The 85366-nt window shown below is 58.6% G+C and carries 79 protein-coding genes and 1 tRNA gene (1 of these 80 cut by a window edge); 33 read left to right on the forward strand and 47 right to left on the reverse strand.

Translation table 11 applies throughout. The annotated features are described in order from the left end of the window. The 3 genes in view from HDF15_RS08820 to HDF15_RS08830 are tightly spaced (at most 16 nt apart) and all read right to left on the reverse strand, a layout consistent with a single transcriptional unit that may run on beyond the window. A protein-coding gene (locus HDF15_RS08820) for a biotin/lipoyl-binding protein (protein ID WP_184254703.1) crosses the window boundary here: on the reverse strand, positions 1-1008 show its 5' portion. Its footprint begins 201 nt before the window's first position; only the first 1008 of its 1209 coding nucleotides appear in the window; the start codon lies at positions 1006-1008; its stop codon lies off the left edge, out of view. A 16-nt stretch (positions 1009-1024) separates the two neighbouring features. Beyond that, positions 1025-1321, reverse strand: a complete 297-nt coding sequence (locus tag HDF15_RS08825; RefSeq protein WP_184254705.1) for a YtcA family lipoprotein — start codon at positions 1319-1321, stop codon at positions 1025-1027. Then, positions 1318-2772, reverse strand: coding sequence for a TolC family protein (locus HDF15_RS08830; RefSeq protein WP_184254707.1), 1455 nt, complete (start codon positions 2770-2772; stop codon positions 1318-1320). Before HDF15_RS08830 ends, HDF15_RS08825 begins: the two co-directional genes overlap by 4 nt. 146 nt (positions 2773-2918) lie before the next feature. On the opposite strand from HDF15_RS08830, the gene HDF15_RS26220 reads away from it, so the two are divergent. Beyond that, positions 2919-3872, forward strand: a complete 954-nt coding sequence (locus HDF15_RS26220; protein ID WP_184254708.1) for an AraC family transcriptional regulator — start codon at positions 2919-2921, stop codon at positions 3870-3872. A 37-nt stretch (positions 3873-3909) separates the two neighbouring features. Here HDF15_RS26220 and HDF15_RS08840 read toward each other — a convergent pair whose 3' ends face one another. From HDF15_RS08840 to HDF15_RS08850, 3 genes are all read right to left on the reverse strand, one after another. After that, positions 3910-4935, reverse strand: a complete 1026-nt coding sequence (locus HDF15_RS08840; RefSeq protein WP_184254710.1) for a hypothetical protein — start codon at positions 4933-4935, stop codon at positions 3910-3912. Positions 4936-4952: 17 nt separating this feature from the next. After that, positions 4953-5921, reverse strand: coding sequence for a hypothetical protein (locus HDF15_RS08845; RefSeq protein WP_184254712.1), 969 nt, complete (start codon positions 5919-5921; stop codon positions 4953-4955). 246 nt (positions 5922-6167) lie between these two features. Beyond that, the gene (locus tag HDF15_RS08850) at positions 6168-6500 is read right to left on the reverse strand and encodes a hypothetical protein (protein ID WP_260330950.1); all 333 of its coding nucleotides are present in this window, start codon (positions 6498-6500) and stop codon (positions 6168-6170) included. 232 nt (positions 6501-6732) lie between these two features. Between HDF15_RS08850 and HDF15_RS08855 the strand changes: the two genes are divergently transcribed. Continuing rightward, entirely contained in the window at positions 6733-6879 is a 147-nt protein-coding gene (locus HDF15_RS08855) for a hypothetical protein (RefSeq protein ID WP_184254716.1), read from the forward strand. A 33-nt stretch (positions 6880-6912) separates the two neighbouring features. Here the strand turns inward: HDF15_RS08855 and HDF15_RS08860 are convergent, their stop codons facing one another. After that, positions 6913-7281, reverse strand: coding sequence for a darcynin family protein (locus HDF15_RS08860; RefSeq protein WP_184254718.1), 369 nt, complete (start codon positions 7279-7281; stop codon positions 6913-6915). Between the two features lie 31 nt (positions 7282-7312). On the opposite strand from HDF15_RS08860, the gene HDF15_RS08865 reads away from it, so the two are divergent. Next, complete coding sequence (locus HDF15_RS08865; protein ID WP_184254720.1) at positions 7313-7972, forward strand: TetR/AcrR family transcriptional regulator; 660 nt, start codon at positions 7313-7315, stop codon at positions 7970-7972. A gap of 14 nt (positions 7973-7986) precedes the next feature. On the opposite strand, the gene HDF15_RS08870 is transcribed toward HDF15_RS08865, so the two are convergent. Continuing rightward, on the reverse strand, positions 7987-8430 hold the full coding sequence (locus HDF15_RS08870) for a YciI family protein (protein ID WP_221314344.1): 444 nt from the start codon (positions 8428-8430) through the stop codon (positions 7987-7989). A gap of 38 nt (positions 8431-8468) precedes the next feature. Here HDF15_RS08870 and HDF15_RS08875 point away from each other — a divergent pair, with 38 nt between their 5' ends. Further along, positions 8469-10406, forward strand: a complete 1938-nt coding sequence (locus HDF15_RS08875) for an amidase (protein WP_184254722.1) — start codon at positions 8469-8471, stop codon at positions 10404-10406. Positions 10407-10723: 317 nt separating this feature from the next. Here HDF15_RS08875 and HDF15_RS08880 read toward each other — a convergent pair whose 3' ends face one another. Together HDF15_RS08880 and HDF15_RS08885 are read right to left on the reverse strand one after the other, a co-directional pair. Then, entirely contained in the window at positions 10724-12334 is a 1611-nt protein-coding gene (locus tag HDF15_RS08880) for a hypothetical protein (protein WP_184254724.1), read from the reverse strand. Between the two features lie 52 nt (positions 12335-12386). Next, positions 12387-13163 (reverse strand): hypothetical protein, encoded by a 777-nt coding sequence (locus HDF15_RS08885; RefSeq protein ID WP_184254726.1) that lies wholly within the window; start codon positions 13161-13163, stop codon positions 12387-12389. Between the two features lie 323 nt (positions 13164-13486). On the opposite strand from HDF15_RS08885, the gene HDF15_RS08890 reads away from it, so the two are divergent. Next, positions 13487-14899 carry a hypothetical protein gene (locus tag HDF15_RS08890; RefSeq protein ID WP_184254728.1) on the forward strand — a complete coding sequence of 471 codons (1413 nt, stop codon included), beginning with the start codon at positions 13487-13489 and terminating at the stop codon, positions 14897-14899. 158 nt (positions 14900-15057) lie between these two features. Here HDF15_RS08890 and HDF15_RS08895 read toward each other — a convergent pair whose 3' ends face one another. Continuing rightward, positions 15058-15540, reverse strand: a complete 483-nt coding sequence (locus HDF15_RS08895; protein ID WP_014263466.1) for a GatB/YqeY domain-containing protein — start codon at positions 15538-15540, stop codon at positions 15058-15060. Positions 15541-15932: 392 nt separating this feature from the next. Beyond that, positions 15933-16706 (reverse strand): class I SAM-dependent methyltransferase, encoded by a 774-nt coding sequence (locus tag HDF15_RS08900; protein ID WP_184254730.1) that lies wholly within the window; start codon positions 16704-16706, stop codon positions 15933-15935. Between the two features lie 100 nt (positions 16707-16806). Between HDF15_RS08900 and HDF15_RS08905 the strand changes: the two genes are divergently transcribed. From HDF15_RS08905 to HDF15_RS08940, 8 genes are all read left to right on the forward strand, one after another. Then, a complete protein-coding gene (locus tag HDF15_RS08905) occupies positions 16807-18003 on the forward strand; it encodes an alanine--glyoxylate aminotransferase family protein (RefSeq protein WP_184254732.1) in 1197 nt (398 codons plus the stop codon). A gap of 214 nt (positions 18004-18217) precedes the next feature. Beyond that, positions 18218-19630 (forward strand): replicative DNA helicase, encoded by a 1413-nt coding sequence (dnaB, locus tag HDF15_RS08910; protein ID WP_184254734.1) that lies wholly within the window; start codon positions 18218-18220, stop codon positions 19628-19630. Between the two features lie 298 nt (positions 19631-19928). Next, positions 19929-20183 (forward strand): type II toxin-antitoxin system Phd/YefM family antitoxin, encoded by a 255-nt coding sequence (locus tag HDF15_RS08915; RefSeq protein ID WP_014263462.1) that lies wholly within the window; start codon positions 19929-19931, stop codon positions 20181-20183. Further along, positions 20183-20608: a type II toxin-antitoxin system VapC family toxin gene (locus tag HDF15_RS08920; protein WP_184254736.1), complete on the forward strand. Its 426-nt coding sequence runs from the start codon at positions 20183-20185 to the stop codon at positions 20606-20608. Before HDF15_RS08915 ends, HDF15_RS08920 begins: the two co-directional genes overlap by 1 nt. A gap of 94 nt (positions 20609-20702) precedes the next feature. After that, on the forward strand, positions 20703-21077 hold the full coding sequence (locus tag HDF15_RS08925; protein ID WP_184254738.1) for a VOC family protein: 375 nt from the start codon (positions 20703-20705) through the stop codon (positions 21075-21077). Positions 21078-21098: 21 nt separating this feature from the next. Continuing rightward, positions 21099-21848, forward strand: coding sequence for a YafY family protein (locus HDF15_RS08930; protein ID WP_184254740.1), 750 nt, complete (start codon positions 21099-21101; stop codon positions 21846-21848). 20 nt (positions 21849-21868) lie between these two features. Beyond that, positions 21869-22102 (forward strand): CopG family transcriptional regulator, encoded by a 234-nt coding sequence (locus tag HDF15_RS08935; RefSeq protein ID WP_184254742.1) that lies wholly within the window; start codon positions 21869-21871, stop codon positions 22100-22102. Further along, positions 22099-22530 carry a TA system VapC family ribonuclease toxin gene (locus HDF15_RS08940; protein WP_184254744.1) on the forward strand — a complete coding sequence of 144 codons (432 nt, stop codon included), beginning with the start codon at positions 22099-22101 and terminating at the stop codon, positions 22528-22530. Before HDF15_RS08935 ends, HDF15_RS08940 begins: the two co-directional genes overlap by 4 nt. A 9-nt stretch (positions 22531-22539) precedes the next feature. Here the strand turns inward: HDF15_RS08940 and HDF15_RS08945 are convergent, their stop codons facing one another. Both HDF15_RS08945 and HDF15_RS08950 read right to left on the reverse strand, forming a co-directional pair. Then, positions 22540-24354, reverse strand: coding sequence for a murein L,D-transpeptidase (locus tag HDF15_RS08945; protein WP_184254746.1), 1815 nt, complete (start codon positions 24352-24354; stop codon positions 22540-22542). Between the two features lie 182 nt (positions 24355-24536). Beyond that, positions 24537-25739 (reverse strand): glycosyltransferase family 39 protein, encoded by a 1203-nt coding sequence (locus HDF15_RS08950; RefSeq protein ID WP_184254748.1) that lies wholly within the window; start codon positions 25737-25739, stop codon positions 24537-24539. A gap of 46 nt (positions 25740-25785) precedes the next feature. Here HDF15_RS08950 and HDF15_RS08955 point away from each other — a divergent pair, with 46 nt between their 5' ends. Further along, entirely contained in the window at positions 25786-26202 is a 417-nt protein-coding gene (locus tag HDF15_RS08955) for a DUF2251 domain-containing protein (protein ID WP_184254750.1), read from the forward strand. 47 nt (positions 26203-26249) lie between these two features. Here the strand turns inward: HDF15_RS08955 and HDF15_RS08960 are convergent. Continuing rightward, positions 26250-26336, reverse strand: a tRNA-Leu gene (locus HDF15_RS08960). Positions 26337-26518: 182 nt separating this feature from the next. On the opposite strand from HDF15_RS08960, the gene HDF15_RS08965 reads away from it, so the two are divergent. Beyond that, positions 26519-26773 (forward strand): hypothetical protein, encoded by a 255-nt coding sequence (locus HDF15_RS08965; protein WP_184254752.1) that lies wholly within the window; start codon positions 26519-26521, stop codon positions 26771-26773. 76 nt (positions 26774-26849) lie between these two features. On the opposite strand, the gene dacB is transcribed toward HDF15_RS08965, so the two are convergent. After that, positions 26850-28514, reverse strand: a complete 1665-nt coding sequence (gene dacB / locus HDF15_RS08970) for a D-alanyl-D-alanine carboxypeptidase/D-alanyl-D-alanine-endopeptidase (protein ID WP_221314345.1) — start codon at positions 28512-28514, stop codon at positions 26850-26852. Between dacB and folP the strand changes: the two genes are divergently transcribed. Continuing rightward, positions 28513-29454 carry a dihydropteroate synthase gene (gene folP, locus HDF15_RS08975; RefSeq protein WP_184254754.1) on the forward strand — a complete coding sequence of 314 codons (942 nt, stop codon included), beginning with the start codon at positions 28513-28515 and terminating at the stop codon, positions 29452-29454. The two genes, dacB and folP, sit on opposite strands and share 2 nt — an antisense overlap. A 113-nt stretch (positions 29455-29567) precedes the next feature. On the opposite strand, the gene frr is transcribed toward folP, so the two are convergent. Continuing rightward, a complete protein-coding gene (gene frr / locus HDF15_RS08980; protein ID WP_014263452.1) occupies positions 29568-30152 on the reverse strand; it encodes a ribosome recycling factor in 585 nt (194 codons plus the stop codon). A gap of 375 nt (positions 30153-30527) precedes the next feature. Between frr and HDF15_RS08985 the strand changes: the two genes are divergently transcribed. The 3 genes from HDF15_RS08985 (at position 30528) to bamA (ending at position 36091) form a co-directional block, all read left to right on the forward strand. After that, the gene (locus tag HDF15_RS08985; protein ID WP_184254756.1) at positions 30528-30728 is read left to right on the forward strand and encodes a PExPT-CTERM protein; all 201 of its coding nucleotides are present in this window, start codon (positions 30528-30530) and stop codon (positions 30726-30728) included. A 97-nt stretch (positions 30729-30825) separates the two neighbouring features. After that, positions 30826-32388: an exosortase J gene (xrtJ, locus tag HDF15_RS08990; protein WP_311733069.1), complete on the forward strand. Its 1563-nt coding sequence runs from the start codon at positions 30826-30828 to the stop codon at positions 32386-32388. Positions 32389-33127: 739 nt separating this feature from the next. After that, positions 33128-36091: an outer membrane protein assembly factor BamA gene (bamA, locus tag HDF15_RS08995; protein WP_184254760.1), complete on the forward strand. Its 2964-nt coding sequence runs from the start codon at positions 33128-33130 to the stop codon at positions 36089-36091. A 686-nt stretch (positions 36092-36777) separates the two neighbouring features. Here bamA and HDF15_RS09000 read toward each other — a convergent pair. Next, the gene (locus tag HDF15_RS09000) at positions 36778-37653 is read right to left on the reverse strand and encodes a hypothetical protein (RefSeq protein ID WP_184254762.1); all 876 of its coding nucleotides are present in this window, start codon (positions 37651-37653) and stop codon (positions 36778-36780) included. Between the two features lie 168 nt (positions 37654-37821). On the opposite strand from HDF15_RS09000, the gene HDF15_RS25835 reads away from it, so the two are divergent. The 5 genes from HDF15_RS25835 (at position 37822) to HDF15_RS09025 (ending at position 43314) form a co-directional block, all read left to right on the forward strand. Then, positions 37822-38166 carry a hypothetical protein gene (locus HDF15_RS25835; RefSeq protein ID WP_260330951.1) on the forward strand — a complete coding sequence of 115 codons (345 nt, stop codon included), beginning with the start codon at positions 37822-37824 and terminating at the stop codon, positions 38164-38166. Continuing rightward, entirely contained in the window at positions 38163-38948 is a 786-nt protein-coding gene (locus tag HDF15_RS09010; RefSeq protein ID WP_184254764.1) for a septal ring lytic transglycosylase RlpA family protein, read from the forward strand. Before HDF15_RS25835 ends, HDF15_RS09010 begins: the two co-directional genes overlap by 4 nt. 408 nt (positions 38949-39356) lie before the next feature. Next, positions 39357-40727, forward strand: coding sequence for a pectate lyase (pelA, locus tag HDF15_RS09015; RefSeq protein ID WP_184254766.1), 1371 nt, complete (start codon positions 39357-39359; stop codon positions 40725-40727). 16 nt (positions 40728-40743) lie between these two features. Further along, a complete protein-coding gene (locus HDF15_RS09020; protein ID WP_184254769.1) occupies positions 40744-42063 on the forward strand; it encodes an NAD(P)/FAD-dependent oxidoreductase in 1320 nt (439 codons plus the stop codon). 507 nt (positions 42064-42570) lie between these two features. After that, positions 42571-43314 carry a YIP1 family protein gene (locus HDF15_RS09025; RefSeq protein ID WP_184254771.1) on the forward strand — a complete coding sequence of 248 codons (744 nt, stop codon included), beginning with the start codon at positions 42571-42573 and terminating at the stop codon, positions 43312-43314. A 93-nt stretch (positions 43315-43407) separates the two neighbouring features. On the opposite strand, the gene HDF15_RS09030 is transcribed toward HDF15_RS09025, so the two are convergent. Beyond that, the gene (locus tag HDF15_RS09030; protein ID WP_014263441.1) at positions 43408-43836 is read right to left on the reverse strand and encodes an OsmC family protein; all 429 of its coding nucleotides are present in this window, start codon (positions 43834-43836) and stop codon (positions 43408-43410) included. A 106-nt stretch (positions 43837-43942) separates the two neighbouring features. Beyond that, complete coding sequence (locus HDF15_RS09035) at positions 43943-45250, reverse strand: NCS2 family permease (RefSeq protein ID WP_184254773.1); 1308 nt, start codon at positions 45248-45250, stop codon at positions 43943-43945. Positions 45251-45339: 89 nt separating this feature from the next. Here HDF15_RS09035 and HDF15_RS09040 point away from each other — a divergent pair, with 89 nt between their 5' ends. Continuing rightward, positions 45340-45855 (forward strand): cupin domain-containing protein, encoded by a 516-nt coding sequence (locus HDF15_RS09040; RefSeq protein WP_184254775.1) that lies wholly within the window; start codon positions 45340-45342, stop codon positions 45853-45855. A gap of 257 nt (positions 45856-46112) precedes the next feature. Here the strand turns inward: HDF15_RS09040 and HDF15_RS09045 are convergent, their stop codons facing one another. The 3 genes from HDF15_RS09045 to HDF15_RS09055 are packed head-to-tail and all read right to left on the reverse strand — an operon-like array spanning position 46113 to position 49590. After that, positions 46113-46589 (reverse strand): nucleoside deaminase, encoded by a 477-nt coding sequence (locus HDF15_RS09045; protein WP_184254776.1) that lies wholly within the window; start codon positions 46587-46589, stop codon positions 46113-46115. Positions 46590-46609: 20 nt separating this feature from the next. Continuing rightward, positions 46610-48169, reverse strand: coding sequence for a hypothetical protein (locus HDF15_RS09050; RefSeq protein WP_184254777.1), 1560 nt, complete (start codon positions 48167-48169; stop codon positions 46610-46612). 35 nt (positions 48170-48204) lie between these two features. Then, positions 48205-49590, reverse strand: a complete 1386-nt coding sequence (locus HDF15_RS09055) for a CCA tRNA nucleotidyltransferase (RefSeq protein WP_184254778.1) — start codon at positions 49588-49590, stop codon at positions 48205-48207. Positions 49591-49932: 342 nt separating this feature from the next. On the opposite strand from HDF15_RS09055, the gene HDF15_RS09060 reads away from it, so the two are divergent. Further along, positions 49933-51111: a tRNA (adenosine(37)-N6)-threonylcarbamoyltransferase complex transferase subunit TsaD gene (locus HDF15_RS09060; protein ID WP_184254779.1), complete on the forward strand. Its 1179-nt coding sequence runs from the start codon at positions 49933-49935 to the stop codon at positions 51109-51111. Positions 51112-51438: 327 nt separating this feature from the next. Here HDF15_RS09060 and dnaG read toward each other — a convergent pair whose 3' ends face one another. Then, positions 51439-53232 carry a DNA primase gene (dnaG, locus tag HDF15_RS09065; protein ID WP_184254780.1) on the reverse strand — a complete coding sequence of 598 codons (1794 nt, stop codon included), beginning with the start codon at positions 53230-53232 and terminating at the stop codon, positions 51439-51441. 823 nt (positions 53233-54055) lie between these two features. Then, a complete protein-coding gene (locus HDF15_RS09070; protein ID WP_184254781.1) occupies positions 54056-54985 on the reverse strand; it encodes an NmrA family NAD(P)-binding protein in 930 nt (309 codons plus the stop codon). A 151-nt stretch (positions 54986-55136) separates the two neighbouring features. Here HDF15_RS09070 and HDF15_RS09075 point away from each other — a divergent pair, with 151 nt between their 5' ends. After that, positions 55137-55709 (forward strand): TetR/AcrR family transcriptional regulator, encoded by a 573-nt coding sequence (locus HDF15_RS09075; protein ID WP_184254782.1) that lies wholly within the window; start codon positions 55137-55139, stop codon positions 55707-55709. 347 nt (positions 55710-56056) lie between these two features. On the opposite strand, the gene HDF15_RS09080 is transcribed toward HDF15_RS09075, so the two are convergent. From HDF15_RS09080 to HDF15_RS09100, 5 genes are all read right to left on the reverse strand, one after another. After that, a complete protein-coding gene (locus HDF15_RS09080) occupies positions 56057-57448 on the reverse strand; it encodes a DUF418 domain-containing protein (RefSeq protein ID WP_184254784.1) in 1392 nt (463 codons plus the stop codon). A gap of 149 nt (positions 57449-57597) precedes the next feature. Further along, on the reverse strand, positions 57598-58479 hold the full coding sequence (locus HDF15_RS09085) for a ferritin-like domain-containing protein (RefSeq protein WP_260330952.1): 882 nt from the start codon (positions 58477-58479) through the stop codon (positions 57598-57600). 412 nt (positions 58480-58891) lie between these two features. Further along, on the reverse strand, positions 58892-59479 hold the full coding sequence (locus HDF15_RS09090) for a TetR/AcrR family transcriptional regulator (protein ID WP_184254788.1): 588 nt from the start codon (positions 59477-59479) through the stop codon (positions 58892-58894). A gap of 366 nt (positions 59480-59845) precedes the next feature. Next, positions 59846-60586 carry an SDR family oxidoreductase gene (locus tag HDF15_RS09095; protein ID WP_184254790.1) on the reverse strand — a complete coding sequence of 247 codons (741 nt, stop codon included), beginning with the start codon at positions 60584-60586 and terminating at the stop codon, positions 59846-59848. A 355-nt stretch (positions 60587-60941) separates the two neighbouring features. Further along, the gene (locus tag HDF15_RS09100; protein WP_184254792.1) at positions 60942-61331 is read right to left on the reverse strand and encodes a hypothetical protein; all 390 of its coding nucleotides are present in this window, start codon (positions 61329-61331) and stop codon (positions 60942-60944) included. Positions 61332-61738: 407 nt separating this feature from the next. Here HDF15_RS09100 and HDF15_RS09105 point away from each other — a divergent pair, with 407 nt between their 5' ends. Then, positions 61739-62710: a YXWGXW repeat-containing protein gene (locus tag HDF15_RS09105; RefSeq protein ID WP_184254794.1), complete on the forward strand. Its 972-nt coding sequence runs from the start codon at positions 61739-61741 to the stop codon at positions 62708-62710. 72 nt (positions 62711-62782) lie between these two features. Beyond that, entirely contained in the window at positions 62783-63595 is an 813-nt protein-coding gene (locus HDF15_RS09110) for an RNA methyltransferase (protein WP_184254796.1), read from the forward strand. Between the two features lie 6 nt (positions 63596-63601). On the opposite strand, the gene HDF15_RS09115 is transcribed toward HDF15_RS09110, so the two are convergent. The 17 genes from HDF15_RS09115 to HDF15_RS09190 form a co-directional block, all read right to left on the reverse strand. Then, positions 63602-64420 carry a hypothetical protein gene (locus HDF15_RS09115; protein ID WP_184254798.1) on the reverse strand — a complete coding sequence of 273 codons (819 nt, stop codon included), beginning with the start codon at positions 64418-64420 and terminating at the stop codon, positions 63602-63604. A 328-nt stretch (positions 64421-64748) separates the two neighbouring features. After that, positions 64749-65918, reverse strand: coding sequence for an MBOAT family protein (locus tag HDF15_RS09120; RefSeq protein ID WP_184254800.1), 1170 nt, complete (start codon positions 65916-65918; stop codon positions 64749-64751). Between the two features lie 214 nt (positions 65919-66132). Next, a complete protein-coding gene (locus HDF15_RS09125; protein ID WP_014263428.1) occupies positions 66133-66474 on the reverse strand; it encodes a cytochrome C oxidase subunit IV family protein in 342 nt (113 codons plus the stop codon). A 27-nt stretch (positions 66475-66501) separates the two neighbouring features. After that, on the reverse strand, positions 66502-67269 hold the full coding sequence (locus HDF15_RS09130; protein ID WP_409254871.1) for a cytochrome c oxidase subunit 3 family protein: 768 nt from the start codon (positions 67267-67269) through the stop codon (positions 66502-66504). A gap of 1 nt (position 67270) precedes the next feature. Then, positions 67271-68953 (reverse strand): cytochrome c oxidase subunit I, encoded by a 1683-nt coding sequence (ctaD, locus tag HDF15_RS09135; protein WP_184254802.1) that lies wholly within the window; start codon positions 68951-68953, stop codon positions 67271-67273. Beyond that, on the reverse strand, positions 68950-70011 hold the full coding sequence (gene coxB, locus HDF15_RS09140) for a cytochrome c oxidase subunit II (RefSeq protein ID WP_184254804.1): 1062 nt from the start codon (positions 70009-70011) through the stop codon (positions 68950-68952). The genes ctaD and coxB overlap by 4 nt, the downstream gene beginning before the upstream one ends. Before the next feature lie 9 nt (positions 70012-70020). Then, the gene (locus HDF15_RS09145) at positions 70021-70956 is read right to left on the reverse strand and encodes an SCO family protein (RefSeq protein WP_260330953.1); all 936 of its coding nucleotides are present in this window, start codon (positions 70954-70956) and stop codon (positions 70021-70023) included. Positions 70957-70993: 37 nt separating this feature from the next. Then, on the reverse strand, positions 70994-71674 hold the full coding sequence (locus HDF15_RS09150) for a hypothetical protein (RefSeq protein WP_184254806.1): 681 nt from the start codon (positions 71672-71674) through the stop codon (positions 70994-70996). Further along, positions 71664-73007 (reverse strand): hypothetical protein, encoded by a 1344-nt coding sequence (locus HDF15_RS09155; protein WP_184254808.1) that lies wholly within the window; start codon positions 73005-73007, stop codon positions 71664-71666. Before HDF15_RS09155 ends, HDF15_RS09150 begins: the two co-directional genes overlap by 11 nt. A gap of 42 nt (positions 73008-73049) precedes the next feature. After that, on the reverse strand, positions 73050-73808 hold the full coding sequence (locus HDF15_RS09160; RefSeq protein ID WP_260330954.1) for a cytochrome c: 759 nt from the start codon (positions 73806-73808) through the stop codon (positions 73050-73052). Positions 73809-73837: 29 nt separating this feature from the next. Further along, positions 73838-74380: a DUF3341 domain-containing protein gene (locus HDF15_RS09165; protein WP_184254812.1), complete on the reverse strand. Its 543-nt coding sequence runs from the start codon at positions 74378-74380 to the stop codon at positions 73838-73840. Further along, positions 74380-75828, reverse strand: coding sequence for an NrfD/PsrC family molybdoenzyme membrane anchor subunit (gene nrfD / locus HDF15_RS09170; protein ID WP_014263419.1), 1449 nt, complete (start codon positions 75826-75828; stop codon positions 74380-74382). Before nrfD ends, HDF15_RS09165 begins: the two co-directional genes overlap by 1 nt. Before the next feature lies 1 nt (position 75829). Continuing rightward, positions 75830-79042, reverse strand: coding sequence for a TAT-variant-translocated molybdopterin oxidoreductase (locus HDF15_RS09175; protein ID WP_184254814.1), 3213 nt, complete (start codon positions 79040-79042; stop codon positions 75830-75832). Continuing rightward, positions 79039-79938, reverse strand: a complete 900-nt coding sequence (locus HDF15_RS09180; protein WP_184254816.1) for a cytochrome c3 family protein — start codon at positions 79936-79938, stop codon at positions 79039-79041. The genes HDF15_RS09175 and HDF15_RS09180 overlap by 4 nt, the downstream gene beginning before the upstream one ends. A 396-nt stretch (positions 79939-80334) precedes the next feature. Beyond that, positions 80335-80466 (reverse strand): hypothetical protein, encoded by a 132-nt coding sequence (locus HDF15_RS26435; protein ID WP_409254872.1) that lies wholly within the window; start codon positions 80464-80466, stop codon positions 80335-80337. Positions 80467-80468: 2 nt separating this feature from the next. Beyond that, on the reverse strand, positions 80469-80726 hold the full coding sequence (locus HDF15_RS25510) for a hypothetical protein (RefSeq protein ID WP_221314347.1): 258 nt from the start codon (positions 80724-80726) through the stop codon (positions 80469-80471). Next, entirely contained in the window at positions 80723-80950 is a 228-nt protein-coding gene (locus HDF15_RS09190; protein WP_184254818.1) for a hypothetical protein, read from the reverse strand. The genes HDF15_RS25510 and HDF15_RS09190 overlap by 4 nt, the downstream gene beginning before the upstream one ends. A 72-nt stretch (positions 80951-81022) precedes the next feature. Here HDF15_RS09190 and HDF15_RS09195 point away from each other — a divergent pair, with 72 nt between their 5' ends. The 4 genes from HDF15_RS09195 to HDF15_RS09210 all read left to right on the forward strand — a co-directional run bounded on the left by HDF15_RS09195 (position 81023) and on the right by HDF15_RS09210 (position 85283). Then, positions 81023-81739: a DNA-3-methyladenine glycosylase gene (locus HDF15_RS09195; protein ID WP_184254872.1), complete on the forward strand. Its 717-nt coding sequence runs from the start codon at positions 81023-81025 to the stop codon at positions 81737-81739. 14 nt (positions 81740-81753) lie between these two features. Then, positions 81754-82134, forward strand: coding sequence for a DUF2809 domain-containing protein (locus tag HDF15_RS09200; RefSeq protein WP_184254820.1), 381 nt, complete (start codon positions 81754-81756; stop codon positions 82132-82134). A gap of 199 nt (positions 82135-82333) precedes the next feature. Continuing rightward, a complete protein-coding gene (locus tag HDF15_RS09205) occupies positions 82334-84922 on the forward strand; it encodes a DUF3536 domain-containing protein (protein ID WP_184254822.1) in 2589 nt (862 codons plus the stop codon). A gap of 193 nt (positions 84923-85115) precedes the next feature. Then, complete coding sequence (locus HDF15_RS09210) at positions 85116-85283, forward strand: hypothetical protein (RefSeq protein WP_184254824.1); 168 nt, start codon at positions 85116-85118, stop codon at positions 85281-85283. Positions 85284-85366 lie beyond the last annotated feature (83 nt).

Here is an 85366-nt window from a genome sequence, read left to right on the forward strand (position 1 = left end):
AAGTTTCGTCTTCGAGTCGGACATCAGATATACGTCGACTGACTCACCGGGCGTGATATGGCTGAGCTGGGATTCGCGAAAGTTAGCAAGTGCCCACCAGGTGCGGCTATCGATCAGCGTAAACACCTGCTGACCCACCTTGGCGTACTGTCCTTCGGAGATGGTCAGGTTCGTGACTCGCGCATCGAACGGAGCTACGACACTGCACTGCTCGTAGTTGTATCGCGCCAGCCTGACTGCGGCAGCGCGGCTTTCCCTTTGCGCAATCAGTGGAGCGAGAACCAGGACGGAGTGTTCCGACTCGTTCACCTGGGCTTCACTCTGAGTCTTCTGCGCGACCGCCTGCTGTCTTTGCGCAGTTGCCGCGAGCAGCTTTGCTTTGGACAAAGTAAGCTGCGACTCCGATTGCTGTACTGCTGCAGTCTTTGCGTCTGCAAGCGTGCGAGCACGATGCACATCGTCGGTTGTGACAAAGCCCTTAGCGAGCAGCGGCTCGATACGATGCAGATTGCCGGAAGCGTACTCAGAGTCAGCCCGGGCCTGTTTGACGGCTGCTTCAGCCTCGGAGATCCCGGCTTCACTCACTTGTATCTCATCGTCAGCACGAACCTCGTTCGCCAGAGCAGCTTGCCTTCCGGCCGTAGAGACCTCGACATGGCTTACCTGCGATGAGATCTGCCGTGATTCATTTTCGATAAGGCCTTCGAGTTGCTCCTGCGCGGCAAGGGCACTCTGCAGAGCATAGAGGTAGGGCCGATCGTCGATCTTATAGAGAAGTGTGCCCTTCTTTACGAAGTCGTTATCGTGCACAGGCAGCTCTACGACCGGCCCTTCGACCAGCGGCGCCATGCCGATAAAGTTGGCAGTAACTTCAGCATCGTCCGTCCTCGGCTGGGTCGTTACGCGGTGCATGACCATACCCCCCGATATCAACGCACCTACAAGGATGCCTGCGCTGATGAGAGTGCCACGATTGGTTCGTTGCGATTGTTCGTCGATTCCGTTCAAGGGACTCAATGCCTCACTAATTGAAGAAGATGATCCAGAGCGTGCAGCTCAGGAAGCTGATCAGACAGGAATAAACAACAGGCAGTGGCCAGAGCTCCGTCACCAACTTTGTTTTGGTGAACACTGCATGGACCACAGCCGTCAGTGCCGTCGCGACAGCGAAGCAGACAATCCAGGAAGGAAAGTACGAACCGAGGAGATTGAATGAGGGTGAGTAGGAACAGCCGCTCACACCAAGAATGACAAGCGTCGTGAGAACGAGAGTGGCGCATCTTCCGAGCGGCTGTCTGCGATTCGGCGATAACTTGATCATGGGGTTTTACCTTTCGGGTGTTGTGCCAGGAGGTCGCCGGTCCTGAACGCGAGACTGGTGAACGACTGCAGGACCCGTGTGCGCGCGGTGACATCGAGAGCTCGGGCCCGTGCAAGATCGCGCTCCGCATTCAAGACATCCAGCAGGTTGCGCACACCGTCCTTGTACGACTCAACCGCCGCCGAATGAGATTCGGTAGAAGCCGTGAGCAACGCAGCCGCAGCTTTCCGTTGTTCTAGCGCGGTAACGGCATCCTCATAGCTGGCCCAGACGTGGTCGGCTATCTGATCCTCGTGCTCGTGCACAGCGTTCTTCGCCGCGGCTTCCTCCGCCTTTGCCTGCGAGATGCGGTTCTCCCGGCGCAGGCCATCGAAGATGGTCCATTTGAGCGAAAGACCCGCCTCGTAGGTTCGGGTCTGTGCATAGGTTCCCGGAAAGGGGTCCTGTTGTCCCCACGCACGAACCCAACCCCCTTCGCCTTCAAAGCTTAGCGTCGGGAAATAGGCGGAGGTGGTGTGAGCTACCTCCGCATGGGCAGCCTCGACCTTTGCCCTTTCGGCAAGAAGATCCGGGCGCTGCTGGTAGGCGCTTGCAATCGCATCTTCTACGGACTGATCCAGAGCATCGGGAATGTGCAGGTCATCCAGTTCCTGGACCTTGAAGGAGTGAGTGGGCTGGGCAGCAATCGCTGTCGCCAGATCTCCGAAGGCAGTCTTCTCCGCGCCAATCGCACTCTGCAGATCGTAGTTAGCCTTTTCTTTTTCTGCGTGGGCTTCAAGAAGGTCCGGCAGTGTGGCCAGGCCGTTGTTGCGTCTCTCCTGCGCGGCTTCATCCAGAGCCTCCGCATCGCTGAAATTCACTTCCGCTGCTGCCCGTAATCCGCTGGCGTTCAGGAGAGCGTAGTACGCCTGACTGACCTGTTGAATCAGTTGGAGGTGTGCGTCATTGAAGCTCAGATTCGCAGCGACCAGCTTTGCCTGCGTTGCTGTAATTTCAGATCGGCGGGCACCGAAGTCGACCAGGGTGTAATCGAGGTGGACAGCGGTAGCAAAGAGACCGATATCCTGAACGACGAAGGCGTTATAGAGGAGCGGCGGGGTGTTGTAATTTTTGCCCGTGGCGAACGCGAACAGCGTCGGATAGAGCTCGCTCTTCGCGATCCCCACCGCTGCCGCACTCGCCTTGGCGTGGTTCCAGGCCTCTTTGGTCGTTGGGTTGTTGGATTCGGCGATGTCGATCAACTGTCCCAAGGTGTAAGCATCGGCTGCGTCCAACTCCGCTTCGCCATGCGTAACGGTGGGAACGTACTTCTTCAGCACCGTCGCAGAGGGCTGCCAGGGAGCATCCGGGAGATTCGGGGCACGCTGGCTCCATGCCTGGGGAGCTACAGCGCAGAGGATGAGCAGAGGCCACGTCAGGCTTGACTTCAGTACGTTTCTAGCAAGAGACATCACAAGCACTAGCTTGTCGTGAAAGGTACTCGATGGTCTTGTACGATAGTGCGCTTGCTCTTTTTCAAGGGAGATAAGTGGCCCATTTGCCTAGAGTTAGATCACTGCGATCTGGCTCACAATTCACGCCCTGCTAGACTTAATTTGTGAGCCAGATCGCAGATGTCGATACGGGCGGACCAGAGCAAGTCCCGGTCTCTACGAGGTTAAGTACGCATGAGGTGCTCGTGCGCTCCCAGGAGACAACGCCTCTAGGTCCGGGGGACAAAGCGCGAATCTGGCGCCATCCGGGACTCGAAGATGTCGAAGTGCTACAGGGTTCCTATCAGAATTACGAGTTTGCCCAGCACTTTCATACTGTGCCTGCTATCGGTGTCGTAGACCGCGGAGCGATGAGTACCTATTGTCAAAATGCCACGCATATTCTCCCCACAGGAACGGTATTCCTACTCAACCCGGGTGAAGTTCATGCTCCGAAGTCTGCCACTGAAAACGGTTGGGGCTTGCGAGTGATCTACCTTGAGAAGGAGTTCTTTCAGAGCCGAGCGGAGGACCTCGGATTTGAAGTCCCACAATTTGTGAAACCGTTTGTGCAGGATGCTGCTCTCGCAGCAAGCCTGCTACGACTGCATCGCAAACTGGAGAGGGACGCGGACACTCTCAACATCGAGAATGATCTGGCGGATGTGTTTACTCACCTGAGCGAACGACACATACGTGAGCCGAGACATGATTCGGCTATTCGGGACGAGCGGAACAAGATCCTCCGCGTCAAAGACTATCTCCATAGCTACTACTGGAAGAACATCAGCGTTGAAGATCTGGCCGAAATCGCACAGCTCAGCCGCTTTCACCTGATGAGAACCTTTCGGCGGGACGTAGGCCTCTCTCCCCATGCCTATCTGACCCAGATTCGAGTCGAGGCGGCGAAAAAACTCCTGAGCGAGGGGGCTTCGATTGTGGATGTTGCGAGTGACATCGGATTTACAGATCAGAGCCATTTCACCCGCCACTTTAAGCGAATGACAGGAGTCACACCCGGACAGTACCTTCCGCAGTGGCGTCCGAATCAGGGCCTCGCTCATAAGCTCGCCGAATAGACGGCGTGTTTCGTCGCATCGCGGCGGCAACTGCACGTTATTCCTCCGAAAAGAAACCATTCACAGGTTCGGTCACGGCGAAGGTGAGGCCTGTGCTCTCCGCGAAACCTTGAAAAACAAGCTCACCGGTCGGAGCGAAGGCAAGGAAGGCCGACGTATTTACCCGATGATCGTTCCACACCTTCAAGATCTTTTCTGCGGCCATGTCCACAAACCATGCTCTCCCATAAGGAGCTCCGCCGGGCTTGCCTGCTTCCTGCACAATCAGGTAGTGCCCATCACTGGTCATCGTGAGTTTTCCGGGAGGGATATCGAAGACAGTGATCTTCCGGGAAGATACGTCCACGGCCGCCAGGCGGTCACCATTTGCACCAGATACCCGGAGCACGACCTCTCCGGCTGCTTGCATCAGAGGCTTGGAGAGGAGCAGCTTGCCCTGCCCATAAGCTGAGTACGGCAGGAGGCCCTCGCCGTGATACTGGGCCAAGTCAAGCCAGCCCTCATGGCTCCCAGTCTGAAGACCTGCGAGATGAATGGAGTGATCCACACCACCAACACCGGCTCTCCCATCGGCTTCGGCCGGGATGGCTGCACCAGCAGTGAGCTTCATGTACCCACGTGTAAGGTCGACAAGCACTGCGCCTGATCTTCCGCGAACGAAGCGAGGAGAGGCGTCCTCTTCGAAGGCTTCGGGGAGCGGCCGCGACGCAACCACTCGGAACTCTGGAACGGAAAATGCGATCCAGGTATAAGTGCGGCGCACCCGATCCGAAACAATGGTCTGGGCCTGCCGGTCGGCAGGACTGTACATCATTGCGTCCAGATCGCAAAAGGCAGTGCGGGGGCTTTCTGCGGGGACCAGCTTCGTGCGATTTGAAAGCAAGATCTCCTCGATCGTTTGCCCGTTGGTGAGATCCACTTTCACGACAGTGTTGCAGGAAAGCTCATAGAGAAAGCGCGGCGGTCCGCTCCGTTGCGCCGGCGCGGTGCCACATAGAAACAACAGCACGGCGGCGATGACAATCCACCTCGGGATATAGCCGATTAACAGGTCCCGCCTCAAAACTGCCTCATTTTCTATTAAGGGTTAATGATCCTGCTGTTGAGAACATGCGAAACATAGTCCGGACCGCCAGGAATGGTTTCCTTCCCATGTTTATTCTTATGCAGCAAGGAGTGATCGCGCCACCATTTGAGCCGATCATCCTTGGTGTTCTCATACCAGGACGCCGTAGCGGTGGCCGCATTCTTTTGTTCCTGTACGACCAGAACGGGATTCTGAGGATCGGCGCGATCTAAGGTGGCATTGTGCTCAAATAAATACTCGCGCTGCGGCTTGTGATGAGGCTTGGGCGGGGCAGCATCCGGATCGATGATGCCCGGACCATATCCATTGAACGCGCGAATGCCTTCACGACGGATCTGCTCCTCGGTAGGTGCCGGCAGTGTGATCTGGAGATCGGGCGGCGGTTGCACCGGGCCAGGCAGTGCGCCAGGAAGAGGAATGGCCGCTTTACGGGCTCGTGCCTCGTTATACTCGCGCACGTACCGTTTGAATTTGGCGCTCTGAGGATATGCCTCGAGATGTTGTCGAGCGCTTTTTAGTTTGCTGTTCAGTATCTTCATCCCCCCGGCGAGATTGGCCTTCCAACTCCAGATCTCGTCATCGGTCGGGCGTGGATACGTGATCTGCGTAAGACCTACACCGCCCAGTTTATCTCCGCTGAATAGCGGGTACCCGGCCACGAGCCCCCGGCTCTCAAACTGCCGCGTTCGCGATTCAACACGGATAATTTGCACCATAGTGTCGGAAGCTCCGCTCCGAAGGAGCATCTGCTCGGATATAGGCAAGGCAGAGCCGAGAATCAACAGCCCCTGGCTCTCCGCCTTCAGCAAATCTTTCCCAACGTTGACACTGACAGAAACGGAAAGATCTCCCCCTCGTATCTTCGTGAAGGGAATGGTAAATACGGGCCCCTGAGTAAGTACAGAGATAGGAGGGTGCATGATAATACGTCCTTCCGCCAAAGGAACCTTAACCGGCTTCATCACGAGTGCCACCCTCCAGTTGTACCGAAGAGCGGCGAGATCCGTTGCCACCACATTGAAAACGGTTGCAGTCACACGGATAGCAGGCATGCTGTCGTCGAGACTAATGCGAAAAACGGGACCTGGCGGGTCGAACGTAAGTTCGACTCGAGGATCATTGGCTGATCGCGTAGGCGTCTGCGGTGCCACAAGTATTCCTCACGAAGGATGGGAGAGCGAACCTCACGTGCAGCTCTATGCGGATGGCTAATTACTTAGGCGCAGGTCAACGAAGTGCTGAGCATCCAGCGCTGGCTGCAAGTTGAGGCTGAGCGTGTGGTTTGAACCATCGCCACTCCCTGTACTCCAGTGATTAATCCACCCCTTGAAGGAGTAGGTGCAGATCGCGTCCTGCTGACTTTCGTCCTGCCAAAACTCGACTTTTATATCCTTTATCTTGTCCCTGGTCACAACGTTTGCAAGGTTATAGAGATGTTGCACCATCGAGAACGGCAGATTGACATTGTCGTGCATATCGACACTTACCTGGATACTGCAGCTAAGGCTTCCCATCGTCGGCATGCCTGACATGTCAGTCATGGTAGCTAAGGATACGTTTGCAGTGAATGCGTTGAACTTTTGTCCATCAATTGTCACGGTCGTTACGGAGGGTTTCGCCACAGTCAATCGCCCCTAACTACAGTAATATCGTGCTATAAATCTGAGGTGGTACTTGGCTCCTGATAACGTCAATCCCCGAGAGCAAGTGCAGGATATCAGCACCTTCTAAAAACCCGCAACACTCCCGGCCTTGAACTATGGGCTGCATTGTTTGAGCCCTGGGAAGAAGGGCTATACCTTCCCCATGGGTGCCTATCCCAAGCCGAACGTACGCAGTGAAGAGCCACAGCTGGCCGAGATCATTGAGATCGGCAGCCGTCAGGCTGTGCGTTTGCCTGACAGCTTTCATAACGATTGAGTTCCCTTCTCGCGGCCATTCTATTTCGTATCGTTATCGTCCAGCAGCGAGATAGTTTCCTTCGAGCGAAGGAAGAATCTCCAACACCTCAAAGTAGTAATCCCAGAACTTCGTCTCGCGCAGGTGATCGCAGATCCACTGCCAGGCCGAGAGATCTTTCGTCTCCCAGAACAGCACGTCAGTTGCCCTGGCCGAAAAAGCTTCAGCATCAAAGTAGCGCATCGTCACCTCGGGCCGTTTGACGAGCAATGGAAGCAGCTCTTCTTTCAGGAAAGCGGTGCGGTCAGCCGTGGCCAGTTCCAGCCAGTGGCGGGTGCTCTTTACCAGCATGAAGATGTGCAGCGTCTTTGGATCGTCCTCGTGCTCTGGAAGGACTGCGGACGGAATCGTGTTTTCGTTCATTGTGTTTCTCCTGTACTTATAATGTGAGCAAATGCTCAGAAAACAAACTCGCGTTTCCCGGCGCGGCCGCAAGCCTTCGGCACCCTCCTTAAAGCTGCGTCGCAGCCCGCTCCAGGCGCGTTCGGCTGAGACGATAGCAGTCATCCTCGAAGCGTCTACTCAGATTCTGGGGACGCGCGGACTTGCCGCATTCAACACCAATGCCGTCGCGGAACGCGCAGGCGTAAGCGTTGGCTCGCTCTATCAGTACTTCCCAGGCAAGGAGGCGATCCTTGCCGCACTGCATCAGCGCTATGAAGAACGGCTGCTCCACTCCGTTACGTCGAGCCTCACAGCCACTCACGGCAAAGAGCTCTCGGCACGCCTTCCGGCGTTAGTCAACGCACTGATCGATGCCCACATGTTCTCGCCTGCACTGCATCGCATTCTCGAATCCGAAGAGAGCCGTATCTCCGCCGAAGGAGAGGCAGTAAGCTCCATCGGGAGTGCGGTTCACAAGAGCGTTGTCCGAATGCTGCGCGAGCACAAGGTCCGCATCTCTGGGGTCTCTGTCCCGGAGGCTGCGGAAGACCTCAGCCGCATCGCTCGCGCACTGATCGATGCAGCGCTGGCGAACAACACCGGAGTTGTAACTGCGCGGCATCGGCGACGAATCGCTCGGGCACTGCTTGCGTATCTCCACACCGACTAAAGCTGATCCAGCAGCTACTGCTTCCGCAGGAACACGTGCATCGGAATCACTTCCACCTTGTTGATGCCGGCCTTTACGCTGGGATCGTTCTCAGCCATCGTATGAGCTTCAGCCTCGCTCGCGACTTCGATGATGGCCATGCCGAAGATACCCTTTGGGTCATGCACCGGCCCAATGATCAACACCTTGCCTGTCTTGTACAGATCGGCCCAATAGGCGGCGTGCTCTTCCATTACCTCTTGCTCATGAGCGTTCATGTCCACGGCGAAGGTTGGGCGCGGAGGCGTCAGGCGGATATAGAACTGAAGCTTCGCCGCACTGGCGGAAGCACCGGAAGCAGCCGTTCCATTCTGCGCCGTTGCCGTTCCTGCACAGACAAGCGCGCAGAGGGCCAGAAGCACTGCGCACACAACTCGCGGAAGACGAAGAGATCTCATACGCAGCAATGTAGCAGGCATCGAACCCTTGCGGCACGGCGGCAATGCAATAATTTCGCATGACCTTCGACGCCAACGCACCGTCAGCAGGCCTCGCCCGCCGACGTTTTCTCGCTGTCTCCGCCGCCGCCGGACTGGGCGGAACGCTGTTCCCGGGGACTTTGTTCGCCCTTGCCACGCAGCCTTCGGCCGGTTCACCTCCTCCTGCCAACGAAAGTATGGAAGCACAACCCGACCTGCGCGGCTGGCCTGCTATTACGCCGGAGATGATCGACGCGGCAGCAGCCATCGCGGCGATCAAACTTAGCAACGAGCAAAAGCAGATGATGCTCGATGGACTCACCGGTCAGCGCAACTCGGCCTTGCGGGTGCGCACCCTGAACCTCGCCAATAGCGTTGCGCCTGCGGATGTCTTCAACCCTGTACCCACTGGAACGCCCCTTCCTCATGCAACAGCGCCGCTCCCGGTGAAGCTCGGAACCGCACCGAGCATCTCTGGAATCACTTCCGCTGCTCTCTCCTCCCAGGAAGACGCCGTTGCCTTTGCAACAGTGCGGCAACTCGGCGAAGCACTCCGTCTGCGCAAGCTCACCTCCGTTGCGTTGACGAAGATGTATCTCGCTCGCCTCAAGCGTTACGATCCGTCGTTACACTTCGTCATCACACTGACGGAAGAACGTGCTCTGGCACAGGCCGCGCAGGCTGACCGCGAGATGGCTGCAGGAAAGTATCGCGGCCCGCTGCATGGCATTCCCTGGGGCGCTAAAGATCTGCTCGCGGTGAAGGGTTATCCAACGACCTGGGGCGCGGCAGGATTCGAGGAACAGCACTTCGACGAAGACGCCGAGGTAGTGAAACGTCTCGATGCCGCAGGTGCGGTCCTGATTGCGAAGCTCTCCATGGGCGCGCTGGCCCAGGGCGATCTGTGGTTTGGCGGACGCACACGCAACCCCTGGAATCCACGGCAGGGTTCGAGCGGAAGCTCCGCCGGTTCAGGCTCCGCGGTCGCAGCGGGCTGCGTTGGCTTTGCGATCGGAACGGAGACTCTCGGTTCAATCTCCAGCCCCTCTACCCGTTGCGGCGCGACAGGCCTGCGGCCAAGCTTTGGGCTCGTCCCGCGCACCGGAGGAATGGCGCTGACGTGGTCGATGGATAAGATCGGCCCCATCGCGCGCTCGGTCGAAGACTGTGCGCTCGTACTCAATGCGATCTATGGGCCGGACGGCCACGATCAGAGCGTACAGCCCGCGCCGTTTCATGCGGACCTCACGCTCGACATACGCAAGCTGCGCGTGGGGTATCTGAAGTCTGCGTTCGATCTACCGGTCTTTCAGCCGTTGCCTGCGGAGGCGGCCGATAAGCTCTCTGCCGCCGAGCGTGCAGACCGGGAGCAGGAGCATCGCAGAGACTTCGACCGAAACCTCTACGATGCAAAACTTGCCGCGGCTACGCTCGATCGGCTGCGAGCGATGAACGTTACGCTTACACCAGTCGAGATGCCGACCTTCCATTTTTCGGCATTGCTCAATGTGCTTAGCGCGGAAGCGGCTGCGGCCTTCGACGAACTCACAATCTCCGGGCGCGATGCTCTGCTCACCGGGCAAAAATCCTATGACTGGCCTAATGGATTTCGCACCGCGCGCTTTATCTCCGCAGTCGACTACATCCAGGCTCAGCGTGCTCGCACCCTGGCGATCGCCGCGATGCACAAGCTCTTCCTCGACTTCGACGTGATCGTCACTCCCAGTAGCGGAGCGCAGTTAACCGCGACAAACCTCTGCGGGCAACCTGCGGTGATTGTGCCCAACGGCCTGCGCGGCGAAGACGCACCAGCGTTCTCCGCCGGGAAAGACGAGTGGCCCGACTATGGCGGCCCAGGCACTCCTGTATCCATCACCTTCCTGGCGCCGCTTTATGGCGAAGCCAAAGCCTGTGCGCTCGCCGCTGCCTATCAACAGAAGACCGGCTTCCATCGGCTGCATCCGAAGCTGGGGTAAGACGTAGAGCAGGTTGTGTATAGGTGTGGTGAGTCTTTAGTTCGTTGAAGAACCAGCGTTACCGCGAAGCGCGAAGCGCAAACCGTGACGCTTTAGCGTCGCGGGGCGGAGGGAGCCGTGGTCTTTAGGCCACGGCTCCCTCCGTCTCCCTGATGCTGAAGCATCAGGGAACGCGCGCTTCGCGCTGTACTGAACAGACCTTCATTCTTCAACGAACGAAAGACTCACCACACTAGACAGCAGTGATTGCTTCTGAAACCGAATAGAAAGAGGCCCGGGATTAAACCCGGGCCTTCTTTGAAGCAACAGCAAAGCAGCTACTGGATGTCGCTCACTTTGCCTGATATGAAAGTGATCTTCATGTCCTTATAGACATAGATCGACTTGGTGCCGAGATTGACGATGCGGGTCGGTTCACCCAGCGCGGCTTTCACATCGGCGATGGATTGCCCCGGAGTGATGTTGATCGAGGCAGGCGGTGCTGCTGGCGCCGGTGGTGGCGGTGTATCGGTCGCCGCTGCTGCAGAGGGGCCAGAGGCAGTGGCACTCGTCAACTCCTGCTCCGACTGATCGGCCTGCTTCGACTCGGCGAGCAACTCCTGCTCTCCGCCCGGTTCAGGCGCCGGCGCGCCCTGGGTAAAGGCAGCATCGACCGGAGCGGCCATTGCCGAAGGAGGAGCGGTGGGCAAACCACCCTTGCCCTGCTTAGTCTGCAGATCGGCGAGTCCCTGGTCGAGTGTCTCGCGCATGTGGTTCTGCATCTCCTGCAGGTCTTCGAGCGGGACGTTGACGACAGCCATCTTGCGGCACTCGTTGCCGCCCTTGCTCGACATCACCGTCAGCATGGCTTCAGAAGCATCGGCCGCTGGCGGCGTGGTGAGCTGCAGGACATCGCCGTCGGTAACGGCACACTCCTGCCCGGTAGTTGTATCGACGACATCGACCTCAGCTCCGGCGACGAAGGAGTGCACCTGCCCATCGCTGAGCTGGCGGGCGATGCTGCTGGAGTTGGGATCGGGAGCCTGGCCCTGCATGTTGAGCTGCGCTTCACTGTTCTCCAGTGCAAGCTGGCGCTGCACCTCGTCCGCAACCATCTGCTTCACGTCGGGACTGAGCGGAGAGACATCGGCCCCAAGTGGCGGCGGCGGACCAGCAGCCGCAGCAGCTTCATAATTGGCCTCCAGTGACTGCGAGATCATGTAGTCCGTAAGCCAGAGCGCAGGCGAAGCATACACCGGATAGGGCGTAAAGTAACCGCCGTAGTAGCCGTACCAGGGGTTGACTCCAAAGCCCCAGGCATACGGCACCGGCCGCAACCAGGGATGGTACGCCCAACCGTAGAAGCCCACCGAATAGAAGCGATACGGCGCGTAGACCTCAAAGTGCACGCCATGAAAGAAGTACGGATTATAGAAACGGTTATAGGCGCGGCCGTGGAAGTAATAGACACGGCGCGCGAACTCATGACCGTGAAACGAATAGGGATGCGCAATGTACCCGGCCCGTCCGCGCTCATAGACGAGGCGAGAGTGGTCGGCGCGCTCTACAGAGATGCGACGACCGCCGCCCGCGAGGTTGTGGTGGATGTCCATGCCGCGCCCCGGATCGTGAAAGTCGGCGGGACGGCCATTGGGGCGCATGCGGACAGCGCCTCCATTGGCAGTGCGAACCTCGCGATCACGCGCCGGCCCGGGGTGAGACATGGGCCCGCGTGCAGCAAGCGGATGCGAAGCCGTGGTGGGATGGACGCCGCCTGTTGTGGGACCATGCGCAACCGTCGCCGGATGCGCGCCGGATGCGGCAGGATGGGCCGCAGGCTTGGGTGCTGGTTTGGAAGCCTTTTTCTGCGCCTGAAGCGCCAACCCGCTGGACAATGCCAGTAAGGCGATCGTGCAGCAACGAAGACGAAGCGGAGAGAGATGCAGCATAAAGATCCTTCTGAGGACGGAAGTAGGCCTGCGGTGCGTTGGCCCGTTGATGCTACTGAACATCGGTAACCTTGCCATTGACGAAGGTGACCTTCATGTCCTTGAAGTACTCAATCTCTTTGGTGCCGAGTTTGACGACACGATCTGGCGTGCCAAACGCTGCCTTTACCTGGTCCTTGGTCTGGCCGAGTGAGATGGTGGGCGGCGCTGCGGCCGGTTCATCCGGTGGCGGCGGTGGCGGAGCGATGGGCACTGGAGGCGGCGGCGCAGGGGCGCTGGGAGCAGCGGCGACAGGCTGCGATGCTCCCGATCCGGAAGCCGAGATCACTTCAGAGATACGGCTCAGCATCACGTCGGGCGGCGGCATCGGCTGCTTCTTATCGACGGGGAACTTGAGGGTTCCCATGTAGCGAATGTTGTTGATGGGGTCCGTCAGGAGCAGGAGATAGACGCCATCGGGCTTAACATCAACGTCGATCAGCCAGCACTTTTCGCCGGAGACAAACGTGCGCCTGTCGGCGCTGTTCGGACCGCTGGCCATTACGGTCGAAAAACCCGAAAACCCACCGAGGTTGAACTTGCCGTCATGGTAAGAGAGCGTGTGGCCCAGCTTGCCGCCGGTAACCGTAAACAGGATCATGCCCGACTTCAGGAACGTGATTACATCACCGGCCGTAACGACATCTGTGTCGTCGGCCGTGGCCTGCGTCAGGTGATACCTGGCAACGACTGCAGCTTTGACGGCTCCCTGGGGATCAAGCGTCTGGGCAGTGAGGGCGAGGGGAAACGAGACGAAAAGGCACAAGAAAGCGAATAGACGCCGGTTCATTTGAAACATACCTCGAAAGACATCTCGGAGAATAGTTACAGTGAAAAAATGCAGCTTGTAAAAATATGAGGCTAGTATATGCCGCGATACCCGCTGTGGCAGCCAATTTCTCATCTGTTATCGAGCCCAATTTACCGGCAGTTCACAGTGCTGGGACCGTGCAAACCGCGCCATCAAAGGACTGGAAGCTTTCCAAGAGGTACAAATAATCGGCTCTTGAAGAAGGGTGTAAGGATTTTGCGGCACATCCGTCTGCCCTTTTAAGGAGACGTATGTGCCGGAATCGATAGCACATCGTCATTCCGAAGGAGTATTCACCCCGCATGCGGCTGTTGATTCAAATTTCGTCGGTTCTCTTTCTCGCCTCGACTCTGCACGCCCAGGTGCCCATGCCGCAGATGGTCATGTCTGCCCATACCTTGATCGAGGCAGAGCAGCAACACGGCTCGTCGGGAACGAGCATCGAACCCGCAAGCACGCCCGTCCCGATGCTGATGTTCGATCACGATGGCTGGCGGCTGATGCTGCACGCCAATGCCTTCGCCGCGAACACGCAGCAGCAGGCCGACTCACCGCGCAATCGCGATGCCTTCTTCTCCACCAACTGGATCATGCCGATGGCGCAGCACAAGCTGGGGGCGGGCGATCTGACCGTACGCGCGATGTTTTCGTTTGAGCCGGGAACAGTAGGCGGCCGCAACTACCCGGAGCTCTTTCAGCAGGGCGAGACGGCCTATGGTGCGCCGATCGTCGACGGCCAGCATCCGCACGATTTCTTCATGGAGATCGCTGCGCTGTACGACCTTCCGCTCTCGCACAACACGCTGCTTTCGCTCTATGCCGCTCCCATCGGCGATCCGGCCATCGGGCCGACGGCCTACCCCCATCGTCAGTCAGCGAGTGAAGATCCTATCGCAGCACTCGGGCATCACCAGGAAGACTCGACGCACATCGCATTCAATGTCGTGACGGGCGGACTGACCTATCGCTGGGCGCGCGTTGAACTCTCGGGCTTTCATGGCGGAGAGCCGAGTGAAGACCGCTGGCACTTCGAGCCCTCTCCGAATGGCCACGCCATCGATTCCGTTTCGACACGGCTCACCGTCTCACCCACGCCGGACTGGTCGGGGCAATACTCCATCGCACACATCACCTCGCCCGAGGCGCTCTATCCCGGCGAAGACCAGGCTCGCCAGACTGCAAGCGTGATGTATCACCACACGTTCCGCGCAAAGCCCATGACTGGCATGGGCGGCATGAAGATGGACGGCATGGCGGACATGCCAGGAATGGACATGAGCCATGCGTCGCAGTCAGCCTCCGCGATGCCCGCGATGAACATGGCTGCGGAACCCACGACCGATCTTTCGACGACGTTCGTCTGGGGACGCACGCGTTCGTTCAGCGACAACAGCAAGGAAAACAGCTACCTCGCTGAAGCTCTGCTGCGCTTTGCCGACAAGAACTATATGTGGACGCGCCTCGAAAACGCAGGCCGCTCGAACGAGCTGCTGCTCACGCCTGGAACCCAGTTGCCCGCAGGGTTCGAGGAGTCGCCCCTAGGCCATGTCGCCGCGTATACCTTCGGCTACGACCACGACATCGCGCTGGGCTCGCATCTTCTGGCTGCGCCGGGAGCTCAGGTCACGGTCTATCGCACACCGCAGGCGTTGCGCGGAATCTATGGCGATACGCCTACGGGTGAGGTTTTGTTCGTGCGATTTCGCTTGAGATAGCGTGACGTTCTACAGCGAGCAACAGCAAAAGCCTTGACGCAAAGGTCGCAGAGGAAAAACGCCAAGTTTCGCCACGTAACCTTGGCGAAACTTGGCTCTCTTTGCGACCTTTGCGTCAAGGCTTTTGCTGTTGCTTGTTCTTTACCTATTGCACGGAACTACGCGCCTTTCGCCAGTTCCGCCTTCACTAATTCGCTGACCAGCTTGCCATCCGCACGAATACCATCAGCGAGAATTCGTTGCTGCGCAACCTTCATCACCGCACCCATGTCACGCGGACCGGGGCGTGTGCCGCCATTGTCTTTGGTGATCTGCTCCACCGCGCCCTGCACGGTAGCGAGAATGTCGTCCGCGCTCGCGGCCTTCGGCATGTAGGCGTCGATCAGTTCGATCTCTTCCTGCTCTTTGGCAGCAAGTTCGGGGCGACCGCCCTTGGTAAACTGTTCGATCGATTCACGGCGTTGCTTCAGCAGCGTTGTGATGATGGACTGCTCTTCTGCATCGGTCAGCGGCTCGCGCTTATCGATCTCCTTCGACTTGAACGCCGACTTCACCATACGCAGCGTCGTCAGTTTGTCCGCTTCCTTCGCCTTCATCGCCGTAATAATGTCCGCGCCGATGCGCTCGCCAATCTGTGCCATTGTGATCCTCCAACCGAGTCAAGCTTAACAGTATTCCATTTGGCTTCGACCTTTAGAGCAGTTCCACATTTGCCGGCCTTCGTTGCTCGAAGCCGTACGCAATGACGTGGCTCTAGTAGCGCGAAGCGCAAACCGTGACGCTTTAGCGTCGCGGGACGGAGGGAGCCGTAGCCTTTAGGCTACGGATAAGGGGCAGACGAGAATCGGGCTTTAGCCCCGGGTCTTTTGTCCGCAGCCGAAAGAAGGCCCGGGCCTAAAGGCCACATCTTTGCCAAGCCTCTATTTCCGTAGCCTAAAGGCTACGGCTCCCTCCGTCGCCCTGATGCTGAAGCATCAGGAAAGGCGCTTCGCGCTGTGCTGAACGGGTCATCATTTTCAACGAACCACATACCTCAACCGTGTGTTCCAAATCTTCCTGCGTTGATCCAATACCTCGTAGCGAGTGTCACGGACCCGTTCTCCTCATGTTGAGCAAAGTACTCCCGCAACTTCTCTTCAAAGGCCCTGAACTCTGCCGATTCGGGCAACGGAGCGTGAGAGAGCGACAGCGTAAAACCACGCAGTGCCTCCCAGCCAATCTGGATCTCTCCCCGAACTTCTTCATGGCAAAATTCGCCACCCACAAACAGGTCTTTGAGTCGCTCGTACTTGGTGTACTCCGCATGCGTGCCCCGGCCGTTTACGGTGTAGGGACGAAGAACCTCTTCGTAGGCTTCATTCTCTTTACGGCCATCTTTAGATCGCCCGAACGCAACCACCGCAATCCATCCCTCCGGCTTCAGGACACGCCGGAACTCGCGCATCGCCGAATCGAGATCGAACCAGTGCAGGGCGCGGCCCACGCTCAACATCTCTACCGAAGCGTCCTCGAGCCCCGTGGCCTCAGCGGTTCCATTCACGACGGTCAGAGCCGCGTTGCCCTCGTGAAGCCGCACACAAGCCTCTCGCATCTCCGCATTCGGCTCGACCGCAATCACGCGGTTGCCGCCCGCCAGGAACACATCGCTCAACATGCCGGTTCCCGCTCCAACATCGGCCACGGTCCACGCCGGCTGCAACCCACACCAGTCCCTGAGCCGTGGCAGCACAATCATGGGATCGTAGCGTTCGCGATATTCAGCGTAGGCCGCTACCCTTCCCGTAAACTTCTCGACGTTCTCGCCCATGCCCTATTATCTCTGTCTTTACAAAGAGATTTGAAGACCTGGGAAGCTGTCCGATTACAGGCTGTCTGCTGCGAAACAACTCTGTCGCTAAAATAGAAGCATGATCCGCAAGACGCGTCTCTTCACTCCTGGTCCGACTCCCCTTCTTCCCGCCGCGCAGTTCGCCATGGCCGCTGCCGACATCCACCATCGCACTCCCGAATTTCGTGCACTTTACCTGCGGGTTCTCTCGCAGCTCAAGGAGTTTGTCGGGACCAAGAACGACGTCATCATCCTCTCCAGCTCCGGTACCGGAGCCATGGAGGCCGCGGTCTCCAACCTCACCTCGCCCGGCGATCGCGTGCTGGTGCTCTCGGCCGGCAAGTTCGGCGAGCGCTGGACAGCTCTCGCCAAGGCCTTCGGCTGCGAGGTCGATCTCGTCTCCGAGCCCTATGGCAAGACCTTCGACCTGGACAAGGTAAAGGCCGCGCTCAAGCTCGAGACCCGCGCGGTCTTCGTGCAGGCCAATGAGACCTCCACGGGCGCTCGCCACGACATGGAAGCGCTCGCCAAGCTGCTGAAGGACCAGAAGTCCGAGGCACTGCTCATCGTCGACGGCATCACCGGCCTCGGCACCACGCACCTCGACATGGATGCCACCGGCATCGATGTGCTCATCGGCGGCTCGCAGAAGGCCGTGATGATTCCTCCCGGACTCAGCTACCTGGCCGTCAGCCAGCGCGCCTGGGACCGCATGGAAGCCACCTACAACCCGCGCTACTACTTCGACCTGCGCAAAGAGCGCAAGAACGCGAAGAACGGCGAGAGCGCCTATACCCCGGCGGTCGCATTGATCGCGGCACTCGGAGCGGCACTCGACTGGATCGCGGCGCAGGCGGCGACTCCCGAAAACCCGGCAGGCTCACTCGCCGAGGGCCGCAAGAAGCTCGTCGACAACGCCGAAACCATCTCCGCGATGACTCGTGCAGCCGTCGAAGCGCTCGGCTTCAAGCTCTTCAGCGACGCCCCCGGCGCAGCCGCCACGGCGGTGTACGCCCCCGAGGGAGTAGACTCCGGAGTAATCGTCAAGGAGCTGAAGTCGCGTTTTGCGGCGGTCATCACCAACGGCCAGGGCGAGATGAAGGGTCAGATCTTCCGCATCGCTCACCTGGGCTTCTTTGACTATATGGACACCATCGCGCTCATCGGCGCGCTGGAACAGGTCGTCGTGAAGTCGCTGCCGCAGCTTGGTGCAAAGTTCGGCGATGGACTCATTGCAGCCCAGAAGGTCTACGTCGAGCGCACGACCAAAGCGTAGTGATCTGCCAAAGAAAGAACGGCGGCTTGCGTCGCCGTTCTTTCCGCAGTCATGTCCACAGCTTTTACAGAGCGTCACCTGCTTCAAGTGCTTGCGCAAGAGTAGTTTCACGTTTTTTCCGATAAACACACAGATCAACCTTTGTCCCAACTAATAGTCAAAGACCCAGGGCTAAAGTAGGCGTTCACCGTTTTCACAAGAGTAGAGTGTTACCATGAAAAATTCCGCAGAGAATAGGCAGTACCCGAGCGAACACAATTTCGCCGATGGACTTCCTCAATCAATGCACGCTGAGGTTACTATTCTCGGCGCGATGTTGTTGGATGCGGTAGCTATTCTAGACGCAACAGCCAAATTGCACATTGATGACTTTTCCATTGACTCTCATCAACGTATCTACAAGGCAATCCTAGCCCTACTTGAAGCGGGATATGCCGTCGATTTAATCACTGTTAGTGAAGCCCTCTCAAAAACCAAAGAACTAGACAGCATAGGAGGCATGGCATATCTCGCCTATCTAAGCGAGGGAATTCCACGGCATCCTGCTATCGAGTCCTATGTTCGTATCGTTAAGGACAAGAGCCTTCTTAGACAGTTGATCAATATATTCGATTCTGGAATAGGTTTGGCTATTGATCAGGCCGATGAAGCTACGACCATCCTTAATAATGTGGAAGAACGGCTCGCAGAAGTGGCTGATTCCGCAATTCAGCGAAACTTCTCAGGTATTGCCGAGATCGTCGCTAGCTCATTCGGCTCCATCGACGCTCTTTACGAACAGGGCCGTGAAGTAACCGGCTTGGCCACTCACTATATTGAATTTGACAAGATGACCAGCGGCCTACAGCCCAGCGAACTCATCATCATCGCGGCTCGTCCGTCCATGGGTAAGACCGCTTGGGCCGTAAATATTGGGCAAAACTGTGCGGTGAAGGATGATAAAGTCGTCGCCTTATTCTCTCTTGAAATGTCAAAGGAATCGCTACTACGACGCATGTTGGCCAGCGAATCTGCAGTCAGCTCGCGCAAGCTACAGACTGGATTTATTCCGCGAGAGGACAAGGGTAAGCTAATTGATGCCTTGCAACGCTTGGTCGAGTCAAAATTGTTCATTGACGATACACCTGGCATCACACTGGCAGAGATGCGCGCCAAGTGCAGACGCCTCCTTCAGCAGCAGAAAGGGCTTGACCTAATCATTATCGACTACCTGCAGCTTATGACCGGCTCGGCGAGCAGTTCGCAGAAGAAGTTCGAAAACCGTACCCAGGAAGTCAGCTCAATCTCGCGCGGCCTTAAAGCATTGGCCAAAGAACTCAAGGTTCCGGTCATCGCTCTGTCGCAGCTCTCACGTGGCAGCGAACAGCGCACAGGTGACAAGAAGCCCCTGCTCTCAGATCTGCGCGAATCGGGTTCTATCGAACAGGACGCCGACGTGGTCGCGTTCATCCATCGCGAAGAGTACTACGACCGCGAGAACGAAGACATCAAGGGCCAGGCGGAGATCATCATCGCCAAGCAGCGTAACGGCCCGACAGGCACCGTCAAGATGGCCTACCTCGCTGACTACACGCGCTTTGAGAACCTAGACACGGTGCATGGCGAGTCTGGCGGCGACGCTTACTAGCACTACGATTTGTATCTACAAATCTATGAACCTGCCCCTAAAGCCTGTCATTTCGACCGACTAACGGGAGCGGAGAAACCCCTGTATTTCGCGGCTGCTCCTACTACCAATGAAGCCAAAGGGGGCACACTGTACGCTCTGCCTGCGATTCTTGTTGTCAGCCACAAAGTGTGTCCTGTCCTAGGCATCGCAGAATACAGGGGTTTCTCCACTCCCGTTAGTCGGTCGGAATGACAAGGTTTAGGGGCAGGCCAGGCATTGTAGTAACATATCTACATTGTCTGGCAGGAGGTACCTTATGGCCATCACGACCTTTTCCAGCCGCCAGTTCAATCAGGACGCCAGCAAGGCCAAGAAGGCTGCGGAGTCCGGTCCGGTGTTCATTACGGACCGGGGACGGCCCGCACATGTGCTGCTGACCTATGCCGCGTACAGGAAGATCAGCGGCGAGCCTGCGAAGATCGCCGACCTTCTGGCGATGCCGGGAGCCGAAGACATTGAATTCGAGGCTCCGAAGCTGCACGATCTCGCACAACCGGCAGACCTCTCCTGATGTACCTGCTCGATACCAATGTCGTATCCGAGTTGCGCAAGGTGCGCTCCGGGAAGGCGGACCGCCACCTCTCCGACTGGGCAAACGGCGTAGATGCCTCCGATTTGTATCTATCGGCGATCACGATTCAGGAGTTGGAGATCGGCGTTCTGCTCGTCGAACGCCGTGACTTTTCACAAGGGGCGATGCTCCGGGCATGGCTCAACAACTATGTGCTGCCTGCGTTCGACAACCGCATCCTGGCTGTCGATATCGCTGTAGCCCAACGCAGTGCGCATCTCCATGTGCCGAATCCTCGTCCCGTTCGCGATGGCCTGATCGCCGCAACGGCGATGGTGCACGGCATGACCGTCGTGACGCGCAATACTGCCGACTTTGCGACAACCGGGGTGCTCCTTCTCAATCCGTGGACAAGCCTCAAATAAAACGTCTCCTGCCATCCTCCTGACACAACGTTGTCAGGAGCCTTCTCCTACTCTGCGGTTGTAGTCGATTTCATATCGCACAGGAGACACTCCCATGAGCAAGTTTGAAGGCAACGCCGTAACCTGGTTCGAGATCCCCGCCACCGACATGCAGCGCGCCGTTCATTTCTACGAGACGCTGCTCGATAAGAAGCTCTGCGCGTTTCCCAGCGCCGTTCCCTACTTCATGTTTCCGGCCGAACGAGGCGCTGTGGCCGGAGCGCTGATCCACAGCCCGCTGCAAAAGCCCACGGCCGACGGTACGATGGTCTATCTCAACGTCGATGGCCAACTCGATGCCACGCTCGGACGCGCCAACACTCTTGGCACAACCGTGCTTGTGCCACGCACGGAGATCCCCGGCGGCTTTGGATCCTATGCCTGCCTGCTGGACTCCGAGGGCAACCACATCGGACTGCACAGCCGTTAACCCACAGAAGAGAGGCCCGCAATGAGACGCAGCGACCGCCTCTTTCGCATCGTGCAGATGCTTCGCTCCGGACGCCTGAAGACGGCTCGCGCTTTAGCCGAGCGGCTTCAGGTCTCCGAACGCACCATATATCGTGACGTTCGCGACCTGCAGCTTGCAGGCCAGCCTATCGAAGGCGAGGCCGGCGTGGGCTACACGCTGCGCCGCGAGTTCGATCTGCCACCGCTGATGTTTACTCCTGAAGAACTAACGGCATTGGTGCTCGGCGCACGCCTGGTAAAGGCCTGGGGCGGAGTGGAAAATGCGACAGCCGCGGACTCCGCGCTGGCCCGCATCGAGGCCGTGCTCCCCCCTGCTCTCGCCGATAGTCTCGATGCCATCCTGCTCTATGCGCCCGGCTACCGGATGCAACAGCCCCAGCGCCGCCTGCTCGACCGCGTCCACAAGGCATGCCTGGAATGCCACGCAATTCGCTTCGCCTACACCCGCCTGAACGGCGAACCCTCCGAGCGCACCGTGCGCCCGTTAGCGCTCTACTGCTGGAGCGGCACCTGGACGGTCGTGGCCTGGTGCGAACTGCGCGAGGACTTCCGCGTCTTCCGACTCGACCGCATCGCGCACTGCGAGGTGCTCGACCGCACCTTTGAACAGAATCGCGGCCAGAGACTCAGTGACTTCCTTCGCCAGATGAAGGCCGAGTCAGAGACTTGGATAGCGAACCACCTCGGGCCGGAGACGCCAACCAATCGCCCACCTGCATCTGATGTATGATGCAGGATGCGGAGGTAAATATGCGGACGACTTTGACCATAGACGATGATGTACTCGCCGCAGCTAAGGGTTTGGCTGAACAAAAGCATCAGACTGTCGGTGAAGTTATCTCAGCTCTGACGCGCCAGGCATTGAGACCTGTCACATCCGGTATCTCAATCCGCAATGGCATAACCCTATTACCTATTCGTGGTGATGGACAAGTCATAACGGACGATCTGGTAAATCAGCTTCGCGACGAGCTTCCAGAATGACCTTTCTTTTGGATGTCAACATTCTGATCGCGCTGATCGATCCTCTTCACATTCGCCATGACGAAGCCCATCGATGGCTAGCTGAGCACAAACATGACGTATGGGCTACATGCCCGATTACAGAAAATGGCGTGCTTCGTATCGTCGGGCATCCTCGTTACCCAAACTCGCCTGGCACGCCGGCAGCAGTTGTGCGGTCGCTACTCGATTTGCGGGCATTACCGAACCATACCTTTTGGGCTGATGATGTAAGCCTTTTGGATAGCAATCTACTGGACGCATCGCGCCTTCTTACTTCAGGACAGATTACAGACAGCTACCTGTTGGCTCTCGCACAAGCTCATGACGGACAATTGGCCACCTATGATCACCGATTGATTACCACTGCGGTACGCGGTGGCAATCAAAACCTGCATGTAATCATCTGACGATCGCTCTTACTCCGTCTCGCCCGGCACCAGCTTCGGATTGATCTTCACCGGCGCCGACTCATACGGCATCCCCTTGTCCAGCGCTGCCTCGAGCGCCTTGTCGTAGCCATAGAGATCGCTGAAGAAGTGGATGGAGCCATCCTCATCGGCCGTCGCCGTGAAGTAGCCGATGATCACAGGCAATGTCGTCTTCAGATTGACGGTCTTATTGTCCTTATCGCCGTTCATCGCCTCGGAGATCTTGTCCTCATCCCAATCACCCTGGCCCTGTAATACCCACGCAGCCATCTGGTCGGCGTGCTCCAGGCGCACGCAGCCGTGCGAACGGTCGCGGCGCGTCAGGTTGAAGAGCGGCAGCTCCGGCGTGGAGTGCATGTAGACGTCATACTCGTTCGGGAAGAGGAACTTCACCAGGCCCAGAGAGTTCTTCGGCCCCGGCTTCTGCCGCACGATGTAGCGCAGATGCTCGATGTCGTGAGCCGTGTAGCCGGTAACGACCGTGCCATCGTTCCTCGCCACCTCGTACCCCTTATCCGCAAGGTAGCCGATGCCGCTTCGCTGAATATGAGGCATCAGCTCCTTCTTGATGATCGACGGTGGCACGTTCCAGTAAGGACGAAACACGACATACCGCATCGAGCGAACGAACATCGGGGTGTCGTGGTTACCTTTAGCCTCGCCGTCGACGATCTTCATCTTGAACGCAACCGAGTGGTCGGGATCGTACGCGCGGACGACGAACTCCGGCAGGTTCACCAGCACACGCGGGTTGATGAAGTTGTCCGGCATCCAGCGCCAGCGCTCCAGTGAGTTTGCGAGCTGCTGCACCCGCACGTCCATCGGCACATTCAGCGAGTCAATGGTCGATTGCGTCAGCTTGCCATCCGCCGTAAGACCGTGGCGCTGCTGATAGTGCTTCACCGCCGCTACGAGCTCCGCGTTATAGCTTCTGGGACCGGTTGCATCGGAAGTCGCCGGGGTGTCAGGATCTGTTGCTGGCACATCTCCCTCTAGCTGCAGCCGTGCCAGCAGCTGTGGCAACGCTGCATACGACCCACCCTGCACAATCGGCTTGGCACCTGTCGCGCCCAGGGAGGGCAGCGGTGGCTGCGGATTCGCAGCCTGTTGTTTGGCTAGTTCGAGGTACTGCGCCAACCCCTTCTGTAGCGCGACGTACATTGCATTTTGCGGCTCGACGGTGGCGATCGCCCCGGACACATCGGCAGAATCGAGAACCTGTCCGCTCAGAAACGCCGGCAGGTCAAACGCCGCGCGCTTGGACGGAACGTCGATGTCGAAGTTCAGGGACTGCGGGTTCACGCGACCGACATGCAGATCGGAGATATAGCGCATGGCCGAGATGGTCAGCGCGGTATCGAACTGGGCCTCTTCGCCTGGTCTGCCAGGACTTGCCGCAAGCTTCTGCACACGCTCCGGCCAGAGCAAGGCGTCATAGTCTTCCGGTTTGAGGCCCTTCTGCTCGGCGTCGGTAAAAAGTGAGATCAGCGCTGTAGCCTGGGAGGTTGGCTTGCCATCTCGCAGCCATGCCGGTTCATAGACACGGTCGATGTAGAACTTCTGCACCTGCGCCTGATAGTCGGAGTAGTTCGGCCACTTGAGGATCGCAAGCTGGGGCGAGCCGATCAGCTTCTGGACCTCGGTACCCGTATCGCCCTTGGGTTGAGGAAGAGGAATGCTGGGATGCGACGAGGAGACAGGGGCCGACTGGCAACCCTTGCAGCCGGATAGCGAGAGAAGCGTGAGCGAAACAAACGCGAGCGCCAAGGCGGCGCGGACGGTAGTCGAGGGAAGCTTCTTCACAGAAAGTGCCTCAGGTGCATCTTGATGATGCCGAGTAGAACAGAATTTGGCTAGCAGAATGCTTTAAGTTTATTCAATTTTCTGCTGGACCTGTACGAAACTGCCCTTTCACTCGCAAATCGATAGAACAAGAGACAAATATTCAGGTTCTCTGCATCGTTCTTGAAGATTGAAACTAGAAACTAGGCCAACACCCCAGCCATCGACATCCAGCACAACGCCGCCTGCGTCACAACCATTGCTCCCGACAGCAGCAGAAACAGCTTGCGCTGCCGCGTCTCCAGCGCATCGGCGAAGACGCCGCCGATAAAGGTGAAGAGAAACGGCAAAGCCCACAGCCAGGGCGCGGTCACCACCTGCGTCGTATACAGGGGAAGGAGCGCCAGCATCATCACAAGGGGGGCGGTATTGCCGAAGTACCGGCTGCGGCGTGACGTCACATAGATCGCCAGCGCCACGACTGTGGCAATCAGGATGCCCGCATTGGCCGGCGTCGTCACGAAGCGGTGCGCGGCCTCCAGAGAGAACCAGAACCGTCCGCTGCCGCCGGTAAAGACGTAGCTGAAGGGCGCGGGCCGAAAGCCAAACGAGGCAAACACAATCGCCAGCGCACCCAGCCCTGCGAAGACCATGATCTGCGACACATAGCTGCGCCGCCGCTCCGCGAGGTAGAAGAAAAACACGAGACCGGCGACAAACCCAATCATCCCGGCCAGCAGGTGCGCCGCAGCCGTAAAGCCCAGCGCTACCGTCAGCAGGACGATCCGGGGACGCCACTTCCGTCTCGGCCCCTGGAGCGCGTGAGCCACGCCCATCGCCGTATAGACGAGCCCGTAAAGCCCCCACAGCGCAAGAATCTCATTGTTCGGCATCGTCGCGTACCGGACGATCGCCGGGCAGAAACAGTAGAGTGCCAGCGCCAGCGCGCCACCCTCATTGCCGAAGAGCCGCTTGGCGACCCACCACAGTCCCCCGCCAAGCCACACCGCAAACAGGCAGAAGGGGAGTCGCAGCAGATACTTCACCCAGGAGAGCTCGTGCCGTGTCTCCCAGGTGGTCCCGTTCAGCCCACCGTTCGCGTAGAGCTTGTTTTCAGGCTTGCGGAAGTGGTCGGCGCCCAGCATCAGGAGGCGCTGGGCCGTAAGCGGAAAGCCCGCCAGGCGGTAGGCGAAGGTTCCGTCGCCGTTCAGGTTGCCGCAGGTCGTGAAGTAGCCGGCAACAGGGGAGGGCCGCTCCCACATCTCGCGGCCGCAGCGGGCGTAGCGGTAATCGTTGGCGTCGAGCGGCCGGTGCGCGATCGACCAAAGGCACTCGCCGAAGAGTATAAGCAGCAACAGCGCGGCGACTCTCTGTCCGCGCCCAATGTAGAAGCCTTTAAGTCTCATCGTCTGAGGTGAGTTTACTAGCAGCGAGGCCTTGTACCCTGTAGATATGGATTCGTTGACCTTCAAACCCGGTGATGCCTTTCTCTCCTCCGACTCGCCCGCCGTTCCCTGGACGGCCGTCTTTGAGGACGAAGGCGAAAGCGGATACTTCTACGCCTGCGACCGCTCCCAGCAGACCCAGGAACACAGCATCATGGACGCGATGCTGGTCTACAACATCTCCTCGTTCAAGGAACCCGACCGCGAGTACATCGCCAGCGTGCAGTGGTCGCGGGACGGCCAGCAATGCGTGCTGTACATCGACGGCAGTGCACAGGCGCTGATCGACTTTGCGCGGAAACTGAGTTTCTGCCGCACAAACTTCCCCAACTTTCTGGAGCAAAGCGGCGAGATCTGGCGGAAAAACTCCCATGCCTGGGATGAAGAGGCGATTCGCCGGTTCGAAGCAGCGATTTACACCTAGACACAGCAAAGGGCGGGGATGAACCCGCCCTTTGTCACATCAGATCTTGGTGCCGAAAAGAGGACTCGAACCTCCACACCCTTGCGAGTACATGGACCTGAACCATGCGCGTCTGCCAATTCCGCCATTTCGGCTCACTTCAGCCGAGCGCCTGGCGCCAACTGCGTGAACTCTTAGTTTCCCAGAGGGGTGCACCTCGTGTCAAACTGTTCTCCCGTTGAGCTGTTGAACTCTTGAAATTTGGCGAATCGTTTTCTTCACAGTCCTCGTCGAACTAACCACAACGACCTAGCGTAGAGGAGCCGTCTACAATCTGATGAGTAAGTCCTCGACCGATACCTTGGCCAGCCAGCAACAAATTCCCGAAGAAGTTGCGCTTGAGATCCGCCGCCTGGCGCACGATCTCTCCAACTCCCTTGAAGTCATCGTCCAGACCAGCTACCTGCTGAGTATGGCCGAGCTCAAGGAGCCGGCCAGCGACTGGCTGCGAATGCTCGACTCCGGGGTGCAGAAGGCGCTCGAACTAAACCTGGAATTACGCGAGTTCGTGAAGAAACACACGCCGCGATAAAGAGCGAGTCAGCGAGTCAGCCACAAATCTACTGCTGACTTGCTGACGCGAAGCAAGCTGACTCGCTGACTTCCCCTCACTCCGCAGCAGCAATGGCCGCAACGATCTTGTCCATCGCAACCCGATCCGCCGAACTCTGCGGCGAGTGATCGTCCACCACAATAGAAAAAATAACCTGCCGCCCGCTTGCGCCGTCGAGATATCCCGAAAGCGCCCGCGACTCGCCCAGCGTCCCCGTCTTCGCGAAGACATGATCTTTGAGCGGCGTATCAGCAAAGCGTGCGGCCAGCGATCCATCCTCGCCGCCCACTGGCAACGCGGTCTTCCATCGCGAAAACCATGGCTGCTTTGCCGCGTAAGCCAATAGCTGCGCTGTCGCACGTGGCGCAACGAGATCATGGGTGCTCAGGCCCGAGCCATCGTAGAAGACGAAGTCGTCTCCATCGAGCCCCGCGTGCAGCAGAAAAGCACGCACCATGCGCGCGCCTCCAACCGTCGATCCCTGACCACAGGAGACGTGCTGCCCGAGATGATGCAACAGCAACTCCGCATGTAAGTTCTGGCTGACCTTGTCGGTAAAGATCACGTCCTCGGCCAGCGTCGCGGACGTATGCGAGGCCAGGACCTCCTCCTGCGACCACAAGGATTCGCAGGAGTCGCCCGTCGATCCAGCGTTGAATGTAGCCTCTTCCTGTCCACCGGGCGCATGCAGAACAGACGAGAACCCCCGCCCATCGACCACCGGTCTATGCTGTCCCCGGGCCTCACCGGTAACGGTAATGCCCCGTTCCAGCAACATGCTGCGCAGGGCCATTGCCGCATACACTGCAGGGTCGTCGATAGCAATGTACTCGACATCCGGCCTGGCATCCGCAGCCAGTTCTCCATAGACTCGCAGCACGCGAGAGCCCGGCGCATGTTCGACCTGTACCCCTGGCGAGGGAGCGTGCGCCTCCCCGGTTGTCACCTCGGATTGCACGCTGTAATAGGGCACGCCATTCTGTTCGAGTTCCACGATCGCTGCCCGATCCGCCGGCCCCTCTGCCGGCTTGATCGCCTTGCGAGGAGTGATGGTCAGACGCAGTTCGTTATCCGAGATCGTGAGCGCGCTGACAGGAGCGCCATAGCCCCACACCAGATCGTCGGCCTCCCAACCCTCCGCATAGGGCTCCCACGGAAACAGCGTATCGTCGCCGATGATCCTGCCTGTGACGCGCTTCACGCCCTTGGCCACGAGTTGATCGGCCAACACCTCCAGGTCATGGAGAGCGGGCGGTTTTACCTTGTCCTTTGCCCGTTGGGCGGGGGGCACATACGGCAGGTTGTCCGCTCCGAAGTTCGCATCGCCTCCACCGGCAAGCACGAGGTCGCCGTTCACTACGCCGGTAGCCTCGTCGAGCTTGCCATAGAGACGTGTCTCGAAGGTTCTGTTTGGGCCGAGCAACGCCATGGCAGCCGTCGTGGTGAAGAGCTTGTTATTCGAGGCCGGGCGAAACAGCTTGCCCTCATCGAGACCATAGAGCGGCACGCCGTCCAGCGTTGTGACGGCGATCCCCCAATGAGCGCGGGAGACGGCAGGATCGGCCAGCAGGGCTTCGATCGTCGCTCCCAGAGGCGTGCCCGATCCCGTCGGGAATGCGGGATGAACGACAGGTGGCGGAACGATGGAGGGCGTTTGGGCGGAGGCTGTAAGACCGGTAACGAGACCCAGGGCGAACACAAGACTGCAGGAGGCACGCATGGCCGCAGTCTACATCTACAATTCGCAGATGACCTTCGCCCCGCGTCCACACTTTGATTGGCGGCTCCGCACCCGAACGCTCGCACTGGGCGAGCGAACGCTGATCATGGCGATCGTCAACCTGACGTCCGACAGCTTCTCCGGCGACGGCGTCGCCCGGCAGGACACAGGCCATACGACCGCAGCCGGAATCGCCGCAGCCGTCGCAGCCGTCGACAGCGGCGCCGACATCATCGATCTTGGCGCGGAGTCGACGCGGCCCACCTCCGAGCCGCTTAGCTCCGAAGAGGAACAACTGCGCCTGCTGCCCGTTCTCGAAGGCCTGTTACGGGAGCGCTCCCAGGCGATCGTCTCCGTCGATACGTACCACGCGGCCACGGCACGGAACGCAGCCCTTATGGGGGCTGAGATCATCAATGATGTCTCCGGCCTGTTATGGGATAAAGCCATGGCCACAACCGTCGCCTCCGCACACTGTGGCCTGCTGCTGATGCATACCCGCGGCCGTCCGCAGGACTGGCGCGCCCTGCCCCCTTTGACTCCGGAAGAGGTCGTTCCCCTAGTGCAGGAGGGCCTGCGGGAGCAGCTCATGGTGGCCCAGTCCGCCGGCATCTCCCGGGAGCATATCGTCATCGATCCGGGATTCGGCTTCGGCAAGCTGGGCCGGGACAACTTCGCGCTGTTGACGGGTCTTCACCAACTCAGCAAGCTTGGTTACCCTCTCCTGGCCGGGGTCTCGCGCAAAGCCTTTCTCGGTGAGGCGGTGCGTGCCGTCCAGCCGGCAGACCTGCCCCTCGCCGAGGCACGTCGTACTGCAACCATCGCCGCAAACGTCGCCGCAGTCTTGAATGGAGCGCACATTCTGCGGGTGCACGATGTGCAGCAGGCAAGAGAAGCGGCGGCAGTAACAGATGCGGTAAAAGCGAGTGGTAAGTGGTAAGTGACAAGTGGCAAGTGGCAAGTGGCAAGTGATAAGACCGTTCGCGGCATCCTTCACAGATGGGGCGAGGCCTTCACTTGCCACTTATCACTTACCACTTGTCACTCTGCTTCTTACAGCGTCATCACTTCTTTTTCCTTCGCTTTGAAGAGGTCCTCAACGCGCTTGATCTGAGAGTCCGTAAGCTGCTGAATCTCTTCATTGGCGCGCTTTTCGTCGTCAGCCGAGATCAGCTTGTCCTTGGCGGCCTTCTTCACCGTCTCATTGCCGTCGCGACGGATATTGCGGATGGAGGTCTTGTGATCTTCGAGCACCCCGGCGAGCTGTTTGATCCCCTCACGGCGGCGCTCCTCGGTCATCGGCGGGATAGGAACACGGATGATCTTGCCGTCGTGCATGGGATTGAATCCCTGACTGCTGGTGCGGATGGCCTTTTCGATCGCCTGTACCAGGGATTGCTCCCATGGCTGGACGACGATCAGGTTGGCCTCAGGCGTGGTGACCTGCGCAACCTGCGCAATCGCAGTCTCCGTACCATAGTAGTCAACCTTGACGTTATCGAGCATATGAACGGAAGCCCGGCCCGTACGGACACTCAACAGGTTGGCGCGGAAGTCTTCCGCAGTCTTGTCCATGCGCGACTTCAACTCCTCGTACACGCCCTTCAGTGCGACTATGCTCGCCATTGCCGATGCCATTGTGTTGCTGTCCTCCATTGAATACAACGCCTGATTTTACAGACGTTGACGGTTTGATGTGAAAAAACGGCGAAAAACCCGGATCTTTACGGGTTATAGGCTAAGATCAAAGCGTCGGAACAGTTGGAAAGCTGCCTCTGCAAAACCAGCAGTATCTTTGTAGTGAATCGCTTTCCGATTGACTTAGCACCAGCCACTCGATACGATAAGACAACTGCTCAGAACTTTGTTGTTGATGATGTGTCTAAGAACGTAAAGGACACGATGTTCTGCGCGGTTCATCCCGAAGGTTTTAGCTTCAGAAGCATCCAAACGGAAAGCCGACGGCATCTTTAGACTTGAACGCATCCAACAACGAATAGGGACATACTACTTATGAAGAAGACCTTTCTGTTCGCGACCATTGCCCTCGCCTTCATGGCAGCTATGCCAATGCATGCACAATCCGTGCTGACCGGCTGCACGGATACTCCAGAGAATCCTACCCTGATTCTGGCAGGCCTCTCCGGTGGCGCGTACGCTGTGTCCGCACTCAGGACGCGTCTTCGCGCACGCCGCAAGTCAGACCAAAAGTAAAACCTGGTGAGTTGCAGCTTGATGGCTGCTGGTGTCTTCTTTGTCGAGCATCTTTCCAGAGCGATTCAGGCCGCAAGTCGCCGTCGCGTACGCTTCAGTGTGCGCGGCGGTAGGCCTCTTAAGTATCTACGGTTCCGTACAGGCACTGCTTGAAATCTGGAGAACCGACCAGCTCAAATCGATAGGAATGGTGGTTCCTATTATTTGCTTCGCCCTGATTTTAAGGGCCTGGCGATCGATTGGGTGGGTGACTGAAGGCTCTTGGTGGGGCTTCGCAGTTCTGGCAACCTCCTCCATCCTCATGTTTCTTCGCGATCAGATGCTGCTGATCGTAACCGTTAATAAAGACTGGCTGCTGCAACTGCCACCGCTTCCACTGGTAGCAGTGATTTATGCGACCGGCATGGTATTGCTCTTCGGCGGCAAGCGCCTCCTGCGTGCTGCCTGGTTCCCCATTCTTTTAATGTGGGCCGTTATCCCTGTTCCCCAGACCTTCAGTCATTTTGTCGATCTTCCGCTTCAGCATGCCGGGGCATCCGTCGCGCGCGGTTTTGCCCATCTCATCGGCGCAAAGCTCAGCACCGTGGACCTCAACATCCTGTTCGCTCCCAGGTTTGGGATGTTCATCGCCCCCGGATGCGATGGTCTGCGCGGATCGATCACCCTGGGACTCACCGCGATCGTGGTCGGCTATGTCTACCGCTTTCGCTGGTTCATCTTTGCGCCGTTAGTGGCTGGCGCAGTCCTGCTGGGATATGTCTTTAACCTGCTGCGCCTGTGCAGCCTGGTGGTCTATGACCGGATCGCGGTCTCCTTTCCTGCGCTGCAGGCCCACGAGCAGTTAGCCGATCACATCGTAGGCGCCTGCTTGTTTCTGCTGGCGGCGTTCCTGTTCTTCACCGCCATTGAGCACCTGCGTCGCACGCCGGAAGATGTGAACGCTGCGCCGCCGGAAGAGAAGCCGTCACGCGGCCCGGTGGCAGTGCCCTACCTCGCAAAGGTAGCGGCCATCCTGATCCTGTCGACCGTCTTCGGCCTTGAGGCGGTGCACACCGCGCATGTCGACGCGATGGCCGTGAAGTCCGCGGCCGCTCCTCCTCCCATGCCCCAGCACATCGGCAACTTCTCGCTGGTACGCTCCTGGGCCGAGGGTTTGGTCGACGGAACCGTAGTCTACGTGTGGGGCGAGTACGAGGCGCCGGGAGATGCCCCTGGGGTCGCCGGGACGCATGTCTCTCTTGGGATCTCTCCGGAGCTGGGCGTGCACGATGCCGAGGTCTGCCACATCGCCCGGGGCGAGAACCCAACCTGGCATGGGCAGATCGAATCGCCCTCTACGCAGGGACCGGTCGACCTGACCGCCGCAACCTATAACGATGGCCTGACGCAAAAGCTGGAAGCCTCCACCGTATGCGATGGCGGGGCCTGCAGGCAGTATTCGCAGACCAGCCAGCATGTAACCCTGGTGTACGCCAAGCCGCACCGCGGACTACCGCTCCAGGCCGACGCAACGCGCCCCGTCCCCGTGCTGCTGAAGATCGAAACCTCCGATACAAGCTCCCCTGTGAGCTCAATCGAACCCAAGCTGGCCGCCGGACTGCAGGAGTTCCTGAAGAGCGCGGACCTCGTCGGCCTGACCGTTCCCTACAGCAGACGCTAGAGGGCGTCACCAAACGGCACCTGGAGTCTGGTCGAACCGTATAGTCGGTTTGTCGAGGCAGGGATCGGAAGGGCATGGCTTCAGCCATGCCGCAAAGGCAGTGTTGACAGGCCCTTTCCACTCTGCCGAAGAACCGGGCCCCGGCGAGCCGCTTTTGCTCGCTGGGTGGTAACGCCGGAGTGAAGCCCACAGGGCGCAACGACTGAATTGCCTTCCTTCGTGCGACCAGGCTGCACAAGAACCACCAGAGACACGTTCGAGGATGTGGCCACCCGTTTCGCCGCAATCAAAGAAAGCAATTCAGTCGCTCCGGCTGCGCCTTCACTCCAGCCTTCGGCAGAGAGGTATGGGCCTTCGGCCCGGTTTCCTGCGGCATGGCTGAAGCCATGCCCTTAACGAAACAGTGCCACAGCGAGCCATTTGCACAATCGAACTTCATCCCAACAGCCGTTTGATGACACACCCTAAAGCTTTTGCCTTTGTTTTTCCTATCCACGCTTTACGGTTTTGGCGACGCGAATGAAAAGCAAATTCGTTATGAAAAAGGCAACTGCAAAACGTGGGCTTCAGGTCCGGGAGCAGGGTTCGGAGGAAGATCTTGATTTATGTACGCCGAAGGGTCGCCGCTACACTTCGCTTCTCCCGAGTAGCAGTGCATCCCCTATAATCAAGATTCCCTTCGTTCGCGCAGGGTTTGGTATTCAAAAAAGCTTTGAGAGATTCAAAGAGCAGTGAGGGTGTGGTTATCTTTACCGGAACGCGAGTGAGCGGAAGCTCTCTGATCAGTACGTCCCAGCCTGTGCGCGCGCGCTCGAGCCGCATTCGCATTCCAGTCACCGCGCTTACAGCGTTGGCGACGATGGCCTTGATTCCAGCTCTCACACCCGCACTTCGAGCGCAGGTGCAGGCCCAGCCGCAGTTCAGCGGAGCGCAAGCAGGCCCGCAGATCCTGTGCCAGACGCAGGTCATCGGTAACCGCCGCATCCCCAAGGAGTCCATCCTGGCGCGGCTGTTCTCGCGGCCTGGAGATCCCTTCGATCCCGTCGTGGTCGAACGTGATTTCAATTCGCTCTGGAACACCAGCTACTTCGACGATGTGCGCATCGAGCGCGTCAATGAGGCAAACTGCGTTCAGCTCATCGTGTACGTGCGCGAAAAGCCCACCATTCGAGAGATGAACTTCAAGGGCCTGAACGCCGTCACCATCTCCGATGTGTACGACCGCTGGAAGAAAGAAAAAGTCGGTCTCACCGTCGAGAGCCAGTTCGATGAAACGCGCGTCAAGCGTGCTGAAGTCGTCCTTCAGGAGATGCTCGGCGAGCACGGACATCAGTTCGCGGTCATCAAGACCGAGATCAAGACGATTCCTCCAGCCGCCGTTGCACTGACCTTCAATATCAAGGAAGGCCCTACCGTAAAGGTGGGCAAGATCGTCTTCCAGGGCAATCAGCAACTCAGCGCGCGTGAACTTCGCGCCTCGATGAAGAACCTGAAGCCCATCGGTATTCCGCACTCGATCTTCCTCGAAGATCTTCTGCCTCGCACCTTCGACGCCAGCAAGCTGGACGAAGATGCGGAGCGCGTACGCGGAGCCTATCGCGACAAGGGCTACTTCAAAGCACTGACCGGTGAGCCGCAGACCAACGTCCGCAATGCCGGCGGCATCAACCCCTTAACGCTGCGTCCTTCCACCGGCAAGCGCGTCGACATCCTGATCCCCGTCGAAGAAGGTGCTCGCTATCGTCTGGGCGGCATCACCTTTACCGGCAACAAGGAATACACCAACAAGAAGGCCCTGCGTGCGCAGTTCGCGCAGAAGGACGGCGAGTACTTCAACGCCACACTCTTCGGCAAGGGCATTGAAGCACTGCGCAAGGCCTACGGCGAGGGCGGCTTCATCAACATGGTCGGCACACCAACCCCGCGTGTCGATGAAGCGAAGAAGCTCGTCTATCTCGATGTCGACATCGACGAAGGCAAGAAGTTCTACGTCTCGCGCATCGAGTTCTCGGGCAACACCATCACCCGCGACAAGGTCATCCGCCGCGAGATCCTCATCGAAGAGGGCCAGGTCTACAACAGCCGTCTCGTCGATCTCTCGCTGCTGCGCTTGAACCAGCTCAACTACTTCGACACGCTAAAGGCTGAGCAGGACGTGGAGACACGCCAGAACGCTGACGCCGGCACGGTCGACCTGCTGTTGAAGCTGAAGGAAAAGGGCAAGAACTCCATCGGCCTGAACGGCGGACTCAGCGGTCTTTCCGGCTCCTTCATCGGCCTCAACTACGAGACCAATAACTTCCTCGGACTGGGCGAGACCCTGAACGTAACCGCTAACATCGGCGATCTGTCGCGCACCCTGAGCCTGGGCTTCAATGAGCCCTATCTGCGCAACAAGCCGATTTCGCTGGGTGCGCAGGTGTTCAGCAGCAAGTCCGACTTCAACCCGGCCAAGGCCGCCTCTCTTACGGGCGCAACAGCCAACCAGTCGGCCCAGGCGCAATCGCTGTCGAGCAACTACAACCAGTCCTCGACCGGCTTTACGATCTCAACGGGTACGCCGTTGCGCAAGCTGTTCCGTCGTTCGGGCGTGGCCAGGGTCGGTGTCACCTACTCCCTGTCGCGTTCGGGCATCACGACCTTCAGCGATACGACGCGCAACGTCTTCCAGTCGCTGGCATTCCGTTCCGGTATCGCAGGATCGAGCCAGCTGACCGGCATCATCACCTCCATGGTGACGCCGAGCTTCAGCTTCTCGACGCTGGACCGGGCACAGGGACCGCACCACGGCAAGGACTTCAACATTGCGTTCCAGGTTGCAGGCATTGGCGGCAATACCAAGTACTACGCGCCAACCGCAACCTACCGCCAGTTCTTCCCGATGAAGGGCTTCAGGATCGATCGTGAGGGACACAACGTCCTGGGCTATCGCATCCAGCTCTCCAACGTCGCCGGCTTCGGCGGTCAGGTTGCACCGCCCTTCAACCGTATCTATGGCGGCGGCGAGAACGAAGTACGCGGCTTCGACATCCGTTCGAGCTCGCCGTATACCTTCATCCCGACGCGGGTATTGTTCAACCTCACCAACCCCGACGGCACACTGGTTCCGCGCGACCCGACCAACGCCACACTGGGCAACGTGCAGATCCCCCTTCCTATCTATCGCCTGGCTCCCATCGGCGGCGATACCAGCCTTACGTCGAATCTCGAGTACCGTATCCCCATCGTCAACCAGGTGACGTTTGCAGTCTTCACCGACTTTGGCCTGACCTTCGATACGGAGAAGTCGCAGCTACGTCAGAGCGTCCTCGGCCAGTCGATCCTCAACACGCCGCTCTATGGTTGCCCTGAGGTCATCAACGGCGCCTGCTTCGGCGGACAGAAGGTGACCTTCCCACTCGACCTGGCTACGGTGCCCCATACAAACGTGGTTCCGCGTATGTCGAACGGTGCCGAACTGCAGGTCATCCTGCCGATCGTCAACGCACCGTTCCGCATCTACTACGCTTACAACCCGCTCCGTCTCTACAGAAACCTGCCACAGCAGTTGGCTGTAACGCCGCAGCAGTTCCAGCAACTCTTCCCCACCAACCTAGGTGCGGGTCAGTTCACCTACCAGCAAGCCCTGCAACTCTACGGTGCGGATTACGTACTGCGAGAGCCGCGTAAGACCTTCCGCTTTACCGTCGCAACGACGTTCTAAGAGCAGGAAATAGAAAACAGAAAGGCCCAGTCTACGGACTGGGCCTTTCTGTTTAGCCTCTGCTCCTTATGCTGCGCTGTTGCTGTTCTGATTGTCATTCTGCCCCTGAGCGAGACCGCAGGACAGGAACTTCAGTCCTGCATGGACAGGCGAGAACGTGCACACAGGCACGAACCGGAAGGGCACGGCTTCAGCCTTGCCACAAAAGGTCGAGCTGAAGTCTCATACGACTCTGCCGAAGGCCAGAGTGAAGGCGTAGCCGGAACGGTGAATTGTCTTCTTTGGTAGAGGCAAACCAGTCCGGCCGTCGGCACAAATCGCTGCAGCACGGCTGACGTGGAACCAGCACTTCACCCGTTGGACCTTCGTGAAGGTAGCGCAGCGAAGAGAGACACGTGGACATTCCCAAGCGTCTTCGGCTCGACAAAAGAGAGCAATTCGGTCGTTGCGGCTGCGCCTTCACTCCAGCCTTCGGCAGAGCGGTACAAGGCTTTTGGCCTGGCTCTTATGGCACGGTTGAAACCGTGCCCTTCCGGTTCTCACCAGACGCATATTTGTGGTGATACGAGCAAACAGCAGATTCCCTTCGGGAATGACAACCAGAAAAGCAACAACAAAAACAACAGCAAAGGCAAAAACAAAAACAACGACAAAAGCAAAGACAACGACAAGAACGGACAGCCGCTCTAATCTTTCTTCTCGAGATGAAGTGTCTGCAATACCTCATCATGAAATTCGTTGAGGAGGAAGCCGAGGGCTGCGCCACCCAGCGACCCGCCATAGGTGGAAGCCGTATCGTGAAAGTTCCTGTTGACGCTTGGATAATAAGCGTTCGTCAGCACACTGGACGCGGCATATCCCAGCAACAGGGAGCCATTGACTGTGGAGTCTCCACTATCCGTACGCGTAATCAGCGGCCGTGATGCCGCGTACGCTATGCGATAGAAAAAGTTGTGCTGCGGCCCCTGCACATAGTAACGGCTATCCTCATGCAGCATGGGAGCGAGGATCGCATCCGAGAACAGAGATTCTGTGGTGTCACGAAGAATCACCGCTCCCAGACGCTTTTTAAAGGCATCCGTGTCGCTGCCGTAGTTCGGCTGGCCGTTGGCCAGTTGCGAGTAGCCTGCCGCAAATACCATCCCGGCAATGCCTCGTGGCGAGTAAAGGTTATGGATGCCAAGTACGACCTGTTGACGCGTCGTCAAGGGCTGTGCCGTCCATCCAGCGGGGACGTTTTTCGTCAGCGTCGAAGCGACATGCGTACTCTCCACCCGGCCCCGAGGTGCGGAGACCGGCTCACGAAGAGCAACCGCGCTGGGGGCATCAGGCAGATCCTCCGTATCGTCGCTACTACTTGATACGGCATCGGAGACGGCGACCGACTTGAAGAACTCTTTCGCTGAGTCAGAAGAAGCCAGCAACATCGTCTCTGTTCGAGCTGCGGCCGGAGAGAAGATCCGGTCCTGACCTTGTGCCGTGCGTGGCCCTGCTACCAATACTGTGCCGAACAGCGCTGGAACAAAAAAGGAGATACTCCAGCTACGCAAATTCAAGTTCATCGAGCCCTTCCGTTCTTCCGGCCAACGGCTGCACTGGAACGGCAGTCTTGCCCCGCCGGTGATGGGGCTCTTTATAAAAGGACGCCTTCGGCTCCCATGCGGTTGTATTTGGAGAAGTTAGCTGACGCACAAAGCAGGGCCGTTACCAGCTAGGCACTGTGTCCCGCAATGACGTTGACTCTCCGCTTGCACGAACGAATCATCGAAGAGGAAGCGTTGCCGACGCGGGGGTATGGGCCAATGGAGCAGCAAAGCGGAACAAAACGTCCCTGGGAAGAGCGGGTCGCAGAGACCGGCGCACGGCTCCGCGATGAGTTTCAGGAGGAGCTGCGGCGCGTCGTGCGGTTCATCGATGACGAGGTCGTTCCCGAGGTTCGCCGCAATGGCTCGACTGCCCTGCGCAGCGCCGCGAGCCGGCTGCAACAACTCGCGGAACACATGGACGACAATAAGCACTCCAATCCAGGCAGCAAAAGCGGCGAATCCGGCAATTCGGATGGAGAGACGCGATGAAGAAACTGCGCGCAGACCTTGGCCGCAGGGAGGCAACGTTCGCGATGATGGCGCTTGCTTCCCTCCTCATGGCGGGGTGTCACCATAGGACGACCGTTGCCTATCAGCCTCCACCGCCGCCTGTGAACTCACATCGCTCGACGACAAGCACTGCCTCCACTGAGCCGCCAATCGACCTCAAAAAAGAGGCCTCCAGCGCTCCTAAGGGTTTCTTTGACGACACCAGCGGCAGACCTGTCTTTACCGAAGAGGGCACCGCAAGCTGGTATGGCACGATCTATCACCACCACGCTGCCGCCGACGGCACGATCTTCGACCAGAACGAGATGACCGCCGCTCACCGCACTCTGCCGATGGGCTCAACGGTGCGCGTGACCAACCTTGCCACCGGCCAACAGGTGCTGGTGAGGATCACCGATCGCGGGCCGTTTGCGCCCGGCCGCGTACTGGACCTCTCCATGGGCGCAGCTAAGGCCGTTGGGATCTATCGTGCGGGCGTGGCGAAGGTGAAGGTTGAGGCCTTTGCTCATACAAGCACCGACCCCGAGGGCAGGTGGTGTGTGCAGACCGGCGCGTTCAAGACAGAGGGTGACGCACTCGATCTAAAGGCCGGACTGCTGCACCGGTACAACACGGCAAAGGTCACCGAATTCTCCGGTCCCACCGGCTTCTGGGTGCGGATCGACCCCGCACAGCACAGCAAGACCCAGGCCTCCGAGATCGCCGACTGGATCGGCACACCCGATCCGGCGGCGCTGCCTTATCTGGTGCGGCTCGATTGAAGTGCGAGTGGCAAGTGAGAAGTGGCAAGTGAGAAGTGGCAAGTGAGAAGTGAGAAGTGGCAAGTAATTCCTCGCCAGTGCGGTGTCTTGTTGTCCGCGTCGTTGCCTTTGCCTTTCTGGTTGTCATTCCGAGCGCAGCGAGTGAACCTGCTGTCTCCCGTTCTTCGCCAGTGTCGTCACGAACGTTAAGCTCCAGCACAAAGCAGATTTTTCAGACCCGGCCCATCTGTTTTGGGCAGCACAAAAAGCGGGAGACAGCAGGTTCACTCGCTGCGCTCGGAATGACAACCAGAAAGTAAGAGCAACGGCAACAACAAAAGCACCGGACTTGCCACTTGCCACTTGTCACTTATCACTCGCATCATCCGCACTTTCTTCCTTGGCTTAACCCTGTAAGACAGGCGTAGGATGTTGTCCGTGCGCTCCCTTACTCTTTTCCTCTTTGTTCTGCTGCCCCTGCATGCTTCGGTCATTGGCACGAGCAAGCCTGCCGAAGCTTTGACCGAAGCCCGTGTGATGGCGCTTCCAGCGGCGCAGCGCGGGCCGTGGCTCGACTACCTGAAGCGATCCGCGGAGCAGATGCGCGCCGATAAGGCTGCGCTGGCCGCAGAGCGCGAGGGTCTGGAAGAGATTCCCCCACTGCCAAAGCAGTATTTTTCAGCCAGATCGATTCCGCTGCATCGCGCGCCGGAGTTCTACAAGAGCGAGGAGGCGCGGCACATCGGCGATGTCATCCTGTCGTTCCAGACGGCGGCAGGAGGCTGGTCGAAGAACCTCGATATGAGCGGCTCCGCGCGCCTGCGTGGACAGAGCTATGCCACGGCAAACCTTGCTCCGGTCGGCAGCGGGCCGGGCGACTTCGATCAGGCCGCCGACGAGAAGTGGCACTATGTCGGCACGCTCGACAACGATGCCACCAATACCGAGCTGCACTTTCTTGCGGAGCTCTCGGCGGCACTGCCCGGACATGAGGGCGACGCCTATCGTGCCGCGGCGCGGCGCGGAATCAAGTACCTGTTGCAGGCTCAGTTCCCCAACGGCGGATGGCCACAGGTCTGGCCCCTGGAAGGTGGTTATCACGACGCAATCACCTTCAACGACGATGCCGTCACGGAGTCGGCCCAGGTGTTGACGCTGGCTGCAAGGGGCGAGCGCATGGCTTCCGGCAAGGAAGCGGGTGCGGCCGATTCGCAGCAACCGATGGAGGACTACAGCTTCGTTCCCTCAGCCTTGCGCGTGAAGGCCAAGGCAGCCGCAGCCAGGGCGCTTCAGTGCATCCTCGCAACGCAGGTCCGCGTGCCTGCGGCGGATGACAAGGGCACGGTCCTCACCGTCTGGGCGCAGCAGCATGACCCGCTGACGCTGGCCCCTGTCGCCGCGCGTAACTTCGAGCCGGAGGCGCTCAGCTCGGGCGAATCGGCCAATGTGATGGAGTACCTGATGTCGCTCAGCCATCCTTCGCCTGCCGTCGTGCGTTCCGTAGACGCGGCTGCCACATGGTTCGAGGCCCACAAGATCATGGGCTATGAGTGGAGCGGCGGACGGAACACTCCGGGCGGACGCAAGCTGACGGCCTCGCCGGGTGCGGGTCCGCTGTGGGCTCGGTATTCCTCACTGACGACCGGCAAACCGATCTTCGGCGACCGCGATAAGACGATCCATGACGATGTGATGGACCTCACACTCGAACGGCGCAACGGCTACGCGTGGTACGGCAATGGGCCGGAGAAGACGCTCCAGGCATACGCTGCTTGGAAGGCCACACATTCGGCGAGATGAACGCATCCAATCGTTCATGCGCGATGAGATAAAAGATAACGACGTTCTAATTCTTGGAGCCGGTATCGCCGGACTGGCGGCGGCACGTGCCCTGGGCGAACGCGGCATACGGGCCACCGTACTGGAAGCTCGTGAGCGCGTAGGTGGACGTCTACTCTCGCGTCGATCCGCAGGCGGAGGCACCGTTGAACTCGGCGCGGAGTTCGTCCACGGACGTGCTCCGGAGCTGTGGGCGCTTCTCGCAGAGTGTGAAGCGCAGACCACCGAACGCGACGGCACGATGCTGCGCGAGGAATGGAATGGCGGCCTGATCGAGGACGACCCGAAGGATGACGAGATGTTTGCGCCGCTGGAAGACCTCGAAGACTTTGCAGGCGAGGATGTCTCCTTTACCGACTGGCTTGCCACCAGCGAGGTTGCCGAAGAAGATCGCCCCGCGTTGCTGGGCTACGTCGAAGGCTTCAACGCCGCCGACGCGCACAGGATCGGCATACGCTCTCTGGGAGTGCAGCAGAAGGCAGAGGACACCATCGAAGGAGACCGTGCCTGGCATCTTCGTGGAGGCTATGCGCAGCTCGCGGAGTACCTGGCCGGCCGCGTCAAAGACCTTGGCGGCGATGTCCGGCTCAACACAGAGGTCCTCGCTATTCGCTGGAGCGCGCACCAGGTTGAAGTCGAAACAACTCAAGGCATTCTGCGCGCGAAACAGTGCATCGTTACGCTCCCCCTCGGCGTTCTGCAACGCGTCAACAGCGAGACTGCCTTGCGCATCACGCCGGAACCCGCAGCTATCTCACAAGCGCGGCGGTTGGAGATGGGCCATGCCGTTCGCTTTACGCTGGTCTTCCGGGAACGCTGGTGGGAGCAATCGCCTGCCCTCGATGCCGTAAGTCTGCAGACGATGAGCTTCCTCTTCACCTCAAAGCGTCTGCCCGCCGTCTGGTGGACACCGCATCCTGAGCCGGAGGCGTCTCCTACGCTGACCGGCTGGGTGGGAGGGCCTCGCGCCATGGCGCTCGAAGGCAAGAGCGCGGAGGAACTGGGACGTGAGGCCTGCACCGCTCTCGCGGAGGTCTTCTCGATGGACGAAGCCCTGGTGCGTGCTTCTCTCCTGGAGACGCACACTCATGACTGGACCAACGATCCCTTCGCGCGGGGAGCCTACAGTTATGTTCCTGCCGGTGCGATAGATGCTCCCACGGCGATGGCACAGCCGGAGGCGGATACTCTCTTCTTCGCGGGAGAGCATACCGACACGACCGGGAATTGGGGAACGGTGCATGCGGCGCTCCGCAGCGGTCTGCGTGCGGCGCAGCAGGTGCTGGGCGAGGGGTAGGAGTGTCATCGGAATGCTATTCCAGATGGAGAATTGAGCCGTGCGAATAGCATCCTGAGGCACTGTTTCGTTAAGGGCCCGGCTTCAGCCGGCCCGTAAAAGCTGGGCGCAAGTCTTTTCCGCTCTGCCGAAGGCCGGAGTGAAGGCGTAGCCGGAGCGACTGAATTGCATTCCTGAGCGCTGCCAAAACTCTGCAGGGCTCACCAAGGCTGTATCTGTGGGCTGGGCGGCTTGTTTCGCCACGTCCAAAGAAAGCAATTCAGTCGTTCCGACTGCGCCTTCACTCCAGCCTTCGGCAGAAAGGTACGGCCTTTGGCCTGCGACTTATGGCATGGCTGAAGCCATGCCCTTAACGAAACAGTGCCTCAACAAACGCTACGACGAGAATGAGAAAACAGCTACCGTGTCAGGCGCTCCTCCACCAAAGATTGAGGTCTTCCAGACCGCTGCGCCTTCGCGTACACTTGCAGTCAATCGTCCAACACCCCCTGAAGGAGCCCCTGTCTCATGACCGATGCTGTTCCTCTGCCCGAAGCCCCCGCACTCTCTCAGGTTGAGCGCGTGGTGGACACCTTTATCGCGCCCTCCAAAACCTTTACCGATATCCTGCGCAACACCAGTTGGTGGCTGCCCTTTATCCTGCTGGTTCTTGCCACTGTCGCCTCCTGTTTCGCCATGGACAAGAAGATCGGCTTCGAAAGCATTACAGAACACCAGATGACGAAAACCCCCGCAGCCGCGGAACAGTTCCAGCAGTTGCCGCCGGCGCAACAGGCCGCCAGGCTGCACGCGGGAGCGACCTTCACACGTGCCTTTACGTATGGCGCCTGCATCCCCTACCTGATCGTGATAGCGCTTGAAGCTCTGGTGCTCTGGGGATGCTTCAACTTTGGACTGGGCGCAAAAACGACCTTCGGTCAGGTCTTCGCCGTCATCATGTACTCAGGTCTGCCACGTCTCTTCATCTCGTTACTGACTGTCATCTTTCTCTTTGCAGGGGTTGGCACTGAGAGCTTCGATATCCAGAATCCTGTCGGTACGAACCTCGGTTACTTCCTTCAGGGTTCGTCACCAGCCCTGAAAGTCGCAGGCAGCTTTTTCGATGTGTTCGGCCTTTGGGCGCTGGCACTGCTGGTCATCGGCATGGCGATCGTCGCGCGCAAGAGTATGGCTCAGGCCGCAACCATCATCGTTGGATGGTGGTTCCTGATGCTGCTGATCTTCACTGGGATCACCGCAGTAACCAGCTAGCATACAAGTACCCGCACCTCATTGAAGGATTCCGGATGAAGGCAAAAGGGCGCTCCCTGAGGGAGCGCCCTTTTGCATCGTGTTTGTAAAGACCTAGACCAACTGCGCGTCCAGGGTAATCTCAGCAGCCTTCAGCAGGCGCGAGATCGGGCAGCCTTCTTTGGCCTTCTTCGCGATGGTGTCGAAGGTTTCCTTATCGATGCCCGGAACCGTGGCCCGGGTGGTGAGGAGGATCTTCGTGACGGTGGGGCCTTCCGGAGCCGTCATCGACAGGGTGACGACAGCCGTGGTCTCTACCGTATCGGCGGTGTGGCCCGCTGTCGCGAGTTCGTTGCTGAAAGCCATCGTGAAGCAGCCCGCATGAGCCGCAGCGATCAGCTCTTCGGGGTTGGTGCCTACGCCGTCTTCAAAGCGCGTCTTGAAGCTATATTGCGCATCCTTGAGGGTGTTGCTCTGCGTGCTGATGCTGCCCTTGCCGGCCTTCAAATCGCCGTGCCATACTGCCGTTGCTTTGCGGTCCATTGCTTTTCTCCTGGGGAAGACGCACAAGCCAGAAGGCGGCACGTCTTCATAAGTTGGATGCAGACTTTCATACGAGGCTGCACCGGTTGATGACTGTCAGACTAATTTATCCCGCATGCAGGTAAATGAAACGCGCCAGAAAGAGCAGCGCCAGGACGTAGAGCATCCAGTGCTGGCGGCGTCCGCGGCCCGTCGCCAGCTCCAGCACCGCAAAGCTGATGATGCCAAACGATAGCCCGGTCGCAATGGAATACGTCAGCGGAATGGTCACGAGCGTGAGGAAGGCCGGGACCGCGACACGTGGCTCCTCCCAGTCAATCCGAGCAGAGCCTGCAACCATCAGAGCGCCCACCAGGATCAGGGCCGGCGCGGTCGCAAAGTCAGGAATCGCCCCGACCACCGGCGCAACGAAGATCGCCACGAGGAAGAGCAGACCCGTCGTGATCGCCGTTACCCCCGTGCGCCCACCCGCGGCCACTCCGGCGGAGCTTTCGATGTAGCTCGTCACCGTCGACGTTCCAGCGAGTGCGCCCACAACGGTCGAGGTGGCGTCGGCGAAGAAGATCTTATCCAGCCTTGGAATCGTGTGATCTTCCGCGATCAGCCCGGCGCGTTCGGTGACGGCGACGAGCGTCCCGATGTTGTCGAAGAGGTCGACGAACAGGAAGACAAAGATGATCTCCAGCGCATTCATCCTGAGCGCGCCGCGCAGATCCAGGTGGAATGCCGTCTCGCGGATCGCAAGCGGATTGAAGGTCGAAGGATGCCAGTGCACCTGATGGCAGAGAATGCCGGCGAGCATCGTCCCCAGTACTCCGATCAGCATCGACGCCTTTACGCGATAAGCCTGCAGCACGGAGATCAAAATAATTCCGAAGATAGCCAGCAGCGTGGAGGGAGAGTGCAGGTTGCCGAGCGTGACCGTCGTCGCCGCGCTGGGCACGATGATGCCCGAGTTGCGCAGACCGATGAAGGCGATGAACAAGCCGATGCCACCCGCCACCGCCGCATGCAGTTGATACGGAATCGCGCTGATGAGCCGCTGCCGAATGCCGCCAAAGGTCAGCAGCAGGAAGACGATGCCGGAGAGAAACACCGCTCCCAGCGCCGTCTGCCACGGCACTCCCATCCCCTTGACGACGGTATAGGTGAAGTACGCATTCAACCCCATGCCCGGCGCCAGAGCCAGCGGATAGTTCGCCAGCGCACCCATCAGGATCGACCCGAAGGCCGCGCAGAGGCAGGTGGAAGTCGTCACGGCGGCCAGCGGCATCCCGGTCTGGGACAGAATCGACGGGTTCACGAAGATGATGTACGCCATCGTGATGAACGTGGTCAGTCCGGCGAGCACCTCGGTGCGCCAGTTGGTGGAGTGCTCGGCAAAACGAAAGTAGTGCTCCAGGCGGCTGCGCATTGAGGCTGCTGGGTTCCCTTCGTGGATCAGATTTGCGAGAAAAGACTGTTGGTCTTCAGAATAGCGTGAGAGATGTTCGAGGCTTCCCCATGAGTTCGCTTAGCGCAAAAAAAGTAAAAGAGATCCTCAACCTGGAGCCCCTTCAGGGCGAAGGCGGTTGGTTCGTTCAGACCTATGCCGCTACCGAGACGATTGCCGCAGGCCAGTTTGGGGACAACCGTTATAACGGCCCACGCAGCACCTCGACGGCGATCTATTACCTGCTCGAACCGGATACCTTCAGCGAGATGCACTGTCTCGCCAGTGATGAAGTGTTTCACCACTACCTGGGCGGGGCGGTGGAGATGCTGCAGCTTCATCCGGACGGGCACAGCGAGACGGTCCTCATAGGCCCGGACCTCGCCGCAGGCCAGCGCCCGCAGGTGCTCGTGCCGCGCGGCGTCTGGCAGGGGTCGCGGCTGCTGCAGGCGGAAGGCTTTGCCCTGCTGGGCTGTACCGTCAGTCCCGGCTTTGAGTTTGCGGACTACCAGTCAGCGCCGCGCGAAGAGCTGATCGCGAAGTGGCCTAATGAGGCTGAGCTGATTGGGAAGTTGACCCGGGGTTAGCTTGCCCGGTACTTGTTTGTTTTTCGTCGTCATCCTGAGGCGTAGCTGAAGGACCCCCGCATTTCGCACGATGCCGCTGGAGCGAACGCTATTACTCCGCCTGACATCGTTTGTTTGGGGTAGCACTAAGCGGTTGTGGCAGCACCAATGCGGGGGTCCTTCGCCGATGGCTCAGGATGACGACGAAAAACAAACAACGACAAAAACAACAGCGAAAACAAGCAACAGCAAAAGCCACAACACAGCTGCGGCGTTCCTTACACCTGCTCGTCCACACCGATATCTTCATTCCACACTTCAGGCCTGGCGGCTATATACCCCGTAAGCATCTCGACACATTCGACGGAGTCGAGATCGATCACGTTGATGCCCAGTTCGCGCAGCTCTTCGATACCGCCCTGAAACGTTCGAGACTCTCCGACAACGACCGTTTGAAAGCCGAACTGGCGCACCAACCCGCTGCAGTAAAAACACGGGGCCAGCGTGGTAACCATGATGAGATCGCGATAGCTCTTCTGCCGCCCGGCGCGGCGAAAGGCGTCCGTCTCGCCGTGAATAGAAGGATCGTCCTGCTGTACGCGGCGGTTATGCCCACGGCTGACCAATGAGCCGTCGGCACGAAAGATGGCAGCGCCGATGGGGATGCCACCCTCCGCCAGCCCTGTGCGGGCCTCTTCGATCGCGACCCGCAGCATCGCGGCGTAATCCGGGGTAGTGTGCTCAGCCTTCAACATAGGCAGTCAGCCTCTCGAAATCAGTGGAGTGGGTGAAGCTCTTCCTGGGCCAGCACCGCGCTGCCCTTGCGGAGATAGATGCGGTAGGCCGGTGCACTGTCGTCGCCGAAGTGCCTCTCTACGACCTGAACGTACGTGGAACGCAGATAGGCCGCATACAGAGGCCACGCGTCCACCTTATCGAAGCTCACGGTGCCGTGCTGGAACCACTCATTTCCCAGGACCACCACGTTGGCCGGATGCTTTCGGTCACGGTCCAGAAACCAGCTCCTGTAGTACTCGACCGCCGGGCTGTCCGTAGGAGAGAACAGGAGAAGATCGCCGGTCGTTCCGGTGTTCTGGACCAATCGCATCCGGTAGAGAGCGCCGATGCAGCCGTTGATCAGGTCCATGCACTGCACCTGCTGCTGCAGGCTGTCGCCGCCGAGTTGCGTAAGGTCCTTCTGCAGCGCATAGGGGAGCTCGCCCGCCTCCTGCCCTACCGTCGGAGAGCGATGAATGATTCTCCCGTAGTACGGCACAACCACCAGGAACATCGCTGCTATGCCTGCCACGCCCACCAGCCGGGAGCGCGTGTCTTCGCGATGCATCGCCTCTGCAATCTCCCACCCAGCCCAGAGCAGGATAGCTATGACGAACATATAGCGGTGGTAGAGATATCCCTTGCCCTGTGCGAAATACGAGAGCGCTCCCATCGCCGCTGCGAAGAAAAGCGCCCAGCGCTCCCACCCCATGCGCCGAGAGCCTAAGGCTGCCGCCAGCACTCCAAACACGATGGGAAGAGCCAGCGGTAACGGCATGAGATGCCGCACCATGTAGACAGGGCCGCGCCCATTGAGGTGTCCGTAAGAAGGCACAATCTTGAGGCAGATGAACAGAAACGCCTGCAGGGCCTGATGCTGGATCAGGAACTCAAGCATGAGTGCCCCAACAGCGATATTCCCGGCCACCCCCCACAGCAGGTACCTGCCTGCGGGCTCGCCACTCCGCCGGAGAACGGCAAAGGCCAGCGCCAGCAGCGCTACATCCAGTAGCAGAGCGCTGGGTTTCAGCGACATAGCCAGCCCCGACAGCAGACCGAAAGCCAGCATCAACAAGGGCATGCGGTGGCGGATCGAGAGAAACAGCAGGGCCGTGGCGGCGATCAGCAGCACCATCATCAACTCATCGCGCTCCGTAGCGAGGATGGGTCCCTCGGCACAGTGCATCAGGATGAAGAACGTCGCCGCATAGATGCCGGCGAACCAGCGGCGCGAGCCTCCGATCACCATGCCGCTGACGGTGAGCACGGCCATGAGAAAGAACTCGTACACGCGCCACGCGAGATCGCCCCCGCCGAAGACCGCCATACCCCAACGCTCCGTGAGGTAGCAGCCGGGCAGGTTCATGTCCGTGATGTCGGAGTAAGGGCGCAGGCCACGGCTCATCAGGAAGTTGACGTAGTGCATGATGGGGGTGTCCCACACCATGGGCCAGTGCACCGAGCGCGCCACATAATAGGCGAACAGACCGACGAAAACGGCGCTTGCGATCCAGCGAAGACAGGTAAGCGATCGGTCGGATAGTGCGCCATTAAGCATTGTTCGAATCTTACCGGAACTCCTATCCAGCTTCGTTATTTCGGTGCGCCGAATCGATCTTCCACAAATCGCAGGGCACCTTCAGGAGTGGTCACGACACCCTCCAGTTGCGCATCCTCCGCCGCCACCAGCATCTCGCGAAAGCCCGGCCCCGGCTTATAGCCTGCGGCGATCAGGGCCTCCCCGTCGAGCAGTAGCCGGGGCTTGATCTGCTCTTCTCCCATCTCGTCGAAGTGCTGTTTCGCGAAGTCGTACATGCCGAGAGCGCCGTGCGAGCTGAGGCTGTCGGCGCGATGCAGAGCCAGGTGTTCGTCGAACTTCGGCAGACGCAGAAAGCGCTTCAGCGTGGACTGCTTCATCTTGGTCACATCGCCAAACTGCATGTGGTGTTTGATCAGGGCGAGAATCTGCTCCATGTCGTCGTTGCTGAAGCGCAGGCGGAGAAGGATCGTGCGGGCAACGGCGACACCTATCTCCACGTGGCCGTTGAAGCGAATGCGATCGCCAGGTTTGGCGGGATCGGGAGGCGTAAACGTCGCAGGCTTGCCGACATCGTGGAGCAGCATGCCCCAGGTCAGCGTCGGGCTCGCCGCCTTCGGCAGATGGTCCAGCAGCATCAGGGTGTGCGTCCACACATCGCCTTCAGGGTGATACTGCGGCGGCTGCGCAACGCCCTTCATGCGAGCGACCTCCGGCAGCACCTCACGGAGTAAGCCGCTCTCCTCCAGCAGCTCGAAGCCGCGCCGCGCGCCGCCTTCCGTCAGGATCTTCGTCAGCTCGTCGCGCACACGCTCGGCGGATACCTGGGTGATGTTTATAGCCTGCTCCTGGATCGCTACCATCGTGCGGGACTCGATGGCGAAGTCGAGCCGGGCGGCGAAGCGAATCGCGCGCAGCATGCGCAGCTTGTCCTCGGCAAAGCGCGTGGCGGCGTTGCCGATGGCGCGCACCAGTTTCCACTCCAGATCGACCTGTCCGCCGACGAAGTCGCGCACACAGTCCTGCAGGCGATCGCCTTCTTCGTAGTCGATGACGTCGAGCAGCAGGCCGTTGATCGTGAAGTCGCGACGCAATACGTCTTCGCGCGGATCGAGCGAGAACCGCACCGCGTCGGGACGGCGGCCGTCGCTGTAGGCTCCATCGTTACGAAACGTAGCGACTTCGGTGGCCGTGCGTTCGCCGTGAACAAGTTCGATCACGAGCACGACGCCGAAGTGCGCACCCACGGACTCCGTACGAGGAAAGGCGGCCTGCACCTGATCCGGCGTTGCGGAGGTCGCTACATCAAAGTCGTGGGGATCGACACCGAGCAGGAGATCGCGCACACATCCACCCGCGAAGTACGCGGCGTGTCCAAGTTCGCGCAGCCGCCGTGCGATCGTGAGCGCTGCTTCGTAGTGCGAGTTGTTCAGCCTTGCCATAGATTTCTAGTATCCGTCTAAGGGTGCGATTGTGATTGTTTGCGCACTCGTTTTTCGTCGTCATCCTGAGCGGTACCGGGGTCCCCGGCGAGCGCGTACTTTGCGCTTGCTGGGGTGGTTTGGCGAAGGACCCCCGTATTGGGACTGCCAATAGCTCTCTGGTGCGCGAAGAGCGTGCGACCAGCGGGCGCCTGCATAAGCGGTATTCGCTACCTCTGGCATCTTGCAGAATGCGGGGGTCCTTCGCGTACCGCTCAGGATGACGACGAAAAACAAGCAACGGCGAAGAACAAGCAACGGCAAATCGAACTGCAATTTTCGACAGGTTCTAAGATAGAACGAGTGCACTCCGGTCTCATCCTCGGCATTGAAAGCTCCTGCGACGAAACCTCCGCGGCGGTCGTTCGCGGCGGTCGCGAAGCCCTGTCTAACGTCGTCGCTTCGCAACTGATCCATGGCGACTACGGCGGCGTTGTGCCCGAGCTGGCCTCACGTGAGCACCTGCGTGCCATCGTGCCCGTCGTACAGCAGGCGATGCAGCAGGCTGGCGTGGCCTACAGCGATCTCGAAGCCATCGCCGTTACCGAAGGCCCTGGGCTTGCAGGCGCGCTGCTTGTAGGGCTTACTTTCGCCAAGGCGCTGGCCTTCGGCACAGAGCTTCCGCTGATCGGCGTAAACCATCTCGAGGGCCACATCCACGCGGTGCTGATGCACTCGGAGGAGTCGTTCGCCGAGGCCTCTCCGCTGCTCGCGCTGGTCGTCAGCGGCGGGCACACACACCTGTATCTCGCGACGAAGACCCCGGAAAATACCTGGCACTATCGCAACGTGGGCAAGACTCTCGACGATGCCGCGGGCGAGGCCTACGACAAGGTCGCCAAGCTGCTTGGCCTGCCCTACCCCGGCGGCCCCTGGATGGACGCGCTCGCGACGCACGGAGACCCCAAGGCCGTGCCCTTCAGCTTCGCGCAGATCAAGACGAAGGCCACCGGCAACACCGCCCCCAAGCTCGCTCGCGAGACAGACAACGAGACGCGGCGGTTCGATCTCTCCTTCAGCGGCATCAAGACGGCGGTGCGCCGCTACGTCGAGTTGCACGCCATGCGGGAGCGCATCGACGCACGGGCGCGGGCTTTGCAGGAGTCCGACCTCGCGAAGGGCAAGCCCAGCGACCCGGCTACCCTCACCCGCGCACTGGAGTACTTCGAACCCGAAACGCTTAATCTCATCGCCAGCTTTCAGGCGTCGGTAACGGGATATCTCACGCGCACCGTGTTCGCTACGGCCGAGCACTTCGGCGCGCGCGGCCTGCTGGTCAGTGGAGGCGTAGCCGCCAACAGTGAGCTGCGCCAGCGCATCTCCGCCGAGGCGGTACGGCGGCGGCTGCCGGTTGCGTTTCCTTCGATTGCGCTATCCACCGACAACGCCGCGATGATCGCCGCAGCCGCCTGGCCCAAGCTGCGTGCCGGGCAGTTCGCACCCGAGACGATGGAGCCTACGCCGCAGTTGCGATTGGGGTAATGCTCTTTGTATTAGATTCGGGAAACACCCTCTAGCTGGGTGCCCCATCCTCGACGCGCGTTCTTTGCGCGGCAGGGTGGGGTATAGATGCTAAGCGAATCCCACAAATCTTCGAAGCGCGCTCTGCGTCGGGGGTATCGTGCAAAGCACGACCGTCTTTGGCTTATAGGGGCGACTGCGGCCTGATTGAGGAGAGCGGTCGTTTGCTACCGCAAACGATAGCCCACCCTGCCGCGCAAAGAACGCGCGTCGAGGATGGGGCACCCGAACTGTACACCCGAACTGTATTTTGATCTACAACCTGCAGAAGAATATCGCTATGGGCCTTCAACCATCCATGCGCTTCAACTCGGCGTCCAACTGCACCTTCTCGTGCGCCAGCTGCATCACCACCTCCTGATTGCCGTGGCGCGTCGCTTCGGCGATCAGCGTCCGAACCTCACGGAGGCGTCGATCCAGCCGGCGCTGATGCAGCGTATGCAGCGCATTCTGTACCTGCTCATAGAGTGTCTCGCGCGAGGCTTCGCTCTCCCCCGACGAGTGATGCAGCACACTCGCCAGCAGCAGGCGCGAAGCGGCGTCCGGTGCGGCCTCGAGTGGATTGTCCGGGGACGGGCCGTTCGCCAGCACATCGATCAGAGTGGCCGCTGACAGTTCCGTGCACCACTCCGGGTTCGCAGCAAGCTGCTCTGCCGCCAGTATGCGCGACGAATCGGCATCCGGCAGGATGAGCGCACACAGCAGAATGCGTTCAATCTCCGACACGCCCTTCGGTTGCGGCGCGCGCACGCTCTCCAGCCGCTGCTGTGCGGCCTGCTTCAGCTCCTGCCGCATCAGCGAGCTCTCGATGCCCAGCTTCTGCGCGGCGTTTTCGGCAAAGTCATTGCGGGAGATCAGGTTTGGAATGCGGCGAATGTGCGGCAGCAAAAAGTTCATGGCCTTTACCTTCGCCTCAGCCGTTCGCGCGGGAAACTGCAGGCGCGCGCGCTCGATCAGGAAGTCCTGATAGCGAGAGGCATTGCGCACTGCCGTTGCGTACTCCGCTACCCCGCGCTCGCGTACGAAACGATCGGGATCGAGCCCGCCATCCAGCGTGATCACGCGTACGTCGAAGTCTTCCTCCACCAACAGACCGAGAGTCTTTTCCGCGGCGTTAGCCCCGGCCTGGTCCGGGTCGAAGTTCAGCCAGACGCGCTTGGTGAATCGTCCCAGCATGCGCAACTGGTGTTCGGTAAAAGCGGTGCCGCTGGTGGCAATCACGTTGTCGACGCCGTTCATGAAGAGCGAGATGCAATCCATCTGCCCTTCGACCAGCAGTGCGGCGTCCTTGCTCTTGATCGCGGCCTTCGCCTTGTCAAGATTGAAGAGCACCTGCCCCTTCGTATAGAGCGGCGTCTCGGGCGAGTTCATGTACTTTGCGCCGGCCTTGGGGTCGACATCGACGGAATCGAGCGCGCGGGCCGTAAAGGCGATGGGCTTGCCCTGCTCGTTCATGATCGGAAACGTGATGCGCTTGCGGAAGCGGGCGTACATCGGGCCGGGCGAGCCGTCTTCCTGCTCCTTCCAACTGAACAGCCCGCTGGCGCGCAGCACCTCTTCGGAGAAGAACTTGCTCAGTCGCTCGCGCATATCGTTGAAGTTGTCCGGTGCGTAGCCAAGACGGAACTTCGTGATCGTATCCGGCGTGATGCCGCGGCCTGTCATGTACTCACGGGCCCGGGCCGCCTCCGGAGAGTGCAGGTTCTGCTGGAAGTACTGCGTCGCGGCCTCGTGGGCGTCGATCAACTGCTTACGCAGCCCGGCGGCTTGCGCCTCCTGCGGCGAGTTGAACTCGCGTTGCGGGAGCGGAATGCCCATCTTCGTCGCGACCGAGCGCACGGCCTCGGGAAAGCTGAGGTTCTCCATCTTCATGACGAAGGTAAAGACATCGCCATGCTCATGGCAGCCGAAGCAGTAGTAGCTCGTCGTTGCGGGATAGAGATAGAACGAGCCCGATTTTTCCTTGTGGAACGGGCATAGCGCCGACCAGTTCGCCCCGGACTTACGCAGCTTGATGTACTCGCCGACGATACGAACGATGTCGGTCTGCTGCTTTACGGTCTGGGCAAAGTTGTCGGCCATAGTGGTCTCTACTTAGTGTAGGCGGTGCCTGGGGCGTGTCATCAAATTACTATTTCGGGTTGAAAAGTGAGCCGTGCAAATCGCATCGTGAGGCAAGCCCCGGAAGGGCACGGCTTCAGCCGGGCCATACAAGTGAGACACTAACCCTCTTCTTCTCTGCCGAAGGCTGGAGTGAAGGCGTAGCCGGAGCGACTGAATTGCTTTTTCGGTGCCGCCAAGACTGTGCAGCGCTCGCCAGGGATGTATCCGCGGCTGGGGTGAGCCGTTTCGCCATGACTAAAGAAAGCAATTCAGTTGTCACGCTGCACTCAAATGCCGGAATGGCCTCCTCAAGGCTATTTTTCGGCACATAAATCCAGGAATTAGCCCCCCTGTTTGTACGTAAATCCCGGAACGAAACTGATGCATATAAAGGGCATAGCGAAATTTGTGCACTTATATCCCGGACAAACTTCAGCACTAACTTTGTCCGGGTTTTATGTGCAGTAATCCGGGATTCTAGTGCAGGGAAAATGCACTTATATCCCGGAAAAAGATTGAAAACAAACAGGCGGAATTCCGGGATTTGAGTGCAGCGTGACTACCTGAGGCTTGAACTCAACGAGAATCAAAAGCCAGTCAGCGTAACTGCAGCGCCCAGCCAATAGCTTTGAATTTGACGATATAGCGGCTCACGATTGAACGAAGCGATGTTTCTCCGCAGGACATCTCTTACGGTGGCCCCAAGCGAGGAATAACCGGTGTGGCTGGATGCGTAGTTGGAGTCTTCGTGGATCCAGCATTGCCGCTCAGCCCACACTAGTGCCTAGTTCATACTCCGTTTCTATGAGGAGTGAGGCGTCAAAGCATGCTGATTCTCCAGAATAAAGTCGCGAATCGTTTTCGACTGCCGTCCTATGAATCGCTCGGTCAGATCATTGGTAGTCCGTGGCTTTAGTTGATTTCTGAGGTTAATCGTTTGGGACACAAGGTGGTTGACTGCTCGCGGGTTCTTACCCTGCAAAACGACATCGAGTACATCCCGATATGCTTCAGGAGTAATTTCTTCATACCGAACTGGCCGGCCAACAATGGACGTGATTAATTCAGCAACCTGGCCGTAACTCAATTTTTCGGATCCTGTCGGATAGAGAACAGTCTCTGAGGTTTGACCCGGGTCAGCCAGCAGGCTCGCCGCTATGAGTCCGGAATCTTCTCCCGAGATCCAATTTACGGCCACATCTCCATGTGAATTACGTATGACCCCTTCTCTCTGAATAAATTGAGCATGCAGCAGGAGAAGCTCATGAAAGAAGGCATCAATGCGGAGATGAATGCACTCAAAACCAGCCCAATCCAAGATTTTCTCAGAAACCCATTGGGCGCGACCGTGGGGGCTCGGATTGCTCGGACCAGAAGCGGAAACGGACATGTTGACAACTCGTTTCAGGCCCTGTTCCCGCCCGGCTGCCGCAAATAGACCTGTGGCCTCCGCGATACCGTCGGCCACTGGATAACAAAAGAACGCGGTCTCTATCCCATCGAGAGCTGTACTCAGGCTCGCGTAGTCGGTGAAATTGCTGACGGCAATCTGGGCACCGAGTTTGGCGAGAGCTTCCGATCGTTCGTCAACCTCGCGCACCATTGCTCGAACGGGCAATTGTCGCTTCAAGAGCTCTTTGACTACAGCCGTGCCGGTGCTACCAACGCGACCGGCCGCTCCCGTGACAAGAATAGGTTTGGACAAGGTGCTGGATGGGATTTTTGCTGACATGCTTCTCCTGTGATGACAGAACTTCTGATCGGGATGTGGCTGCTTCCAGGCTTGAATCACCGGCAGACTCAAGCACGAATGCTCGTACTCATTATATTACGATCATAATGCAACGAGGATAGTATTGTCATGTATCAGAGGAGAGTAGAAGATGCGATATGAGAAGGGACATAAAGAGGCCACGCGGAAACATATCTTGGATGTGGCGTCCAGGCGCTTCCGTAAAGATGGAATCGCGGCGACCGGACTGGCCTGCATTATGAAAGACGCCGGACTTACCAATGGCGCATTTTATGCTCATTTTCCATCGAAAGCCGCACTCGTGGAGGAGGTACTGATCACCTCGCTGGAAGATTTCAATAATGAGTTCGTGTCACGTCTCGGCGAAAATGTTTCTCAGCTTCACGAGTTTATCCGCGTTTATTTAGGTACTGAGCACCGCGATGAACCGAAGAGCGGCTGTCCTACATCGGCTTTGGTTGCAGAGATCGGTCGAGCCCCCAAGCCAATAAGGAAGGCGTATACCACCAGTATCGAAGACTTTTTCGGACGTGTTTCTGAAAGCATGAATGGTACGGATCCCGCATTGGCAAGGCAGCAAGGAATTGCTCTATTTGCGCTCGCAATCGGTAGCCTTCAACTTGCACGCGCGGTAACGGATAAGCAGCTCTCTGAAGAGATTATGCAGGCTGGAATTGAAGTAGCTATTAAATTTACGGCCTGATCTTCTGACGACAGGTCAGATGCGCTATGCGAACCGCGTCCAGTTGCCTACGCAGACAATGGAGCATGATGGCGAGATCGCAAAGGCAAGTACGGATGCCCCGACCGGATCACAGCTGAACTTCGGGGGAGTGAAATTCTCTGCCGAATTCCCACTTCCTCCTGCTTCGCCCTAACAGATCATTGCATCACCTGCACCGGCCTAAACCGCAACTCTTCGACGTCGAACTCTCCGATCTGAATATCGCGGAAAAAGACCTTGTAGAAGTCTTCAGCACCAGCCTTGAATCATCCTTTATGAAGAAAATGGTAGCACTTGAAGTTGCTTCTGATGTGTTGTGCAGCGCGCTAGGCAGAGCGCCGTTTGAGCATCGGCTGTAGCTTGACGTAGGTGAGTGAGCGCCACAACCACTCCACGGGGCCGAATTGAAATATCCGCAGCCAGAGCGGACTTGCGATCAGGTTGACCGCCCATACGAAAAGCAAAACATACTCAGCCTGGTAGTACTCCAGTTTGCCGAACAGCTTCCATGGGCCCCAGAGGAAGATGAACTGACAAATCACTGTTGTCAGCAGGTAGTTGCTTAAGGCGGTTTGCCCTACGGCAGCGAGCGCATGCTGCAACGGACGCAGAACGCCACTTTTTATCGCAATCATTACGACGGCGGCGATCGCAAGTGCGCCGGCCTCGCGTGGGAGATAATACGGCGCATAAAGCCACTTTTCGATGTCGAGGAAGAAAAAGCCGCTTGCGTAAACCTTCCATATGCCGATGACATAGAGCGGCACCGACAAGAGAAAGCCGATCACAGCAGTCCACGCATAGGTGGTGTAAGAGCTTTCGGCGGTCAAAAACCCGGTCTTGAAGAGGCCCATGCCCATCATCATCGCACCGAGGAACTCGATAATATTGAAGAGGTCGAACGATGCCGCCGTGGGTCCAACGTAGTGCAGAAGGCGATGCTCAACGCCGGTCCAATAGCCTGCATGCGCGCTCGTCACCTCCTTCTGGAGGTCAGCTTCCGTGAACTTGTGCTGGTTCACACGCTTCACCCATTGCGCTTCAATCTCTTTTTGCTCTGGTGTGATGGTTCTTCCGGCCAGCCTGTCTGCAGCGACGAGAGCGTCCTTCCGGTGAAGGCTGAGGTCGTCTGCGGTCTTCGTTACTTGCATGAGCGCATAGGTTGCCAATACCAGTGATATGAACGTCCCTGCCAGGAGCAGGGTCTTTGCCCTGAGCTTCCGAAGTGGGTAAAGCAGAAGGAGTGCCGTAAACGCATATGTAAATAGAATGTCTCCGTTCCAGAGGAGGCATCCGTGCAGCAAGCCGATCAATAAAAGCCACATGTTGCGACGGAGGTAGATGTCGGCGATCTGTCCTCCGCCACCGCGTTTTTCCGCGCGGGTCGTCATGAGCACAACGCCTGCGCCAAAAAGCATAGAGAAGATCGCGCGCATCTTGCCTTCGAAGAAGACCCACTTCAGGATCAGGATCACCAGATTGAGATGGGCGTGTGGTCCGACAAAGGCGGTTCCTATCGGAATATCATGCCCGGCTTCGGGTGCAGCGAAGTCATCGATGTTCATCACGAGAATTCCCAGCAAGGCAAAGCCTCGCAACACATCGATGCTTGAGATGCGCTCTCTCAATGTTGTCGGTTGTTCGAGGGTGGAGGGCTTTGAGCCTAGTTCTTCTGCGCGTACAAAAATAGTATTGGGAGCAACTTCGATCAGGTTCATCGTTCTTGGAATCGGCCTTTTATATAGAAATTTGGCAACTAGACGTTCTCCGCGACTGAGAAGAACGACGCGGTGCATGACTGGCCTGGATTTGGTGCATCAAGGTATGCGCCTGGAGTAGAAAGACGTGGCGGAGCTATTTACGACACTCAAGTCGTCGCGATGTTGCCATTCAGACCGTTAGGGAAGAACCCTCCCTTGGACACGTTCGTCTGGCCAGCAGCGTTGTAGACGATCTGCAGAACCTGTGAAGCGCTGCGTGGGAAAGCAAGCCCTGCAGGAACGTTGGCAGTCGCCGTAGATGTTCCCGCCGTGGCAAAGAAGCCACCCTGGGAAGTCGGCCCTTGGTTCGCCAGCACCTGTGCTCCAGGATCAGAAGTCGGGACATCGAGTCCATCCGCCGGAGCAAAAGGAAGTCCCTGTTGAATAGCGATGAGCCGAAGTGCCCCGGCGTGGAAACCCTCAACTGGAAGGATCTGCGCGACGGTTGCAAGGTTCGCGCCCGTCAACAGAGCGATACCGCCCGCATAGGCACTCGCTCCTACATCCACAAATTGACGAGCGATTGTAATGAAATTCTCACCCGTAATCTCTCCTGCTGCCGCAAGATTCAACGCGGGCCTCTTGATTTGGCTGCTGCCAAGAACATTTTGAAGAGCAGCGACATGCGACATCTCGTCAAAGAAAATCTCGTTGAGGATATCCGTAATCTGCTGGTTGAGAAAGGTAAGCTTCGATGGAGGAGCGCCCGTAACGGGCCCACTTCCTGCGATGAGCGAAGCAGGAAGGTCTGTCCCTTGCGTGGCAAAGGAATAAAACGTCGTCTCCAAGAACTCAAGGTTTAGCGCAAAGTTCAGAATATCCTGCTCCGAAGGTCCAGAAGCTAGAACGGTGGATGGAGTCTGATTGCCTGCGCTGCACCCCGTCAAACCTGCTCCGACAGCTCCGCCCGCCAAACCCAGCCCGATCATGAACTTTCTGCGGTTCACTGCACGCTGCTGTCTCATCGTCTCGGCTCGCTCAACGGTCATCGTCTCTAGTTCTTGTAGGCTCGCAATATGGTCCATGAAATCGTCTCCTGGTCTCGGTACTACGTCAGTAGACGTGCCTGGCAATACCTGAGATTCATTATTTCGACCAGTCGGTAGTTTTTTATTTAAAGAAATCTGCACGACAATTCCCGGACGCTCCACCGGTTTTGCTTGCCTTCAGTCGCATCTCTAAAGAAGAGGGAATGATGGCAAGCAAATACTCTACTGCGCGGAATCGATCAGTAAGAGGTCTGAAGTCACTCGAATACAGGGTCGAGCATGGCAGCATCCAGCGGCTGATTGTCAGAGGCCATGACATCATGGTTAGTTCCGGCGAAGGGTTATGGGTGTGGCTAAAAGAAGACTGTAGAGCGCTGTCTCTGCAAACTTCTTGTTCATCAAAATTCCTCTATTACAATTGAACGGCAACCGTATCGAGGTAGGAGTTGAGATGCTTTCCGGCTTGCACGAGAAAACCTAACTTCCTATCTACTCGGTCAAAAGCCATTGCTCCTTCAAGCAGAGAGATCATCAGGGTAGCCACTTCTTCAGGATCAACTCCGGCCCGAATTTCTTCTTTGTCCTTACCGTCTTTCAAGATGCTTTGGAGATACACGTGCCACTCCTTAAGCGCGTTTCGCGCCACCTTCTTGAGCGCAGGATTGCCATCATCATTGTCGGCAATCGTGTTAAGTAGGGGACACCCACCTGCAAATGACGGGAGTGACACCACATTTGCGACATGTATCTTCAACTTCTCAATCGTATTCGTGACCGTATCCATGTTGGCCATTCGGGCGCCGCTCGTTTCACTCCATGCATGCTCAAAGGCTGCAACAGCAAGAGCTTCTTTATTGGGAAAATGGCCATATAGGCTGCCCTTCTCCAGGCCTACTGCGTCGACGATGTCCTGCATGGAGCAGCCCTCGTATCCCTTGCGGTTGAAGAGGGGGGCTGCCTTGGCGATAATTCTGTTCCGGGTTTCCGTTCCTTTGCTCATATCGATCCTAATTCGCCGTCCGTATAGCTTGACATGACAAAACAGTTTGCTTGAGCACCTCGACTGGGGAGACCTGAGACCGAAGACGATGAAGCCTCGTCCACGTCTTGATGTCGATCACTTCGACTTCAGGAGCGATGTGATGCTCCGCCCAGAAATTGAGTATCTTCTGCGTCTCTTTCATACCTCCGGCGAAGTGGCTGTTTAAATTGACACGGAAGGCAGCTAGTCCGAATACGGGGCAGGGAGAGTTCCTGTCGCAGGGATGCCGAGACGCGTGTAATGTCCATCCGGCCTACTCCGAGTTGCTTTCAAATAGGGACAGGGAAAGGTCAACCCTCTCCCTGTCGCGTCTTGAGAAATAAATTACCAGGGCAGTTCATTGCCAAGATGAATAAACTTTCCGTTGGGGCCGTCCGGACCTATCAATGCTAGATCAACGGTGGTCTTAGCACCATCGACAATCTCGAGCTGAGCGTGTTGCGTTCCCAATTCGGTCTTCACCCAACCGGGATGGGCTGAATTGACCTTGATGTTTGTGGCCTTCAACTCGTCAGCGAGGTGAATCGTCAACTGGTTCAGCGCGGTCTTCGATGCGTTGTATGCAAAAGACTTCATCGGTGCGATCGGGCTTGCGGGCATCGCCTGCAGCGTGAGCGAGCCAAGAATGCTCGAAAGATTCACGATGCGGCCTGCAGGGCTCTTCTTCAGCAGGGGCAGGAACTCTCGCGTCACGGAGACCACAGAAAAGAGATTCGTATTGAAGACGGTCTGGAGTTCCGCATCCGTTGTAGAAACAGTATGGGCGTTGAGAAGTCCACCCTCGCCACCGACACCTGCATTATTAATAAGAATATCGAGTGTGCCGAACTTCTCCGCAACGAACCTGGCGGCGGCTTTGCGGTCCTCGTCCTTGGTTACATCCAAAGTTACGGGATAAGCTTCAATGTTCTCCGCAACAAGCTTGTCCGCGGCTTCCTTCGCTGCCTGCTGCGTCCTGGCACCAACGATAACCGTGATGCCCTTCTGTCCAAGTTGACGAGCAGTCTCGAAGCCGATTCCACGGTTCGCGCCAGAGATGAGTGCTACTTTCTTTTCGCTAGGCATGTTATTTGCCCTCCTGAACATATTGGACAGACGTCATTTCGATTATGATTCATTAAATCGACCAGTCGGTAGATTAATTGCGACATCGACGACTCTCATCACAATGGTGTGTTGATGCTGAAAACCACAAACTTCTATGGAGCCTTCGGGCCGACAGGGCCGGTGTCGTTTTTCCTTTACCTGTAGAATTCCAGTCGTGCGGCTGCGAGCCGGCTCCATGTTGCAGTTCTCCGGCTGAATTCGCTCCGGTCCTCGGGGTCGTGTAAGGCACGCATCTTCGTCCAGAACGGCAGTCCTTTTCCGGCTTCCGAGGTCAGCGTGCTGGACTTTGAAGCGGACAGTATTAGGCTAGCGATCACTGCCAAGAGGCATCGGCGCAAGCTAATTGATCCCGAAGCGAGCCAATTCGAGGACTCGATCGGGGTATCAACCCTGGTGGAACTCTGAACGGTTGGGTCTGCATGAAATGCAGCACTCGCAGAGAACTCCCCGGAACCGGCCGCATCAATGCCCATGCGAGATCCTGTATCGGCTCAATCAGGATTGCAAAGCCATAGGCAGACGCATCTCCGTCCCGCCGTTGGGCGATCGCATCGCGCAGCAGGGATTCAAAGAGCAGCAGGGCCGAGATCGCAAATTGATCGACGGCCCCCAGCTTTGGGGGCCGTCGATAGTATCCAGTATTGGTATTGGGAGCACTGGAAGTTCTTTCGCTCGAGGTCAAGACATCCATCATCCAGGGCATCGTCGTCTTCCTCTCGCTTTTTGAGACTGACCCCGGTGTCTGTCGTATCTTCTGCCCGCCGAAGGAACTCTACGAGGGTAAGCCATGCCCTTCCGATCCGTGCCTCAACAAACTGTTTGCACAGTTCGATTTCGCTCCAGAAGCTGTTTGATGACAGATCCTAGGGTAGTCCGGAAGATAGGCCCGCCCATCACAGCTTTCTACCGGCCCCTCACAACAGACGGTAGCGAAAATAAATCGACGGTGGCGGGAATAAATCAAGGAGTCTATTTTTACTTACTTCAGGTGAAAAACTTACAGCAACAAGCGTCTTCCACCTGGGTTTCACCTAATCGAGCCCCAAAGTTCGGGCACCCGGCAGGTTTCTGGCTATGGCTTTCAGCCTCTGGGCACAAAGGAGAATAAGAATGGCTTCCCTCAAAACAATTCGCCGCCTGCTCATCGCGGCGGTCCTGGCCGTTCCGGTTGCACTGCTGCCAACCGCACAGGCTCATGCCGGGGTGTTTATCTCGGTCGGTTTCGCTCCCCCGGTATTGCCGGTCTATGCACAGCCCCTCTGCCCCGGAGACGGTTACATCTGGACACCCGGCTACTGGGCCTACAACGAGGACGGCGGCTACTACTGGGTCCCCGGCGTCTGGGTGCAGCCGCCTACCGTGGGCTACCTCTGGACCCCTGCCTACTGGGGCTGGGAGAACGGGGCCTATCTCTTCCATGGAGGCTATTGGGGCGCGCACGTCGGCTTCTATGGCGGCATCAACTACGGCTTCGGTTATGGCGGCGTCGGCTTTGAGGGCGGCTACTGGAACCACGGCGCGTTCTTCTACAACCGCTCAGTGGCCAACCTTGGCGGCGTTCATGTGACCAACGTCTACGTTCGCAATGTCACCATCGTCAACCACTCGAACGTGGCATTCAACGGCGGCCATGGCGGCATCGAGGCACGGCCTTCCGCACAGGAGGCGCAGTTCGCGCACGAGCAGCACGTCGAGGCGACACACGAACAGGCAGAGCACCAGAACTTCGCCGCGCAGAATCGTTCGCAGTTCGCCAGCGTAAACCACGGACGTCCTGGAGTGAGCGCGGCTGCGACGCCGGCCTCCTTCCATGCCAATCCCACCAACCCCGCTGCTGCGGCCCGGCCGAGCGTCAATGCTCGTGAGGCCAATCAGGAACAGCGCATCTCCAACGGCGTGCGCAGCGGTCAAATATCCTCCGGCCAGGCGGCCCATGCCGAGCAGCGCCAGGCCAACATCGGCCAGCAGGTTCACAACGACCGCGCGGCCAATGGCGGCAAGTTGACACCGCAGGAACATCAACAGGTCAACCACGAACAGAACGCCGCAAGCCGTCAGATCCGCGACGACAAAAAGAAGTAGTTTTCGCAAGAAAAGCTAGATGGCCGGCCTTCGGGCTGGCCATCTTTTTTACCCCGGAGAGACGCCACTACAATGAAGCTCATGCTGACCGCCGCCGAGCGAGCCCATCTGACCGTCGTCCTCGTCGGCGCACGCAACCCCAGCAACATCGGAGCCGCTGCACGAGCCATGCAGGACTTCGGCTTCCGCGACCTCCGCATCGTCAACGACTATGCCGCGCCCTTCGAGGCCGCACAGCTTGAGGACTCTCAACAAAATGTGAAGTCCGCCGTGGGCGCGGCCTCCGTCATGGCAGAGGCCCGCAGGTACTCAAGCCTCGCAGAGGCCATTGCCGACTGCACGCTCATCGTCGGGACCACTGCCATCGGCGAACGCGACATGCGGCGTGAGGTCGTTCCACTACAACAGGCCGCGCCCACCATGCTCGGTCAACTTCGCTCACTAGCCGCTGCCGATCATCAACAACAGGTAGCGCTGCTCTTCGGCTCGGAGAAGACCGGCCTCACGAACGAACAGCTTAGCCACTGCTCGTTGCTCACGACGATCCCCATGTTCGCTCCTGAGGCAGCGCGGCACCTCTCGATGAACCTGGGCCAGTCTGTTGCCGTCTGCCTCTACGAGCTGACGCGCGAGGGCTTCGAAGGCTCCAAGGAACTGCCCGTCCTGCATGAAGCCGCAGCAACCGCCGAGGACCGCGAACGGCTCACCCAGCTTCTGCTCGACGTGCTGCATACCACTGGCTACTCACGCCGCTTTCCGGCCAATGCCAGTGAGCCGATCGTGCGGCAACTCGTCCAGCAGCTTGGCGAGAGCCATCGCGAGGCCATGACCTGGATGGGAATCCTGCGGCAGATCTTGTGGCGGGAAAACGGAGACCAGCAGTAGCGGTCTTTAATTGCCCGCCTTCGCGCTCCCCTGTGCCGCCGCCAGTTCGGCTCCCAGCCGGAAGGAAAAGGTCGTAGCCGCAGGTTTGGTCATATGCAGAGCGTCTTCAAATTGCACGTCCTCCGGCATCCAGGCGGAGGCGTCTACAAAGGTGAACCCGCGTTGTTGGGCAAGGTCCCGTAGCTTTACCATGTAATCCTGCCAGAGTTGTCGCGTGTAAAAGACCTTACTGTGAAGAGGCGACATCGGCATGAGAACAAGAACGACCTTCATCCTCTCTTTGGCTGCCTGGCCGAAGAGGTACTCGTAGCTGGAGTTGAAATGAGAGGGGTCTTCTAAAAACTTTCGCGGCTCGCCGTTGTAGTACGACCACGGACGGATCATGGTGATGGGTGGCTCGGGCGGCATGCCCATCCGGCTCATCGAATAGCGCAGCCTCTCGGCATACTTCCAGAAGCTCACGCGATTGGCTGCCATCGGAAGGGCCCGCAGAAGAAGCAATTCGCCAGTCTGAGCGGTACTGAAGTGGTCGATAGAGGCCACCACACCGACAGGAAAACGCTCGTCGAGCGCGATGCCGTGATTGCCAAGCAGATCCGCCGGGGTGACGCGGGTCTCCTCAGTCAACTGGTAGTCGTAGAAGCCCACGACGAGGGTGTGCAGGTGCGGCTGCGTCCAGAGAGCATACCGCGCGAGAAACGCCTGGTCGTGCGGGTCGGTCGCACTGAGGGCCGCATTCAGTGGCCTGAAGGTGCGGCCCGCGGAAGCTGCGCCTTGATTCAAAGCCGCGCTGTCGACACGGCCATCCAGCAGCGAATTCCCCACAAAAAGCAAGTCCGAATCCGGCGCCCGCTGAAGGTTGTCGATCGCCCTGTGAGAGGGAAGGCTACGACTCCACCTCGACAGCAGAATGTTTCCTGCGGCCAACAGGACGAGGCAAACAGCGACGATGCGAAGCAACGGGCGTGAGCTCATTGTCAAAAATTGATGTACGTGAATTCATTCGTCTGACCACAGAAGCAGTAGATCAGGACTAGGGCAAGAAGCCAGACGAGAGAACCGGTGATCCATCCTGGCGTGTGCACAAGCCATGGTCCCGGTTCGTCGCGCTGGCCGGCCAGGTATTCGACGGTTTTGCGAAGATTCGTAAGCATTAGCCAGCCAGCAGCTTTCTGTAGAAGAGCATAGCATCGGGCAAATTCATGCAGAAGAAGGCCCATCCGGCATTCACCGCCACAAAGGTAAGCGCCCGGCTGGCCAACACCGGAATGGTGTGAGTACTGGGAGCGCCGCGAACCCTTCGCCAGAGCCGATGAATCACGAGCAGAATACCGTGCCACAGGCCCCAGGCGAGGAAGTTCCAGCCCGCTCCGTGCCAGAGCCCGCAGATCAACATCACCGCCAGAATGTTGAAGCATTCCCGCGGCAAGGAAACGCGTGACCCTCCCAGGGGGATGAAGATGTAGTCGATGAGCCAGCGCGTCAGAGACATATGCCAGCTTCGCCAGAAGGTCTGTATGTTGCGGCGTCCATAGGGCCAGTTGAAGTTTTCGGGCACACTAATGCCGAAGAGCCGGGCCGAGCCGATGGCGATATCCGAGTAGGCCGAGAAGTCGGCGTAGATCCTGATGCCATACGCGAGCAGCCAGAGAGGCAGCACCCGGCGATCGGCCAGAAGCATGTCATGCCGATTCAAGTGCACGGTCCAGGCCGTCATCAGATCGGCAATAGCGAATTTCTTTGCCAGCCCGGTAAGGATTCGGGTGAGGCCGCGCTCCCAGTCATGCTCCCAGTTCGCAGGCGTCGCGCGCAGCTTGGGGAGAAAGTCCTGAAAACGCTTGATGGGTCCCGCGACCATCGTGGGAAAGAAAAGAATGAAGGCGAGGTACTCGCCAAGGGTTCCCTTCTCACTTCGGCCGGCCCGGCGATCGAAGGCGTAGTGGTAGAACTCGAACGTGAAAAACGAGATGCCAAGCGGGAGGAACGCTCCCCGCCAGAGAAGCGGGTTGGTGTGCCTCCAGAAGAGAATGCCGCTGAAGAAGTTCCAATATTTGAAGATTCCCAGGAAGACCAGGCTTTGCAGGATTCCAGCCATACACCAGAGCGATCCCGGCTTATAGAGACGGCTGGCAAGGGCTTCCCACAAAAAGATGCCGAGGCAAAGCATGCCTGGAACACCCGCGAGAGCATACGAAAAATAAAGAAAGAAGAGGCCGCCCGAGACTGCAATCACCCATGGCCGGCTGCGTGCGCCTGCACAGCGATACAGCATGGCGGCCGGAAGCAGAAAGAGCACATAGTAGGTAAAGCCGTTGAAGATCATCGGGGCGTCCAGTAGGCGGTGATCTCATGCGCTCTGCGCAACAGACAGTTCAACCAATCTCAGTAACTGGCCTATAACGATAAAAGCGGTCCCACCGCTACTGTAATCCCGCAAAAATCCTGCAACATGTTTCTCTGGAAGAAACCGTGCAAACATCTTTCGCTTCGAAGACAGCAACAATGGAACCGCTTTTGATGATGCGATTCTTAAGTGTTTACCACATGCCCCAGGCGCGGCTCATGTAGTCGCTCAGGGTCATGGTGATCAACACGATAAAGGTGAAGAACCCAGCGGCGACAGTCATCTTGATGAGCTTCGACTGATACTTCACGTGCATGAAGAACAGGATCACCACGACCGCCTTGAAGCTGGCGATGCCAAGGGCAATCACCGGATTGAGCCAGCCCATATCTTTGTAGGCCGCCAGCACGGTGATGGCAGTGCCGAGCAGCAGCGTGCCGAAGACCATGCAGTACTGCAGCGGCGACACGATGTGGTGATCGGCGTGCTCCGGGTTCGTGACGTTGGATGGATCGTGATAGGTCTCGTGTGCCATCGTGTTTCCTTCAATAGGGCTGGATGTTTAGCTCAGCGGGTGACGGTTGATCAGATAGAGCAGCGGGAACAGAAACAGCCACACAATATCAACGAAATGCCAATACAAGCCGAAGTTTTCAATCGGGGCTACATATCCGGAGCTGAACTCTCCGCGATGTGCCCGCCATGTCAGCCAGAACAGGATGACGATACCGATGATCATATGCAGCGCATGCATACCGGTCATGGCGAAGTACAGGAAGAAGAAGATCTCCGTGTGCTGCGCCATGTCTGGAGCAAGCGGCTCTTCCTTCAAGCCAAAGGCTGCAGGATTGGTAAACATCGCCGTGCTGAAGCTCGCACCCGGAATGTGGTGCAGCTCGTACTTCTCGTGATACTCGTCGGCCTTGACGCCCAGGAAGGCGAGGCCGAAGACCGTCGTGAGAATGAGCATGATGACCAGCAGACCCTTTTTGCGAACCTCGGCAGCCCACACACCCAGCGCCATGAAGAAGCCAGAGGTAATGAGGATGACTGTGTTAATCGCGCCTTCCGGCACGTTCAACTGGTTCGAAGCGACCGTAAAGGCCGGGTAGTACCAGTTGCGGTAAAGCAGATAGGCGAAGAACATGCCGCCGAAGAACATGATTTCGGTCAGCAGGAAGAGCCACATGCCGAAGCTGCCAGCCTCGCGCTGCTGCTCTTCCGTCTCAAAGTGGTGGCGATGCTGAGGCAGCGCGACGTGCTCGTGCTCGGCGTGGTCCACAGCCTCGTGCGTATGCGGATGCATAGCCGGATTCGTAGATGCGATCATGTTATCCAACCGTCGTCACCTGTTCTCTCTGCTTTTTCTCGAGCCACTCGTAATCGTAGGCTTCATAGTCTACGATCGGCACTTCGATGAAGTTTTCGGTCAATGGCGGCGACTGAATCTGCCACTCGAGACCTGTTGCCTGCCACGGGTTGTCACCCGCAATCGCGCCGTACTTCAGCGACCAGCCAAGGTACAGCAGCGGCAGCATATAACCAACACCCAGCACCGTTGCGCCTGCGGTTGAAAGCACGTTCAGTACCTGGAACTCTGGCGGATACGCCGCGTAGCGACGCGGCATGCCGAGGTAGCCGAGGATGAACTGCGGCAGGAAGGTGAGGTTGAAGCCGATGAATGTAACCACCGCAGCCAGCTTGGACAGCGACTCGGGATACATGCGTCCGGTCATCTTGGGCCACCAGAAGTGGATGCCCGCGAGGAACGCCATCAACATGCCGCCGACCATGACAAAGTGGAAGTGCGCCACGATGAAGTACGTCTCGGTGAGATGGATGTCCATGCCCAGCGAACCGAGGAACACTCCCGTCAGACCGCCGATGGTGAACAGCCCCATGAAGCCGAAGGCATAGAGCATCGGGGTCTCAAAGGTGATGGAACCCTTCTGCAGCGTGAACGCCCAGTTGAAGATCTTGATCGCCGAAGGTACAGCGACGAGCATCGTCAGCAGCGAGAAGACCAGCGCCGAGTAGTTCGACACACCCATGATGAACATATGGTGCGCCCACACGAAGAAGCCGAAGAGCGCGATGGCTACCGAGCTGAACGCGACTGCCGTGTAGCCGAAGACGCGCTTGCGGCTGAAGGTCGAGATGACCTCGGAGATGACGCCCATACCCGGCAGAATCATGATGTACACGGCCGGATGCGAGTAGAACCAGAACAGATGTTGGAACAGCAGCGGATCGCCGCCCTTGGCCGGATCGAAGACGCCGATACCCACCAACCGTTCGAGCGCAACCAGAACGATGGCGATCGCCAGAACCGGGGTTCCGAGAACCATCAGAATCGAAGCAGCATAGTTGGACCACACGAACAACGGCATACGGAACCAGGTCATGCCCGGAGCGCGCATACGGTGGATCGTCACGATGAAGTTTAAGCCGGTGAAGATCGAGCTGAACCCAGCGATAAAGATGGCCGTTGCCGCCGTAATGACGTGTGTGTTCAGGTAATGTGTCGAGAGCGGCGTGGTAAAGGTCCAGCCGGTATCGACACCACCCAGCACCAGCGCGGCCAGTGTGAGCGTGCCGCCTGCGAGGTAGAGGTACCAGGACAGCAGATTGATCTTGGGGAACGCAAGGTCCTTCGCGCCCAGCATGATCGGAATCAGGAAGTTCCCGAGGGTCGCCGGCACCGACGGCACCAGGAACAGGAAGATCATGATGATGCCGTGCATGGTGAAGAACTTGTTGTACGTATCCGCCGCAACGAGATCGGACTGCGGTGTCAGCAGCTCCAGCCGGATGAGACCCGCGAACGCTCCGCCGATAAAGAAGAAGAACGTGATCGAGATCAGGTACAGGATCGCGATGCGCTTGTGGTCTCCCGTCAGCAGCCAGCTCAACAATCCGTGTTCGTTGTTGATATAGTGCCGCTTCGGCAGCTTAGCCGTGCTCTGATCGGGCAGAGAGACGATGGTGTGCAAATTAGGGGTGCTGGTGCTCATGGCTTCACCGTTTCAGACGTTGTGCCCTCGGTGGGCGTTGTGGGAGCTGCCTGATTAGACTCCGATGTCATCAGAGTCTGCTGCACCCGGAAGTTCGATTGCATGTTCTTGATGTACTCGACCAGGTCGATCAATCCGTCTTCGCTGATCTGCCCCTGGTACGTCGGCATGATAGGCGCGTATCCCGCGGTGATGTGCTGCGAGGGATTCAGGATCGCATCGCGGAGGTACGCATCGTTTACCAATACCTGGCTGCCGTTGGTAAGCGTCAACTTGGAGCCATAGACACCGGCAAGATTCGGACCACGTGCCGCAGCGTTGCCGCTGTGGCAGGCGTTGCAACCCATGCTGGCAAACAACCGCTCACCGTTCTGCGCCAGGCTCATGCCGCTGGTCGATTGCTGCGTCCACTTCTGATAGTCCTCGGGCGACAGCACGGTGACTTCACCGATCATGCCGGAGTGCTGCGTTCCGCAGTACTGGGTGCAGAAGATGTGGTACGTGCCGGGGTCGGTCGCCTGGAACCAGACCGTCGTGTAACGGCCCGGAATCACTTCACGCTTGACGCGGAAGTCGGGGATGGAGAAGCTGTGGAAGACGTCCTGCGAGATCATCGTGAGCTGGACGGGACGACCAGCCGGCACGTGGAGGGCGTTGATCTCGTGCTGCCCTCCGGGATGCTCGGCCTTCCACATCCACTGCTTGCCGACGACGTAGATGTTCATCGCGTTCGCTGGCGGATCGTAGATGCGGAAGTACAGCAGCGCGCCCCACACGAAGGTGACCAGGAAGATCGCCAGTGGGATGATCGTCCACGTCGCCTCAAGCAGCGTCGAGCCTTCGACCTGCGTGGCGACGGGGTTCTTCTCGCGGCGATAGCGAATCGAGAAGCCGAAGACGAGAACGCCTACCAGCAGCAGGCCAACCAGCGTCATCGCCAGCAGGAAGAAATAGAGCGCGTCAGTGTAAGGCGAGATCGTGGACGCCTCAGCCGGAAACAGGGCCGAGGCATGCAGCCACTTCACCAAAAATTGCCACAGTACTGGACTAATTCCCATCGTTAGCCTTTATCCGTTCCGCCGGTTGTCGTCATCCGGTTGAGGTAAATCGTGGTCGCGCCCCAGCCGCAGGTCGCGACGGAACATCAGAAACATGAAACCGCCAAGGCCCGCCACCGTCGCCATACCGCCCAACTGAACGACCCGCGCCACGATCAAGGAGTGCTTATTGATCTGCGGATCGTAGTGATAGCAGTAGGTGAGGATGTTTGCTACAGGCGAACCAATTTTGTTGCCTGAGGCATCGATCAGCCCCAGAAGAATGTCTTTGGGCGAGTATTCGACGCCAAGGTAATACTGTGCCAGCCTGCCCTGCGGCGTGGCAATTTCGATAGAACTGGCATGCGCAAACTGCGAGAGCGTGCCATCCGGTCCAGGAACCCTCGTGTAACCAAACCCAACGGCATTGGTCACAGCATCGATCGCCGGCTTCTGTCCGGTAAGAAAGTGCCAACCGTCAGCCGTCTCAGGATGCCCATAGCGCTTCACATAACGCGCCTTGTAGCGAGCCGCAAGATCCGCCGTCTCGGTCGGATCAATACTGACCACAACGATCTGGAAGTCCTTGCCCGGAACCAGGTGAACCATCAGCAACGAGCTGACGACACCGTCCATCTCTTCCGAACACAGCATCGGGCAGTTGTAGTACACCGTCGAAAGAAGGACAGGATGCTTGCCGTCAAAGTACTGGCCCAATGAAACAGGCGCGCCCTTGTCGTCGGTAAACTTTGCGTCCAGAGGAAGCTGCGCATTGAGGTGCTGGGTTACCTGCACCTTTTGCAAAATCTGCGGAAGCTGGTCTCCAGTGTTATCGCCGGTGGCCTTATCGCCATAGCTCGAAACCTGTGCGAAGCCTGGAGCCGCACAACCGAGCACCAGCGCAAGACCGAGGAGTCCTCGTCCCGCTGCTGCTGCCATCCGAATTGTGCGTCCTGCTGTCATCATCAGATCTCTACCGCTTCCTGTGTCCTGCTAGCCGTGCTTAGTCTTTTTTCGCTTCTGCCCGATTGAAGTCGTTCTTCTCGTTGCGGGCTTGAATCGTCTCGAGCTCGTAGCCGGTGCGCGCAAAACCATCGGTCAACGGAGCCTGAATCGCCGGTGCGCTTTCGCCGGCCATCAAGGCCTGCGGTGTCTGAGCTGCGGGAGCCGCTCCCAGACCGCGCTGTACGACCAACTGCATTGCACGATCGATAGGAATGCGAACCGCGCCCTGGGGCAGATCGGTCGAAGAGCTGTAGTGATCCAGCAGCAGATCTTCGCGAGCGTGCAGATCAGCAACATCCTGATTGCCGTCGTCCGTCTCGAGCCGAGGCGTCGGGAAGGCCTGTGTCATGCTCTGCAGCTGCCGCTGCTGCATCTCTGCAGCCGAGGTCAGATCTTCACGCTTATTGCCGCGAGGAGTAGCACCGGGCTGCGAAAGATCCGCCTGCCACTTGTTGACCTTCTCGTCGTGCGTGACCATCATCGTGTTGATCGCCTTACCCATAAAGAAGCAGAAGACGAAGAAGATCAATACCGTGCCGAACAGTCCCGCGAGGAACGTGGCGATACCGCCCGCGTTCACGTCCTGTACTTCATAGCCGGGATGTTCCGAATCACGCGTATGCGGCGGATGCGGGGTGGTGCCCTCCGGGCGACCTGCGTCGTGTCCTTCAGTGTGCATGCTCAGGCTCCAAAAGCTCTTGCGTGTGCGGGTCATTCACATTGATCAGCGGACGCCGCATCAGTTCGGTCAGGTAGAAGAACATCCAGAACGCGACGACGGCGACAGGCACTGTAATGTAGGCCAGAATTCCGAAGTTACCCGCGAGATGCAGGTTGCCGGCAGCATCCTTGAAGTTCGGCTCGATGAGCCAGAACATATCGATGAACCGGGCGAAGATCATAAATACCGTCACCCAGATCATCTTGCTCTTGGAGCGCTTGATGTCACGCGAGAGCAGGATGCAGAACGGGATGAGCCAGTGGCAGATCACGTCGGCCGAGCAGACGTACCACCAGCCACCATGAATGCGGTGCAGGTACCAGGGAATCTCATCCGGCAGGTTACCCGACCAGATGATCAGGAACTCCGCAAAGGTCAGGTAGATGTTCAACATAACGAAGGCAAAGAGGAGCTTGCCCATGTCGTGCTGTTCGGTCGTGCGGAACATCGTCTTGATCGGCTCGTAGCGCGAGAGCAGGATGAGGGTCAGAATCCCCAAAGCCAGCACGGCGTATCCCTGAGCAACAAGGAACTGCAGGCCGTACACCGAGGAGTACCAAGTCACATCCAGCGACTTGACGAAGACGATGACGAAGGCCGACATCAGGATGACGTAGAACAGGATCGACGGGCCGGAGAGGTTCTCGAACTTTACGCGCCACTTGTCAAAGCTGGCCAACGTTCCAGCCCGGGGATCGTTGTCGCGCTGCACCGACCACTTATTGAGCAGCGTGATGACCAACGCCATAAAGCCCAGCACCAGCAGATATTGCACCCAGGCGCTCGTGGGGCTCAACATGGTGAGCTTTGACGAAGCAGTGAGCTGCTGCTCCTGCGTGATATGACCCGTCTTGTAGGCATCCAGAAGAGCAGCCTTGTTCGGATAAGCAGCCCAGATATAGAGATGCTTCATCCAAAACATCACAGGTAGGAACATCGCAAAGACAACCCAGATCGTGCGGGTCATGGCTTCCAGCGGACGGCGCAGGATCTGGCCCCACTTACCGCCCGAAACATACTGCACCATCAGGAAGGCAAGAGCGCCGCCGCAGAAGTTGAAGCATGTCATGTAGCCCATCAGGTAGGCACGCAGGAGATGCGACTTGCCGCCTGGGACGAAGAAAAAGGCCAGAGAAACCACCGCGAAGATGACCGCGACGATGGCGGCGCGGGTGCGCCAGGCGCCTACGACGGCAGGTGCCGTCAGCACGCTGGGCAGCGTCTTCGGGCCGTGATGCCCTGCGTTCCCGTGCGTCAAATCCGCTCCGTGATGTTCGTGTTCAAGTGACATTCGTCAGTCGCCTTCAAGTTCCAGAAGTTTCGAAATCTGTTCTTACTGCTTTGTCTCGGCCGGCTGTGCTGCTGGCTGCGCACTCTTTGCCGCTGCCGCAGGAGCCGTGCCCAAATTCTGTCCCGGAATACCGTTGTCCTGATTGTTCGGCGTTCCATAGATCGCCGTCGAGGGCAGACCCCACGGTTCCGCAAATCCCGGAGGCAGGCCTTCGTCCTTTGCGATATCGTGCAGGCTCTGCACATGTTGCCCTGCAGCCACATCAGACTGCTTCGCATTCTGGCTGAGCTGCAGTGCGCGAATGTAAACCGCAACCGCCCAACGATCCTCCGGCGTCAACTGTGCCGCGTAGTCCGGCATCGAACCAAAGCCGTTGGTCATGACATTGAAGAAGTGGCCGAGCGGCGCATTGCGGAGGCGGTCCGTGTGGAAGTCGCCTGCCGGACGGTAGCCGCGCTGCACGATCATGCCGTCGCCATTGCCTACGCGAGAGTGACAGGGCGTGCAGTAGACATTGAAGCGCTCCTGGCCGCGTTCCATGACCGCGGGGGTCAACTGGATCGGGAGACCATCGCCCTCTTTGCCGTTCTGCAGACCGGTAAAGAAGTACGCATCCTGATGGAGCTGGTTACGCGCCACGGTGTTCTCCACCTGCGGACGCGCGGAGCGGCCATCGGCGTAGAACGAGGTTCCGCGCTGCGGAAAGAACTTCGGCTGATCGTGCATGTCCTGACGGCAGCCGGCCAAAACCAGCATCGCCGCCATCGCCGAAAGCCCCGTCACTGCACGCGCTACTCGCATCGCCGTTTCCTGTTTCCTGTTTCCTTGCATTAGTGGTCCACCTCCACAACGGAGACAGGAGAGAACCCTTCGAGAAACACCCTGGTCTCGGTCGCCGAAAACTTCGGATCGTGGGCTTCGAGGCAGAGGAAGAACTTATCCGTCGTTGCACCGTCACGGAAGTTCGGCGCGTTGAACAACGGGTGGTAAAGTTGCGGCAGACCGTTCTGAGCCAGCATGCCGAACGCCGCCGACAGACCAGCGAACAGAATCGTCCACTCATAGCCTGGGATCACGAACGCCGGCCAGCTGAACAGCGGGCGGCCTGCGATGTTGAGTGGATAGCCCAAGGTATTGACCCAGACTTCCATCCCGTAGCCGGTAACGAGACCCATGAGACCGCCCAGAAGACACATCAGCGGGACGCCTGTCTTATGGAAGCGCAGCGCTTCGGCTGCCTCTTCCACGGGATAGGGGGTATAGCACTCCATGCGGCGGTAACCGGCGCGGTGCGCCATCTCAGTCGCATGCACCAACTCGCTGGGAGTGTTGAACTCAGCGATCAGACCGTAAACTCCCTCGTGTACCGGCATTAGAGGGCCTCCTGGGTAACAACTTCAGCATCTGCACCAGGGTGATGAACCTTGGTCTGCGGCAGCATCATGCGGATCTCCGACATCGGAATCATGGGAGCGAAGCGCGCAAACAGCAGGAACAGGAAGGTAAACATTCCCCACGTCCCAAGGAACAGAATATAGTCCCACTTGGTCGCGCGATAGGTTCCCCAGCTCGACGGCAGATAGTCGCGGTAGAGAGACGTCACAACGATGACGAAGCGCTCGAACCACATACCGATGTTCACCACGAAGGACAGGAAGAACAGGTAGCCGACATTGACGCGCAGTTTACGCGACCAGAGCGTGGTCAGCGGAATCGCAATGTTGGTCAGGATGAGGATCCAGTACGCCCAGCCCATCGGCCCGAACATACGGTTCCACATCATGAAGAACTCCCAGTGGCTGGCCGAGTACCAGCTCATGAAGACTTCCATGCCGTAGCCGTAGGCCACGATCGAACCGGTCGTCAACATCACCTTCGCCATGTTATCCAAGTGGCGAAGCGTAACCAGATCTTCCAGGTGATAGAACTTGCGGATTGGGATGGCGAGAGTCAACACCATCGCGAAACCTGAGTAAACGGCACCGGCGACGAAGTACGGCGGGAAGATCGTCGTATGCCAGCCTGCCATGGCCGCGACCGCGAAGTCGAAGCTGATGGTGGTGTGCACCGAGAGCACCAGAGGCGTCGAAAGACCGGCGAGCAGCAGTGAAGCCGACTCATAGCGGATCCAGTGGCGAGTCGATCCACGCCAGCCCAGCGAGAGCATGCCGTAGAAGGCCTTGGCCAGCGGCAGCTTCGCGCGATCGCGCAGCGTACCGAAGTCCGGGATCATGCCGATGTACCAGAAGACCACCGAGATCGTCGCGTAGGTCGAGACGGCGAAGACGTCCCAGGCCAGCGGCGAGCGGAACTGCGGCCAGAGGTTCATCGTGTTCGGGTACGGCAACAGCCAGTAACCGAGCCACGGACGACCGACGTGCAGCAGCGGGAAGAGACCCGCGCAACAGACGGCAAAGATGGTCATCGCTTCGGCAAATCGATTGATCGAGTTGCGCCAGGTCTGCTTGAAGAGCAGCAGGATGGCCGAGATCAGCGTTCCGGCGTGGCCGATACCGATCCACCAAACGAAGTTGATGATGGCAAAGCCCCACGCACCAGGGATGGTAACACCCCAGATGCCGACGCCCTTCAGGACGAGCCAGGTAACGCCGATGACTACGCCCAGCGCTACGGTTGCGGCCAGGAACAGACCGCCCGTCCACGCCCAGGGTGTGTCGGCGGTAAGCACGATACCCGCGATCTTCTGCGTCACACTCTTGAAGTTGTGGCCCGGCGCGATGACCGCGTACTCACCCGTCTGCGGGTCGATCATAGGATCGAGCGCCGCATTCGGATCATGGATAGGACCTTGGGTTGCCATCTTATGCAAGCTCCGGGTTCGGGTTGATAACGCCTGCCGTATATGTCGTGCGGGGGCGGAAGTTCAGATCAGCCAGCACCTGATACTCGCGCTCTTCTGCTTTTTTCTTCGCGATGCGGCTCTTCGGATCGTTGATATTGCCAAAGATGATGGCATCTGTCGGGCAAGCCTGCTGGCAAGCCGTCACAATCTCTCCATCGGCAATGGCACGGTTGTTCTTATCGGCTTCGATCTTTACGGCCTCGATGCGCTGGATGCAATAGCTACACTTCTCCATCACGCCACGCGAACGAACCGAGACATCCGGGTTGCGCATGAACTTGAGGCTCTCGGTATCGAAGTCCGCGTACAGAAGGAAGTTGAAGCGCCGGACTTTGTACATGCAGTTGTTGGAGCAATAACGAGTACCCACGCAACGGTTGTAGACCATCGTATTGAGGCCTTCTGGCGTGTGAACCGTTGCGCCGACCGGGCAGACCTGCTCGCAACCGGCATTCTCGCAGTGCTGGCACATCATCGGCTGGAAGTGCGCCTTCGGAGCATGCAGATCGCCTTCGAAGTAGGTATCGATACGCAGCCATTGCATGTTGCGGCCGATCTTCACCTGCTCACGGCCGACAACGGGAATATTGTTCTCCGCGTAGCAGCTTACGATGCAGGCATTGCAACCAATGCAGGAGTTCAGATCGACCGACATACCCCAGGAGTTCTGGAGCACTTTCTGTCCCGCACCCACAACCGCGGTGTGGTTATAGTGCCAGGCGTCGGGGAAGAAGCTGTCTCCATGCTCGGGAGATTCACCCTGCGGGTTGTAGCCGACCTTGTTGACCCAGGTTCCGCTCGCACCCTCAGAAGCATATTTCGGATTTGCGGTAGCCTCGGCGACTGTGGCGTAGCGAATGATCGAACGCTCCATCGCCTCGTGCCCAGCCAACGAGTACGTGCCTTCCTTGTCCGACAACGGATGCTCAAGATCACGCTGCGCATAGGCACCGCGATGCTCGATGTTGTGAACCTTGGTCACGCAGATGTCATAGACTCCCTTGCCGCCGGTAACCTTCAGACCCGACGCAGAGAGAGGAGCATCGGAGGTCCGCAGCGAGTAGGCATCGAACCCGACGCCCGCACCCACACGGCCTGATTCCGCACGACGGCCAAAGCCAAGGTGCACCGTTACGACATCGTCCGGATGACCTGGAGCCATCAATACAGGCGCAATCACCTTGCGGCCGTTCAGATTGAGCTCGATCGCTTCGTTTTCTTCGATCTTGAGCTTGGACATCAGGTCCATGCTCATCAGCGCGGCGTTGTCCCACGAGAGGTTCGTGACCTGCTTCGGCAACTCCTGCAACCAGCCGTTGTTACCGTAGCGACCGTCGTAGACCGAAGGATCGTGGCGGAAGCTGATTTCAATGGCTCCCGCAGCGGGCGTATTCAAGGCAACTGGAGTAGCCGCCTTGGGCTGGCCAGCCAGCTTGGGCGAGAACGCCGTTCCCTGTACCCAACCGTCGTGCAGAGCTTTCTTCCAGCCCACAGCAAAGTCGCCGGTAATGTAGGTCCGAGCGTTTGCCACGACTGCGTCATAGGCGCTGATGGAGGGATCGAGAAGAGCCTGCAGAACATCGTGCGCACTCTTGCCGCCGTAAAGCGGATCGATCATCGGCTGGACGATCGAGATGGTGCCATCGTAGGCGCGCGCATCCGACCAGCTCTCCAGGTAATGAGTCTTATTGACGTGCCAGGTCGAGTAGAAACCCGTCTCATCGACGTGCGACCCGAGATGCACCGTATTCGGCACTTTATTGAAGGCTGTCGTGAACTCGAGATCGGAAGGAGCGTTGTACAGCGGATTGACGCCGAGCATCACCAGCCACTGCACCTTGCCGTCGTACATGTCCGCAACGAGCGACTTGAGATCCGCGCCCTGCTCGCTTGGAATCGGAGCGATGGACTCGGTGTAGAGAACCGTCTTGCCCACTGCGCCCAGGCTCGCGTTCAACGCGTGCGCCGCCGCATGGGCGGCTGCGGGGCTCTGCGGTCCAACCATCACCACGCACTTACCACCGGACTTCTTCAGATCGGCAAGGACTGCGGTAAGGAACTTCTGAGCTTCCGGGTTGGTCAGAGCCGAACCATTGCCGCCAGCGAGAGCCACCGAGAAGGCTTCAATCTCACTCGGCTTCAGAGCCAGGCGGTGGTCAGCCTTATATCCGGTCACCGTCGGCATGGTCTCGACAACGTACATCCGGTTCATCGTCTTGCCGGCTTCAAAGCGATGCCGTTCGGCATAGGCGGCCGAGAGAGGCAGGAAGCCCGGGAAGGCAATTCCACCCAGGAAGTCTGCATCGAGCGCGAGAATGACGTCCGCGTCTTCGAGCTTGTACTGCACGTCGAGATAATCGCCGAACGCAGCCTTCGAGGAGGCGCGAGCACGGTCATTGTTCACCGCGTCATACTGCACCAGCTTGGCCTGCGGATACTTCGCCGAAACCTGCTTCCACTGGGAGGCAAGCGTCGGAGAGGTGATGGTCTCGCTCAGGAAGTAAACGCCCTGGCCGGTCTTGGTGCCCGCAACAGCCTTGGCGAAATCCTGCTGGAACTGGCCCCATGAGGCAGCTTCCCCGCGGAACTTCGGCTGCACCGAGCGATCGGGATCGTACAGGTCAAGCAGCGTCGCCTGGGTGTAGGCATCCGACTTACCCTTCGACATCGGGTGCTCGGGATTGCCTTCCACCTTGATGGGACGGAATGCGTCCGACTTGATCAGCACAGGAACCGCGCCGGTCGGGAAAGGATGTGCCGTTGCAAAGTACATCGGCTTGCCGAGGATCAAGTCCTCAGGCTGCTTTACGTACGGAAAGATCGGCTCATCGGGCTGCTTGGTGCAACCGGCCAGGCCGGCCAGCGCGAAGCTCGCGCCCATGACCTTGAGAAAGCCGCGGCGGCTGACGGAGTCAACCCACTCGCCCGCACCTGCCTGGCGCGGAAACTCCTCCTGCATCAATTCCTGAAACTGAGGTGAGTCAGAGAGCTCATCCAAATTTTTCCAGAAGCGCTTGCCGGTCTTGCCTTCCAGCTTCGTACGGACTTCAGCGAGCGTCATCTTTGCAGGAGCAATCGTATTGACGACCTGCGCCTTCACGACTGCCTGTTGCGTTTCTACTGCCATCGTAGGCTCGGTTCCCATGCGTGTGGTTCCAACTGAATTTTTCATCGGTGGCACACCTCGCAGCTCGACAGCTCGTTGGCTGAGCGGATGTGGTATTGCGCTGTCAGGTAGCGACCGAGATCCATCTGGCTGGTGAACTTCTGATAGCCTGCAGGGATTGCAATCTGCGGCATATCGGAGACCGTCTGGCCCTCACCCGTCAACGGATGCGGCTGGAGGTTGGTTCCCGACTGCGAAGCTGCCGGAGCCTCGGGCTTGGTCAACTGCGCCAGCTCGGGGTTCTGATTGCCTGGATCCTTGGTCACGCAGGATACGCCCTGTGCCGTGGGTCCACCCTTGCCGGTCGTGGTGCACCAGACGGGCTTGTCGGTCGAGGGGCCTGCCCACGCCATGTTGTAGACCTCGCTGGCGGGCCGCAGGTTCACTGCAGGGTTGCGATGGCAGTTCAAACACCACTCCATCTGCAGCGTGTTTTCCTGGTACATCAGCGGCATCTCGTCAACGCGGCCGTGACAGCTTGCGCAGCCGATGCCCTTGTTCACGTGAATCTCGTGATTGAAGTACACGTAGTCCGGCAGATCGTGGACGCGAATCCAGTTGATCGACTTACCGGTCGCCCAGCTCTGCCGCACCGGCTCGAGCAACTGAGCGTCGGTCCAGATCTGGGAGTGACAGTTCATACAAGTCTTAGTCGGCGGAATACCCGCGTACGAGCTCTTCTCCACGGATACGTGGCAGTACTGGCACTGGAGCCCGAGGCCCTCGACGTGGTGCTTGTGGCTGAAAGGGACGGGCTGGTCCGGCCGCTGCCCTTGCTTGGTCACCCACGGCGACCGCTGCAATGAGTTCAGCGCCACACCGAGCGCGATGACGATCAAGCCCGTCAGCACCAGGCTCGCGCGAGCCAGTGCGTTCGAACTGCGGTCAAATACTTGCGCCATGAGTGCGTTCCTGCTTCCTCTGCATCAAAAAAACCTGTGGAGTTTTGAACCGAATAACCAACTACCTGAGAGTGCTGCGCCTTGGGAAAGTGAACCTACTCACAAAGATACCGTGATAGGTGTTTCCAAAGGTTTGAAAACAAGCCCTGTGAAAAATCGAGTATAGCAGCCGAATTGTTACACCAACGTTGGCTTTGGAGCTCTTATGTTCGATAGTCGAAACGGCCAGCGATTATCGACCGGGAAAACGAACGGTTTCTATTTACAGCAAACGATGATTCCCCGCTGGTGACGCGGCAAATTCGCTATAAAAATGTTTTACAGGAAAGAACCTTTTTTCTAAATCCCGTCCACATTAGTCCGAGTTCGCCTGAGGATTTCTTTGGCTCGATATCGCTATTTGCCTACCGGAGCGATGCTGCGTTCGACCCACTCAGCGAACTCGTCTTCGCTGATTTCGTTTGCGGGCGCACGCCACACCATAGCGATCTGTTCCTCCGTTGAAACTGGAAGCACATAGCCATTCAACTTCAGAAATACGACAAGGCTGGCCAGACCGACGCGCTTATTGCCATCAATAAAGCGTGGTTTTTGATCAATCCCCAGCCGAGCGATGCAGCGATAGTTACAACCGTGGCGTTGCTGTCGTAATGCGCTTTCTGCTCGGCGCGAAACACCGCAGACGCCAATAGCCCTGCATCGCGCACGCCGTGTGATCCCCCGAAACGCACAATTTGCTGGTGATGTAAGGCCTCAACACCCGCAGTGTCGAGAAAAACCCAACTCATTTGGCCAATTCGCGGTATGCGGCCTCATGCTGAGGCAACGTGTCCTCAAAAGCACCCAATGTTTCCTCGACCGTCGCATAACGGGTCGCGGATGCCTTGGGCTTATCGACTGGGCCGATCTCCAGTTCGGATCCATCAACCAACCCAAGTTCATCAACCAATTCAGGTGGAATGAACGCAGCGAACTTGTCACCGATCTGTTGGACGTGGACAACCATGCCCACAGAATATCGCAGATAGTCCCTTTCAGAATGGCTTTCACCCACAAAAGCCACGAAATCATGGCACACTTTCTCATGCCTCGCCCACGCTCCGGCACTACCCGAAAGCTACCGTACGACCCCGCAGAAGCTACCTACGCGCTTTCAGCCGCCGACCCCAAACTCGCGAAGCTGATCGCCAAGGCCGGGCCATTTACGGTGCGGCTGCCGGCACAACAGTCGCCCTTCGAAGCGCTCACGCAGTCCATCATCTACCAGCAGCTCCATGGCAAGGCCGCCGCCACCATCCATGCGCGGCTGCTGGCCTCGTTCGCGGATATCTGCGGCATCGGCAACCATCCCGAGCCTCAACATCTGCTCGACTGCCCGAACGAACAGCTTCGCGCCGCCGGGCTCTCGCATAACAAAGCGCTGGCTCTGCGCGACCTGGCCGCCAAGACGCTCGACGGCACCGTGCCCACAATGGCCCGCATCCGCCGCATGAGCGACGATGACATCATCGAGCACCTGACGCAGGTGCGCGGCATCGGCAAGTGGACCGTCGAGATGATGCTGATCTTCCGCCTCGGGCGTCCGAACGTCCTGCCCAGCAGCGATTACGGCATCCGCAAGGGCTTTGCCCTGACCTACCTCGGCCTCAAGCCCACGGAAAAAGTCACCCCAGACCTTCTGGCCACCCACGAACAGATTGCAAAACGTGCGAAGAAGTGGGCGCCGTGGTGCTCGGTCGCGAGCTGGTACATGTGGCGCGCCTGCGATCTCGCCGCCGGCAAAACCGTGCAGCCGGAGTAGGGGTCAAACCAGAAGTGAAATCGAATCGTCGAATCGCCTGCGCTACCCTTGCGCTCATCACGCTCGCCTGCGGTCTGGTCTGGAGATTGGTACCGCTTGGCCTGGTTGCCGTCCTCGTCAAATACGGCGGCTCTGTCCTGTGGGCCATCATGGTCTACTGGCTCGTCGCCTTCTTTCTGCCGAAGAAAAAACCGCAGACCCTGGCTCTCGTTGCAGGCCTCGTCGCGGCGGCGGTCGAGTGCTTCAAGCTGTATCATTCGCCGGGACTTAACGCCTTCCGCCATACGCTTGCCGGCCAGCTCCTGCTGGGCCGCGTCTTCTCGCTGCGGGATATTGTGGCTTACTGGCTGGCAATTGCAGTCACAGCCTGTTTCGATAGCCGAACGAACAAGTAACCCAATCGGAACCTGTACAGACCAGTCTGCCTCGCTCCAAATAGCGATATCAGAAGGGTTACGGCCTTTGCCGGATTCATTCGCGAAAACGTTTCTCGAACGAGGCAACCAATGCAGACTCGGCAGTCAAAAACGATCGACGATTCATGCCGGCGACTATGCCCATCACAGGGTCTCCCGCTATATCCTTGGCAGAGCCATGACCAAGCTGAAGGCTCGTATTCAAAATCCCGCCAGCTCCGCTGAACTCAAGGACCAGGCAGTCTCACCGCCGCCGCATTACATCTGCGTACACGGTCACTTCTACCAGCCACCGCGCGAAAACCCCTGGCTCGAGACCGTCGAGGTACAGGACTCCGCGGCACCGTATCACGATTGGAATGAACGCATTACCAGCGAGTGCTATGCCCCGAACGGCGCCTCGCGCATCACCAATCAAGAGCGGGAGATCGTCCGCATCCTGAACAACTACGCCCGGATGAGCTTCAACTTCGGCCCCACGCTGCTGAGCTGGCTGGCTGATTTTGCTCCACGCACCTACCGGATGATCCAGGACGCGGACAGGGCCAGCGCCGAGCATTACTCCGGCCACGGGTCCGCGCTGGCGCAGGTTTACAACCACATCATCATGCCGCTGGCGAGCGAGCGCGACGCCCGCACCCAGATCCGCTGGGGCATCGCCGACTTCGAACACCGCTTCGGCCGCAAGCCCGAAGGCATGTGGCTGGCCGAGACCGCCGTCTCGCGTTCCGTGCTCGACCTGATGGCGCAGGAGGGCATCAAGTACACCATCCTCGCGCCCCACCAGTGCGCGCGGGTACGCAAGATCCAGACAGAGACTCCGAAGGCCGCAGCGTCCAAAGCAGAGTCCGCGACCTCTCCCAAGGCTAGCGAACCAGCCTGGACCGAAACGCCCAACGCCATCGTCGATCCCACGCATCCATACCGGATCCGGCTGAATGAAGGCCGCTCCATTGCGGTGTTCTTCTACGACGGCCCAGGCTCACGAGCGATCGCCTTTGAGGGCCTGTTGAACTCCGGCGAAGACTTCGGACGCCGGCTGGTTGGTGGTCTCCGCACCGATAAGGCTCCCAACGAACCACAGCTGGCGCACGTCGCCACCGATGGCGAGAGCTACGGCCACCATCACAAGCACGGCGAGATGGCCCTGAGCTATGCGCTGCACTGGATCGAGGAGAACAAGCTCGCCACCCTCACCAACTACGGCGAGTTCCTCGCGAAGTTTCCGCCGCAGTGGGAGGCCGAGGTGGTCGACAACACCTCCTGGAGCTGTGCGCACGGTGTGGAGCGCTGGCGCTCCAACTGCGGCTGTAACGGCGGCAGGCAGGGATGGAATCAGCAGTGGCGCGGCCCGCTCCGCGAAGCCCTCGATCTGCTGCGCGACAAGACCGCACCGCTGGCCGAGGCCGTTGCACAACCGCTGCTTAAAGACCTGTGGGCCGCACGCGATGCCTACATCCAGGTCGTGCTGGACCGCAGCACAGTCAACATCGACTGGTTCTTCAGCGAACATGCGACCCATGAATTGACGCCTGCCGAACGCGTCACAGCTCTGGAATTGCTCGAGCTCGAACGCCACACCCAGCTCATGTACACCAGTTGCGGCTGGTTCTTCGACGAGATCTCGGGCATCGAGACGGTCCAGATCATCGCTTACGCGGGGCGGGTCATTCAGCTTGCCAATCAACTGTTTGGCGCGGCCGCCGCGGAGCTCGAAGCCGAGTTCCTCGCGATCCTTACACGCGCCAAGAGCAATGTAGCTGATATCGGTGATGCCGCAGAGATCTATATCCGTTTCGTCATCGGCTCACGGCTCGATTTAGAGCACGTCGGAGCGCATTACGCCATCAGCTCGATGTTCCGGAACTATCCCGATGCAGGCGAACTGTTCTGCTTCGACGTACATCGCTATAACTACGACCTGCTGACCTCAGGTCGAGGCCGCGTGGCCCTGGGTCGCGCGGCGCTGCGTTCAAGAATTACCGAAGAGACTGAAGAGATCTGTTTCGCCGTGCTGCATCTCGGCGATCAGAACCTCTCTGCTGCGGTGAAGCGTTACACGCCCGAGATCGAAGAGGCATGGGCGACGTTCGTCGAAGAGGCAAGCGCGACCATCCAGCGCGCCAATCTGCCGGAACTGATCCGTCTGATCGACGGCTTCTTCGGCGGCACACTCTACTCGTTGACCTCGCTGTTTGCTGACGAGCAGCACCGCATTCTCAAGAGCATTCTCGACCAGACGCTCTCAGAGGTAGAGAGCTCGCTCACGCGCATCTACGAAGAACACGCGACGCTGTTGCACTTCCTCGCGGAGTCGAACGTGGCTGCACCACCTGCGCTGGCATTGACTGCGGGCTTCGCCATCAACGCGGGACTGCGGCGCGCGCTCGAAGCCGAGAGCTACGATGCAGCCGAAGTCGCACGCCTGCTGCGCAGCGCCGAGCTGGATGGCGTGACCCTCGACTCGCAGTTGCTCGGCTTTACCGCGGACAAGCGCATGAAGCGCACCATGATCCGTTTGGAGGGCGCGGCCGAGCAACAGACGGCTGCGATCCTGAACGAGACTGTGGCAATCGCCGAAAGCCTGCGAACCCTGCCGATGGATATCAACCTTTGGCAGGCACAGAATATCTGGAACGACCTGCTGCGCCGCAGCGACAGCAACTACTGGACACGCGAGTGGCGCGATGGCTTCCGCAAACTGGGTCTCGCGCTGAACATCGCGGTCGATAACCTGGTCGTGGAAGAGGGTGTGCGAGCGTTTTAGGGCGTGTCATCTCATCATGATGGCGGCGTGCAAAACGTTCTTCTGTGGCATGAATCGGAAGGGCACGGTTTCAACCGTGCCACAGAAGTCAGGCAAGAGCCTAATACCGCTCTGCCGAAAGCTAGAGTGAAGGCGCAGCCGGAGCGACTGAATTGCTTTCTTTCGTGTGCCCAGGACGCATCGGGGATGGCCCATGAGTCTTCTTTTTCCCGGTACTTATATCGTCAGCAAGGTTCGGGCCGACGGCCAGGCTGACCAGCCTCCGCCAAGGAAGGCAATTCAGTCGTTGCGGCTACGCCTCCACTCCGGCCTTCGGCAGAGCGGTACAAGCGTTACGTTCGACGTTTTGTGGCATGGCTGAAGCCATGCCCTTGTATCTTGCGATGTGAGGCGTAACGATGGGTTACGTTTTGGCGGAGAGGCCGTCATGCCCTGAGGCCAGCG

The organism is Granulicella mallensis, from assembly GCF_014203225.1.
In the GTDB taxonomy this organism is placed as follows: Bacteria; Acidobacteriota; Terriglobia; order Terriglobales; family Acidobacteriaceae; genus Granulicella; species Granulicella mallensis_A.

Bases quoted from the DNA above. Each gene is read 5' to 3' on its own strand.
- HDF15_RS08825 (WP_184254705.1), bottom strand. From the start codon at position 1,321: ATGATCAAGTTATCGCCGAATCGCAGACAGCCGCTCGGAAGATGCGCC.
- HDF15_RS08830 (WP_184254707.1), bottom strand. From the start codon at position 2,772: ATGTCTCTTGCTAGAAACGTACTGAAGTCAAGCCTGACGTGGCCTCTG.
- HDF15_RS08845 (WP_184254712.1), bottom strand. From the start codon at position 5,921: ATGAAGCCGGTTAAGGTTCCTTTGGCGGAAGGACGTATTATCATGCAC.
- HDF15_RS08850 (WP_260330950.1), bottom strand. From the start codon at position 6,500: ATGACTGACATGTCAGGCATGCCGACGATGGGAAGCCTTAGCTGCAGT.
- HDF15_RS08860 (WP_184254718.1), bottom strand. From the start codon at position 7,281: ATGAACGAAAACACGATTCCGTCCGCAGTCCTTCCAGAGCACGAGGAC.
- HDF15_RS08865 (WP_184254720.1), top strand. From the start codon at position 7,313: ATGCTCAGAAAACAAACTCGCGTTTCCCGGCGCGGCCGCAAGCCTTCG.
- HDF15_RS08870 (WP_221314344.1), bottom strand. From the start codon at position 8,430: ATGCCTGCTACATTGCTGCGTATGAGATCTCTTCGTCTTCCGCGAGTT.
- HDF15_RS08875 (WP_184254722.1), top strand. From the start codon at position 8,469: ATGACCTTCGACGCCAACGCACCGTCAGCAGGCCTCGCCCGCCGACGT.
- HDF15_RS08880 (WP_184254724.1), bottom strand. From the start codon at position 12,334: ATGCTGCATCTCTCTCCGCTTCGTCTTCGTTGCTGCACGATCGCCTTA.
- HDF15_RS08885 (WP_184254726.1), bottom strand. From the start codon at position 13,163: ATGAACCGGCGTCTATTCGCTTTCTTGTGCCTTTTCGTCTCGTTTCCC.
- HDF15_RS08890 (WP_184254728.1), top strand. From the start codon at position 13,487: ATGCGGCTGTTGATTCAAATTTCGTCGGTTCTCTTTCTCGCCTCGACT.
- HDF15_RS08895 (WP_014263466.1), bottom strand. From the start codon at position 15,540: ATGGCACAGATTGGCGAGCGCATCGGCGCGGACATTATTACGGCGATG.
- HDF15_RS08900 (WP_184254730.1), bottom strand. From the start codon at position 16,706: ATGGGCGAGAACGTCGAGAAGTTTACGGGAAGGGTAGCGGCCTACGCT.
- HDF15_RS08905 (WP_184254732.1), top strand. From the start codon at position 16,807: ATGATCCGCAAGACGCGTCTCTTCACTCCTGGTCCGACTCCCCTTCTT.
- dnaB (WP_184254734.1), top strand. From the start codon at position 18,218: ATGAAAAATTCCGCAGAGAATAGGCAGTACCCGAGCGAACACAATTTC.
- HDF15_RS08915 (WP_014263462.1), top strand. From the start codon at position 19,929: ATGGCCATCACGACCTTTTCCAGCCGCCAGTTCAATCAGGACGCCAGC.
- HDF15_RS08920 (WP_184254736.1), top strand. From the start codon at position 20,183: ATGTACCTGCTCGATACCAATGTCGTATCCGAGTTGCGCAAGGTGCGC.
- HDF15_RS08925 (WP_184254738.1), top strand. From the start codon at position 20,703: ATGAGCAAGTTTGAAGGCAACGCCGTAACCTGGTTCGAGATCCCCGCC.
- HDF15_RS08930 (WP_184254740.1), top strand. From the start codon at position 21,099: ATGAGACGCAGCGACCGCCTCTTTCGCATCGTGCAGATGCTTCGCTCC.
- HDF15_RS08935 (WP_184254742.1), top strand. From the start codon at position 21,869: ATGCGGACGACTTTGACCATAGACGATGATGTACTCGCCGCAGCTAAG.
- HDF15_RS08940 (WP_184254744.1), top strand. From the start codon at position 22,099: ATGACCTTTCTTTTGGATGTCAACATTCTGATCGCGCTGATCGATCCT.
- HDF15_RS08950 (WP_184254748.1), bottom strand. From the start codon at position 25,739: ATGAGACTTAAAGGCTTCTACATTGGGCGCGGACAGAGAGTCGCCGCG.
- HDF15_RS08955 (WP_184254750.1), top strand. From the start codon at position 25,786: ATGGATTCGTTGACCTTCAAACCCGGTGATGCCTTTCTCTCCTCCGAC.
- HDF15_RS08965 (WP_184254752.1), top strand. From the start codon at position 26,519: ATGAGTAAGTCCTCGACCGATACCTTGGCCAGCCAGCAACAAATTCCC.
- folP (WP_184254754.1), top strand. From the start codon at position 28,513: ATGGCCGCAGTCTACATCTACAATTCGCAGATGACCTTCGCCCCGCGT.
- dacB (WP_221314345.1), bottom strand. From the start codon at position 28,514: ATGCGTGCCTCCTGCAGTCTTGTGTTCGCCCTGGGTCTCGTTACCGGT.
- frr (WP_014263452.1), bottom strand. From the start codon at position 30,152: ATGGCATCGGCAATGGCGAGCATAGTCGCACTGAAGGGCGTGTACGAG.
- HDF15_RS08985 (WP_184254756.1), top strand. From the start codon at position 30,528: ATGAAGAAGACCTTTCTGTTCGCGACCATTGCCCTCGCCTTCATGGCA.
- HDF15_RS09000 (WP_184254762.1), bottom strand. From the start codon at position 37,653: ATGAACTTGAATTTGCGTAGCTGGAGTATCTCCTTTTTTGTTCCAGCG.
- HDF15_RS25835 (WP_260330951.1), top strand. From the start codon at position 37,822: ATGACGTTGACTCTCCGCTTGCACGAACGAATCATCGAAGAGGAAGCG.
- HDF15_RS09010 (WP_184254764.1), top strand. From the start codon at position 38,163: ATGAAGAAACTGCGCGCAGACCTTGGCCGCAGGGAGGCAACGTTCGCG.
- pelA (WP_184254766.1), top strand. From the start codon at position 39,357: ATGTTGTCCGTGCGCTCCCTTACTCTTTTCCTCTTTGTTCTGCTGCCC.
- HDF15_RS09020 (WP_184254769.1), top strand. From the start codon at position 40,744: ATGCGCGATGAGATAAAAGATAACGACGTTCTAATTCTTGGAGCCGGT.
- HDF15_RS09025 (WP_184254771.1), top strand. From the start codon at position 42,571: ATGACCGATGCTGTTCCTCTGCCCGAAGCCCCCGCACTCTCTCAGGTT.
- HDF15_RS09030 (WP_014263441.1), bottom strand. From the start codon at position 43,836: ATGGACCGCAAAGCAACGGCAGTATGGCACGGCGATTTGAAGGCCGGC.
- HDF15_RS09035 (WP_184254773.1), bottom strand. From the start codon at position 45,250: ATGCGCAGCCGCCTGGAGCACTACTTTCGTTTTGCCGAGCACTCCACC.
- HDF15_RS09040 (WP_184254775.1), top strand. From the start codon at position 45,340: ATGAGTTCGCTTAGCGCAAAAAAAGTAAAAGAGATCCTCAACCTGGAG.
- HDF15_RS09045 (WP_184254776.1), bottom strand. From the start codon at position 46,589: ATGTTGAAGGCTGAGCACACTACCCCGGATTACGCCGCGATGCTGCGG.
- HDF15_RS09050 (WP_184254777.1), bottom strand. From the start codon at position 48,169: ATGCTTAATGGCGCACTATCCGACCGATCGCTTACCTGTCTTCGCTGG.
- HDF15_RS09055 (WP_184254778.1), bottom strand. From the start codon at position 49,590: ATGGCAAGGCTGAACAACTCGCACTACGAAGCAGCGCTCACGATCGCA.
- dnaG (WP_184254780.1), bottom strand. From the start codon at position 53,232: ATGGCCGACAACTTTGCCCAGACCGTAAAGCAGCAGACCGACATCGTT.
- HDF15_RS09070 (WP_184254781.1), bottom strand. From the start codon at position 54,985: ATGTCAGCAAAAATCCCATCCAGCACCTTGTCCAAACCTATTCTTGTC.
- HDF15_RS09075 (WP_184254782.1), top strand. From the start codon at position 55,137: ATGCGATATGAGAAGGGACATAAAGAGGCCACGCGGAAACATATCTTG.
- HDF15_RS09080 (WP_184254784.1), bottom strand. From the start codon at position 57,448: ATGAACCTGATCGAAGTTGCTCCCAATACTATTTTTGTACGCGCAGAA.
- HDF15_RS09085 (WP_260330952.1), bottom strand. From the start codon at position 58,479: ATGACCGTTGAGCGAGCCGAGACGATGAGACAGCAGCGTGCAGTGAAC.
- HDF15_RS09090 (WP_184254788.1), bottom strand. From the start codon at position 59,479: ATGAGCAAAGGAACGGAAACCCGGAACAGAATTATCGCCAAGGCAGCC.
- HDF15_RS09095 (WP_184254790.1), bottom strand. From the start codon at position 60,586: ATGCCTAGCGAAAAGAAAGTAGCACTCATCTCTGGCGCGAACCGTGGA.
- HDF15_RS09100 (WP_184254792.1), bottom strand. From the start codon at position 61,331: ATGCCCTGGATGATGGATGTCTTGACCTCGAGCGAAAGAACTTCCAGT.
- HDF15_RS09105 (WP_184254794.1), top strand. From the start codon at position 61,739: ATGGCTTCCCTCAAAACAATTCGCCGCCTGCTCATCGCGGCGGTCCTG.
- HDF15_RS09110 (WP_184254796.1), top strand. From the start codon at position 62,783: ATGAAGCTCATGCTGACCGCCGCCGAGCGAGCCCATCTGACCGTCGTC.
- HDF15_RS09120 (WP_184254800.1), bottom strand. From the start codon at position 65,918: ATGATCTTCAACGGCTTTACCTACTATGTGCTCTTTCTGCTTCCGGCC.
- HDF15_RS09125 (WP_014263428.1), bottom strand. From the start codon at position 66,474: ATGGCACACGAGACCTATCACGATCCATCCAACGTCACGAACCCGGAG.
- HDF15_RS09130 (WP_409254871.1), bottom strand. From the start codon at position 67,269: ATGATCGCATCTACGAATCCGGCTATGCATCCGCATACGCACGAGGCT.
- ctaD (WP_184254802.1), bottom strand. From the start codon at position 68,953: ATGAGCACCAGCACCCCTAATTTGCACACCATCGTCTCTCTGCCCGAT.
- coxB (WP_184254804.1), bottom strand. From the start codon at position 70,011: ATGGGAATTAGTCCAGTACTGTGGCAATTTTTGGTGAAGTGGCTGCAT.
- HDF15_RS09145 (WP_260330953.1), bottom strand. From the start codon at position 70,956: ATGATGACAGCAGGACGCACAATTCGGATGGCAGCAGCAGCGGGACGA.
- HDF15_RS09150 (WP_184254806.1), bottom strand. From the start codon at position 71,674: ATGCACACTGAAGGACACGACGCAGGTCGCCCGGAGGGCACCACCCCG.
- HDF15_RS09155 (WP_184254808.1), bottom strand. From the start codon at position 73,007: ATGTCACTTGAACACGAACATCACGGAGCGGATTTGACGCACGGGAAC.
- HDF15_RS09160 (WP_260330954.1), bottom strand. From the start codon at position 73,808: ATGCGAGTAGCGCGTGCAGTGACGGGGCTTTCGGCGATGGCGGCGATG.
- HDF15_RS09165 (WP_184254812.1), bottom strand. From the start codon at position 74,380: ATGCCGGTACACGAGGGAGTTTACGGTCTGATCGCTGAGTTCAACACT.
- nrfD (WP_014263419.1), bottom strand. From the start codon at position 75,828: ATGGCAACCCAAGGTCCTATCCATGATCCGAATGCGGCGCTCGATCCT.
- HDF15_RS09175 (WP_184254814.1), bottom strand. From the start codon at position 79,042: ATGAAAAATTCAGTTGGAACCACACGCATGGGAACCGAGCCTACGATG.
- HDF15_RS09180 (WP_184254816.1), bottom strand. From the start codon at position 79,938: ATGGCGCAAGTATTTGACCGCAGTTCGAACGCACTGGCTCGCGCGAGC.
- HDF15_RS25510 (WP_221314347.1), bottom strand. From the start codon at position 80,726: ATGAGTTGGGTTTTTCTCGACACTGCGGGTGTTGAGGCCTTACATCAC.
- HDF15_RS09195 (WP_184254872.1), top strand. From the start codon at position 81,023: ATGCCTCGCCCACGCTCCGGCACTACCCGAAAGCTACCGTACGACCCC.
- HDF15_RS09205 (WP_184254822.1), top strand. From the start codon at position 82,334: ATGACCAAGCTGAAGGCTCGTATTCAAAATCCCGCCAGCTCCGCTGAA.
- HDF15_RS09210 (WP_184254824.1), top strand. From the start codon at position 85,116: ATGAGTCTTCTTTTTCCCGGTACTTATATCGTCAGCAAGGTTCGGGCC.